99 protein-coding genes and 1 pseudogene (2 of these 100 only partly in view) are annotated in these 115343 nt (G+C 35.6%); 69 read left to right on the top strand and 31 right to left on the bottom strand.

What is annotated here, in order from left to right; translation table 11 throughout:
• From SIB89_RS15985 to SIB89_RS15975, 3 genes and pseudogenes are all read left to right on the top strand, one after another.
• Window positions 1–2671, top strand: a pseudogene (locus SIB89_RS15985) (PDZ domain-containing protein) (it extends 603 nt beyond the left edge of the window).
• Between the two features lie 443 nt (window positions 2672–3114).
• On the top strand, window positions 3115–4068 hold the full coding sequence (locus SIB89_RS15980; RefSeq protein WP_412560562.1) for an ATP-grasp domain-containing protein: 954 nt from the start codon (window positions 3115–3117) through the stop codon (window positions 4066–4068).
• A 531-nt stretch (window positions 4069–4599) separates the two neighbouring features.
• Window positions 4600–5346 (top strand): hypothetical protein, encoded by a 747-nt coding sequence (locus SIB89_RS15975; RefSeq protein WP_412560561.1) that lies wholly within the window; start codon window positions 4600–4602, stop codon window positions 5344–5346.
• A gap of 157 nt (window positions 5347–5503) precedes the next feature.
• Here SIB89_RS15975 and SIB89_RS15970 read toward each other — a convergent pair whose 3' ends face one another.
• Entirely contained in the window at window positions 5504–6028 is a 525-nt protein-coding gene (locus SIB89_RS15970) for a hypothetical protein (RefSeq protein ID WP_273291500.1), read from the bottom strand.
• A gap of 191 nt (window positions 6029–6219) precedes the next feature.
• Between SIB89_RS15970 and SIB89_RS15965 the strand changes: the two genes are divergently transcribed.
• Window positions 6220–7629, top strand: coding sequence for an alpha/beta fold hydrolase (locus SIB89_RS15965; RefSeq protein ID WP_412560560.1), 1410 nt, complete (start codon window positions 6220–6222; stop codon window positions 7627–7629).
• 151 nt (window positions 7630–7780) lie between these two features.
• On the opposite strand, the gene SIB89_RS15960 is transcribed toward SIB89_RS15965, so the two are convergent.
• The 9 genes from SIB89_RS15960 to SIB89_RS15920 form a co-directional block, all read right to left on the bottom strand.
• Complete coding sequence (locus SIB89_RS15960; RefSeq protein ID WP_412560559.1) at window positions 7781–7954, bottom strand: hypothetical protein; 174 nt, start codon at window positions 7952–7954, stop codon at window positions 7781–7783.
• 52 nt (window positions 7955–8006) lie between these two features.
• On the bottom strand, window positions 8007–8198 hold the full coding sequence (locus SIB89_RS15955) for a hypothetical protein (RefSeq protein WP_412560558.1): 192 nt from the start codon (window positions 8196–8198) through the stop codon (window positions 8007–8009).
• 285 nt (window positions 8199–8483) lie between these two features.
• The gene (locus SIB89_RS15950; protein ID WP_412560557.1) at window positions 8484–9245 is read right to left on the bottom strand and encodes an NYN domain-containing protein; all 762 of its coding nucleotides are present in this window, start codon (window positions 9243–9245) and stop codon (window positions 8484–8486) included.
• Between the two features lie 307 nt (window positions 9246–9552).
• Window positions 9553–11202 carry a tetratricopeptide repeat protein gene (locus SIB89_RS15945; protein ID WP_412560556.1) on the bottom strand — a complete coding sequence of 550 codons (1650 nt, stop codon included), beginning with the start codon at window positions 11200–11202 and terminating at the stop codon, window positions 9553–9555.
• Between the two features lie 392 nt (window positions 11203–11594).
• The gene (locus SIB89_RS15940) at window positions 11595–11885 is read right to left on the bottom strand and encodes a DUF2188 domain-containing protein (protein WP_412560555.1); all 291 of its coding nucleotides are present in this window, start codon (window positions 11883–11885) and stop codon (window positions 11595–11597) included.
• A gap of 553 nt (window positions 11886–12438) precedes the next feature.
• Complete coding sequence (locus tag SIB89_RS15935) at window positions 12439–13260, bottom strand: hypothetical protein (protein WP_273291448.1); 822 nt, start codon at window positions 13258–13260, stop codon at window positions 12439–12441.
• A gap of 170 nt (window positions 13261–13430) precedes the next feature.
• Entirely contained in the window at window positions 13431–14018 is a 588-nt protein-coding gene (locus tag SIB89_RS15930) for a hypothetical protein (RefSeq protein WP_412560554.1), read from the bottom strand.
• 5 nt (window positions 14019–14023) lie between these two features.
• Window positions 14024–16696, bottom strand: coding sequence for a hypothetical protein (locus SIB89_RS15925; protein WP_412560553.1), 2673 nt, complete (start codon window positions 16694–16696; stop codon window positions 14024–14026).
• Between the two features lie 907 nt (window positions 16697–17603).
• Window positions 17604–17909: a DUF2188 domain-containing protein gene (locus SIB89_RS15920; RefSeq protein WP_412560552.1), complete on the bottom strand. Its 306-nt coding sequence runs from the start codon at window positions 17907–17909 to the stop codon at window positions 17604–17606.
• A 1237-nt stretch (window positions 17910–19146) separates the two neighbouring features.
• Between SIB89_RS15920 and SIB89_RS15915 the strand changes: the two genes are divergently transcribed.
• From SIB89_RS15915 to SIB89_RS15870, 10 genes are all read left to right on the top strand, one after another.
• Window positions 19147–19497, top strand: coding sequence for a hypothetical protein (locus SIB89_RS15915; protein WP_412560551.1), 351 nt, complete (start codon window positions 19147–19149; stop codon window positions 19495–19497).
• Between the two features lie 201 nt (window positions 19498–19698).
• A complete protein-coding gene (uvrA, locus tag SIB89_RS15910) occupies window positions 19699–22527 on the top strand; it encodes an excinuclease ABC subunit UvrA (protein WP_412560550.1) in 2829 nt (942 codons plus the stop codon).
• A gap of 122 nt (window positions 22528–22649) precedes the next feature.
• Entirely contained in the window at window positions 22650–22817 is a 168-nt protein-coding gene (locus tag SIB89_RS15905) for a lmo0937 family membrane protein (protein WP_155087825.1), read from the top strand.
• Window positions 22818–22983: 166 nt separating this feature from the next.
• On the top strand, window positions 22984–23673 hold the full coding sequence (locus SIB89_RS15900; RefSeq protein WP_155087826.1) for a TIGR00730 family Rossman fold protein: 690 nt from the start codon (window positions 22984–22986) through the stop codon (window positions 23671–23673).
• A gap of 24 nt (window positions 23674–23697) precedes the next feature.
• The gene (locus SIB89_RS15895) at window positions 23698–24972 is read left to right on the top strand and encodes a T9SS type A sorting domain-containing protein (protein ID WP_412560549.1); all 1275 of its coding nucleotides are present in this window, start codon (window positions 23698–23700) and stop codon (window positions 24970–24972) included.
• Window positions 24969–27815 (top strand): metalloprotease, encoded by a 2847-nt coding sequence (locus SIB89_RS15890; RefSeq protein ID WP_412560548.1) that lies wholly within the window; start codon window positions 24969–24971, stop codon window positions 27813–27815. Before SIB89_RS15895 ends, SIB89_RS15890 begins: the two co-directional genes overlap by 4 nt.
• 154 nt (window positions 27816–27969) lie before the next feature.
• Window positions 27970–30381: a thiamine pyrophosphate-dependent enzyme gene (locus SIB89_RS15885; protein WP_412560547.1), complete on the top strand. Its 2412-nt coding sequence runs from the start codon at window positions 27970–27972 to the stop codon at window positions 30379–30381.
• A 79-nt stretch (window positions 30382–30460) separates the two neighbouring features.
• Entirely contained in the window at window positions 30461–32071 is a 1611-nt protein-coding gene (locus SIB89_RS15880; RefSeq protein WP_412560546.1) for a class I SAM-dependent methyltransferase, read from the top strand.
• 2 nt (window positions 32072–32073) lie between these two features.
• Window positions 32074–32550: a hypothetical protein gene (locus tag SIB89_RS15875; RefSeq protein ID WP_412560545.1), complete on the top strand. Its 477-nt coding sequence runs from the start codon at window positions 32074–32076 to the stop codon at window positions 32548–32550.
• A gap of 43 nt (window positions 32551–32593) precedes the next feature.
• Window positions 32594–33394: a class I SAM-dependent methyltransferase gene (locus tag SIB89_RS15870; RefSeq protein ID WP_412560544.1), complete on the top strand. Its 801-nt coding sequence runs from the start codon at window positions 32594–32596 to the stop codon at window positions 33392–33394.
• Window positions 33395–33402: 8 nt separating this feature from the next.
• On the opposite strand, the gene SIB89_RS15865 is transcribed toward SIB89_RS15870, so the two are convergent.
• Complete coding sequence (locus SIB89_RS15865) at window positions 33403–34569, bottom strand: THUMP domain-containing class I SAM-dependent RNA methyltransferase (RefSeq protein WP_155087833.1); 1167 nt, start codon at window positions 34567–34569, stop codon at window positions 33403–33405.
• A 145-nt stretch (window positions 34570–34714) separates the two neighbouring features.
• On the opposite strand from SIB89_RS15865, the gene SIB89_RS15860 reads away from it, so the two are divergent.
• The 26 genes from SIB89_RS15860 (at window position 34715) to SIB89_RS15735 (ending at window position 56973) form a co-directional block, all read left to right on the top strand.
• On the top strand, window positions 34715–35446 hold the full coding sequence (locus SIB89_RS15860; RefSeq protein ID WP_412560543.1) for a class I SAM-dependent methyltransferase: 732 nt from the start codon (window positions 34715–34717) through the stop codon (window positions 35444–35446).
• Window positions 35447–35456: 10 nt separating this feature from the next.
• Window positions 35457–36131 (top strand): ZIP family metal transporter, encoded by a 675-nt coding sequence (locus tag SIB89_RS15855; protein ID WP_155087835.1) that lies wholly within the window; start codon window positions 35457–35459, stop codon window positions 36129–36131.
• A 1-nt stretch (window position 36132) separates the two neighbouring features.
• Complete coding sequence (locus SIB89_RS15850; RefSeq protein ID WP_412560542.1) at window positions 36133–36582, top strand: DUF4268 domain-containing protein; 450 nt, start codon at window positions 36133–36135, stop codon at window positions 36580–36582.
• A gap of 206 nt (window positions 36583–36788) precedes the next feature.
• Window positions 36789–37406, top strand: a complete 618-nt coding sequence (locus SIB89_RS15845; protein WP_412560541.1) for a hypothetical protein — start codon at window positions 36789–36791, stop codon at window positions 37404–37406.
• Window positions 37407–37567: 161 nt separating this feature from the next.
• Window positions 37568–38932 (top strand): DNA recombination protein RmuC, encoded by a 1365-nt coding sequence (locus SIB89_RS15840; protein WP_246906455.1) that lies wholly within the window; start codon window positions 37568–37570, stop codon window positions 38930–38932.
• Entirely contained in the window at window positions 38925–41975 is a 3051-nt protein-coding gene (locus tag SIB89_RS15835; RefSeq protein WP_412560540.1) for an ATP-dependent helicase, read from the top strand. Before SIB89_RS15840 ends, SIB89_RS15835 begins: the two co-directional genes overlap by 8 nt.
• Before the next feature lie 487 nt (window positions 41976–42462).
• Entirely contained in the window at window positions 42463–43098 is a 636-nt protein-coding gene (locus SIB89_RS15830) for a hypothetical protein (protein ID WP_412560539.1), read from the top strand.
• Window positions 43099–43270: 172 nt separating this feature from the next.
• Window positions 43271–44104, top strand: coding sequence for a helix-turn-helix transcriptional regulator (locus tag SIB89_RS15825; protein WP_412560538.1), 834 nt, complete (start codon window positions 43271–43273; stop codon window positions 44102–44104).
• Between the two features lie 99 nt (window positions 44105–44203).
• Window positions 44204–44728, top strand: a complete 525-nt coding sequence (locus tag SIB89_RS15820; RefSeq protein ID WP_412560537.1) for a YceI family protein — start codon at window positions 44204–44206, stop codon at window positions 44726–44728.
• A 4-nt stretch (window positions 44729–44732) separates the two neighbouring features.
• On the top strand, window positions 44733–45164 hold the full coding sequence (locus SIB89_RS15815; RefSeq protein WP_412560536.1) for a DoxX family protein: 432 nt from the start codon (window positions 44733–44735) through the stop codon (window positions 45162–45164).
• A 20-nt stretch (window positions 45165–45184) separates the two neighbouring features.
• Window positions 45185–46072 (top strand): 4,5-DOPA dioxygenase extradiol, encoded by an 888-nt coding sequence (gene ygiD / locus SIB89_RS15810; protein WP_412560535.1) that lies wholly within the window; start codon window positions 45185–45187, stop codon window positions 46070–46072.
• Window positions 46073–46230: 158 nt separating this feature from the next.
• Entirely contained in the window at window positions 46231–47205 is a 975-nt protein-coding gene (locus SIB89_RS15805) for a hypothetical protein (RefSeq protein ID WP_412560534.1), read from the top strand.
• A 155-nt stretch (window positions 47206–47360) separates the two neighbouring features.
• On the top strand, window positions 47361–47654 hold the full coding sequence (locus SIB89_RS15800; RefSeq protein WP_412560533.1) for a hypothetical protein: 294 nt from the start codon (window positions 47361–47363) through the stop codon (window positions 47652–47654).
• Complete coding sequence (locus SIB89_RS15795; protein ID WP_412560532.1) at window positions 47651–48031, top strand: hypothetical protein; 381 nt, start codon at window positions 47651–47653, stop codon at window positions 48029–48031. Before SIB89_RS15800 ends, SIB89_RS15795 begins: the two co-directional genes overlap by 4 nt.
• A gap of 264 nt (window positions 48032–48295) precedes the next feature.
• Window positions 48296–50284: a WD40/YVTN/BNR-like repeat-containing protein gene (locus SIB89_RS15790; protein ID WP_412560531.1), complete on the top strand. Its 1989-nt coding sequence runs from the start codon at window positions 48296–48298 to the stop codon at window positions 50282–50284.
• A gap of 148 nt (window positions 50285–50432) precedes the next feature.
• Window positions 50433–51041, top strand: a complete 609-nt coding sequence (locus SIB89_RS15785; RefSeq protein WP_412560530.1) for a toxin-antitoxin system YwqK family antitoxin — start codon at window positions 50433–50435, stop codon at window positions 51039–51041.
• Window positions 51042–51197: 156 nt separating this feature from the next.
• On the top strand, window positions 51198–51563 hold the full coding sequence (locus SIB89_RS15780) for a hypothetical protein (RefSeq protein WP_412560529.1): 366 nt from the start codon (window positions 51198–51200) through the stop codon (window positions 51561–51563).
• Between the two features lie 198 nt (window positions 51564–51761).
• On the top strand, window positions 51762–52295 hold the full coding sequence (locus SIB89_RS15775) for an acyl-CoA thioesterase (RefSeq protein WP_412560528.1): 534 nt from the start codon (window positions 51762–51764) through the stop codon (window positions 52293–52295).
• A gap of 166 nt (window positions 52296–52461) precedes the next feature.
• On the top strand, window positions 52462–53250 hold the full coding sequence (locus SIB89_RS15770; protein ID WP_412560527.1) for a hypothetical protein: 789 nt from the start codon (window positions 52462–52464) through the stop codon (window positions 53248–53250).
• 122 nt (window positions 53251–53372) lie between these two features.
• Entirely contained in the window at window positions 53373–53804 is a 432-nt protein-coding gene (locus tag SIB89_RS15765; RefSeq protein WP_412560526.1) for a hypothetical protein, read from the top strand.
• Window positions 53805–54014: 210 nt separating this feature from the next.
• The gene (locus tag SIB89_RS15760; protein ID WP_412560525.1) at window positions 54015–54773 is read left to right on the top strand and encodes a hypothetical protein; all 759 of its coding nucleotides are present in this window, start codon (window positions 54015–54017) and stop codon (window positions 54771–54773) included.
• 171 nt (window positions 54774–54944) lie between these two features.
• On the top strand, window positions 54945–55316 hold the full coding sequence (locus tag SIB89_RS15755; RefSeq protein ID WP_412560524.1) for a nuclear transport factor 2 family protein: 372 nt from the start codon (window positions 54945–54947) through the stop codon (window positions 55314–55316).
• A gap of 157 nt (window positions 55317–55473) precedes the next feature.
• On the top strand, window positions 55474–55890 hold the full coding sequence (locus tag SIB89_RS15750) for a RidA family protein (RefSeq protein ID WP_412560523.1): 417 nt from the start codon (window positions 55474–55476) through the stop codon (window positions 55888–55890).
• A 170-nt stretch (window positions 55891–56060) separates the two neighbouring features.
• A complete protein-coding gene (locus SIB89_RS15745) occupies window positions 56061–56219 on the top strand; it encodes a hypothetical protein (RefSeq protein WP_412560522.1) in 159 nt (52 codons plus the stop codon).
• An 11-nt stretch (window positions 56220–56230) separates the two neighbouring features.
• Window positions 56231–56476: a hypothetical protein gene (locus SIB89_RS15740; RefSeq protein ID WP_412560521.1), complete on the top strand. Its 246-nt coding sequence runs from the start codon at window positions 56231–56233 to the stop codon at window positions 56474–56476.
• A 26-nt stretch (window positions 56477–56502) separates the two neighbouring features.
• Window positions 56503–56973: a DUF1572 domain-containing protein gene (locus SIB89_RS15735; protein WP_412560520.1), complete on the top strand. Its 471-nt coding sequence runs from the start codon at window positions 56503–56505 to the stop codon at window positions 56971–56973.
• 10 nt (window positions 56974–56983) lie between these two features.
• On the opposite strand, the gene trhA is transcribed toward SIB89_RS15735, so the two are convergent.
• Window positions 56984–57613, bottom strand: coding sequence for a PAQR family membrane homeostasis protein TrhA (trhA, locus tag SIB89_RS15730; protein ID WP_412560519.1), 630 nt, complete (start codon window positions 57611–57613; stop codon window positions 56984–56986).
• Window positions 57614–58306, bottom strand: coding sequence for a DUF4294 domain-containing protein (locus tag SIB89_RS15725; protein WP_155087854.1), 693 nt, complete (start codon window positions 58304–58306; stop codon window positions 57614–57616).
• Window positions 58307–58431: 125 nt separating this feature from the next.
• Here SIB89_RS15725 and SIB89_RS15720 point away from each other — a divergent pair, with 125 nt between their 5' ends.
• The 7 genes from SIB89_RS15720 to SIB89_RS15690 all read left to right on the top strand — a co-directional run bounded on the left by SIB89_RS15720 (window position 58432) and on the right by SIB89_RS15690 (window position 65702).
• The gene (locus SIB89_RS15720; RefSeq protein WP_412560518.1) at window positions 58432–59520 is read left to right on the top strand and encodes a M42 family metallopeptidase; all 1089 of its coding nucleotides are present in this window, start codon (window positions 58432–58434) and stop codon (window positions 59518–59520) included.
• A gap of 62 nt (window positions 59521–59582) precedes the next feature.
• Window positions 59583–60728: an aminotransferase class V-fold PLP-dependent enzyme gene (locus SIB89_RS15715; protein ID WP_412560517.1), complete on the top strand. Its 1146-nt coding sequence runs from the start codon at window positions 59583–59585 to the stop codon at window positions 60726–60728.
• Window positions 60729–60738: 10 nt separating this feature from the next.
• The gene (locus SIB89_RS15710; protein WP_412560516.1) at window positions 60739–61290 is read left to right on the top strand and encodes an NUDIX hydrolase; all 552 of its coding nucleotides are present in this window, start codon (window positions 60739–60741) and stop codon (window positions 61288–61290) included.
• Window positions 61287–61985 carry a PrsW family intramembrane metalloprotease gene (locus SIB89_RS15705; RefSeq protein WP_412560515.1) on the top strand — a complete coding sequence of 233 codons (699 nt, stop codon included), beginning with the start codon at window positions 61287–61289 and terminating at the stop codon, window positions 61983–61985. Before SIB89_RS15710 ends, SIB89_RS15705 begins: the two co-directional genes overlap by 4 nt.
• 54 nt (window positions 61986–62039) lie before the next feature.
• Window positions 62040–62516 (top strand): acetyl-CoA carboxylase biotin carboxyl carrier protein subunit, encoded by a 477-nt coding sequence (locus SIB89_RS15700; RefSeq protein ID WP_412560514.1) that lies wholly within the window; start codon window positions 62040–62042, stop codon window positions 62514–62516.
• Window position 62517: 1 nt separating this feature from the next.
• Entirely contained in the window at window positions 62518–63975 is a 1458-nt protein-coding gene (gene accC, locus SIB89_RS15695) for an acetyl-CoA carboxylase biotin carboxylase subunit (protein ID WP_412560513.1), read from the top strand.
• A 185-nt stretch (window positions 63976–64160) separates the two neighbouring features.
• A complete protein-coding gene (locus tag SIB89_RS15690; protein ID WP_412560512.1) occupies window positions 64161–65702 on the top strand; it encodes an acyl-CoA carboxylase subunit beta in 1542 nt (513 codons plus the stop codon).
• On the opposite strand, the gene SIB89_RS15685 is transcribed toward SIB89_RS15690, so the two are convergent.
• On the bottom strand, window positions 65699–66145 hold the full coding sequence (locus tag SIB89_RS15685; RefSeq protein ID WP_412560511.1) for a DUF1572 family protein: 447 nt from the start codon (window positions 66143–66145) through the stop codon (window positions 65699–65701). The genes SIB89_RS15690 and SIB89_RS15685 overlap by 4 nt on opposite strands.
• An 83-nt stretch (window positions 66146–66228) precedes the next feature.
• Here SIB89_RS15685 and SIB89_RS15680 point away from each other — a divergent pair, with 83 nt between their 5' ends.
• Window positions 66229–67440, top strand: a complete 1212-nt coding sequence (locus tag SIB89_RS15680; protein ID WP_412560510.1) for a multidrug effflux MFS transporter — start codon at window positions 66229–66231, stop codon at window positions 67438–67440.
• Here SIB89_RS15680 and SIB89_RS15675 read toward each other — a convergent pair.
• Window positions 67437–68057 (bottom strand): L-threonylcarbamoyladenylate synthase, encoded by a 621-nt coding sequence (locus SIB89_RS15675; RefSeq protein ID WP_155087866.1) that lies wholly within the window; start codon window positions 68055–68057, stop codon window positions 67437–67439. The two genes, SIB89_RS15680 and SIB89_RS15675, sit on opposite strands and share 4 nt — an antisense overlap.
• 47 nt (window positions 68058–68104) lie before the next feature.
• On the opposite strand from SIB89_RS15675, the gene SIB89_RS15670 reads away from it, so the two are divergent.
• Genes SIB89_RS15670 through SIB89_RS15660 form a run of 3 tightly spaced genes read left to right on the top strand, consistent with a single transcriptional unit; the run spans window position 68105 to window position 70943 of the window.
• The gene (locus tag SIB89_RS15670; RefSeq protein ID WP_412560509.1) at window positions 68105–68971 is read left to right on the top strand and encodes an alpha/beta hydrolase fold domain-containing protein; all 867 of its coding nucleotides are present in this window, start codon (window positions 68105–68107) and stop codon (window positions 68969–68971) included.
• Window positions 68972–69027: 56 nt separating this feature from the next.
• The gene (locus SIB89_RS15665; protein WP_412560508.1) at window positions 69028–70005 is read left to right on the top strand and encodes a hypothetical protein; all 978 of its coding nucleotides are present in this window, start codon (window positions 69028–69030) and stop codon (window positions 70003–70005) included.
• Entirely contained in the window at window positions 70002–70943 is a 942-nt protein-coding gene (locus SIB89_RS15660; RefSeq protein ID WP_412560507.1) for a hypothetical protein, read from the top strand. The genes SIB89_RS15665 and SIB89_RS15660 overlap by 4 nt, the downstream gene beginning before the upstream one ends.
• Here the strand turns inward: SIB89_RS15660 and SIB89_RS15655 are convergent, their stop codons facing one another.
• Both SIB89_RS15655 and SIB89_RS15650 read right to left on the bottom strand, forming a co-directional pair.
• Complete coding sequence (locus SIB89_RS15655) at window positions 70944–71537, bottom strand: hypothetical protein (protein ID WP_412560506.1); 594 nt, start codon at window positions 71535–71537, stop codon at window positions 70944–70946.
• A 47-nt stretch (window positions 71538–71584) separates the two neighbouring features.
• Window positions 71585–73915, bottom strand: coding sequence for an ATP-dependent helicase (locus SIB89_RS15650; RefSeq protein WP_412560505.1), 2331 nt, complete (start codon window positions 73913–73915; stop codon window positions 71585–71587).
• Window positions 73916–74046: 131 nt separating this feature from the next.
• On the opposite strand from SIB89_RS15650, the gene SIB89_RS15645 reads away from it, so the two are divergent.
• Complete coding sequence (locus SIB89_RS15645) at window positions 74047–75324, top strand: M20 family metallopeptidase (RefSeq protein ID WP_412560504.1); 1278 nt, start codon at window positions 74047–74049, stop codon at window positions 75322–75324.
• Here the strand turns inward: SIB89_RS15645 and SIB89_RS15640 are convergent.
• The gene (locus SIB89_RS15640) at window positions 75318–76913 is read right to left on the bottom strand and encodes a hypothetical protein (protein ID WP_412560503.1); all 1596 of its coding nucleotides are present in this window, start codon (window positions 76911–76913) and stop codon (window positions 75318–75320) included. The two genes, SIB89_RS15645 and SIB89_RS15640, sit on opposite strands and share 7 nt — an antisense overlap.
• A 50-nt stretch (window positions 76914–76963) precedes the next feature.
• Between SIB89_RS15640 and SIB89_RS15635 the strand changes: the two genes are divergently transcribed.
• Both SIB89_RS15635 and SIB89_RS15630 read left to right on the top strand, forming a co-directional pair.
• Window positions 76964–78541: an FMN-binding glutamate synthase family protein gene (locus tag SIB89_RS15635; RefSeq protein ID WP_412560502.1), complete on the top strand. Its 1578-nt coding sequence runs from the start codon at window positions 76964–76966 to the stop codon at window positions 78539–78541.
• Between the two features lie 80 nt (window positions 78542–78621).
• Window positions 78622–79140, top strand: a complete 519-nt coding sequence (locus SIB89_RS15630; RefSeq protein WP_412560501.1) for a hypothetical protein — start codon at window positions 78622–78624, stop codon at window positions 79138–79140.
• 80 nt (window positions 79141–79220) lie between these two features.
• Here the strand turns inward: SIB89_RS15630 and SIB89_RS15625 are convergent, their stop codons facing one another.
• Both SIB89_RS15625 and SIB89_RS15620 read right to left on the bottom strand, forming a co-directional pair.
• Window positions 79221–80105 carry a patatin family protein gene (locus SIB89_RS15625; protein WP_273293119.1) on the bottom strand — a complete coding sequence of 295 codons (885 nt, stop codon included), beginning with the start codon at window positions 80103–80105 and terminating at the stop codon, window positions 79221–79223.
• The gene (locus SIB89_RS15620) at window positions 80105–82084 is read right to left on the bottom strand and encodes a M1 family metallopeptidase (RefSeq protein ID WP_412560500.1); all 1980 of its coding nucleotides are present in this window, start codon (window positions 82082–82084) and stop codon (window positions 80105–80107) included. Before SIB89_RS15620 ends, SIB89_RS15625 begins: the two co-directional genes overlap by 1 nt.
• A 148-nt stretch (window positions 82085–82232) precedes the next feature.
• Between SIB89_RS15620 and recG the strand changes: the two genes are divergently transcribed.
• A complete protein-coding gene (gene recG / locus SIB89_RS15615; protein WP_412560499.1) occupies window positions 82233–84335 on the top strand; it encodes an ATP-dependent DNA helicase RecG in 2103 nt (700 codons plus the stop codon).
• A 296-nt stretch (window positions 84336–84631) separates the two neighbouring features.
• Here the strand turns inward: recG and SIB89_RS15610 are convergent, their stop codons facing one another.
• The 3 genes from SIB89_RS15610 to SIB89_RS15600 all read right to left on the bottom strand — a co-directional run bounded on the left by SIB89_RS15610 (window position 84632) and on the right by SIB89_RS15600 (window position 86085).
• On the bottom strand, window positions 84632–85192 hold the full coding sequence (locus SIB89_RS15610; RefSeq protein WP_412560498.1) for a type 1 glutamine amidotransferase domain-containing protein: 561 nt from the start codon (window positions 85190–85192) through the stop codon (window positions 84632–84634).
• Window positions 85193–85288: 96 nt separating this feature from the next.
• The gene (locus SIB89_RS15605; protein WP_412560497.1) at window positions 85289–85930 is read right to left on the bottom strand and encodes an SDR family oxidoreductase; all 642 of its coding nucleotides are present in this window, start codon (window positions 85928–85930) and stop codon (window positions 85289–85291) included.
• A gap of 2 nt (window positions 85931–85932) precedes the next feature.
• Entirely contained in the window at window positions 85933–86085 is a 153-nt protein-coding gene (locus SIB89_RS15600) for a YqaE/Pmp3 family membrane protein (protein ID WP_155087881.1), read from the bottom strand.
• Between the two features lie 148 nt (window positions 86086–86233).
• On the opposite strand from SIB89_RS15600, the gene SIB89_RS15595 reads away from it, so the two are divergent.
• The 3 genes from SIB89_RS15595 to SIB89_RS15585 all read left to right on the top strand — a co-directional run bounded on the left by SIB89_RS15595 (window position 86234) and on the right by SIB89_RS15585 (window position 89378).
• Window positions 86234–87628: a short-chain fatty acid transporter gene (locus tag SIB89_RS15595; protein WP_412560496.1), complete on the top strand. Its 1395-nt coding sequence runs from the start codon at window positions 86234–86236 to the stop codon at window positions 87626–87628.
• A gap of 154 nt (window positions 87629–87782) precedes the next feature.
• On the top strand, window positions 87783–88079 hold the full coding sequence (locus SIB89_RS15590; RefSeq protein ID WP_412560495.1) for a hypothetical protein: 297 nt from the start codon (window positions 87783–87785) through the stop codon (window positions 88077–88079).
• Window positions 88080–88478: 399 nt separating this feature from the next.
• A complete protein-coding gene (locus tag SIB89_RS15585) occupies window positions 88479–89378 on the top strand; it encodes a hypothetical protein (protein ID WP_412560494.1) in 900 nt (299 codons plus the stop codon).
• Window positions 89379–89635: 257 nt separating this feature from the next.
• Here SIB89_RS15585 and SIB89_RS15580 read toward each other — a convergent pair whose 3' ends face one another.
• Window positions 89636–90871 (bottom strand): peroxiredoxin family protein, encoded by a 1236-nt coding sequence (locus tag SIB89_RS15580; protein ID WP_412560493.1) that lies wholly within the window; start codon window positions 90869–90871, stop codon window positions 89636–89638.
• Window positions 90872–90988: 117 nt separating this feature from the next.
• Here SIB89_RS15580 and pheT point away from each other — a divergent pair, with 117 nt between their 5' ends.
• Entirely contained in the window at window positions 90989–93415 is a 2427-nt protein-coding gene (gene pheT, locus SIB89_RS15575; RefSeq protein WP_412560492.1) for a phenylalanine--tRNA ligase subunit beta, read from the top strand.
• Between the two features lie 45 nt (window positions 93416–93460).
• Here pheT and SIB89_RS15570 read toward each other — a convergent pair whose 3' ends face one another.
• Window positions 93461–94192: a hypothetical protein gene (locus SIB89_RS15570; protein WP_412560491.1), complete on the bottom strand. Its 732-nt coding sequence runs from the start codon at window positions 94190–94192 to the stop codon at window positions 93461–93463.
• A gap of 269 nt (window positions 94193–94461) precedes the next feature.
• Here SIB89_RS15570 and tpx point away from each other — a divergent pair, with 269 nt between their 5' ends.
• The 7 genes from tpx to ribB all read left to right on the top strand — a co-directional run bounded on the left by tpx (window position 94462) and on the right by ribB (window position 102555).
• On the top strand, window positions 94462–94962 hold the full coding sequence (gene tpx, locus SIB89_RS15565) for a thiol peroxidase (RefSeq protein WP_412560490.1): 501 nt from the start codon (window positions 94462–94464) through the stop codon (window positions 94960–94962).
• A gap of 5 nt (window positions 94963–94967) precedes the next feature.
• Window positions 94968–95333 carry a diacylglycerol kinase family protein gene (locus SIB89_RS15560; RefSeq protein ID WP_412560489.1) on the top strand — a complete coding sequence of 122 codons (366 nt, stop codon included), beginning with the start codon at window positions 94968–94970 and terminating at the stop codon, window positions 95331–95333.
• A 43-nt stretch (window positions 95334–95376) separates the two neighbouring features.
• Window positions 95377–96183, top strand: coding sequence for a M15 family metallopeptidase (locus SIB89_RS15555; RefSeq protein WP_412560488.1), 807 nt, complete (start codon window positions 95377–95379; stop codon window positions 96181–96183).
• Window positions 96184–96213: 30 nt separating this feature from the next.
• Window positions 96214–98634: a DNA translocase FtsK 4TM domain-containing protein gene (locus SIB89_RS15550; RefSeq protein WP_412560487.1), complete on the top strand. Its 2421-nt coding sequence runs from the start codon at window positions 96214–96216 to the stop codon at window positions 98632–98634.
• Between the two features lie 79 nt (window positions 98635–98713).
• Entirely contained in the window at window positions 98714–99355 is a 642-nt protein-coding gene (locus SIB89_RS15545; protein ID WP_412560486.1) for a LolA family protein, read from the top strand.
• Window positions 99356–99393: 38 nt separating this feature from the next.
• Entirely contained in the window at window positions 99394–101376 is a 1983-nt protein-coding gene (locus tag SIB89_RS15540; protein WP_412560485.1) for an LptF/LptG family permease, read from the top strand.
• A 30-nt stretch (window positions 101377–101406) separates the two neighbouring features.
• Entirely contained in the window at window positions 101407–102555 is a 1149-nt protein-coding gene (ribB, locus tag SIB89_RS15535; protein ID WP_273292246.1) for a 3,4-dihydroxy-2-butanone-4-phosphate synthase, read from the top strand.
• Here ribB and SIB89_RS15530 read toward each other — a convergent pair.
• The 4 genes from SIB89_RS15530 to SIB89_RS15515 form a co-directional block, all read right to left on the bottom strand.
• The gene (locus SIB89_RS15530) at window positions 102545–104101 is read right to left on the bottom strand and encodes a family 16 glycosylhydrolase (protein ID WP_412560484.1); all 1557 of its coding nucleotides are present in this window, start codon (window positions 104099–104101) and stop codon (window positions 102545–102547) included. The genes ribB and SIB89_RS15530 overlap by 11 nt on opposite strands.
• Before the next feature lie 135 nt (window positions 104102–104236).
• Complete coding sequence (locus SIB89_RS15525; RefSeq protein ID WP_412560483.1) at window positions 104237–107995, bottom strand: transglutaminase domain-containing protein; 3759 nt, start codon at window positions 107993–107995, stop codon at window positions 104237–104239.
• Window positions 107996–108012: 17 nt separating this feature from the next.
• On the bottom strand, window positions 108013–109206 hold the full coding sequence (locus tag SIB89_RS15520; protein WP_412560482.1) for a DegT/DnrJ/EryC1/StrS family aminotransferase: 1194 nt from the start codon (window positions 109204–109206) through the stop codon (window positions 108013–108015).
• A 73-nt stretch (window positions 109207–109279) separates the two neighbouring features.
• Window positions 109280–109906, bottom strand: a complete 627-nt coding sequence (locus SIB89_RS15515; protein ID WP_412560481.1) for an NAD(P)H-dependent oxidoreductase — start codon at window positions 109904–109906, stop codon at window positions 109280–109282.
• A gap of 66 nt (window positions 109907–109972) precedes the next feature.
• Between SIB89_RS15515 and SIB89_RS15510 the strand changes: the two genes are divergently transcribed.
• The 3 genes from SIB89_RS15510 to SIB89_RS15500 all read left to right on the top strand — a co-directional run bounded on the left by SIB89_RS15510 (window position 109973) and on the right by SIB89_RS15500 (window position 113409).
• Window positions 109973–110587, top strand: a complete 615-nt coding sequence (locus SIB89_RS15510; protein ID WP_412560480.1) for an NTP transferase domain-containing protein — start codon at window positions 109973–109975, stop codon at window positions 110585–110587.
• 92 nt (window positions 110588–110679) lie between these two features.
• On the top strand, window positions 110680–111141 hold the full coding sequence (locus tag SIB89_RS15505; protein ID WP_412560479.1) for a (2Fe-2S)-binding protein: 462 nt from the start codon (window positions 110680–110682) through the stop codon (window positions 111139–111141).
• Between the two features lie 108 nt (window positions 111142–111249).
• Window positions 111250–113409: a molybdopterin cofactor-binding domain-containing protein gene (locus tag SIB89_RS15500; RefSeq protein WP_412560478.1), complete on the top strand. Its 2160-nt coding sequence runs from the start codon at window positions 111250–111252 to the stop codon at window positions 113407–113409.
• Between the two features lie 13 nt (window positions 113410–113422).
• Here SIB89_RS15500 and SIB89_RS15495 read toward each other — a convergent pair whose 3' ends face one another.
• The gene (locus tag SIB89_RS15495) at window positions 113423–114475 is read right to left on the bottom strand and encodes a GNAT family N-acetyltransferase (protein ID WP_412560477.1); all 1053 of its coding nucleotides are present in this window, start codon (window positions 114473–114475) and stop codon (window positions 113423–113425) included.
• 48 nt (window positions 114476–114523) lie between these two features.
• Window positions 114524–115343: the 3' portion of a hypothetical protein gene (locus SIB89_RS15490; RefSeq protein ID WP_412560476.1), read on the bottom strand. Its footprint extends 359 nt past the window's final position; 820 of the gene's 1179 nt are visible here — the last part of the coding sequence; its start codon lies off the right edge, out of view; its stop codon occupies window positions 114524–114526.

Here is a 115343-nt window from a genome sequence, read left to right as displayed (position 1 = left end):
CCTACAGGCGAACGCCATTTAGACCCGGTTTGGTTAGATGGCAAGGTGTATTTTATGTCAGAGCGCGACTATACTATGAATATCTGGTCGTTTGACCCTTCAACTAAGGAAGAAAAGCAAATCACCTTTCATAAAAAATTCGATGTAAAAAGCCTAGATGCGAGTGCCAATAAGATTGTTTATGAGCAAGGAGGATATCTTCATGTTTATAATCCTAGTACAGGTAACACCAATCAGCTGAATATTGATGTTAATGCCGATTTAAACTTCTACCGCACCAAATGGGATAATGTTTCAGCTTCCCAGTTATCGAATCCTAACCTTTCACCAAAAGGGAAGCGTGCCATTTTTGAACATAGAGGTGAAATCTTCACCGTTCCAAAAGAACATGGGACCTGGAAAAACATCACCAATTCACCAGGTGTGGCGGACAGAAATCCTATATGGTCACCAAAGGGTGATAAAATAGCTTGGTTTTCTGATAAAGGTGGTGAGTACCAATTAATGTTAGCCGACCAAAATGGTCAGAATACGGAAGCTATAAAGTTACCAAACCCGACCTTCTACTTTCAACCCGATTGGTCACCAGACGGAAAGCACATTGCCTATACAGACACGCATTACAACATTTGGATCGTCAACCTAGACTCAAAAAAAGACCACCAAAGTAGATACAGATCGTTATGCACATCCTAACCGTTCCATGAATCCAGTGTGGTCACCAGACAGCAAGTGGATTGCTTATGCCAAACAACAAGAAAGTCACTTTAAGGCCATTTTCGCTTATAATATTGACTCAAAGAAAATCATTCAAATCACAGATCCTATAGCAGATGCCATCTCTCCTGTTTGGGATGCCAACGGTAAGTACCTTTACACCTTGGCAAGTACCAATTATGGTTTACAAAGTGGTTGGTTGGACATGAGTAATTATGATCCTGCAGCTAATCTTACCAGAAGTTTATACGCTGTTGTTTTAAGTGCTAAGGATAAAGCACCTAACCTACCTAAAAGTGATATGGAAGATAGTGCGTCTAAAGATGAAGGTGATGACAAAAAAGATAAAGACAAGGATAAAGACGATGACAAAGACAAGTCCAATGGTGTTACGGTCACCATTGATGAAGCAGGAATTTTTGACAGAGCCGTTGCCTTGGAAATGCCACCAAGAAATTATGTGGCCTTATTAAAGGCACCAAAAAAGACCGTGTTTGTGGCTGAAGCGATTCCGAATGAAAACGGATTCAAAGTACATACCTATGACCTCAACGAAGGTAAAGCCAAGGATTTTGCAGACGGTGTCACCCAAATGGTAGCGTCAGAAGATAGAAATTCAATCCTATTATTTCAAAATAGAAATTGGGTATTGACCAATGCGGCTGCACCTCCAAAACCTGGAAAGGACAACCTCAAAACCAACATAAAAATTAAGCTAGATCCTAAGGCAGAAGCACATCAAATCTTTAAGGAAGGCTGGCGTTATATGCGTGATTTCCTTTATGTGGACAATGTACACGGTGCACCTTGGGACGATGTTTACGAGTGGTACTCACCATGGATTGACCATGTGCGCCATAGAACTGACCTTAACTATGTGATTGACATTATGAGTGGTGAGGTTGCTGTTGGGCATTCGTATGTGTCTGGTGGCGATTTTCCAGATGTGGATTTTGTTCCTGTAGGGTTATTGGGTGCTGATTTTGAAGTGTCCAACAATCATTATAAAATCAAGACTATTTATACGGGAGAACGTTGGAATCCAAATATAAAAGCGCCATTAGCACAACCTGGAATTGATGTCAACGAAGGCGATTACCTATTGGCCATTAATGGCAAAACGCTAACGGCCGATACTAATCCGTATGAGCTTTTAGAGCAAACTGCCGGAAGGGAAATCAATATTACGGTAAACAGTCAACCGTCAATGACCAATGCTAGAACCGTTTTAGTAAAACCTGTAAGTAATGAGCGTGGTCTAAGATCCGTAGAATGGGTTGAGGACAATCGCAGAAAGGTGGATGAAATGTCCAATGGTAAACTCGCTTACGTCTATGTGCCTAACACAGGTGGTGGTGGCTTTACCTCGTTCAACAGATATTACTTCTCACAACAAGATAAAAAAGGTGTCGTGATTGACGAGCGCAACAATGGTGGTGGTTCTGCGGCAGATTACATGATAGATATTATGTCGCGCGAACTCTTTGGCTATTTTAACAGTAAAGCTGGTGACAAGCGCCCTTGGACGACTCCTATTGCCGGAATTTGGGGACCGAAAGTAATGATCATAAACGAGCGTGCAGGTTCTGGTGGTGATTTATTGCCGTATATGTTTAAGATGAAAGACCTCGGCCCATTAATCGGTACAAAAACTTGGGGAGGCCTTGTCGGGACTTGGGATACACCGCGTTTTATTGACGGAGGACGTATGGTCGCACCTCGAGGTGGCTTTTATGATGTCGATGGCGAATGGGCTGTAGAAGGTGAAGGTGTAGCGCCAGATATTGAAGTAATTCAGCATCCTAAAGAAACCACAAAAGGTAATGACCCACAATTAGAGCGTGCCGTACAAGAAGCCTTAAGATTATTAAAAGGCAACGAGTTTGAGTTACAGCCAGAGCCAAAAGCTCCTGTACGCTGGAAACGCCCTGAGGGTTATAAGTCTGATAATTAAATTCTAACTGTCATTGATAATAATTAAACTTTCATTGCGAGCATTCCGAATATATTCGGAGTCGCGGCAATCTGCTTAAATTAAAGTGATGGCCACGTTCATACTTCGCTCGCAATGATATAAAAATTCTTAAACCAATAATGTACTTGAAATTCCGACACTTGTGCTGAGCCTGTCGAAGTAACGTCGGAAGCAACGATTTTCAGAAATAATGAGCAATAAATTTTATTATAAATTGAATCTAGTATTGAAAGTATAATTTAATTTTGGATACATAAATTTCAATGCATTGGCGAATGGTGCTTTAGCAAATGTGTAGCATTCATGAGTACCTATTTAACAAATAGAAATCAACGAGTAATTTCCCAACAAATCGTTTTGACTTTTTGGTTCGTTTTGTGTCAAGAACTGCGCAGCACATCATGAGTTCTTAAACAATGAATATGGACGAATACAAAATGAACAAATTAAAATTTTCGCTTTATAAATTAACTATGACCAAATACGACATCGTCATCCTAACCGACCAAAAACACGCCAACCCAACCACCATAGACGATTACACTAAAAACGTCCTTACAGAAGATGCACTCGTTGCCAACGCCTTAGGGCAATTAGGCCTAAACGTCATCCGCTTAGCCTGGAGCGATCCTAGTTTCGATTGGTCGTCAACCAAAGCTGTGCTATTTAGAACGACTTGGGATTATTTTGATGATTTCCCAAAGTTTTCAACATGGTTGAATGACGTTTCCAAAGTCACCACATTAATCAATTCCGAAGCCTTGATTCGCTGGAATATTGACAAACACTATCTCCGAGACCTCAAACACAATGGAGTTCATATCGCTGAAACCCTATTTATAGAAAAAGGATCCAATAAAACCTTAAAGGAACTACATGCGGACGTGAATTGGAAAGACACCGTTTTAAAACCATGCATTTCTGGTGCAGCAAGACATACCTATAAATTGAATCCTGAAAACATTGCTGATCATGAATCGATTTTTGCTGAATTAATAAAAGATGAAGCCATGATGCTACAGCCGTTTCAGCATAACATCGTGTCTGAAGGAGAAGTGTCCATGATGGTGTTCAACGGACAGTTTACCCATGCCGTATTGAAGAAAGCCAAAGCAGGTGATTTTAGGGTTCAAGATGATTTTGGTGGGACAGTACAAGACTATACTCCTACTAAAGAAGAAATTCAATTTGCGATAGACACGGTAAAGGCCTGTAAAGAATTACCTTTATATGCCAGAGTGGATATCTTTAATGATAACCATGGCCACATCGCCTTAGCGGAGCTAGAAATTATTGAGCCTGAGCTTTGGTTTAGGAATCATCCTGAGGCTGCGCATGTTTTGGCGGAGGGAATAAAAGAAAAGTTGACAAACTAAATAAAACCGTCATTGCGAACAACTCGTCCACCGAAGCTTCAGCGAAGGTGGAAGTGAAGCAATCTCATAAAGAACAAACAGATTGCCGCGTCAATCGTTCCTCTTTCCTCGCAATGCCCCTAAAATTTTAATGAATGATAAAAACAAAATGAATAATTAGAACCAAAGGATATCAAAAACTATAAGATGCTGAAATAAATTCAGCATGACACTTATTTAATAATTAAAGGAACATAGATATAGAGTATCTTGAAAGTAGTTATTTACCTTGTAAAACAAACTCAAACCAATAATGCACTTGAAATTCCGACACTTGTGCTGAGCCTGTCGAAGTGACGTCGGAACCCGCTGTCGGCAGTATATATAATCAAAATCCGTTAAAAATAGCGGAAGCCTTGGACGCTATTTAGGATTTTGATTATGGTTTTAAGAGCACCCAAAGTGCTATTAAAAATACCTTCGACAGCAAAAGACTTTTTTGGTATCTTTTTTAGTCATAAAAAAGTACAAATAAAAATCAACGAAGACAAAATGAATAGAAACAATATGGCCAAACCAAAAAAATCAAAACGCATACTAAAAATCATAGGAGGTATCATCATCTTCTTCACCCTCCCTTCACTCCTATTCTTCGGGTTTATATACTTAAAATACAACGAAGACCTACCAACAGGTGCGCAAGGCACGCAAGCCGATGCGCTTGCCACACAAATGCTAGAAGCCTTAAACGAAGAAGCTTACCTCAATACCGATTACATCGAATGGACCTTTAGAAGAGCTCACCATTACAAGTGGTACAAGACCGACAACACCGTGGAAGTATCTTGGGATGCGATAACCGTGATCTTAGATTTAGCCCATCACGATAACTCTAAGGTATTTGCCGGTGAGCTAGAATATAATGGTTCCGAAAAACAGGATTACATCCAACAAGCCCAGCATTATTTTAATAACGATTCCTTTTGGCTAGTCGCACCCTATAAAGTCTTTGATAAAGGCACCGAACGCCGATTGGTGAAAACGGAAGATGGCGAGAAAGCGCTTTTAGTAACCTATACCTCAGGAGGTAGCACACCAGGTGATTCCTATTTATGGCATTTAGATGAAACCGGTAAACCTAAAAGCTATCAAATGTGGGTAGATATTTTACCTATTGGAGGTTTGGAAGCCACTTGGGAGAATTGGATAAAAACAGAAAGCGGTGCGGTATTGCCAACCTTTCACAAGCTGTTATTTTTTGGTTTAGAAATGGGAGACGTAAGAGGTTTGGATTTGTAACATAACTCATTAATGTACCGTCATTGCGAGCAAAGCGCGGCAATCTCTCTGTCGGCATGCAGATCACTTTTTACCAATATTCTATAGCTTTAAAAAAATTGCCTCGCCCTAGTTTGCTTCGTTCCTCACAAAAGGTGATCGCAATAACGTTCAATTATTATTTAGACCGTTGCCCAACAAACTGCTGAGACTTCAACTTAAACAACACATTAAAACTCGTTAAGCTACCATAGCTTCTGGTAATATATTGCTGTAGATCAATCTTTTCCTGTTCATCTAAATTACTGGAATTGATTTTTTGTTCCATTACACGGAGACGATCTCGCACCATAGTAATTTTATGAAAGAATTTGTCAATAGGCAGCTCACTAGCCTTTAAATTCTCATCACCGGGTTGCATAATCAGCTTACCGCCTTTCCATTTGTCTGCTATGGATATAACTTCAGAGACATCGGACCATTTCTTTAAAATATCCCTAAGGCTCTTTTCTACTTCATAAAAGCTTACGGTATCCACATCATCCTCTGCGGCTTCTATCACTTCAAATTCATCGTCCAATTCTAGAGTTTCTAAACCTTTGTCTATAAAGGTTACCCAATAGTGTTTTGAGGTGACATTGGTCACCACTCCTTTTCCGTGTTCTGCGTGATTGATTCTCGATCCTATACCTAGTAGTTTCATCTTTTCTGTTCTTCCCGCCTTTCATCTATCTTAAAGATAAGTTTCGGCAGATATCTATTTAAATTTAACAATACTTCTGAGGACTAAAATATACAATATCGCTTAAACCGTCCAATTATAATTTTGTTAATTCTTAAGCGTCACAATCTTTTTTTAACTAATTTGAAAACGCTAATTAATCAATCATAATCATGCGTACGCTTATACTTTCATTATTGGTCTCCTTGGTATTTATAAGTTGCCAATCGCAATCCAATCACAACTGTCCTTTTCCTTACACTAATCACCAACCCGAAGATCAGTGCGGTTTTGTAGAGGTGCCACGGAATTGGGATGCAAGTAACTCAGAAACGACAAGGCTGGGTTATTTAGTGATTACTTCAAAAAGTGAGCAAAGAAAAGATGACCCTGTAATATTTTTACAAGGAGGTCCAGGCGGTAGCGTCCTCAGTTTAGCTAATATCTATAGCCAGTTGCAATTTGATACTGACCGCGATTTCATTCTTTTCGATCAGCGTGGAGTAGGTTTTTCAGAAGAACTGTGCCCAGGCCTCAACCTTAAACTATTAGAGATTATGGCTGCAGACCTAACTATTGACGACGAAATATCTCAATTAAAAGCCAGTGTCCTACCCTGTATTAAACGCATTAAAACCGATGGAAGACAATTCAGTACAACAACCAATGCCAAGGATCTAGAAGCATTAAGACAATATTTGGGCTATAAAACACTGAATCTTTTTGGTGGCTCTTACGGTACACGCTTAGGGCTTAAATACATGGAACTCTACCCTGCCAAAGTAAGATCAGCTGTGCTCTCAGGTTTATTTCCACTAGAACTGCGCATGTATGATGCCTTGTTTTCTAATTTCAACAACTCACTTAATCTGCTGTTCGAACGTTGTACAGCTTCTCCAGATTGCCATTCAAAATATCCTGAATTAAAAGCTACTTTTCTAGCTATGTATTCAGACCTAAAAAACAATCCTATTTCCATTGATGTACAGGGCACTCCTTTCATTATTAATCAGCAAGATGTGTTGCTGTTTATGCACCAAATGCTGTATAGAGATGATACTATTGAACGCATTCCTGAGTTCATAAAGGCGCTAGAGCAACGTGATCTCGACTATATAAGTAGCGTCACCACACTTTTTGTTCCAAGGATTACTCTTATTAATCTTGCCGTGTATTATGCTATAATGACGGCTGATGAAGGCAGGTTTGACAATCAAGGTAAACTTGATGCCGATAGTAAACATGAGATTTTTAGCGATACGGGACTCAGTTTGTTTTCAGCAGATCCTGAAGTTATATCGTCTTGGTACAGTGTACCTGTAGCATCAAATACCATGGCTACGATTACATCATCAATACCTACGTTATTGGTGAGTGGAGAGTTTGACCCTGTGACACCACCTTCAAATGGCAATACGGTTGCCAAAGGGTTAAAAAACAGTCAGCATGTTATTTTTAAGAATAACGGTCATGTGCCTATTAATAATTGCTTTTTTAATTTGGCCAAAGCATTTTTAGACGTACCCACTAAACCATTGGATACTGCATGTTCAGAACAAAAAGCAGTCCTCAATTGGGATTAAGATTATCTGAGATTTATAAAAAATGCCCTGATACTTCAGAGCATTTGATTTTAACAATATAAATTAATGGTAAGTAAAAGGTAGCGCTGTTACTAACTTTATCATATAGAAAATTCTGCTTTAGGATATTCTGTAGCTATTAGCGTAAAACCTATGATGCATTAATGGCACAGTAAATCATATAGCCAATGACAGCTATAAAACCAATAAGCATAATAATTCCGCAGATATAATATAGTGTAGGTTTCCAAGCATTTAACTTCTCTACAGATTGTCCTATCCGGTAGTCTTTTTTAGAATATTCTATGGAGTTTGTAGTTTTCATAGTTGTTAATGTTAGGATTAATTAGTAATTGAGGTTAATCTTTTTTTGCAACCTATTGCTCTTCGGCGAGAAACACATCCGAGGATAACTTTAGAACGTACTTTTGATTTGGTTTTTCAATGAGATACGCATAGTTATATTTATCCGCCCAATCCTTAGACTTAAATTTATAATAGTCCTTAACCAAACCTTTAGCAGGTTTACGATTGGATTGCCACTGTACTAAAGTTCCTTTTCCTATCATGGTGTTCGAATTTAGATTGCATATACATTAATGCCTCTCAAATTTACAGACTTACTAGTATGAAAATTAACTCAAATACATCTAGTATTGATGTAATACATAAAAATAGATCGTTTTCTTACATTTTATTGTTTGATTTACTTCTTGTCTTTCTGCTTTCATGATTTGTGATTCCGTACGTGATACGGAACTCAGTGGTTGAAGGTATGGTCTTATCTTTCAGCCTAGTTTCACCCTCTGATGTCCTTTAAAACAAAAGCATGGTGCTTACTACCCAACTTTACATTAACGCCTCCTACTCTTAGATGTTACGTCTTTAATCTTTACAAAAATGAGCTTTTTATGACCTTTTGAATCTTCACGTCTTTCAATTTCAAAATCGGAAATAGAATTGATCAAAGGGGTTAATTTCATAAAACCATAGTTTCTAGAATCAAAATTAGGCTGTTTCTTCTGCAACAAACTGCCCACATCTCCTAAAAACGCCCAACCATCATCATCGGCAACATCTTCTATAGTCGATGCAATGAGCCTGATATCTTTTTGGGTGACACTGTCGTATTTACTTTTGGAAGCTTTAGATTTTTTTGTCGTTTCCAGGGCGCTTTCTTCGGCTTGGTTCTTAAGAATTTCAATATAGATAAACTTATCGCAAGCCACTATAAATGGGCTCGGTGTCTTCTTTTCACCAATGCCGTAAACTTGCATCCCTGCTTCTCGCAAACGGGTTGCCAAACGTGTAAAATCGCTGTCACTAGAGACCAAACAAAAGCCATTGACCTTTTCTGAATACAGAATATCCATAGCATCGATGATCATGGCCGAATCGGTGGCGTTTTTACCAGTGGTATACCCATATTGTTGTATTGGAGTAATAGCATTTTCGAGCAACATGTTTTTCCATTTAGATAAATGGGGCTTGGTCCAATCTCCATAAATACGTTTTATGGTTGGGTTGCCGTATTTAGCAATTTCCTCCATCATTTCTTTAACGTATGCTGATGGGATATTATCACCATCTATTAGTACTGCTAGTTTTATTTCCATAGATTGGTTGTCTTTTTATTTTGGTTTAAAGGTAGTGGGTTTATATCGTAAAAGGGATTAAATGTGATATGGTTTTACCGTAAGGGATTTTTTTGGTCCTTATTACCCTATGAACCGTCATAGCCCTTTGAACCGTCATCGCGAGGTGTCATACTGAGCGCAGTCGAAGTGCACGAAGCGATCTCTCTCTTCTTCCCTTTAACCAAAAAAACAATCCCATTCTTATGTCCGCTATAACTCAAAAGATTCCTTCGTCATTCTTCCTCGGAATGACAGTCATGATAATGTTACAACGCTTCAGACCATATCAATGCCCTTCCGCTATAACTCGAAGCATTTCTGTAGCATTGCGTCCCGTTGGTCCATCGGGATCCATCTGTAGGGCTTTGCTGTAATAAGCTTTGGCCTTGTCCTTATCCCCTGCTTTAAGGTAGCCTTCGGCCAAACTGTCCCAAGCGTTGGCAGAATCGGGGAAAATTTGGGTCACAAAATCAAAGACCGCAATCGCTTCTTTTGCATTACCACGTCGTAAGATGTTATAGCCTGTTTTATTTAACTCCGTTTCAAAATCGAAAAACTTGTAGCGTGGATCGGCAACCATGCGTTTGGTTTCTATCATCAGTTTTTCAGCTTCTCCCTTCTGATATAATTCCGTCATAAATTGCATAGGGTCCACAACAAAATTGTCGGCATTGAACTCTAATGCTGTCTTTAAAACAGGATCGGTATTGGTGCTGTAGTCTTCATAACTCATATCCACAGCTACGTGAGGTGCCAACCAAGGGCCGTCTAACCACTGAGGTTTGTCTTGCCACCACGCCCAAGACAGATAGATGGGTATGCCAGAATTTGGCAAAGCTAACGTATGGTTATCTCCATAAAAGTTGATGTTCTCAGCTGTTGGCTCTCCTATAAAAATGGCATTGGTATAATTATCCATTTCGTTGACTAAATTCTGACAGGCCGAAAACGTGCGTCGACCCAGAATCACAAAGAACTTCCCGATTTGGTTAATTTTTTCAGATTGAATGATGCCAGTAATCACATCCTTATTGTTAAAATTATTGCCACCTCCGTTTAAGCGCACATCGATGACCAAGCGTTCTACATCATTGTTGTCAATAAAATCGAACACCCTGTTGTAAAAGCTGGTAATATCTTCCGACGGATCGTGAAACACAGAACTCTGGCGTACATACACGGTTTTAGAATCTTCTAGAAACTCAAAATAATAGCGCTTGTCCAGATGTTTTAAATAGTGTGGAGTTTGGGATTGGTCTCTGGCCTCTAGCCAATCTCCTTCCGTTTGCATAAGACTATAACTTACTGGCGGTCTTTCGCCTTTTGGCATTGCTGTAAACTGGTGTGTAAAGGTTGTTCCTTCTTTCAAAAGTGTGAGCGTAATCGTTTCTTTTAATTCTGAAGTCATCCCAGTAGCATGCAAGACTTCCGGAAATTTCAGATAATTAATCCCGAAAGCTTTAAAGTATTGTGAATTCTCAGCATTCACCACAGGATAAATCGTTTTCAAAGCCTTATCAATTGGCATCCCTTCTACAGCTATGACTTTGGCGCCAAGGGCTTCCTTATGGTCTTTGTGTGTGCCCTGTATATAAACACCATCGTTAAACTGGTACAGATTAAATGGCAGATATCTAAACGCGAAGGGTTCGTGACTAAAACTAATATCGGTATGGCCATACTTAAAAAGGGCTATGATTTTTGACAACCCAACAACGATCTCGTGATCTTGTAGATTTGGAATGTCTTTATTGAGCTGTGCCACGGCAGCGTCAAATTCTTCAGTAGTGGTTTTTTTAAACAGAAACGGATAATCTTTATGAACGGTTTCTTGTAGAAACTTAAGGTCGTCTTGCCATTGACTGGCAGTTAATGTAGACTGTGCAGTAGCGTGTAGCATAAAGCTACATACGAAGAGTAATAGTAATTTTTTCATTTGAGTTGGATTGATTGATTATATATAATGAGCTGTAAAATTTCAAAATGTTACAGTTTAATAAGGTTTTATCCTATTTTATTTTTAAAAGAAATTGAGATGGATAAGAGTTTACATGGCTTTTCTCATCACGCGTTTCTTTAATTAATATGTCTGTGGTCACTGCAAGAAACACAAATCGAAACGTCATTGCGAGAAGTGAGGTACGAGCGACGAAGCAATCTGCTCAATGTTTTCGTTTCCTTTGATAAGATTCCTTCGTCCTAGTTTGCTTCGTGCCTCGCAACAGGCCTCGCAATGACAGTAATCATGATGAGACTACTTTACTTCGGCTACGCTCAGCACAGGCTCAAGCCTCGCAGTGACGATAGAATTAAAATACAACGGTTTCATCAATCCTCCCGATAACTAATCCGATCCCGAATCCCACCACTCTCACGATGGATAACCACATCCGCATTTTTACGCTTGGCAATGGTTTTCGCCTTGCGTATGGCGGTGCTCTGTTTTCGATGTTTAGAGGTGATACGTTGATTGCCTTCGCGTCGTACGGCCCAACCGTCTTCGTAGGGTACGACGTGTTGGTGCCAGGTACGGGTTTTTGTGGTGTTATGACCTAAAGCTTTTAGTATGGCTTGAATGAGTTTTTGTATAGCGTCGGTAAGGGAGTTGTTTTTGGGCATTGTTCTAATCAACATTTTATATATAAATGTAATAATTATTTATATGTTCATTTTTAATGGCCAAAAACGAACCAAAAAGCCCTAACGATTTATAGGAAGTTGCTAAAGCACCTCTCGCTAATACATTGATGTTCCTTTTACTCAATAGGCACTGTCTTTCACTACTTTATTGAGGTAATAACTATACTATTAGCTCGTTACTTCTGAAAATCGTTGTTTCCGACTGTGTCGGAATTTCAAGTGCATTATGGTTTCTTAACTGCTATATTAAACGTCACTGCAAGGCTTATTGCCAGGTGTCACACTGAGCGTGGTCACTGAGCGTAGTCGAAGTGCAGTCCAAGCGTGGTCACTGAACGTAGTCGAAGTGCAGTCGAAGTGCAGTCGAAGGGTCATTGCAAGACACACAAATTGAAACGTCATTGCGAGAAGCGAAGCATGCGATGTGCTGAGCTTGCCGAAGTAAGCGACAAAGCAATCTTATAAATGGTAACGGACACAAGAATGAGACCTGCCTGCCGGCAGGCAGGTCTCTTCATTTAACCTAAAATAATTATTGAGGATCCGCATTCTCTTTACCAGAACTTACACTAAAAATATTAAACCCTACTCCAATACCAAACCAACGTCTACCTTGGTAAATCCAGTTTTTGCCCAATTCGCGCGACAGAAAATCAAAACCAGCAAAAACCCCTACCTGCACTTTACCCACTTCTTTAATAAGACCAAGAGTTGGCGTTAACGCTGCCGCATTGGTAGCGGAAGTAATATTGCCATTGGTAGTCTCGCTATCCACAGGAACGGAAGTAATACTTATTCCTGAATATAGACTGGCGAACTTATTAATTTTGAAATTCAATCCAACTCCAGCATTAAAATTGCCATAAAAATCCAAAGGAACATTATCACCATTACCTGGTCTAATTTTTATAGGGATGGTAACAGTACCAAATTCAATAGTTATAAAAGCTGGTACGACTTCTGCATAACTTTTTAAGTCGTCTTTCGAAAGGAAAAAATATCTTCTATCATTATTATCATCAAGGACAAAATTATTATTGCGTTGCGTTAACAAGAGACTCTCTTCATTATCATTTTTCCAGTTAATAAAGGTAATAACGATTTTATCACCCAGTACTTTATCAATTTCAAATTTCCAGTCCTTTTCTGCAATCTTTGTCTTAGGAACGCTAGGTGCCGCTCCGGCAGGTGCTCCTGTTGCCACTATCAAAATAGGTTTACCATCAGCCTTGCACTCGGTAATTTCCGTTCCAAATTTAAATCGATAGACTTTGTCTTGCAATATTTGATCAGTCTGTGCTTGAAGTAATCCTACAATGAATAATAAGATAAGAGATGATAATTTAATTTTCATAATCCGTATAGTTTAGTTGGTTAATAGTTTAAATATAACAATAAGCACCAAAGCTGTCTATACCCAACACTGGGTAAATTTACAGTTCCGTGCAGTCAACAACGAATTATGTGGCCCTATACCGTTAAGGAGGCGGTACATTAAAACCTCCTTAAAGGTAGGAAAAAAAATTAGTTGTCAATTTTTATATAGGTGTACATCGTAATATTTACAGGACGCGTTTCCTTAGTGGTTAAGGTCTTGGTGTTGGTTTTACTACCTCTTCCCTGGCTAAAACCAGCATTAACCCTGTTCGGATAATGTCCCCAGACTCCGTCTGGCATTACATTGGTACCCCAAGGAGACTGCTCTAAAGGGTAATCTATCTTATGTTGGTGTGGCCCGACCTCACTAGACTGTACAGAACCCACCAACCTGTTTTTATCAGGATCCAACCCGACTCCATTAACGTTACTGCTTCTTATAAAAGCACCGGACGCATTGGGTAAATAATAAGTATCCCCTTTTTTCGTAAGGATGTTGAGGTCAAAGTTCTCGCCTAACAATTGATAGAGTGCCGATCCTCGGTCTATGGCTTGGCCGTTTAACAAGATCCAAGTACCCTCTTGGGTTTTATTGAACTGAACGGGCTTAAGAAGCGACTGCTTTATAATGCCAACATCCTCAAAATTCGCTTGTGCTGTATTGGTTTCGCTTACCGTAAAGGATACCAAAGCCAGGCAGGCTAAGGTCAATACAATGGTGTTTAGTGTTTTCATAATGCTTAATTTAAATGGATATAATTCTTATATTTTTCTATCCGCCCTACCTTATTAATAATGTCGTATTTGGCAATTTTATTAATGAGGACGTTTTCATTTTCTAGGAGACCTTGTAGGTATTCCGGATACAGTACCTTTTGCTCCAGGATATACTCAAAGGAAGGCAACGGTAGGTGTAGCTCTTGTTTTGAAGCATCTATACCACCAATATTCCTTGGCTTTAGGGTGAGTACAGGTCTATAGTTCTGCGCTTTTCCTACCAGACTGAGCTTAAAGTAGGTATTCTCAAAATTGAAATCTTTATTAATGGTGTTTACCGCTAGCAATGCCTTGTCATAATCCGCTTGGTTGAGGACATCATACAATTGCGCTATCTGCGTTTCTAAAGTGAGTTCGGTATTGATGATGTAATTGGCGAGATTTAATTTTAGGTACACATTATCTGATTGCAACAGCTTGTAAATGGTAGATTTATGCGAGGCGTTAAAACCCTTCTCCACGATATGCTTTTTAAAGTATGGCAGTAATACAGCACCTGAAATAATATTGGTCTGCGCTATCGCCTTTCGGTTTTCCAAAAGGATATGCTCAAACTTAATCTTGGTATTCTCGTTTTTTAGTACAGGATTAATACTGATTGTTTCCGGAATGTTGAAATTATCACCATGATCCGAATCATAAAAATAAAGATAAGGCTCTACCAAACTCGCAAACTCGGTTAAGGTTAACAGCGACTGCGGATAGATTAAAACATCCAATGCCTCAGGTAAGTTCTGCTTAAAGACGTTTTCCTCCTCATAAAGTGTATTCAATCTCGGAATGGCCATATTAGCCTCTAAGTTGACTATGGAATGCTCTAAATCATTCATATTGATATTCGGAAACACTTCTCTTATCATTCGCAACATAGGTAGGTATATATCATTTTCCCAAGTGTTCTCAGCATCAAAACTATTGAAGTGTAAATATGGCTTACTCATACTGCTTTGAAACACGGTGTTGTCGTACACAATCTTTACAATGGTTTTAAACTCGTTACTTTGTTGGTATATGGTGCGCAGCTGGTCTAAAGTACTGGCATGCCTAACCCTATCGTAAGTGGTTTTGTAGGTGGAAACATTTTCAATCCTCAGGCCTTCAACCTTTGAAGAATAAAACAGTTGTGTAATACGGTCTAGTTTGTTTTCTATGGTGATGAGTTTTTCATCAATCTTGGTGAATCGCTTTTGGTTTTCCATAAATAAATCCACATTCAGTTGTCGCAGTTCCAATATATTCTCGTTGATGACATCTAGCTTTTCGTTCATCTCATCGAGCTTCGCGTTGATTTTGGCAAACTCAGCCATAATAGCATCAAACTGAGGATCGCCTCCTCCTCCACCACCAAATAGCGCAAAAGCGCCATTAATAGCTTGGATGCCAGCCATAGGATTACCATAAAATGCCATAGTCCCATTAATGAGCACATTTCCTAAGGCAATAGCTTTATTGGCATTTTGGGCATCCTTATCCGATAGTCCCAAATTTTGTCCCAGCTCAACAAAATCACCAGCATTGTTCAGGTAGTTCTGAAAGGTCTGTATGGTCTGTATATTCTCTAAGGTGTTTTTGGCAGATTTATAAGCTTCATTACTGGTATCCCCTTTATACTTTAGGTCTAAAATCTTTAGCTTACCATTAATGTCTGCATTATCGTAAAGCACATCGGTAATCACTCCAATTTTAAAAGCATTGTCACTAATTAAATCAGCGTTCTTGGCTTGTAATTTCGAAATCAAGGCAATGTTGCCTTTATTGGCTTCTATCTGTTTTTTGTTGGAAGCAATCTGTACTTCATTCTCCATAATATCAGACCGCATATCCTTAACATCCTGGTCGAGTTGTTTAAACTTGCGTTCTACCTCAGCATTGAATTTTGCCAAACTCTCAGCATTCTCTTTAATGCCTTCGAGCAATTTTTTATCAAAGGCTTTAACACTGTACTCAAAGCTTTGCATTTTGGCATCAAAGGCCATGGATAGTTCCTCTTGACTTTTGGACACTAACGCGTCAACATCATCCTTTTGTGCCTTGAATTTAGTTTCGAAGAAATCGCGATTCTCCTTAATGTACTTCAAACTTTGTTGATCTACAATAGGCGCCAAAATCTCATAGTCCTCTGGGTTTAAAGCTTCGGAAAACTGTTCTAGTTGTTCTGAAAAATTAGTAACCGCCTCATCAAAAGACACATTAGGATTTGCCTTTAATTCCCGAGCAATACTGGCATCAAATGCCGATTTAATATTATCCCTGAATTTGGATTTCTCGACTGCTACCTTCGCCTCAACAGCTTCTTCGGCTTTCTGATATAAATATTCCTTGCCCATGGCTATTATGGGTGATGCAAACTTGTAATTACTCAAAACATCCGCAAAACCTTCCGTAAGGATTTTGAGGCGTTTATTATAAATCCGCATGGATGTTGCACCCTTCACAGGCTTATAGTAGGTCTTAATGATTTCGGCGTTATTGATAATAGCATCTGTTTTAGAATAGCTAGTCGCTGGTGCAGAAAACTGCTGCGTCCAATCAGGATCCTTTTTCAAAAAAACTTTTGTGGAAAATGGCATAAAATCATTTTGGGAGGAGGCAAATAAGAATGAACCTATGAGTAAAATGCTTAAAAGAGTTTTCATAATCCGTGAGTGTGGGTTAACTGATGTTCAAAATTAGGAATGGACATCACGGCAAACCATACCCAATAGAAGGTATATTTGGCATTACCCTATGAACCGTCACCTCGAGGTGTCATACTGAGCGTGGTCACTGAGCGTGGTCACTGAGCGTAGTCGAAGTGTAGCCGAAGTGTAGTCGAAGTGCACGAAGCAATCTGCCTCTTCTTTCCGTTAATCAAAAAAGCAGTCTCACTCTTGTTATTAAAGAACCGTCATTACCCTAGGAACCGTCATCGCGAGGTGTCACACTGAGCGTGGTCACTGAGCGTGGTCACTGAGCGTAGTCGAAGTGTAGTCGAAGTGTAGTCGAAGTGAACGAAGCGATCTGCATCTTCTTTCCTTTAATCAAAAAAGTAACCTACCCATAATGTCGTACTTTTCATGAGACTGCTTCATCACTCGTGCCTCATTCTTCGCAGTGACGATTCTATTATTGCGAGAAAAACCAATTGAACAGTAATTACCCTATGAACCGTCATCGCGAGGCACACACAAATACAACCGTCATTGCACAAAACACCAATAGAAATGTCATTGCGAGCGAGGCACGAGCGCGGCAACCTGCCTGCCGGCAGGCAGGTCTCATTATTCTGTCCGTTACTCATCATAAGACTGCTTCGTGCCTCGCAGTGACACATCCTATTAATATTAAAAACACAAAAGTAATAGCCTGCCCTGAGCATTACTGAAATGAAAATATATTTTCATTGAAAGTACCTTGTGAAACAAGTCGAAGCGCACGAAGCGATCTGTCTATTACATAAGTTACCCCTCATGAGATTCCTTCGTCATTCTTCCTCGGAATGACAGTAATATTTATAAGACTCCTGCCTCGCAGTAACAGTAACATTAAAATATAACGGTTCTATCATTCCTCCCGATAACTAATCCGATCCCGAATCCCACCACTCTCACGATGGATAACCACATCCGCATTTTTGCGCTTGGCAATGGTTTTCGCCTTGCGTATGGCCGTACTCTGCTTTCGATGTTTAGAGGTAATACGTTGATTGCCTTCGCGTCGTACGGCCCAACCGTCTTCGTAGGGTACGACGTGTTGGTGCCAGATACGGGTTTTTGTGGTATTATGACCTAAAGCTTTTAGTATGGCTTGGATGAGTTTTTGTATGGCGTCAGTAAGGGAGTTGTTTTTTGGTATTGTTCTAATCAACATTTTATATATAAATGTAATAATTATTTATATGTTCATTTTTAATGGCCAAAAACGAACCAAAAAGCCCTAACGATTTATAGGAAGTTGCTAAAGCACCACTCGCTAATACATTGATGTTCCTCTTTACTCAATATACATTGTCTTAGAACACTTTATTGAGGTAATAATCATACTGATAGCTCATTACTTCTGAAAATCGTTGTTTCCGACTGCGTCGGAATTTCAAGTGCATTATTGTTTCTTAACTTCTATTTGGAATGTCACTGCGAGAAGCGAAGCATGAGCGACGAAGCAATCTGTTTATTGTTTTCGTTTTCTTTGATGAGATTGCTTCGTCCTTTGTCCTCGCAATGACAGTAATGTTGACGAGACTGCTTCATTTCCAATGACAATTGAACCATTATTAACCTATATACCGTCATCGCGAGGTGTCATACTGAGCGCAGTTGAAGTGCACGAAGCAATCTGCCTCTTCTTTCCTTTAATCAAAAAAGCAGTCTCACTCTTGTTACAACGGTAAAAAGTCCTCAAAAAAAAGCCTCAACCTAAATAAACATAAAAGCAATTTCGTCTTTAGAAAACCCTTTTGTAATCAATTTTTTAGGTTTTGCACCTTCAGTGCCTTGACTGTTTGAAGATGATCCTCGCCGGAATCTTGATATGCTATTTTTTAACTTATGTAGTAATTTCATAGTAAATACAATTTGGTGTTACTAAAGGTACGGTATCAATTGCTATTTGGACGACCCAAACACCTTTAAAACCAAAGATTTAGCAATGATTTAACACTTCACTAACCTTAGCGTTGCATTTAGCAGGTCAGCACAATTTTAATTACCATTTAAACAATATGTAGGTATCCAAATATCAACAATCTCAACCTTATCAAATCAGCTTTGTCATATTAAATAGTAAAATTAATTACTTATAAATTATTAAGCATTTACAAATCCAAAAATTTCAGACCTCAATTTTAAGCATATCTATCCCATATCTAACCCGTGTCATAAGCGTGTCATATCCGTGTCAACCAACGTTTTTTCCTACAAAAAAGTCAACCTTTGATGGTATGGATTAAAGTGAGGTATTACCTTTCCATGGGTTTAACCGAAAAACCCCATGGTATTACGAAGCTAAAATGCCCATAAACATAGATGTTAAGAAAGCATTAAAGACATTGCAAAATTCAGTTTTTCTTAATATTTTTATACCATTCTTAATATAAACCGATTTAATTATGAAAAAACTATTTTTTACGCTATTATTTTTCGGATTTTGTTTTATGCTAAGTGCACAGACCGAACCAAAAGTTGGTGATGAACTTGTTATTAACGCCCAAGATGGAGCATCTTACAACTATATAAAGTTCCCTAAACTGAATATATTATCTAAACGTGGTAAAGTAGCCAATTATAAAAGTGTACACGGTAATACTGTAGTTGTCGATGAAGTTATTACTGACAAAAACAACAACACGTACGTGATACTTAAGAAAAAGGATGGTTCTAAGTTCTTTGGATTTGTAAGCGAAGTCAAAGCCAATTATGATAAATCCATTGCTGCAGGCGAGATGACCACAAAAGCATAAATTGTGCTGTGAAACAGAAAAAACCCAAGCCTTGATTATTCAAGGCTTTTTTTGTGTTATAGCTCCAAGTCTTAATAGGTTATGGAGTAAACCTTCACACTAAATTAACAACTAAATATTGTACCTTTGCACCTTCGTTCACCGAAGCCAATTTGGCACAGGAGAACCTTTGCTAAAATAAAAGAAGGAGCAACACCATTTATGAGCCATTTCGACGAGTCCATTGAAGTAAAAGGAGCACGCGTACACAACCTTAAGAATATAGATGTCAGCATACCAAGAGAACAACTGGTAGTTATTACTGGGCTGTCTGGTAGTGGAAAATCGTCATTGGCTTTCGATACCATTTATGCCGAAGGGCAACGTCGCTATATTGAAACCTTTTCGGCATACGCACGTCAGTTTTTGGGTAGCCTAGAGCGCCCAGATGTTGATAAGATTGATGGACTGTCGCCTGTTATTGCCATAGAACAAAAAACAACCAGCAAATCACCACGCTCTACAGTAGGCACCATTACAGAAATCTATGACTTCTTGAGGCTATTATTCGCTAGAGCTGCGGATGCCTATAGTTATGAGACTGGTGAAAAGATGGTAAGCTACAGCGATGAGCAGATCAAGGACCTCATCCTCGAAGCCTTTAACGGAAAGCGCATCAATATCCTCTCGCCTGTTATCCGATCGCGTAAAGGCCATTACCGCGAACTGTTTGAACAGATTTCCAAACAAGGTTTTGTAAAAGTCCGTACCGATGGTGAGATTGTAGACCTTGAAAAAGGCATGAAGCTCGATCGCTACAAAACCCACGATATAGAGATAGTAATAGATCGTCTAAAGATTGATAACACACAAGACAACGAAAAGCGCTTGATGGAATCCATCAATACAGCCATGTATCATGGAGATGATGTGCTGATGGTGATTGACCAAGAGACTAACGAGCCACGCTATTTTAGCCGAAATTTAATGTGTCCATCGTCTGGTATTTCGTATCCTAATCCAGAACCTAACAACTTCTCGTTCAACTCACCCAAAGGAGCATGCCCTAACTGTAATGGTATTGGTGAATTGTATGTTGTGAATGAAAAGAAATTAGTTCCTGATGAAACACTGTCTATTAGAAGCGGAGCTTTGGCGCCACATGGCCCAGAAAAGAAAAGCTGGATCTTTAAACAGTTTGATACCATAGCACAACGTTTTGACTTCACCTTAAATGACGCCTGGAAAGACATTCCCGAAGAAGCCAGACAAGTTATTCTATATGGTGGTAAGGACAGCTTTTCGGTAGAAAGTAAGACCTTGGGCGTAAAGCGCGAGTATAATATCGATTTTGAAGGTGTAGCTAATTTTATAGAAAGTCAGTATAAGTCTAATTCAACATCATTAGTGCGTTGGGCAAAAGATTATATGGACAAGGTAGAATGTTCAGTATGTAACGGTTCTAGACTGCGTAAGGAGTCCCTTTACTTTAAAGTAGATGGCAAGAGTATTGCTGACCTCGTAAAAATGGATGTGGTAGAATTGGGTGAATGGTTAGAAGGATTGAACGATAGACTTTCAGAAAAACAACAGAAGATCTCAGCAGAGATTATTAAAGAAATAAAGAATCGTGTACAGTTTTTATTGGATGTAGGGCTCACCTACCTATCCTTAAACCGAAGTTCTAAATCCTTGTCTGGTGGTGAAGCGCAACGTATACGACTGGCAACGCAGATTGGCTCGCAATTGGTAGGTGTGCTTTATATTTTAGATGAACCAAGCATTGGATTACATCAGCGCGATAATGAAAAACTGATCAATTCCTTGGTTTCTCTGAGGGATGTGGGCAATTCGGTTATTGTTGTAGAGCACGATAAGGATATGATAGAACGTGCAGACCATGTTATAGATATTGGCCCTTTTGCCGGTAAACATGGTGGTGAAATCATCAGTGAAGGCACACCAAAAGAACTATTGAAGCATCATACCCTTACTGCCGATTACCTCAATGGCACCAAAGCAATTGAAGTCCCTAAACAACGTCGTAAAGGCAATGGTAAAAAGATAGTGCTTAAAGGTTGTACAGGCAACAACCTAAAAGATGTTGATGTTGAGATTCCTTTAGGGAAAATGATTGGTGTTACTGGTGTTTCAGGAAGCGGTAAATCTACCTTAATCAACGAAACGCTCTACCCTATCATGAATGCACACTACTTCAATGGTGTTAAACGACCAATGCCTTATAAGAGCATCAAAGGTCTAGAGCATATTGACAAGGTGATTGACATTAATCAATCTCCTATTGGTAGAACTCCACGAAGCAATCCTGCCACCTATACCAAGACTTTTGATGAAATCCGTAAGTTATTTGCACAAATTCCTGAAGCGATGATACGCGGTTACAAACCTGGTCGTTTTAGTTTTAATGTGGCTGGTGGCCGCTGTGAAACCTGTCAAGGAGGTGGCTTACGTGTTATTGAAATGAATTTTTTACCCGATGTTTATGTTGAGTGTGAAACCTGCCAAGGTAAGCGCTTTAATAGGGAAACCTTAGAAATTAGATATAAAGGTAAATCCATTAGCGATGTGTTGAATATGACCATTAATGAAGCTGTAAGTTTCTTTGAGCATATTCCAAAAATATACCGAAAACTTAAAACCATAAAAGACGTTGGACTGGGATATATTACTTTAGGGCAACAGAGCACCACACTTTCTGGTGGCGAGGCTCAGCGTATTAAGCTAGCGACGGAATTAAGTAAACGTGATACAGGCAATACCTTCTATATTTTAGACGAGCCTACCACTGGCCTCCATTTTGAAGATATTAGAGTGTTAATGAAGGTTCTCAACAAACTCGTTGACAAAGGTAATACCGTTCTCATTATTGAACACAACCTAGATGTTATCAAAACTGTAGATTATATCATAGATATTGGCTACGAAGGCGGAAAAGGTGGTGGACAGGTCGTTGCTAAAGGTACGCCTGAGCAAATCATAAAAGACAAAAAGAGCTATACAGCTCAATTTTTAAGAAAAGAACTGCAATAATCTCAGTGTTTAGGCAAAAAATAACCTAAATACTAATTTTCTTAAACCATTTAATGCAAACATCGCAATTATATGCTATTAATTGTGTACATTAGATTAAACTAACAAATACATTAAACATTATGAAAAATATTCTTTGGCTAGTAGCGGTAATTGCAATTATTGTATGGTTATTAGGTTTATTGGGCATAGTTCCGGGAATTGGAACTGGAGGCTTAATACACATTCTATTGGTAATTGCCATAATCATAATATTGTATAATATTATATCTGGTAGAAAACCTTTATAAAGTAGACAATCATAAAATACTAAAGCGCATGGATTAAGTTCCATGCGCTTTTTTTTGTTAATTCACTTCTATTTCTCTCTTTTTAGCTTAAATTTGGAGGTGTTAATGAAGACAAAGCCATATTATCGTATGGCTTTTATATTGAGAGGACATTTAATTATTAAATATGAGAAAAGAAAGCAAACATAAAGGCTGGAACGAAATAAAAACAAACGACTCTTGGGCTATTTTTAAGATTATGGGTGAGTTTGTAAATGGTTATGAGAAACTAAGCAAAATAGGCCCTTGCGTTTCTATATTCGGTTCTGCACGTACAAAACCAGACCATAAATACTACAAATTGGCTGAGGAAATGGCTCAAAAAATTGTTGAGCATGGCTATGGAGTTATCACTGGTGGTGGTCCAGGTATTATGGAAGCTGGTAACAAAGGAGCACATATAGCTGGAGGTACTTCAGTGGGACTAAATATTGAACTACCTTTTGAGCAGCACGATAATCCTTACATTGACAGAGACAAGAGCCTAGATTTTGACTATTTCTTTGTGCGCAAGGTTATGTTTGTAAAGTATTCCCAAGGTTTTGTGGTGATGCCAGGAGGTTTCGGGACTTTGGACGAGCTCTTTGAAGCCATGACGCTTATACAAACCCATAAAATTGAAACTTTCCCAATTATATTGGTCGGAACGGAATTTTGGGGCGGATTAATGGATTGGGTAAAAACCACATTATTAAATGCCAATAACAACATTAGCCCTAAGGATTTAGACTTAATTCATCTTGTAGATACAGCTGATGAAGTTATAGAAATCCTCAACGATTTCTACAAGGAATATGGCTTAAGCCCTAATTTCTAGAAAACTACTACTGCATCCCAAATTATGAAAAAGAAGATACTAAGTTTTTTAACGGTTTGCCTTGTGAGCAGTATAAATGTTTCTGCACAAGAGACATTTAAGGTCATGTTCTATAATCTACTCAACTACCCTCTTGAGGATGCCGTACCTAATCGCGAGGATGACCTAGAGTTTATATTGGCAGACTACCAACCTGATTTGTTTTTAGTTTGCGAGCTTAACAATATTACTGGTGCCAATACTGTTCTTAATATAACTAGAACAGCTATAAACCCTAATTTTGAAATGGCCACTTATGTTTCAAATACCTCTGATGATACTACTGGCGACCAGAATGATTTACAGAACCTATTATATTACGACAGTACCAAGTTTATACTCGAAGAAGAAATCATTGTTCCAACGGATTTGAGAGATTTTAATGTGTACAGACTTCAGTTAAATACCATCGATCAAGATATAAATCCTGTTGAATTTTATGTCATAGTCTGTCATTTAAAGGCCTCTAGTGGCACCGTAAATGCACAGCGTCGGTTTGAAATGGTCTTGGAGCTAGATGCATATCTAAATACGCTTCCCAGCGACACGAATGTTATTTTGGGCGGTGACCTAAACCTGTATACAGGCAGTGAGCCCGCTTTTCAACAATTATTGCAAGACACTAACAACATAACGTTTGCAGATCCTGCTGACCGTGTAGGCAGCTGGAATAATAACCCAAACTTTGTGGATGTCTTTACACAATCCACCAGAACACAATCTGGCATGGGAGGTACAACAGGTGGTTTTGATGATCGTTTCGATTTTATCTTAACCTCAGAAAACATATTGAGCACAGCCAACATTACCTATGTGGCAGACTCATACCAAGTGTATGGCAACAATGGCTTATCAGCATGTTATAACAGCGCAATCAATTCGTCTAATTGTGCCGTACCTGGCTCTGAATTTTCGTTTGAGGTAAGAGATGCGCTTCACAATTTCAGTGACCATTTGCCTGTAACGCTCAGTCTAGAAGCTGACGTTACACTATCTGATTTAGGTGATTCTGAAATTACTGTAAATTATAATTTAGAAAAGACGTTAATAGATTCAGAATTAATTATATACATAAATTCATTTAAACTTTTTAATCAAGAGTTGAATATATATGATTCCCTTGGGCAAGTGGTAGAAACTTTTCAAACCAACTCAAGTGAGCGACAAGTTTTTAACACAACTAACTTAAGCAATGGTATTTACTTTCTTGGCTTCTCTAAATCTCAAACTAAACCTATAAAATTTGTTATTTCACGTTGATTAAAAAGTTTCTCATACCAATTGCTTTTCTACTATTTTGTGCAGTCACACTAGCACAGAATAAAATTGATATTAATGCTATTGCAGATGTAGAAACCAAAACCATATCCATAACCCAAACGATAACTTACAAAAATGAATCGGATACGGTTTTAAAAGAGATTTATCTCCACGATTGGAACAATAGCTTCTCAAACAAATCCACACCGTTAGCTAAACGTTTTGAAGAAGAGTTCAGCACTAAATTTCATCTGGCAAAAAGTGAAGAACGTGGTTTTACACTTATTACTACCATTAAAGACCAAGTTAATGACACTAATCTTAATTTTGAGTATTTAAAATCGCATCCTGACGTCATCAAGGTTCATCTAGCTGAGCCATTACAACCAAATGCATCCTACAGCATATACCTGAGTTATATTCTTGTTATACCTGATGCAAGTTTTACGGATTATGGCTTCACTAAGACTAAAGATTTTGAATTAAAGTATTGGTATATTACTCCAGCAGTTTTTGATGGAGAGTGGCATTATTATAGCAATAAGAATCTCGACGATTTGTATGTACCAAAAGCCGATGTTACTATTACGCTCACCCACCCACTTAATTACAGAGCAACATCAGAATTGGATGTGATTGCCATGAACCCAAACACCGAAAGTAGGCAGCAAACCACAATTCTTCATGGCAAAGACAGAGTGGACACCTATTTATCCTTAAACAAGTTTCCACGTTACGGTTTTGTACAAACCGACGATCTCATCCTTATTTCCAACATTAACGAAAAAGGGCTTCCAGGCAGTGATAAGGCGATATTAACGGATAGAATCACACAATTTTTAGCTGAAAATTTGGGAGAATATCCTCATAAGCAATTATTGGTATCTTCAATTGACTATAACAAAGATCCATTGTATGGACTAAATCAGCTTCCTGATTTTCTGAGACCATTTCCGGATCAGTTTCAATATGAATTGAAACTACTAAAGACCTCGCTAAAAAAATATATCGACAACGTCCTTTTATTAAATCCAAGAAAAGAACATTGGCTCAGTGAAGGTTTGCAAGTATATTTTATGATAAAATATGTTGAAACGTATTATCCCGATATGAAGTTATTTGGAACTTTATCAGATGTCTGGGGTCTGAGGGCGTTTCATGGTGCAGATTTAGATTTTAATTTTCAGTATTTCCTCTACTCTATGGAAATCGCCAGAAAAAACAGAGACCAGCCTTTAACCACTTCTAAAGACTCATTAATTAAATTTAATGCCAATATTGCCGGGAAATATAAAGCTGGTATAGGACTTAACTATCTGGATGAGTTTTCTGAAGATATCGACTTATCTCAAACCATCACCGAATTTTTAGAGCAAAATAAATTAAAGCGCGCAAGCATATCTGATTTTGAATCTTTTCTAAAATCTAAAACCAGTAAGAATATTGATTGGTTTTTTACAGATTATGTAAACACTCGAAAGAAGATCGATTTTAAAATAAACAGTATAGAGACATTGGGTGATTCCATAAAATTAACCATTAAGAATAAGCGTGATAATACAATGCCTATTTCTTTATTTAAACTGAGTAATGACTCTGTTATTGGTAAGCAATGGGTAGAAAACATAAAAGGGTCTAAAACCATCACTGTGAGCAAGGACAGCGTAGACAAATTTGTTTTAGACTACGATAATGTGGTCCCAGAATTTAACCAACGTGATAATTACAAATCTGCCAATGGCTCGTTTATAAACAACAAACCTTTGCAGTTTAGGTTGTTTAAAGACATAGAGGACCCTTATTATAATCAGGTTTTCTTTATGCCACTTGTGGAGTTTAATAATATCTATGATGGACTTACACTGGGAACCAAAGTTTATAATAAAACCATTTTAAGAAAACGCTTGAACTATAAGTTTTCACCGCAGTACGCAACACGATCTAAAACACTCACGGGTGGTTTTAGTGTGTTCTATTCGCATAACTTAGAAAATCAAAACTTATTTGATATTACCTATGGTCTATCGGCAGGCTATCAGTCTTTTGCTCAAGATGCATTTTTTACAAGGATTAGACCTTCGTTGACCTTCTCTTTCAGGGATGATAGTGATTTTAGAAAAGACCAAGTAGACAGAATCACAGCTCGTTATGTAAGTATTAGTAGAGAGTTAGGAAATAACGCTATAATTGAAGAATTAGATGAGCCAGATTATGGTGTATTTAACTTAAGGTATACGCATTCCAACCCAGGTATTATCAACTTTTCTAGATTTAACACGGATCTTCAGATAGCGGATAAGTTCAGTAAGCTGTCTGTTAATTATGAGTTTAGAAAACTGACCCAAAGCAATCGGAATATTAATCTTAGGCTATACGCTGGCGTATTTTTGGATAACAACACAGATCCAAATTCCAATTTTTTCAGTTTTGCATTAGACAGACCAACAGATTATCTTTTTGACCTCAACTACTTAGGTCGATCAGAAGATGCTGGTATTTTTAGTCAACAAATCATTATTGCAGAAGGAGGTTTTAAGTCCAAATTGGAAACCCAATTTGCCAATCAATGGATGACCACAGCCAATTTTAGCACTTCCATCTGGAGGTACATCCATGCTTATGGTGATTTAGGTTTGGTGAAGAACAAATTCAGTCCAGCAAAATTCGTTTACGATTCTGGTATTAGACTCAACCTTGTTGAGGATTATTTAGAACTCTACTTTCCTATTTATTCTAGTCTTGGATGGGAAATTGCTCAACCCAATTATGACCAACGCATTCGTTTTATAATTTCTGTAGATCCTCAAGTTTTATTGGGTCTTTTTAGAAGAAAATGGTATTAAAAGATTCTTATTAAAAAGTTGATTTTTTGTGTTATTTTAAATATATTATGAAATAACGGTTGGTTTTTTGAGAATATTATAGAATTATAACATTTCTTGCTATTGCAAAAACCATCGTAATTCAGTATTTTTGCCACACCAATTTTAACGCCATATGAAGACCAATTCTGACATTAAAACAGAAATTACATTCGAAGATTTTAAAGCTCAAGTCTTAAATGACTATAAGCTTGCTGTTACAAGTCGTGAATGTAGTCTTTTGGGTAGAAGAGAAGTTTTAACTGGTAAAGCAAAATTTGGCATCTTTGGAGATGGCAAGGAAATTCCACAATTAGCTTGGGCAAAAGCTTTTAAAAATGGGGATTTTAGATCTGGCTACTATAGAGACCAGACGTTTATGATGGCCATTGGAGAACTCACTATAGAGCAATTTTTTGCGGGTCTTTATGCCAATACCGATTTAAGGCAAGAGCCTATGTCTGCTGGTCGCCAAATGGGAGGCCATTTTGCAACACATAGTTTAGACGAAAACGGTAACTGGAAAAATTTAACCGAACAGAAGAACTCAAGCGCAGACATCTCGCCTACTGCCGGGCAAATGCCAAGGCTTTTAGGATTGGCACAAGCCTCTAAAATATACAGAAATGTAAAAGGAATTGACACCACCAATTTTTCAAATCAAGGTAATGAGATCGCTTGGGGAACTATTGGTAATGCCAGTACCAGTGAAGGTTTATTTTTTGAAACCATAAACGCGGCAGGTGTACTACAGGTGCCGATGATCATAAGTGTTTGGGATGATGAATATGGTATCTCAGTACATGCTAAGCATCAAACCACCAAAGAAAATATTTCTGAAATCTTAAAAGGGTTTCAACGCGATAAAGACAATAACGGCTACGAGATTTTACGCGTAAAAGGCTGGGACTATGTTAACCTCATCGAAACTTATGAAATGGCAGGTAAAATTGCCAGAGAAGAGCACGTTCCTGTACTCATTCATGTTCAAGAACTAACACAACCACAAGGCCACTCTACTTCTGGTTCGCATGAGCGTTATAAATCCCAAGAACGTTTAACTTGGGAAAGAGAATACGATTGTAATCTTCAAATGCGCAATTGGATGATAGCTCATAATATTGCTACTGAAGAGGATCTTTCTGAACTTGAAAAAACCATTAAGAAAGAAGTTAGAGATGGAAAAAAAGCGGCTTGGACTAATTATCTAAAACCAATTATAAGCGAGAAAAACGAAGCTGTTTCCTTGTTGACCAATCTAGCCAATACAAGTTCCAATAAAGTATTTATAGAGAAGTTGGTAAAGGATTTAGATGCTATTGGAGAACCTAATCGCAAAGATGTTATCTCCACAGCCAGAAAAGCATTGCGTTATGTAATTAATGAAGATTCGGAAGCCAAAGAAAATTTACTTAATTGGATTGAAAATTACTTTGCCGAAGTACAACCAAAATACAGCTCTGATCTTTTAAACGAAACGGAATCTGCCGCCATTCACATCAAAGAAGTTAAACCTACATATAGCAACCAACCAGAGCAAGTTGATGGTCGTGTGGTGATACGTGATAATTTTGACGCCATCTTTGGTAATTACCCTGAAGCCTTAATCTTTGGAGAAGATACTGGTAATATTGGTGATGTTAACCAAGGGCTTGAAGGTTTACAGGAAAAGTACGGTGAGCTACGAATAGCTGATACCGGAATTAGAGAAGCAACCATAGTTGGGCAAGGCATTGGTATGGCAATGCGAGGTCTGCGTCCAATAGCAGAAATTCAGTATCTGGATTATTTATTGTACGCTTTACAGATTATAAGCGACGATTTAGCGACTGTTCGATACAGAACAAAAGGAACACAAAAAGCACCATTGATTGTTCGTACCAGAGGTCACCGTCTGGAAGGAATATGGCATTCAGGCTCACAAATGGGAGGCATTTTAAATCTGATAAGAGGTGTGCATATTTTGGTACCACGTAATATGACAAAAGCAGCCGGTTTTTATAATACACTTTTAGAAAGTGATGAGCCTGCGCTCGTTGTGGAATGCTTAAATGGTTACCGTTTAAAAGAACCATTGCCAAATAACGTTGGTGAGTTTAAAACACCTATCGGTGTTGTTGAAACCATAAAAGAAGGTACAGACATTACCTTAGTTTCGTATGGTTCTACAGTTAGGGTTGTTGAGCAAGCGGCAAAAGAATTATTGGAAGTCGGTATTGACGCCGAAGTTATAGACGTGCAATCTTTATTGCCACTAGATTTAAATCATGACATCGTAAAAAGTGTTGCAAAAACCAACCGTTTAATGGTTATCGATGAAGATATGCCAGGTGGAGCTTCAGCGTATATCCTAGATCATATATTGAACACACAAGACGCTTTTCAGTATTTAGATAGCCAACCAAAAACATTAGCGGCAAAACCGCATAGACCAGCTTATGGATCTGATGGAGATTATTTCTCTAAGCCTTCTACTGAAGATGTTTTTGAAGCTGTATATGATGTGATGCACGAAATGAGCCCTAATGATTTTCCGAAATTGAGGTAACAAATCAAACTATATTATTTTTATATAAACCATTACATACGTGATGGTTTTTTTATATTTATAGCTAAACCAATCATACATGCTTACTAAATCAGATAAAACCAAACTTAGGAGTACTATTTTTAGACACTTAGACGGTATTGCTACTTCTACTTCAGCACATTCACTTTACAAAAAGGGCATTCTAAATCACCTATTGGAAAACAAAAGTGTTGCCTTACACAGTTTGTCCCAAACGTTTAATGCTAATGAGGGTTATCTTAATGTCGCCCTCCGTGTTTTATGTTCTCAAGGGTGGTTAGATCAGCAATTGGATAATAAGAATAACACTGTTATTTATACCACAAACTCAAATTCTGAAAAAGCTTTTGGCTTGGTTGGTTTATATGAAGATGCCGTTAATTTACTTAAGTACTCCGATCGTTTTGCCGATGAAAAAATGATCAGTACAGATGCTTTTATAGTTTTAGAGCGCATCTTTAAAAAATTTGAAACCAATTACGGTCTCAATATTTCTGATGAAGATTCCATAGAATACCAGATTTATAAACATATTGAAGGAGTTATTGCAGGCCCTATTATTGTGCTATTAGGTGTTAACGGGCTTTTTCATAAATATTTTATGGAAGCTTCCTTTACCGCTGAAGAATATCATAAAAACCCTGAGAGCTTTAAGAAAATACTTGATTTCTTAGCCCATTTAGGCTGGTTTAACAAAAAAAAGAACACTTATCAATTCACCGATAAAGGCTTGTTCTTTGCGAAACGTGCCAGTGCCTATGGAGTAACCGTGTCTTACATTCCAACGTTTTTACATCTAGATGAACTTATTTTTGGGAATCCTCTGGTTCTAAAAACGGACTCACCAAGCGATACCGAAATACATGTACATCGCGAAATGAATGTTTGGGGAAGTGGTGGTGCCCATGCCACTTATTTTAAGGTCATAGATGAAGTCATTATCGATTTGTTCAACAGACCCATTGACGAGCAACCCAAAGGCATTTTGGATATGGGCTGTGGCAATGGAGCATTTATAGAGCATATTTTCAATGTTATAGAGCAACAAACTTTAAGAGGGAAACTATTGGATGATCATCCATTATTTTTGGTGGGTGCAGATTTTAACAAAGCCGCTTTAAAAGTGACAAGAGCCAACCTAATAAAAGCAGATATTTGGGCAAAAGTCATTTGGGGAGATATTGGGAGGCCAGATCTTTTGGCTTCAGATTTAAAGGAAGATTATAATATTGATTTGCTCGATTTATTAAACGTTAGAACCTTTTTAGACCACAATCGTGTGTGGGAAGCACCAAAAAACAACCATAACATTATAAGTGATTCCACTGGTGCTTATGCATCAAAAGGCAATAGATTGAGCAATAATGATGTAGAAGCCTCCCTATTAGAACATTTGAGCAAATGGAAACCCTACGTAGAAAAATTTGGGCTTTTAATTATAGAACTACATACTATTAGTCCTGAGTTGGTCTCAAAAAATATAGGAAAAACTGCAGCTACTGCTTACGATGCTACACATGGTTATAGCGATCAGTACATTGTTGAGGTTGATGTGTTTAGAAAAATAGCAGAGCTTGCAGGTTTAGAACCAGACAATGCTCACTTTGCCAGATTCCCAGATAGTGAATTAGCTACGGTTAGTATTAACCTTTTAAAAGGCACCTCATAGATATGAAGATTGAATCTATCGTCAATATAAAAAAAGAGCTTCAGCATTTACCAAAGGAAGACCTGTTGGCACTGTGTTTACGTCTAGGAAAATTTAAGAAAGAAAATAAAGCCTTACTCACCTATTTATTGTTTGAATCCCATGATGAAGACGGCTATATCGCTAGTGTAAAATCCACATTAGATGAGTTATTTGAAGGCATGAATACGGACAGTTATTTCTACATGAAAAAAACAATCCGGAAAATATTAAGGCAAATAAGAGTTTACAGCCGGTATTCCAACAAAAAAACAACTGAGGTAGAACTCCTACTCTATTTCTGCGAACGCTTAAACGAGCTTAAACCTTCTATTCATAGAAATAGAACGCTAAGCAATCTTTATGAACGCCAAATCATTTCGATAAAGAAAAAAATAAGTGTTCTGCATGAGGATTTACAATACGATTATAATCTACAATTACAAGACTTACGACAATAAACCTTTGTTTACATTTGCACTGATTTAAACTCAAAACATAAGAATGAACAAAGCGAAAATCTCTACGCTATTAAGACAATTTAAGTTAATCTACTTAACGGATTTAATACGTTTTCGTATTCAAAAATATAAGAACAGTAAAGCCAATGCTGCCTTTAAGAAAAAGCATCCTAATGTAAAGTTACCACCAGATTATCTGATGTATGAGTCGTTTCAGATGAATTACGATAAATACTATAACGGTGGATTACAGATGGCAAAATCCTTAACGGATCACTTCAAAAATCATATTGAATTAGAGAACAAACGCATTTTAGATTGGGGCTGTGGACCTGGACGCATCATAAGGCACATGCCTAAAGTTGTAAATAACGGTTGTGAGTTTTTTGGCACGGACTACAATGAAAAATCCATTGCTTGGTGCTCTAAAAACCTACCTGGAATCCATTTCAACAAAAATGAATTAACGGCAAGTTTGCCATACGAAGATGATTCCATGGATGTAATTTATGGCATTTCAATATTTACCCATCTATCTGAGCAAATGCATTACGATTGGTTTAATGAGTTATATCGTGTTTTAAAACCCAATGGCATCATGCTTTTAACCATGCAAGGAGATAACTTTAAGATAAAACTTAATGACTCGGAGCTTAAGCTCTACGATCAAGGCAATATTGTAGTAAGAGGAAATGTAAAGGAAGGCCATCGCACTTACTCTGCTTTTCATCCAAAGGCATTTGTGCAATCTTTATTCAGTAAAACTGAAGTTTTAGAACATATTGTTCAATCTTCAGAACATAAAAGCTGGGTACCACAAGACATTTGGATCGTTAGAAAATAAACCAAAACCTAATCTTGGTTTTGCTTCTTGGCCTTTTTACTTCCTTCATACATTTCATATTTCACCAATCGCGACTCTAACTTAGCATTAAACACCTTTATTTTTCGAGAAGGTCGTAATCCGATATGTTTTAAAGCTTCAAGATTAGATGTGATGAGCCATGCATTGGTATTTGGATAGCCATGCTTTAAGGTGGTGCCAATATTACCGTAAAACTCTTCAACATTCAGGTTTTCTAAACGTTCACCATACGGAGGATTAAACACCATGTGCAATTTCTCATCACCTGCCTTTTGGGTCTTAAAGAAATCTTCATGCTGAATATGGATAAATTCATCTAAATGCGCATTTTTAATGTTCTCCTTCGCTTTTCTTATAGCCGAAGGTGACTTATCGTATCCTAAAATTTTATGGTGAAAATCGCGTGTTTTCTTCAATAAGGATTCTTCAATGGTTTCAAACAATTCCACATCCCAATCTTGCCAACGTTCAAAAGCAAATTCTTTTCGCATTAAATTCGGTGGAATATTACAAGCAATCATAGCCGCTTCTGCCAATATGGTACCACTACCACACATTGGATCCATAAAATCCGTTTGGCCGTCCCAACCGCTCATCATAATTAATCCTGCTGCCAGTACTTCGTTGATAGGAGCAATATTGGTTGCCGTTTTGTACCCTCTTCTATGCAGTGATTCACCAGAAGTATCCAAAGAAATGGTGCAGCGCTGACGGTCTATATGCACATTGATTTTTAAATCCGGAAAGCGCAAATCTACATTAGGTCGTGTACCATCCATCTCCCTAAAACGATCCACAATGGCATCTTTGGTCTTTAAAGCCGTGTACTGCGAATGGGTAAACACACTATGGTTAACCGTGGCATCAACAGCCAAAGAACCTGAAGGTTTCAGGTAGTTTTCCCATTTAATGTTCTTTACATTTTTGTAAAGGTCTTCTTCCCTTGCTACTCTAAAGGACTTAATAGGTTTTAAGATTTTAATGGCCGTTCTAATACCCAAATTGGTCTTATACATAAACCCTTTGTCACCAACAAAGCTTACGTTTCTCACGCCCTTTTCTACTTCCATAGCACCGAGCTGAGTTAATTCCTTTGCTAATATATCTTCAAAGCCAAATAAGGTCTTGGCCACCATTTTAAAATTATTGTCCATGTACTAAAATGTAATCCTTTCAAAGTCCACAACCTATTTATTTCAAATGTCTTGGTGCTTTTTTGATAAGGTATTCAATTCAAAACTCAAATAGCGAGCAAATAGATTGCAAATTTAAGCTATTTTTGCAGGACATATCATATATATGACAAAACCAACAAAACAATGGTACGCCTCGTGGTTTAACACGCCTTACTACCACATTTTATACAAGGACAGGGATTATTCTGAAGCACAGCTTTTTATGGATAACCTCACCAACTATCTTAACATACCAGAAGGTGGTAAGATATTGGACTTGGCATGTGGCAAAGGCAGACACTCCATATACCTCAACGAATTAGGTTTTGATGTTACAGGAGTTGATCTCTCTGAGCAAAGTATAAAACATGCGCAGCAGTTTGAAAATGACACCTTAAGATTTGATGTACATGATATGAGCAAACCGTATCCTGATACTTTTGATGCCGTTTTTAATCTCTTTACAAGCTTTGGGTATTTTGAAGATGAAACCTGTAACCTCAAAACGATAAAATCCATAAAGGCAGAACTCAACGATTTTGGATTTGGAGTCATTGACTTTATGAACGTCAACTACGTGATGGATCAATTGGTTTCAGAAGATATAAAAACTGTTGAGGGTATTGATTTTCATCAAAAACGAAGTATTAAGGATGGCTATATTGTAAAAGACATTAGTTTTAAAGCCGATGGTGAACACTTTGAGTTTCAAGAACGTGTTAAGGCGTTCACCTTAGAGGGTTTTGAAGCTTTATTTGAAGAAGCCGGAGTGTATTTGTTGGATGTTTTTGGTGATTACAAACTAAAAACCTACCATGCTCAAACCTCTGAACGGTTGATTATGATTTTTAAGTAAATTGAATTCAATGAATAAGTACCTCTTCCCTATTTATGCTATAATTATTGGTGTGGTCATTGCTTTTATAACTAAAAAGCAAAAGTCCATTGGCACCAAACTATTATTATCTTTTAGTGGAGCATTTTTATTGGCATTAACCCTTTTTGATTTATTGCCAGAGGTGTACCATCATCTCAACGCTAAACAAACAGGTCTATTTATAATGTGCGGTATTTTGCTTCAGATTATTTTAGAGTTCTTCTCAAAAGGTGCTGAGCATGGCCATGTACATATTCATAAGGATAACACGCAGTTTCCGTGGTTACTGTTTTTAAGTCTTTGTCTTCATAGTTTGTTGGAAGGTTTCCCGATCCATCAGCATAATGATATGGTCTATGGTATTTTAATTCACAAAATTCCAATTGCTGCGCTGATTAGTGCCTTTTTATTGCAGTCTAATTATAGTAAGTTACAGATTATAGGCTTCTTAGTGGTTTTTGCAATAATGACTCCTTTAGGCACCTATGTTTCTAACAATACCGATTTAGCCACAGGCTATTTAGATATTGTTAATGCCATAGTAATCGGTATCTTTTTGCATATTTCTACAACCATTTTGTTTGAAACCGGTGAAGGCCACAAGTTTAACCTCTCTAAACTGGTTGCGATTTGTTTGGGAGTATTGATTGCCTATTTTATTTAAAATGTTTAGTAAAGAAGAAAGCCGACAACTCCGCCAGGAATTCTGGACCAGTTTTGGAAAATCATTTCCAAGAAACCTGCCTAACGGCAGACAAGGATGGCTGTTGTACAATACCAAAATTAAAGGTCTATCCTTTAAGTTTCATTTTGATACCAGGTCTGCATTAATTGCATTGGACCTTGAAGATGATTTAGAAAACCGTATTAACTGCTGGGAAAAATTGATAGCCTTAAAAGGTATCTTACAGTCTGAATACTTACCCAACGCCATTTATGAGGAAGAATACTATTTAGACAACGGGAAGGAAATCTCACGCATCTATGTTCCATTAGACCAAAACGTATCCATTCACAACAAAAATACCTGGCAAGTAGTTATGGAATTCTTTAATGTAAACATGACCTTATTTGAAGCTTTTTTTGAGGAGTATAAGGAATTTATAAAGCCATAAGCACCTTGTTTTTCTATACAGGTATTTTGTATAAATCGTGATATTTAAACAATCCGAACGTTATACAAAATACATGATAATACAATTTATTTCAGGTCATTGTTAATGAGGGTTTTGAAATAATTCTTATATTCGGTAACAGAAACGTATATACAGAGTTATATACGAGTTGCCAGCAATACGAAAACCCAACTAACACTCAAAATATGCCACTAATACACAAATTTAGAAATGAGTTAATTGATATTGAAGAAAATCAAAATTTCTGTGGAGAAAAAATTAAACAAAAGAGCAATATTTTAATAATTGGGACATTTAATCCAGATAATCAAAGTTGCGTAGGACAAAATAATGCAAGTTGGTTTTATGGTAGAAATCAGAGTAAATTTTGGCGTTATTTTCCGAATGCTTTAACCGGAAATTCTTTGCATCCTAATGACGGAATTGAAAACGTTCCTGAAGTTTGGAAAAGTTATTGTTTAAAAAACGGAATTGTAATCATTGACCTTATAAAAACTATAAATAAAGCGGAGATTTTAGAAAATTTTAGTGACCGAGAAGTTGAACACAGAATTAGTGAAGATTTATCAAACACAGATTATTTTGATGTAAAGAAAGCATTTAAAAACATAAATTTTGAGAGAGTTGTTTACTCATTACGATGGACTGATAACCAAATTCAAAAAATGAGAAGAATTAAAAATTTAGTAAATCAAGAATTAATTGAAATTGGAAGTATCCAAAACTTGAATCAAATAAAATATTGTAATACACCTTCCCGAAATGACGCTCAAAACTCTTGGAATGAAGGAGTAAACGGATAGAAAGTACTGCTGGCAACAACGTATATAATCCATTGCTAGTACTAGCCTACTTACGAAAATCCTCGCGGATTTTCAATTCGGTTTTTATTTGCTAAATTAGTTGCTTACACACGCAACGTATCATATACAAGACCGTTGGGCTTAATATTGAAAAACCAAATATGACGACAGAAATAATACTACTCATAATACTGATAATCTTACTTGCAGTAAATCTGATTGTAACTTTAGTCAAAAAGATAAAACTTGATTTTGACATTGAAGGGAATTTTAATGAAACCAAAAATTCATTAGTCAAATTTGATTCAACTTTGGAAAGAACCGACAAGTCAATGAAAGATGAATTTCAGAGAAATAGAGAAGAAACAAGCTCATTATCAAAAAACCAAAGAGAAGAATTATCAAAATCTTTAGACAGTTTTAAAGAAGGTTTTGACACAAATACAAAAAGATTAAATGATTTACTAAAAGATAGATTTGACAGTTTTAGCAAACAACAAACTGAAATAAATAAAGAATCAGAAAAAAGAATAAAAGAAGTAAAAGAAACTGTTGAAAATCAGCTTAAGGAAATCAGAGAGGATAATACAAAACAACTGAATGAGGTTAGAAAAACAGTTGATGAAAAATTACAAAAAACACTAAATGAACGTTTAACTCAATCCTTTGAAACAGTTGGAAAACAATTGAAATCAGTTCAAGAAGGTTTGGGAGAAATGAAGAATTTAGCTACTGATGTTGGTGGCTTAAAAAAAGTTCTCAGTAACGTCAAAATGCGTGGTGGAATTGGAGAAGTTCAACTTGCAATGCTATTGGAACAAATACTTGCACCTGAGCAGTACGAAGCTAATGTTAAAACAAAAAAAGGTAGTTCAGCTACAGTTGAATTTGCTATTAAACTACCAGGAAAAAATGATGATAACTCTGTAGTTTGGCTTCCAGTTGATGCTAAGTTCCCAAAAGATGTTTACGAAAAACTTCAAGTAGCTTATGATGATGGCGATTTAGATAAAATTCAATTCGCTCAAAAAGAACTAGACAACACCATTAAAAAAATGGCTAAAGATATAAGCGAGAAATATATTGACCCACCAAATACGACTGATTTTGGAATAATGTTTTTACCGTTCGAAGGCATTTATGCTGAAGTTGTAAGAAAAGCATCTTTACTTGAAACTTTACAAAAAGATTATAAGATAATTGTAACAGGTCCAACAACATTAGCTGCCATTTTGAATAGTTTACAAATGGGCTTCAAAACCTTAGCTATTCAAAAGAGAAGTGGCGAAGTTTGGCAAGTTTTAGGAGCCGTTAAAAAGGAATTTGAAAACTTTGGAGGAATGATGCAAAAAGCTCAAAAAAATATCCAAACAGGATTGAATCAACTAGATGATGTAATGGGTAAAAGAACAAGAGCTATTCAAAGAAAATTAAAAAACGTTGAAACACTAGACGAGGGACAAGCGAAAGCAATATTACCTGAAATAACAGATAATTTATTAGACTTAGAAGAAGATAATGGATAGTATTCAGAAGCTAAAAGAAAATTTGAACGAACAACAGTTGAAAGCTGTAACAGAAACCGAAGGTTTTGTCAGAGTAATCGCAGGTGCAGGTTCGGGAAAAACAAAAGCTCTGACTCAAAGATATGCCTACATTGTTGAAGCGTTAGGAATTAATTCTTCTAATATCCTCTGTGTGACCTTTACCAACAAGGCTGCACAAGAAATGCGAAAAAGAGTAAAACGTTTAGTTGGAGAAAATTCAGATTTAAGTTACATAACCACTTATCACGGATTTTGTGTTCGAGTATTAAGAGAGGACATAAACAAAATCAAATACCCAAAAAACTTTATAATTATGGACGTTGAAGACCAAAAAACTGTTCTTCGACAAGTTTATAATGAATTGGGTCTAACATCAAAAGTATTCACTTTTAAACAAGTTTTAAGATATATAAGTAAACAAAAAACTTCACAGGAATATCTACAATACATCCTTGAATCAAAGAAAAAAGAAACTGATAATGAAATAGAAAAAGTCTTTATTAGGTATTTAGAAAAGCAACAAAGAAATTTCGCTTTAGACTTTGATGATTTACTCAATTTTGCTCTTTACATATTTGTTAATAATCCTGATGTTCTTGAAAAGTGGCAAAAGAGACTACACTACATACAAGTTGACGAAACTCAAGATAGTTCGCAAAAACAATTTATGCTAATTGAGATGCTTTCTCAGTTCCATAAAAATCTTTTCGTTGTTGGCGACCCAGACCAAACCATTTATGAATGGAGAGGAGCAAAACCTGAAATTTTGGTTGATTTTGACAAACAATTTATTGATTCAAAAACGATAATTATGAATCAAAATTATCGTTCAACACCGAATATTTTAAGTCTCGGCAATCACATAATTAAAAACAACAAAATTCGAGTAGACAAGGATATGTTTACTCAAAATCCCGAAGGTGTTGAGGTTGTTCATTTTCACGGAGAGAATGATTACGAAGAAGGGTTATGGGTTGCAAATGAAATCAAAAGACTTGTAAATGATGAAAATTGTAAATATTCAGATTTTGCAATTCTATATAGAGCAAATCATATTTCACGTAGTATTGAACAATCGTTAATCAGAGAAAATATTCCTTATTCAGTTTTTGGAGGTATTCGATTCTTTGAGCGTAAAGAAATTAAAGATGTCTTAGCATATTTACGATTGATTGAATTTGAAGATGATTTTTCCTTCTTGAGAGTTGTAAATACACCAAGCAGAGGTTTAGGAAAAAAATTCATTGAAAATGTCGCAAAAATTGCTGAAAAAGAAAGCATTTCCCTTTATTCAGCTTTACAACAAAACATAACGCAAAAAGATTTAAGTCGTAAAGGAGCGGTTGAATTTATTGAACTTATAGAAAAGTATAAAAAATCAAAAGCAGATTTAATTATTTCGGATTTAGTAAAAGAAATAATGGACGAAAGCGGTTTATCTGCTTATTACAGGACTGATGGAGACACAGATAGATTAGATAATATCAAAGAACTTCAGAACTCTATAATTTTATTAGAAACCCAAGATGAAGAACCAATAAACCTTACTGAATATTTGCAAGAAATTGCTCTATACACAGATATGGATATTGAAGATGATAGAAATGACCGAATTAAATTAATGACTATTCACACTTCCAAAGGTTTAGAGTTTCCTTACGTTTTTCTTTGTGGCTTCACAGAAGGTGTATTACCAAGTGCAATGTCAATTAAAGAAAGAAGAGCAAAAGCAATTGAAGAAGAAAGACGTTTAACTTATGTTGCAATTACAAGAGCAGAAAAAGCATTTTATATGACTGAATCAGAAGGATTCAATTTCAGTACAGGTTTAAATAAGTATCCTTCTCGTTTTTTATTTGAAATAAGCGACAATTATTTTGTGCGAAAAGGAGAATTAAGTCAAGAAATCATAAATGAAGCTAAAGAACAACTTAAACTTGATGCAAGTCGACAATTAATTCAAAAGAAATTTGACGTTGGAGATTTGGTAAATCACTTGATTTGGAAACAAGGTAAAGTAATTGAGGTAAATGAAGAAAAAGGAGAATATCAAATCGAGTTTATCGAAACAGGAAAAACTAAACCAATAAATTTTGAATTTAGAGGTTTAACAAAAATCGAAAAACCAACTGAACTCAAAGAAGAAGAAAAGATTGAAAAATCTAAATCAGATGATTCGAATTCATTTGCAGAAAACGAAATTCAAATTAAAGAAAGCAATAAAACAGAAATAGTTATAAATAAAAGCGAAAAGAAACCAGAAAAAAATAAGGAGATTAAATTAGATAAGAAAATCCAAGCAAAAATCAAACGATTTGCGAAAAAGGAATACCCTGATGATAAGGAAATGAGAGATTATGTATACAAAAATCAAGTTGAAGCATTTTTGTATATGACAGCCGTAACAGATAATGAATTAGAGGAATTTGCAATAAAACAATACAAAAATGATTATTGTATGCAACAACATATCTATGATAAAAATGTAGTTGCTAAAAAATATATGGCTTCTGTTAAAGATTCAGAAATTGAGATTTTAGCAAAAAAGGATTATCCTCTCGATTACGAAATGCAACAATATGTTTATGACAAACAACTTGATGCAAAACAAAAAATGTCAAAATTTGAAGATAGTCATATTAGAAAAAAAGCTATTGCAGAATATCCTAATGACTATGAAATGCAAGTTTATTCTTATGAAAAATTCATATCTGAAAGAAAAGAAAAAAAAGATACTAGTAAAGAGCTAATTGATTTTGAACAAAAGAAAAAAGAAGCCCGAAAAAGAATAGCTGATTTAAAAGAAGAAAAGGCAGAACTTGAGAAAATAAAAGTCGAAAATTCTAAATCGGAACTTTTATCTGAACCAAAAAAATCGGACAAAGAAATAGCTAAAGAACAAGAAACTGAGGAAAAAATACTAAGCCCAACAATGTATAAAAGCAATAGCGGGGAAAGTGAATCAATAAAAGAACGTACTAATAATAAAAAGCAGTCTTGGTGGAAAAAGTTGTGGTCTTAAATCCGCTACTGCTCTTATACTAGACCGTTGCAAGTAATAGCGGAACTCACTCAGACGCAAAGAATTCGGAATTGAAAAACAACTGATTTTTGACAAACTTTACGCTGAATTTCTCACTCGAAATCTGAATTGAGCTTGTTGCGGAATTGCCACTCAAACGGAATTTATAAGCATTGCGGAAAACAGAACTCAATGCGGAAATTTACTCTTGCGGAATTAAGCAAGTTTGCGGAATCGAAAATCTGAACGGAAAAAATAAAGCGGAATTTTTTGCTGATTTGTTTTTCGAATTTTTTTTTGAGTTTTAAGTAAGTAGAAAAGAAAAAAAACTACTACTTGCAACACCGTGTAAAAAACATTGCTTATTTTAGTTAAACTGTTTGGTCGTTGCTCTTTTGTTACATCTGATTTTCCTGCGGAAAATCCTCGCACACAAAACCGCAACGTTCCTTACACAAACACGTTGTGCGTCATTTAAGAAAAACCCGTGAAATACATTAAACTGATTTTAATTTTACTTTTTTTTAATTCGTGTTCAACGAATAAATCAGTAGTTGGATTATATGGAAAATGCGGAAAAAGTTACTTTGCTTGCACTCAAATTGAACTGAAATCGGACAAAACATTTGAGTATTTTATTTTTATGGATGTCGGTGGCAGAACTGTAGTCAAAGGAAATTGGGAACAAATATCTACTGACAGTATAAAACTGAACACATTTGAACAACCAAAAAATCCAAGTACGACTTATAGCGGAAAAATAAATCCTGACCGAATTGATAATATCAAAATTACAATCCGAGATTTGGAATTACCTCTTGCAGCTGCGTTCATTGTAGTAAATGACCAAAACGCTGGAAAAGCAGCAGACGTAAATGGAATTGCGGAATTGGAAACTCAAGAAATAAAAACAATTACATATCATTATTTAGGACAGAAAGAAACAATAGAAATCGACAATCCGAATTACAATGAAATAGAAATTATTGTTAGAGATTTGAACTTAAACGCTGTTCCGAGATTTTTGACTGATAAAATAATGGTTTTAAATAACGGAAAATTATTTTTTAACGATGGATATTCATTAAAGAAAACCCACTTGAAAAACAAACAATGGAAATAAAAAACGAACGCACAACACCGTGTAAAAAAAATTGCTGGTAAAAGCCTACTTACGAAAATCCTCGGGGATTTTCTTGGTTCGTGTTTTATTTACTAACTTTAGTGCTTAAACCACGCAACTTTTCTTACACAACAACGTTAGCTGCAACCTAAAAAAACGAACAACTTATCAGATGAACAAACTATTCCACATATTCAGAGTTGACGAAGAAGAAGCAAAAAAGATTTCTGGACAACCTGACGAACCACATAATCACGATTTCGAGGAATTGTTGATAGGAATACACGGAGAACTGGAACATTTCATAGATTTTGATGCCACCAAAACCCAAGCCCCATTTGTCAGTTTTGTTACCAAAGGAAAAGTACACCGTTTGATACCACGAATATATAAGGGTAAATGCGATATTTGGGTAATCCGTTTCAGAAGTGAATTCATTCCAGAAACCACGTTTCAACTGTATTCATTTTATCACGGCCAAGCCAACATAAAATTAGAAAAAGGACCTTGTTTTCAAAGATTGGTTGACTTATGTAAGATGATGTCTGCTGAAACAAAACAGGAAACCCCCAATTATGCTATCATAAGACAACTATTGAGTGTCCTATTTACAATGATAGAAGCCGAAAGAAAAAAAACAGAACCACAAAATGAAACTACACAAAAGACACAGCACATTTCTTTTGGAAATTTTCTAGCCATTCTTGAAGAAAATTATAGAAGACCTTTGGGTGTAGAATTTTATGCAGAAAAACTATTTATGTCCTCAAGAAACCTAAATTTCATCTGTCAAAATATTTTGGAGCAAAGCGTTTCGGAAATCATCGAAACACGTAAACTTATTGAAGCCAAAAACTTATTAATTTCTACCGAAAAAACCATTTCTGAAATCGCCTACGAATTGGGCTATAATGAAAATTCTTATTTCTCTAATGTCTTTAAAAAGAAGTCAGGGCAATCGCCAAGTGAGTTCAGAGACGATATGAAAATTTTGCTCACTTCCTAAATTTACATCCCAACTACCGAAAAGTGTAACATCCAAACATTGATTTGTTCTCATCTTTGCATTGTTATTTTTTTTATAAACAATTAAAACATAATAAATATGAAAACAACAAAATGGTCAATAGACCCAGCACACAGTGAAATCACTTTTAAGGTAAAACACTTAATGATTTCTAACGTAAAAGGAGAATTTAAAACTTTTCAGGCAAACATTGATGGCGAGGATTTTACAAAATCAACAATTTCGGCAAACATTGATGCAAGTTCTATATCAACCAACAATAACGATAGAGACACGCACTTAAAAAGCCCTGATTTTTTTGAAGTAGAAAAATATCCAGAAATCACATTTGTTAGTACTTCTCTTAAAAAGGTAGATGAAAACGAGTATGAATTGGTTGGTAACTTGACAATGAAAGGTATTACCAAAGAAATTAAATTGAATACCGAGTTTGGAGGTTTTATGAAAGACCCATACGGAAATGAAAAGGCAGGATTTTCTATAAACGGGAAACTAAACAGAAAAGACTTTGGTCTAAATTGGAATGCTGCTTTGGAAGCAGGCGGAGTAATGGTCGGAAATGAAATAAAAATTAATGCAGAAGTTCAATTTGTAAAACAATAAAAAAATGAAACAGTTAATTAAAAAAAGTTTTAGTTCTAACACAACACAGAATAACATATCCTTTGCATTATTGATACTTCGAGTTGTAATTGGAGGAATGATGTTGACACACGGATTAGCTAAACTAACAATGCTTTTTGGCAATGGCCCAATTCAATTTTTAGACCCTTTAGGAATTGGATTAACAGCATCTTTGGTTCTTGCAGTTTTTGCCGAAGTAATCTGTTCAATCTTTTTGATTTTTGGAGTAGCAACACGGTTTTCAGCCATATCTTTAAGTATAACAATGTTTATTGCTGCATTTATTGTTCACGCAAATGATGATTTTGCAGTTAAAGAAATGGCATTACTTTATCTTTTAATTTATATAGTGCTTGCAATTGTTGGAGCAGGAAAATATTCAATCGATAATTTGTTGAGTAAAAAAATAGCTTAAACAACTTTGTGTTACATAAAATGAATAGAAAACAATTTTTAAAATCAATAGCTTTATTGCCTTTAATACCTTACAGTATGAATTTAAAAGATTTAAACAAAATGACTTCAACAATGAGTAACACAGGCAAAATGCCTGTGTTATTTCTTGGTCACGGAAGTCCTATGAACGCAATAGAAGAAAACGAATTTGTTTCGGCATTCAGAAAATTAGGTCAAGAAATTATAAGACCAAATGCGATTCTTTGTATTTCGGCACATTGGGAAACTAAAGGCACATTTGTAACAGCAATGCAAAATCCACCGACAATTCACGATTTTGGTGGTTTTCCTCAAGCATTGTTTGATGTTCAGTATCCTGCACAAGGAAGCCCAGAATTGGCGAAAGAAACCAAAAAAATCATTACCAAAACAGAAGTTGGATTGGACGATAAATGGGGGCTTGACCACGGAGCCTGGAGTGTTATCAAACACTTATACCCAAATGCGGATATTCCAGTAATACAAATGAGCATAGACTATTCACAACCAGCAAAATATCATTATGAACTGGCAAAGGAAATAAGTAGCCTTCGCCAAAAAGGCGTACTAATTATTGGAAGTGGAAATATGGTTCATAATTTACGTTTAGTTGAGTGGAAAAAGTTAAACCAAAATTATGCTTTCGATTGGGCAACAGAAGCAAGCGAAATAATGAAAAGTCACATTTTAAGTGGAGACCATCAAAAACTTATCGACTTTAAATCGCAAGGAAAAGCATTTGATTTAGCCATCCCAACACCTGAGCATTATTTGCCTTTACTTTATACCTTGGCATTGAAAGAAGAAAATGAAAAGGTAACATTGTTTAACGACAAATCTGTTGGAGGTTCATTGTCAATGACTTCTTTAAAAATAGAACCTAATTGATGTGCATAGAAAAGGCAGCAGCTAACAACGTATATAAAAAATAGCGGTTCAATAATCGCTTAATCAAAAGAAAATGAATAAATTAAAGGTCACCTATAATCCGAAAAGTTAGTGCATAAAATCCGCTACTTTTCATATACAAAAACGTTGCCCACAATATGAAAAAAACTTTGAGAACTACATTTACACTTGGATTTTTATTAATTGGAATTACTGTTTTTGGACAAGAATTCGGATTTGATATTCATAATATTTCGCTGAATGAATATGTCCAAATGGAAGAAAATTTAAAAAGCGAAAGAATTCCAACGACTTCAAATCACGTTTCATTTAGTGGAGATGCTCAACCGATTAAATTCAAAAGAACTGAAAAGAAAATAGCGGACTTGATAACTTACTATTACTTTAAAGAAAGAGACTCAACAATGAGTTCTGTGCTTTACGAATGGGATGTTTCTAATTTTGAAAAGAAAGATAATAATCAAAAACCTAAAAAATATCAAAAAGCATTTATTTCAAAATATAAAGAACTTAAAGAAAAAATTTCGTCTGAATTTGGAGAACCAAAAACAAAGAGAAATTATTCTAATATTAGTCGATTAGATTCCATAAATACATTTGTAGAAAGTTCAACTTGGAAACCGAATGATAGTACAGAAATTGAAATGTATGCAACCGTTTCAAACTACTATGAGAAAAAAGGTGCAATGACTATAAATCCAGTTCATAGAATAAGACTTTATATCAAAAACCAATCAAAAGAAAAGGAAAAAGAAATTCCAAAATTAGACGAGAAAAAACTTTCTGAATTAGAGAATATTAAGAATGATTTTTTCAAAGTTTTAAAATCAAAAGATTTAATAAAATCGAAAGAATATTTATCCGACATAATCAAAGAAAAGGTTACTGACGAACAATTAAATCTATTAATCGACAACATAGATTTTGACAGAAAAACTGAATTAATTTACAGCGGAATCCAAATGGGATTTAATGGAAGTATGTTTACATTACTTCAGTACAAATATTCAGATGACAGTTCAAGTCCGCCAAATGAAATGATTAAATTAATTTTTGACGACAAAGATAAAGTTGTAGGAATTCAGCCGATTAAATTACAAGGAAAAGAATAAAATACTGTGGGCAACACCGTATATAATTTATTGCTAGTTCTAGCCTACTTACGAAAATCCTCGCGGATTTTCTATTCGGTTTTTATTTGCTAAATTACGTGCTTAACCACGCAACAAACCATATACAATCACGTTGTACACCATTTGAGGAAACGATGAAATTTAAAGATTTATTTAAAAATCCAGTTAAAAAGGAGATTAGTGAATTAACTAATAGTATTCTAAATGAACAATGGCAGAAAGAAATTTCCAAAACTAAAATTGAAAGTGCTGGAATTCAAGATGGTCGAGAAATCATTTTTGAATTTTTAGATTTTAATGAAAATGGATGTGCATATGAACACTTAACTTACGTAGTTTCTGAATTGGATATAAAACTCACTTCTGACCAAATAGCTCAAATGAATAAACTAGCGAATAAATTAAATGTAAAAAACGAAAAACAATGAGTTGGGACATTGTACTCTTTAATTCAAAACAGAAAATAAATACAATTGCGGAATTGGATGAAAATCTACTTGAACCGACTGATTTTAGCGGAATTTTGGAAAACTCATTTGACCGAATAAAAAAAGACGAAAATCATAGAGAAATAATCGGAACGAATTTTACAATTGACTTTTATATACATAATGAACTTGTGAGCAACACAATGTTGAGTTTATATGGAGAAAATGGTCTTTATGAACTAATTGAATTGTCGAAAAAGTATAATTGGCAGATTTACGACTCTGGAATTGGAGAAATGATAGACTTGGAAAATCCTGAAAAGAATGGATTTGAAAATCACAGAAAATATGTTGAACAGATATTAAAAAATAAATAAAAACGGTGTACAACACCGTGTATAATTCATTGCTAGTTATAGCTTACTTACGAAAGTCCTCACGGACTTTCTATCTGTGATTTATTTGCTAACTTTAGTGCTTAAACACGCAACGAAATCATACACAAACACGTTGCCCACAATTATGACAAAAATCCGTAGTACCAATAAACTGAATCGTTTACTAACCGAAAAGTATAGTTCACTCAATCTGAATTTTTAAATTGAATAAACAGAATTAGCTTCGTGCAAACGAATGAACCGATGAAAAATTTATTTTTATTAATAGTACTTTTTTTACCCTTTTCGACATTTAGTCAAGATACATATTTAGCTAACTTACCTATTAGTGGAGGAGTTTCAGAAATAGGCATATCACCTTCAGAAAAGATTTGGATTGCTACCAAAGCTGGTAACACATATTACACGGATAAAATAGGTGATTTATGGCATTTTGGGCCTTTAGGAACAAAAGACCCATTATCAATTTCAAGTAGAGGAATTTTTGAAAGAGTGAGTTTCTTTTCAGAAAATATTTTGATGATTTCTGGCTTTATTCACGGAGAAAACTCAAATCAAGATTTTGTTCTTCGTTCAACGGATAAAGGAATAACTTGGAATAAAGTAAAATTTGGTAAAAGTAGTTGGATTGATGCTTTTTACATAAATGAGAATGGAAAAGCTTGGATGAGTGGAAATTCTCAACTTATTTACTATACCGATAATAAAGGTGAAACTTGGAAAAGCTTTGATAAAGCAGGAAATGAAAACGCATTAAGATTTGCGACAATTCATTTTGATAAAGATGAAAAAACTGGCTTATTTGGTTCTTTTTGGAATGTCCTTTACAAGACAACTGATAATTGTGAAACTTGGGAGAGATTACCGACACCATTAGACCAAAAAAAATATAAAAGGCTTTCCAAAGAACATAGACCTGACATAAGAAAAATAAGACTTTTTGGCGATTATTATATTATCAATCAACAAGGGAACATCTTCTATACAAAAAGCGATAATATTAACTGGATAGAATTACCAAATATATCTGACTTTGAAACAACATCAGATGAATCTATTTATTTAATTGACAAGGATTTAAAAATTGACTTAAGGGATTCAGAATTCGTTTCTATATGGAAATCCGATAAAAAATTGAGTAGCACACCTTCAGCTATCAACACAAAAAACAAAAGTCTTTTCGTTTTTACTTACGGAGAAATTTATAAAATCAACAAGAACGATTTTATAGTTTCAAAGCTTATGACAAACGAAGTACCAATTAGAGAACCTTACTTAAAAGTAAATTATGGAGGAGAAGAAATTGGATTTGATGGAACTTCTGTTTTAAGATTTGATAAAAATAGAACGGAATGGTATCGATATATGGAATTACCTGTTAACGTTTCAAACGCTGTTATTTTCGATAACCAAATTGTAATTGCGGACAATTATTTAGACAAAAGGTTTGTTATAAATATTGATGAACAAAAAATTTCTGAATACGAACTTCCAAAATTACTTTTTAATCTATCGGTAAATAATATAGACAAGTTTTCTATAGAAATAGGAAGTCAAGGTTGTTTTCATAGCGACAGGCAATTTAGAGAATATAGATTAAAACACAATTCATTTAAACTCTACAAAAAAGGCAAAGGATTTTTATCCAAAATGGATAAAGAAATAAATCCTCAATTATTAAATGAAATAGTTAACGAAATTGATAATTCTCGTTTTAAAAAACTAACTGTAAACGATTTAGAAATTTCAGAAAAAGATTTAGACAACTTCAAAGATTTTATTGATAAAGAAGAACAGAAAATAAAGAAAAAAGGTTACGACCGTTTAGACTACAACAATTACTACACGTTCCCAGGTGAAAACACAGATTTCAGTTTTTACAAAAATGTTGCTGACCGATTTAAGTCAATTCCAAATTCTGTAGTTAACGAAGTATTCAATAAAGGATATGGAAATTGGAGTACTACGACTGTTTGGAGAAAAATTACAATTGCTTTTAAAAACGGTGAAGTCCTGACAATTGAAAATTCAGACGATAAACCAAATTATTTATATACGCCATGGATTATAAATTTTAATGGATTAATTATTAAAAGCAACTCTTTAAAATTAGGTGAGTTGATTAACGAACTAACTAACGGAGATTTATATTCTGATGTTTCTAAAGAAAAGAATTATGCTATCTATAAGGTTGCTGATTTTCTTTATAAACAGTCTCTGAATAAAAAATAACTGTGGGCAACAATGTGTATAATTCATTGCTAGTTATAGCCTACTTACGAAAGTCCTCGCGGACTTTCTATCTGTGATTTATTTGCTAACTTTAGTGCTCAAACACGCAACGAAATCATACACGAGACCGTTAGCTACAATGCCGAAAATGAGAATCGCAATTATCATATCACTATTAATTTTCCAATGTCAGATAGCAATTGGACAAGAAGACGCTATCTATATTTCGGACAATAAACTTTATGGAGAATTAAAAGATGGACTTCCTGAAAACGACACAATTATTGAATTAAAAAAAGACGGAATAATTACTGGAAAAGGAGCTCTTGCAGTTAGCAAATATGGAGTTAGTGACTTAAAAGTTGGATATTGGAAAGAATACTCTGAAAACGGAACTTTGAAAATGGAAGGGAATTATAAGTTAGGTTCTTATATCAGTTGTTGTACTGGAGGTGCTTGTCGACAATTCCATTATTATCGGACTGGACTCTGGAAAATCTATGATGATAATGGAAAACTGAAATACGAACTGACTTTTGAACCGACCGAATTAGATATTGACACTACTTGTGAAGGCGGAGATAAATTACTGTTTGGAATAATTAAGGAAATACCTCTAAAATATTGGGGAGACTTGACAAGCGACAAAGTGTTTGAATTACAAAGAATCCGAACCGAAGATGATTATGCGATTGGAATTTGGACACCGCTAAACGGACGAATATTTATTGAATCAAAAAGAAAAAAAGCACAGTAGCTAACAATGTATAACCGCAATTACGGCGGATTCGACTACGTCCGAATCCACTCGGAATTGCTAAAGTCAGTACCAAACCGAAAATTAACGCATATTAACCCGTAACTGACGGTTATACGAGACCGTTGTGTGCAAGTTAAAAATACTCTGAACTAAATGATAATAACAGAAACCTCAAAAAAACGGAATATAATACTGACCATTTTCCTTTCAATTATTTTCTTAACTGATTTAATTGCAACCAAAAGTTTCTTACTTGATAATAATCTGAAAGAATTAAATAAAACGGAATTAATATTCGGAATATTCGGAATTGTAGACCTGATTTTAATCGTGTTTTTGTTTTACTGGAAAAAATGGGCTTTTTGGGCATTAATTGGAACAAGTATAATCACATTAATAATTAATTTGAGTATAGGAATTGGAGCTATTTCTTTTGTTGGCTTACTTGGAATAATAATAATTTACCTGCTGTTGCAACTGAAAAAAGACGGAATTAAAGGTTGGGACAACTTGGAATAAAACCTGCACACAACAACGTGTATAATTAATTGCTTTGGTCGTTGCATATTTGGAAAATTCCTTCGGAATTTTCTCGCGTTCGTTTTTGTTTACTAAATTAGTTGCTCAAACACGCAACTAACCATACACAAAACCGTTGTGTGCAATTATGACCAGCGCATCGTCCTGAAAAAAAACCAAAGATTAAACTATTGAATTATGATATACTATTGGTTACATCTAATATACATTTACATAGGTTCAAAATTTTTTTGGAAAAAAATCGATTTGGATTCTGACCTCACTCGTATTAGAAGAGTTAGTATTTTGGATTGTGATTCCTTAAGATATATGGCAAATTCTAAATATTTTTATTATATGGATTTTATTAGGTTTGAGATTTTATTCAGGTCTAAACTTTACGAAAACACATTTAAAAAAGGAATATTTCCAGTTCTTGGTTCACAAAAGATTATTTATAAAAAACCTCTTAAGAGATGGACAAAATTTAGCATAACTCTTATTTTAGATGGATGGGACGAAAAGTGGGGCTATCATCGCCAAGTTTTTAAGCAGAATAATGAAATTTGTGCAATAGGATATACGAAATTTGCCTTATGGAAAAATAGAAAAGCACTTTACTTGCCAAAAATATTAGCTGATAGTGGAATCAAAAAAACAGAAATGAATCCATCTTCAGAAATGCTAAATATGTTCAAAAATGATTATGAAATGATTAAAAATCAAAATTAAAATAGTTGAATAAAACTGCACACAACACCGGCTATAGTTCATTGCTTCAGACTTTCCTCTCGGAAAGTCCTCGCAAATTTGCTATCTTCGGTTTACGGCGGAAAATCCTCGCGGATTTTCACGCAACGAAACCATAGCCAAACACGTTGTAGTGCATTTGAGAAAAATGAAACTTTTTAACTACATATTGATAATTTTTATTTTCATTTCTTGCTCAAAAAACAGAAATCAAATCAATCTACCTCAATCTGAATTTACTAATTATTCCATAGAGGAAAACACAGCTGAATATCTGATTTATGTAGACCAAGTCTCGGAAACTGAATTTAGAATAATTGATGACGATACTTTAATCACAAAATTGGATTCAACTTTGCATAGCAGAATTGATTCACTTCGTTTTCAAAGACGTTATCACGATTATCCAAAGGTTATTTTATCACTTGACCAAAATCTATCATATCAAATTTTTCAAGATTTGACAAAAGAGTTTAGAAAAGCATTTAAACAATCATTCATCCTTAACCTTAAAGGAAAAAATGATTTAAGAATTACATTGCCACCTTATATTCAAAACGATTCGGAATATATTGTAGAACGTTTACGAGGAAAAGGAGCACCAAATTATTATCCAGAATTGGAACCTTACTTTTTGGAAAAGAAGGTGCTAAATCTAAAGGTAAATGCAAACGATTTTTTTATTACCGATTCGGATTCGAAAAAAATATCCGATTTAAAAAAATACGCGGAATTAAATAAAAAATTTGTAATTCTTTTCGAATTTTCAACTGACTCAAACTATCAAGATTACGTGAATATGATTTCTTATCTCAAATCAACTTTTGCGGAAATAATTGAAACGGAAAAGGCGGAAAACAAATTGACTGATGAAGAAATTCAAGAAAAGTATAGATTTATAATAGAAGAAAAAAACGCACTACAACACCGTGTATAGCTCATTGCGGCTGAATTCCTAATCGGAATTCATTGCAATTTGCTATCTTTCGGTCACGGCGGAAAATCATAGCTGATTTTCCGCAACGAGCCATACACAATCACGTTAGCCACAATACGAAAATGAGTAGAGTACATAAATTTATAAGTCAATTAAACGATTATGAATTAGCATATTTTACAAAATTCAAACTTCTGACTTTTATGAAAGAAACTCAATCAGAAATAAAAGAATATTTGGCTGAACGGAATATGTCTGAATCAAAAATTGAAAAACTGACTTCCGAAGACCGTAGAAATAAATTTAAAGACGATAGAATAAGATGTTCAAGATGTCAATCTACTAAAATTCGAGTGGAAAAGGTTGAATGGACAAACACAACAGATGAATATGATATTTCTGTACTTGAGGCTCTTTCTGGAAAAGCAACTTATAAAGATAAAATTATATGCAATGTTTGTGGTCTCTGGTTAACAGACCCAAATAATGAGAAAGGAAAATCTATATGGAATTCTGCGTGGAATTACATATCTGATGTTATAAGCCGAATTTAGAAAAGTACAGTGGCTAACAAAGTACTGTGGTAAAAAACAAGCAATTTTAACCTAATTTAATCAATTGTAAACTTAAGCCGTGTAAAATTAATTGCTTTGGTCGTTGCTTATTTGGAAAATTCCTTCGGAATTTTCTCGCGTTCGTTATTGTTTATTAAATTAGTTGCTTAAACATCTAACAAGCCATATACAAACGCGCTAGCCTTAATTATGAAATTCTTAAGAAAACTGAGATATAAGTCCTTAAAAAATTCCAAATTATCAAACTATCTCGGATATGCTATTGGTGAAATTTTATTGGTTGTTATTGGGATTTTTATTGCAATTCAAGTCAACGAAATTTATGAACAGAAAAAACAAGATACTGAGGGAGATAAGATATTAAGATCTCTATTAACAGAATTCAAATTAAACCAAAGCCAACTTGAAGGCTTAATATCAGATTACATATGGGTTTATGATTCTGCAGACTACTTGATTGGAAATTATGGAGAACAACTTAACGAAATACCACGAAGAACACTTGATTCATTGATGGGCGGCATTCTATATGTGCCTGAATACTATCCATCTGAGAGTGTTTATAATTTAGCAATCAGTACAGGTAAATATGATTTAATTAAAAACGATTCCTTAAAAATTGCTATTTCAAACACCATTGGGTTACTACCGCTTTATAAAATGACTTCTAGAAGGGTTGAAGATGTTACATTTAACAGACTTCATAAAATAATTGATGATGAAGGTTATTTGATGAAAGATATCTTGGGCGGTAGATTGACCAGTTTTGGAAAATATCGTGAGCAAACTCCCAAACATGACTACAGCTCTATTTTCGAAAACATTGAATTTGAAAACACTTTGGAATTAAGAAGAATTTGTACTGCTGATATTTTAGCAGTTTCAAGAATGATTAAGGAAAGTCAGGATAATGCTATTTTTAAAATAGAAAAAGAATTGAACAAATAACTAAGGCTAATAATGGCTATTAGTATTGGTGCTGTTCTCTCCTATTTCTAAAAATTATAGCGGAATTTTTAACTTGGTGTGTTTTCGCGATTTTTTTCAGACTTTTAATTCAGATAATTTCGAAAAATTCAACTTGTAGAAACACTGTAAACCAAATACCCAGAATTGTTAATGAGCAAGAAAGAAATAGCACTTAAATATTTAGACTATTTACAGCAAGGTGACATCCATAATGTGGTTGAATTATTTAGTGCAGATGGCATTGTGGATTCTCCTATTTACGGCATTAATAGGGCAGATGAATTCTACCAACAGTTAAATAACGACACAAAGCGTTCCGAACTTAACCTTAAGGGTATATTTGAGCAACAAGATTCACATAACCTAGCGCTTTACTTCACCTACAAATGGACTTTAAAAAATAATGACAAAGTAGAATTTGATGTTGTTGATATCATTGAGTTTGATTCTGAAAATAAAATCAAAACATTAAAGATCATATACGACACCGTTGCTTCGAGAGAAAAAGTTGAGACTTTATAAGGGTAATGTCAGCTAATTTACAAAGTAAATTTCATTACAATTCACTATCTTTAATATTACCACGATTAAATTTTAATTGGATTTTTTTACAATTCTGATATATACATAAAGCCCTTGCGCCTACTTCTTTTGTATAATAATGTAAAAAACGACTACAATGAAAAGACAATCAATTAATCCGGCAAATGACTGGGGAGCAGGTTTTGAAATGAACCAAGCTGAGCTAATTTCTGATTTTAATGAGATTCTTAAATTTTCTGGTCAGACCGCTCTCGTTACTGATAGTAACTCCGAAATGGGCTTAGGTGTAAAACATCCTGGAGACCAGAGAAAGCAAATGGAGTTTATTCTTAATACCATTGACAGTTTACTGAAGCAAGCAGGTATGACTAGAAAGAACATTATCCATATAACATTTTTTACTACGGAAATGGAAGGCTTTTTAGGGAGTTACGATATCTATTCAGAATGGATAAAAGAGGTGCAAATTCGTCCTACACAATCGGCAATTGGTGTTAATGAATTAGTAATGCCAGATATGAAATTAGAAATTGAAATCACTGCTGCACGTTAGAGAAAAAAAACATGAAGCGCATTTTAGATGGATATGGATGTATGGATTATACATGTAGTCTATCTAAATGAAAGCCAAATTGTGATGGCTCTCATAAACAGTTAGCAACAAAAAAAACCACAGCTAAAGAAAATGATTTACCTTTATAACAATTTAAAAACCATGCTACAATGAAAAAGATATTGCTATTGTTTATTATCGCTCCATTATTATCATTCAACACCATTGATTTAGAAGAAAATATTATCGGAAAGTGGAAAGGTGAAGATGAAAAAAACCAAATTGGTTTAATAAATTTTGATAAAAAGGCTATGCTTCTTTTGAAATAGACGGTAAAGTAATGGGAGGAAAAGAATTTGATGCCAATGGAGAAAAGGGAAGCATGACATATTCGGTAGATTACGATGCTAACCCAATTACAATTGATGTAACCATGACTTTAATAGATTCTAAAGCTAAAAGTCATATGTTTTTTATTGCAAAATTTAAAGATGATGACACCTTGATTTTGGCCAGTAACTTCAATCCTGAGCGCCCAACCGAGTTTAATGCTGATAATTCAATCACTCTCCATCGTGTGAAATAAATACGCTCCAGAATACTTCTCACCAAATGAAAACAACAGCGTTACTAGCCAACAATCTACACCAAGTATATTTTGGTGGTAATTGGACGGCCTCAAACCTTAAAGACCAGTTAGAAGATATTACTTTAGAGATGGCAACCAAACCAATTAAAGGTTTGAATACCATTCTTGCTTTAAGTTTTCATATTCACTATTACCTAAAAGGTACAATGGCTGTTTTAAAGGGCGGAGATTTAACGATTAGAGATAAATATAGCTTTGATCATCCCAATCTTAAAACTGAAGATGAGTGGCAAACTTTTAAAAATACGATGTGGGAAGAGGCCAAGGAATTCATTTCACTTATAGAAAAACTAGATGATCATACACTCGAAACCTTTTTAGCTGAAGAAAAATATGGCACTTACTTTAGAAATTTAGTAGGCATTATTGAACATACCCATTATCACTTAGGACAAATTGCTATTGTTAAGAAATTGGTTTCTAAAATCAACTGATTATTTTATTTTAAATCACATACCAAAAAATCATAAAGAAGTGGCAAATAGCTCCAGCCAAGACAAATAGATGCCAAATGACATGGTTGTAAGGTATTTTTTCAAAAATATAGAATACAATACCAACGGTGTAAAACAGACCGCCCGCCATTAACCAAAATACACCTTCAGGCCCAAGCGCTTCGGCTGTGTTTGTATAATCAAAAACGATGAGCCAGCCCATCACCAAGTATAAAAGTGTGGAGAAAATTTCAAAACGACCTGTAAAAAAGAGCTTTAAGACCACACCAAAAGCCGCAATGCCCCAAACGGTCCAAAACAATGGCCAGCCCAAACTACCCCTCAGCAAAATCAACAAAACAGGAGTATATGTGCCTGCGATTAATAAATAAATGCTAATATGGTCAACAATCCTAAAATAATGCTTGCGCCTCTCCCCTTCTACAGCATGATAAAAAGTAGATGCCAAAAACAAAACAATAATGGAAATACCATAAAAGATAACACTAAAAAGACTCCATGGCTTTGTAGTATCATCTGCGTAAACGATAAGTAGTATCAATGCTACTATTCCTAACACTGCACCTATACCGTGCGACCAAGAATTTAATTGTTCTTCGAGTTTAGATTGGGTACGCACTTACTGTTGAGCTTTATTGAGTTTCTTTTCTGATTGAGACCACTTATTTACACAGGCATAAAAGTCGATATCAAATGCTGGTTTTTGCCGTTCTAATTGCATATTCTGAAATGCACGCTGTAAAATATCCTCTATTAAATAATCTTCTTCTTCGTTAATAGGACTAAATTCTTTTTTAAGCGAAATATTAAATAGGCTTGCTGTGTTGTTAAACCAAAAGGCACGCCAACCACTTCGTAATTCCTTAATAAGTTCAAAGGTAGTTTTACCGGTTTGCCGATGTATCAACTTTACCAAAATTTGCCCTTCTGTTTTAGTCAATTTCTTAAGTTCTGCAGAGAATTCGTCTTCAATATATTTCTGAATCACCTTTGCATATTTCTTTTTATCGCGTTTACGCTCTAACTGATCGAGGCGTTTTTGTAAAGTTTCCAAGCGGTCTGCAGCCAATTTGGCGTAAGGATATACCTTTAGGGTTTTTCGTCTTAGTATGATATATCGTATACGTGCATCCCTATCTTTAAAGCTTAAGTTCGGGAGCATTAAAACTTCATCCAATTCTACCTCAGTCACAGGTATGGAATCTCCTTCAATAATCATGTAATGGACTATTGTAGAATCTTGCTTTACAGGATCTTCCTGAGCGAAAACCAAAGCAGAGAACAACAACATTATGTAGGTAATATGTTTCATGTTTAATATCACTTCCAAAACCGTTCCAAAGAACAATTCGTCTTATTTTCAAAATTAAGAATTAATACTACCACTAACCTTAAATTCGTATTAATATTATTATTTTAGGGAAAAATTTTACAAGAATGGCTAAACAACAATTACTGAACAAAAAGTCTATGGACTTTTTAGAAAAATATTTAAATAACGCATCACCGACTGGCTACGAGTGGGAGGGACAAAAAATATGGATGGAATACCTTAAACCTTACGTCGATGAGTTCATTACCGACACTTATGGTAGTGCTGTTGCTGTGATAAATCCAAAAGCTAAATATAAAGTCGTTATTGAAGGCCATGCAGATGAAATTTCTTGGTACGTAAATTATATTTCAGACAAAGGCTTACTCTACGTTGTACGTAATGGAGGAAGCGACCACCAGATTGCTCCGAGTAAAATTGTAAATATCCATACCAAAAACGGCATTGTAAAAGGTGTATTTGGTTGGCCTGCCATCCATACCAGAAATAAATCAAAGGAAGAGCCACCAAAGCCTGACAATATTTGTATCGATATAGGTGCCAAAGACAAAAATGAAGTTGAAAAAATGGGAGTGCATGTAGGTTGTGTTATTACCTATCCTGATGGATTTCATATTCTGAATAAAGACAAATTTGTCTGTCGTGCATTAGATAATAGAATGGGTGGTTTTATGATTGCAGAAGTAGCGCGTTTACTTCATGAAAACAAAAAGAAACTCCCTTTTGGACTTTATATTACGAATTCAGTTCAAGAAGAAATTGGGTTGAGAGGTGCACAGATGATTACTGAAACCATAAAACCAGACGTAGCCATTGTAACTGATGTGACTCACGATACTACAACTCCAATGATAGAACCAAAGAAGCAAGGCTTGGCAGAAATTGGTAAAGGACCTGTAATCGCTTATGCTCCTGCTGTGCAGCAAAAACTGAGAGATTTAATTACCGATACCGCTGAAGCCAAGAAGATTCCTTTTCAACGTGCTGCACTATCTAGAGCCACAGGAACAGATACAGATGCTTTTGCTTACAGTAATGGAGGTGTTGCTTCTGCCTTAATTTCGCTTCCTTTACGTTATATGCATACAACTGTAGAAATGGTTCATAAAGATGATGTGGAAAACGTTATTAAGTTGATATACGAAACACTATTAAAGATAAAAGACGGAGAGACGTTTAGTTATTTTAAATAAAACATAAGCCTCATTTTTTGAGGCTTTTTAAATATCTTATAAATTATATATATAACTCGGTAATGGCTTTAAAAAATCAAAAACATCTATTTGATATCCCAGAAGATATCACTTATTTAAATATTGCGAGTCAATCACCTGCTTTTAAAACTATTTACGACGCTGGACTAGAAGGACTGAAACAAAAAAGTCAACCACATACAATTAGAATCTCAGACTATTTTGAACCTGTTATAGCGTTAAAAAAATTGTTTGCTGAGCTTATAAATGCAGATGATTACAATCGTATTGCGACTATACCGTCTGTATCTTATGGCATGGCTACAGTGGCCAACAATATTGTCTTAAATGAAGATGATGAAATTCTGGTGATAGACGAACAGTTTCCAAGTAATATTTATTCCTGGAGGAAACTTGCAAAAAAATACAATGCTAAATTGGTGGTTATAAAAGCTCCTGAAACTGTAAAGCAATGGAATGAAGATATTCTTTCCGCCATTAATGAAAAAACTGCTTTAGTGGCCATGGGAAATATTCATTGGTCTAACGGTAGCCTATTTAACTTAAAAGCCGTTAGTGTAAAGGCAAAGACTAATAATTCATTGTTAATAATCGATGGTAGCCAAAGTGTTGGAGCTCTACCTTTTTCTGTAAAAGACATACAACCAGATGCTTTAATTTGTGCTGGCTACAAATGGTTATTTGGCCCTTATGGTTGCGCTTATGGTTATTTTGGACCTTACTTTGATAACGGAAACCCAATTGAAGAAAACTGGTCCAACCGATTACATAGCGAAGATTTTACCGGATTGACTAATTATCAGGATGAATATAAACCAAAAGCCAATAGATATTGTGTTGGTGAAAGTGGTAACTTTATTTACGTAAAAATGCAAATTGAGGCACTTAAACAAGTTATTGAGTGGACTCCAAAGGCAATTCAAGAGTATTGCAAGGAAATTTCCAAAGATGCTTTAAAAGAACTAAAAGCCTTAGGCTGTAAAATTGAAGACGACAACTACAGATCTCATCACCTCTTTGGTATTGAATTACCTGAAAATATTGATTTGCATGCCTTAAAAAAGGACCTCTTTAGCAAAAATATATTTGTATCGTTTAGAGGGAATTATATTAGAATTTCTTGTCATTTATATAACACTGCTGAAGATTTTAAACCCTTAATTAAGTGTTTAGCATCTCACCTATAAGTTTAACAATTTGGATGAATACATTGACATAGTCACTAAAGAAGGGCAACCTACAGGTAAAACCGCTTTAAAATCTGAAGCGCATAAAAATGGATGGTACCACAATACAATTCATCTGTGGTTGTACACCAAAAAAGGTGAAATTCTTTTACAACAACGTTCGCATAAGAAAAACATTCATCCTTTACTTTGGGATGTTTCTGCAGCAGGTCATATTGATGCTGGCGAATCTTTTATAGATGCTGCTCTGAGAGAAACTAAAGAAGAAATTGGATTGGCATTAAAGCCAGATAATCTTCATAAAATAGGCACTTTTCTGCATGAAACTAGTTATGGTGAGATTCAAGACAATGAGTTTCATCAAGTTTTTATTGCTGAATTAAAAGTTGGTCTAAATAAACTACAACCACAAGAAGACGAAGTTGAGGCTCTAAAATTAGTTTCATTTGATGAATTTGAAAAGCTTTTAAAACATAGCGAGACTAATCATCACTTTATTCCATCTAACAAATCTTACTATACTTTTGTGCTGAACTCTATAAAAGAAAAACTAGGCTTATGAATTTATTGCTCATGGCAGTTGCACCAGTAATGGTGATTATTATATACATATACTTTCAAGATAAATACGAAAAAGAACCCATTGGCCTGCTTTTGTCCAGTTTTCTGTTTGGTGGTATTGTAAGTATTATAATTGTGACTTTACTCTACCTATTCACTGGACGTTTTATACCAATTACAGATGAATATAGTGTATGGCAACAGTTTATCCAGGCCTTTATTGTTGTTGCTCTTTCGGAAGAATTTAGTAAGTACGTGATCGTAAAATATTTTGCCCAACCAAGAAAAGCTTTTAACGAACCTTTTGATGGTATCATGTATGCTGTTATGGTCTCAATGGGCTTTGCCTGTACAGAAAATATTATGTATGTATTACAAGGTGGTTTTGAAACTGCCGTTTTAAGAGCATTTACTGCAGTGCCAGCTCATGCCACGTTCGGGATTTTAATGGGATATTATATGGGCAAGGCTAAATTCTCTGGCAATAGATTTCAACTCAATATGACTGGTCTGTTATTGGCAGTAATTTTTCATGGAGCCTATGATTTCTTTCTATTTATTGGATTTATTCCAGGGATTTCAATTGGAGCATTCATTTCTTTAATCGTGGCTATCATACTTTCAAGAAAAGCCATTAAGCGTCATCAGGAAGCTTCAAATTTTAAACCACCTCAAGACTTTCTAAACCATGATTAATTTCATATTTTAGGCATCGCTTTACAGCTATATTTGCAATATAATTCCACAGTTATGTACAAAATAAAAGTTAACAGTTCTCATAGTTTCGATATCTCTAAAGACACTATGGAAACCCTAGACGCTATAGAAACAACGTCTAATCATTATCATGTTATACAAGATAATACCACCATTAAAGCTTCAATAGTAGAATCAGATTTCAATAAGAAGTCTTACTCCGTAAAGGTTAACAACAATATCTATGAAGTTTCTATCAATGATGCTTTAGACCAGCAAATTGAGGCTCTAGGTTTTGAAATAGGTGCATCAAAACAAGTCAATGACATTAAAGCTCCGATGCCAGGATTAATTTTAGAGATTAATGTTAAGGAGGCACAAGAGGTTAAAGAAAACGATGCCTTGTTAATTCTTGAAGCCATGAAAATGGAAAATGTAATTAACTCGCCAAGAGATGGAGTGATTAAATCCATAAGCGTGAAGCAAGGAGAAACGGTAGATAAAAATGCACTTTTAATTGAGTTTGAATAGTATGAAAAAAATATTAGTCGCAAACAGAGGAGAAATCGCCATTCGCGTCATGCGAACGGCGAAAAAAATGGGCATCAAAACCGTTGCTGTTTTTTCTGAAGTGGATAGAAGTTCACCACACGTAAAGTATGCTGACGAAGCTGTTTGTATTGGTCCTGCTCCGTCAAATGAATCCTATTTAAAAGGAAATAAAATTATAGACGTTGCTAAATCATTGAATGTTGATGGCATACATCCTGGTTATGGTTTCTTAAGTGAAAATGCAGACTTTGCTGAGTTATGCGAGAAAAATAACATCATATTCATCGGTCCTAAATCCCATGCTATTAAAGTTATGGGAAGCAAGTTAGCGGCTAAAGATACCGTAAAAGCCTATGATATCCCAATGGTTCCTGGTACAGACGAAGCGATTACAGATATTCCTGAAGCTAAAAAAATCGCGAATGAGATAGGCTTTCCTATTCTCATTAAAGCCTCTGCTGGTGGTGGCGGAAAAGGGATGCGTATTGTTGAGAATGCTGCTGAATTCGAATCGCAAATGGATAGAGCAATCAGTGAAGCAAAAAATGCTTTTGGCGATGGTTCTGTTTTTATAGAAAAGTATGTGGCTTCTCCAAGACATATCGAAATTCAAGTGATGGCAGATATGCATGGTAATTATCTGCATTTCTTTGAGCGTGAGTGTTCCGTACAGCGACGTCATCAAAAAGTCGTTGAAGAAGCACCTTCAGCCGTGTTAACACCAGAATTGAGGGAAAAAATGGGGCAAGCTGCTATCAATGTAGCACGCTCTTGTGATTACATCGGTGCTGGTACCGTTGAGTTTCTTCTCGATGAAAATCTGAATTTTTATTTCTTGGAAATGAATACTAGGCTACAAGTAGAGCACCCAGTTTCTGAATGGATCGCTGGTGTGGATTTGGTAGAACTTCAGATTAAAGTTGCCAGAGGCGAAAAATTAGATATTAAACAGGAGGATTTGAAAATTAATGGTCATGCTTTAGAGCTTCGTGTTTATGCAGAAGATCCTATGAATGACTTTTTACCAAGTGTTGGTAATTTAGAAGTGTATCAACTTCCTGAAGGAAAAAATATTAGAGTAGATAATGGTTTTGAGGAAGGTATGGATATCCCAATTTACTATGACCCAATGTTATCTAAATTGATTACTTATGGTGAAACACGTGAAGAAGCTATAGAATTAATGATAAAAGCTATAGACAATTATCATATAAAAGGCGTAGAAACCACATTAGCTTTCGGACGTTTCGTTTGTGAGCACGAGGCTTTTAGAAGTGGGAATTTTGACACCCATTTTGTTAAAAAGTACTACTCACCTAGTCTTTTAGAAGAGCAACATAAAAAAGAAGCTGAGATAGCAGCAAAGATTGCATTGAAGCGTTATTTAGAAGATCAGAAATTATTACGAGTACCGAATTCAGTAAGCAGTAAGCAGTAAGCAGTAAGCAGTAAGCAGTAAGCAGTAAGCAGTAAGCAGTAAGCAGTAAGCAGTAAGCAGTAAGCAGTAAGCAGTAAGCAGTAAGCAGTAAGCAGTAAGCAAAAATAAAATTAAAAACATATCCAGCTTTGCGCCCCTGCCTGTCGGCAGACAGGTTTAGCGCCTTTGCGAGAAACAAGAATAGCATGGAAGACAAAATAAAAACACTAAACGATAAACTTGAACAAGCCAAATTAGGAGGCGGACAAAAACGAATTGACAAACAACATCAAAAGAAAAAACTAACCGCTAGAGAGCGTGTGATATATTTGTTAGATGAAGGTTCATTTGAAGAAATTGGCGCCTTAGTCACACACCGAACCAAGGATTTCGGAATGGAAAACCAAAAATTCTATGGAGATGGAGTCGTTACTGGTTATGGGACCGTAAATGGTAGATTAGTTTATGTGTTTGCGCAAGACTTCACCGTATTTGGAGGCTCTCTTTCGGAAACACATGCTGAAAAAATCTGTAAAATTATGGATATGGCTGTTAATGTTGGTGCTCCTGTTATTGGTTTAAATGATTCTGGTGGAGCACGTATTCAAGAAGGCGTACGTTCTTTAGGTGGTTATGCTGATATTTTTTACCGAAATGTTCAGGCTTCTGGAGTAATTCCTCAGATTTCAGCAATAATGGGACCTTGTGCTGGTGGAGCAGTTTATTCACCTGCTATGACAGACTTCACGCTTATGGTACAAGACACCAGTTATATGTTTGTTACTGGACCAAATGTGGTAAAAACAGTAACTAACGAGGAAGTAACAAGTGAGGAACTAGGCGGAGCAAGTGTACATGCTTCAAAATCTGGTGTAGCTCACAAAACCTCATCTAATGATGTGGAATGTTTAGAAGATGTCAAACAATTATTGAGTTATTTACCTCAAAGTAATAAAGAAAAACCTTTAGATATTCCATTTGAAATTAAAGAAGAAGTAAGAGATATTTTAGATACCATTGTACCAGAAAATGCTAATAAACCTTACGATATGCATCAGGTGATTGAAGGCATTATCGATGAAGACTCATTTTACGAAATACATAAAGACTTTGCTGAAAACATCATCGTAGGTTTTGCGCGTTTGGGTGGTAAATCTATTGGTATTGTTGCCAATCAGCCTATGTTTTTAGCTGGTGTATTAGACGTTGATAGTTCAACAAAAGCAGCTCGTTTTGTACGTTTTTGCGATTGCTTTAATATTCCTTTATTGGTTTTAGAAGATGTTCCAGGATTTTTACCTGGAACAGATCAAGAGTGGAATGCGATTATCACAAATGGTGCAAAACTACTCTATGCTTTTAGCGAAGCAACCGTACCAAGAGTGACCGTTATTACCAGAAAAGCTTATGGTGGAGCCTATGACGTCATGAACTCTAAACACATAGGGGCAGACATGAATTTTGCATGGCCAAATGCCGAAATTGCCGTAATGGGAGCAAAAGGTGCTGCCGAAATTATTTTTAAGCGTGACATCTCTGCTGCAGATGACAAAGAAGCCAAATGGAAAGAAAAAGAAGCTGAGTATGCTGAACTGTTCGCCAATCCATATAGTGCAGCCGAACGCGGTTTTATAGATGAAGTGGTCCTACCTCATAATACGAGACGTAAACTCATTAAAGCGTTTGCAATGCTTGAGAATAAGGAAGTGGTTAAACCTCAGCGTAAGCATGGGAATATTCCGCTTTAATTTTCCAACAACCGCCTATGATAATTAATCTGTCCCAAATGATAAGCCAAATGCATTGCTAAATGCACTAGAAAATATTCTGTAGATGTCGGTTTTTCAAACACACGATGCTTGTATTGTTGTTCTAAATCCTGTGGTGTAAGTTTTGACAACGTATTTTCAACAACGACCATAGTATCGTCAATTTGTTTAATTAATTCTATCCTTGGCACATCTTTAAGTGAAAATTCCAAATCGCGCTGTCTTATATAGCCTGTGTTTCCTAATGCCGCACCTATAAAATGATTCAAATTTCCAACCAAATGAAGTCCTAGGTTTCCTGCTGAATTTGTTATTTCACCTGGTGTTAACCAAAGATTAGATTCAACTTTATAAAGGTTTATTTCTTCTTTTAATTTGCTCAAATCTCTCTTAAATAGCTTAATTAAAGTGTCTGTGGACATACTATTGTTTTTGTGAATGTTAATGTTCCGTTATTGTATTCTTACTTATCAAAAATAGGCAATAATTGATTTACTTTTGCACCATGCAAAACCAACAGCGATCCCAATTAGAATTTGTAGTCTTAATGGCTGCGTTAATGTCTATTGTAGCCTTATCCATTGATGCGGTATTGCCAGCTTTACCCATGATTGGTGATTATTTGAGTGTTGGTGACCCAAGTAACAACCCAAAACTGATTACCTCTATTTTTTTGGGACTGGGTTTTGGTCAGTTGATTTTAGGACCATTGTCCGATAGTCTTGGTCGTAAACCTATTGTTTACATAGGTTTTGCCATATTTATTATTGCCTCCATCGTCTGTGTGACTACCAGAAGTTTTGAAATTATGCTTTTGGGAAGGGTTTTGCAAGGTGTAGGTTTAGCTGCACCAAGAACAATGTCTATAGCTATGGTTAGGGATTCCTACGATGGTGATTATATGGCAAAAATTCTGTCGATTGTGGTTATGGTTTTCATTTTGGTACCCGTGGTTGCACCTACTTTGGGACAATTCCTAATGAATTATTACGGTTGGAAATTCATTTTCACATTTACACTAGCCTTTGGTGTTTTGGTTATGATTTGGTTTTGGTTAAGACAGCCCGAAACCTTAAAAGACAAGTACAAAATCCCATTTAAACTTTCTATTTTTAAAACAGGAACCATTCAATTTTTCAAAATAAGACCTGCAGTAATTTACACTTTACTTTCAGGATTTATTACAGGTTCCTTTATGGTATATCTTAGTACATCACAACTCATCTTTGAAAAGCAATATGATTTGGCTGAGGAATTCCCGCTTATATTTGCAAGTCTAGCCATATCAGTGGGCTTGGCAACCTTTATGAACAGTCAATTGGTCGTAAGATTTGGTATGAAGCGCATTGTACATATATCCATGTGGAGCTTTATCATCACCTCATTGATATTCATACTCATATTTCATTCTGGCAACAATCCAAGCATTGAAATACTGATTACATTCTTTGCCATTCAATTTTTTACTATCGGATTTTTATTCGGAAATCTAAGAGCCTTGGCAATGGAACCTTTAGGACATATCGCTGGTATTGGTTCCGCCTTAAACGGTTTCATTTCTACCGTAATGGCTGTACCTATTGCTAATTATATCGGAAGTTTTGTCGAGGACACTGTAACTCCTTTATTTATTGGATTTCTCGTGTGTGGAGTGATTTCAATAACTCTGTTTTATGTGAATGCTAGAAAAACATCAAGCGTTTTAAAAGCAGCTTAGAAAATTTCGAGGCTTCCCTTGCCTTCCCTAATAACTTCAGGAGGCTCAACTGACAAATCAATAACCGTAGATGCTTCATTATCTCCATAGCCTCCGTCAATGACCAAATCGACCAATTTGTCCCATTTTTCAAGTATTAATTCTGGGTCTGTAGTGTATTCAATTACGTCATCTTCATCTCTAATGGATGTAGAAACTATAGGATTTCCTAGCGCATTGACCAAAGCCAAAGCAATAGAATTATCTGGCACTCTTATACCTACGGTCTTCCGTTTTTTAAACGGATTAGGCAAATTTTTAGAACCAGGCAAAATAAAAGTATAGGGTCCTGGCAAGGCGCGTTTTAAAATCTTGAATGTCGTTGTATCAATTTGTTTTACATAGTCACTAAGGTTGCTTAAATCCTCACATACAAATGAAAAATTCGACTTCTCGAGCTTCACTCCTTTAATTAGGGCGATACGCTCTAAAGCTTTCATCTTGGTAATATCACAACCCAATCCATAAACGGTGTCGGTTGGGTAAATTACCAAACCACCATTCTTTAAGATTTTCACCGCTTTTTGAATTTCTTTCGGGTTAGGATTTTCAGGATATATTCTAATAAATTCTGCCATAATATGTATCTTACAAAAGACGTTTACAATGTAAATAATTTTTCAATATGAAAAGACCTAAATATTTGTTCGTTTATTTATTTACTATCATAGGGTTTTTATCCTGTAGTTCTGACGATTCAAACAATAATAATGATCCAGAGGCCTTAAATCCCCTTGTTGCCTATGAAGAATTCAATATTTCCTACGGAAATGATAGTGATCAGGTTTTTGATTTGTATTTACCTCCAAATCGCAATTCTGAGACAAAGACAATTATCCTTGTCCATGGTGGTGGTTGGACAGCTGGTGACAAAGCAGACATGAACGCCTTTAAAGACTATATAAAAACACAGATGACGGATTATGCCATTGTGAATATGAATTACAGGCTTGCAGATGAAAACAATCCTCCTTACCCAATGCAAATCAATGATATTACTACGGTTGTAGATTATTTAGAGGCCAATGAAAATTACTACAGCATTTCTGACGATATAGGATTTATTGGTGCAAGTGCTGGAGCACATTTATCATTGCTTTGGAGTTATGCTTTTGATGGTGATAGCCAAGTAGAAATGGTATGTAGCGTTGTTGGACCGACAAATTTTACAGATCCTGCTTACACAGAATCCAATAATCCTGTTTTTGAAGAGTTGTTTAACACTTTTGGTATTGATGCCACAACTGAATTTTTGGAAGAAGTAAGCCCATATCACAGAGTAACATCTTCTGCTCCACCAACCATATTGTTTTATGGAGGCCAAGATCCATTAATACCCACAACACAAGGCACTGACATGCGTGATAAACTTGAAGCGCTTAATGTAACCCACGAGTTTACCTTATATCCTCATGAAGGCCATGGCTGGATTGGTCTGAATTTATTGGACACCACACTTAAACTTCACAACTTTATTGAAACGCATATGTAAAATGTTAAAACCTTAAATTTCTGTAACATATAGGCTAGATTATTAGTCTATATAGTATGTATCATCAATCAATCAAAATCATAATTTCACTGCTCATCACAGTGAATCTTTTTACTACTGAAAATGTTCCTCCAGAAGCAAAACCTCCCATTATTTTTTCAAAAGCTGAAATCATCAATGCTTCAACAACACGTATTCCGTTTAAGGTTATAGATCAGCTTATTATTGTGGAAGTAGAATTGCTCGATCAAGAAGGTAATTTTATCATAGATACAGGTTCGGAAACTTTAATACTCAACAGCGTTCATTTCAAGCCTACCAGAAAATACAGAGATGATGGAAAGTCTAAAAGTGGAGTACATAACACTATCGAAAATGTAAAAGAAAAACACCTGGATGAACTGAGCATTAAAGATTTGAGCTTAGAACAACTCAATGCCGATGTTATTGATCTTTCACACATTGAAAAAACCAAAAAAATTGAACTGTTAGGCATCATTGGCTATAGTGTATTAAAAGATTTTGAAGTCTTTATTGATTTACACTTAAATCAGATTACACTAACTAAAACTGATAAACAAGGAAATCGGCTTTCCGATAAAGTTTATGCAGAAACCATTAATGATAGTATTGATTTTAAACTAAAGCAGCATACTATTGTCATTGACGCCTATGTTGCAGATAAAAAAGTAAAGTTTGGCCTAGATACGGCTGCCGAATACAACCAGCTTAACAAAAATTTGGATTCAGAAATTTTAGACTATTTTTATCCTGGCAAAGAATTGAAACTTACAGGTGCCAGTGGAAAAAAAGCTAAGGTTTTGGCAGGGAAATTGTACAGAGTAAAATTGAACGATTCCATTTACTTTGGCCCAATGAAAACCGTACTTACAGACCTAAAACATATGAAAAGCGCATTTGGCATACAACTGGATGGTGTGTTAGGGTTTGAATTTTTTGCCCGGAAAAGAACAATTATCAACTATAAAAAAAGGAAGCTTTATTTTATAAAATATCCCGTTATAAAACCTTGAAATTAATAAAACAACATATCGTTTATTTTGTTTTCCTAATGTCCGCTTTGGGTATCGTTGCGCAGAACAATACCAAGAAAGGTTATGACATACAAGGGAAGGTGGTTACTTTTATTTTTAATGTAAAGGATTATCCCAATATTGAAAATAATGGTGATACCGTAGATGATGTTTTTGTTTCGGGCGAATTCAACAATTGGGCAAAAGACCAATGGAAAATGAACAAGGTAAACGATTCCATTTATACACTAAAAAAAGACCTATCTGACTTTACCTCAGACTTTGATTGGGAATTTAAGTTTATCGTCAACAGCAAACACTGGGCTGAACCCTCTAGAGCATTTAATAATATTACAGATGCAAAATCCGACGATGGTTGGTATTATGGTGCATACAACCTGAAGCTATATAGCACTTTTGCCACAGACTATGGTAATGTCTCGTTTAAATTAAAGGGCTACAAAGATGCCGAAAAGGTCATTCTCAGTGGGACATTTAATAGATGGGACGAAACAGGTTTTAAGATGAAACCTACGGATGATGGCTGGCAAGTTACCTTGCAATTGCGCCCAGATATATATCAGTATAAGTTTATTGTAGATGGACATTGGATTACTGATCCGCATAACCCTTCAAAAGTTGAAAATGAATACGATGGTTATAACTCTGTTATTGACGTTCAAAAGAACGTGACTTTTAGACTTTGTGACTATCAGGATGCTGAGACTGTAATTTTAAGCGCAGACTTTAACAATTGGTCTGAGAACAAGTTTAAAATGAAAAAAGTAGATGGCTGTTGGGTATATGACCAAAAGCTTTCTGGTGGAAAATACCATTACAAATTCATTGTGGATGGCAAATGGATTACAGACCCTACAAACAGTGTAAAAGAGTACGATTACGACGGTAACATCAATTCGGTGTGTATGGTAAAGTAACTAACCGCGTCTTCTCCCAGAGCGTCCGTTTAAATCATCTGGTCGGTTTCTGGCATCATTACCTCTTCGTTTAGGCATTAATTTTTTTAATTCAGACTCCTTGTAATCTAACCATTTTGAGTACTGCTCTTCTGATAAAACGGTTTCTAATGATGCATCTAAGCTATCTTGATGCGTTTTTATATCGTCTCTAATAGGCTTGAGTTTTTCCTCAATCATCTTTCTTGTTTCCTGCATTAACTCCCTATTTCTATTCTTAGTTGCCGCTTCCATATTTTGGTTAACAACAATATCCAAACCTTCAAAGAGATCTTTGTTTTCAGTTTTTATCTTATCGATTTTTGAATTATATGTTTCAATATGGGCCTTTACATCATCGGCTATAGAATCGCTTTTTTTAATCTTAAGTTTTTTGGCCACTTTTTTAGCATCGTACTCAAGAATACCAGTCGCTTTTTCAGATTCAAATTTTGGCATTTCTCTACCAGTATTGGCTTGACCAGCATTGGGATTACCTCTACGTCCACCATTAGGGCGTTGAGCAAAACAAACACCTATTTGTAAGAACACTAGTAAAAGGATTAATTTTTTCATGATATAAAATTGTTTGTATCTAACTGTCTTTTATAAGATTATGAAAATTACCCAATAATCTCCAACTTAGCAAATCGTAAAAGTAGTTTCTTGGTGGCACCATTTTCAAACTTAATCTCAGCTTTTAGGTCACCTCCAGCACCTTCAATTTTAAGAACTTCTCCCCTACCAAAACGTTGATGGTTTACTTTGTTACCTACGGTAAGCTTAGTATCAAACAAATTTGAAGCTCCGTTGGATTGACTCACAGGTTTCAATTTCTTTGGAGTACTGATTTTAAAGTTTTCAGGTTTCTTTTTAGTATCCTTTTTCTTAAACTTTGGCGACTTTGGTTTTGCAAACCTGATTTTATTAGGTTCAATATCACCAAAGATTGAAGCATCGAGCATTGGGTTAAACCGTTGCTCTTTCATTGGTGTTGTATTGTTAACAAACTTGTCATCAATTTCTTCAATAAATCGGCTAGGCTCTGCATCGATCAATTTTCCCCAACGATAACGTGAAACCGTATAAGTAAGATAAGCTTGTTTTTCAGCTCTGGTTAAAGCCACGTAGAATAAACGTCGTTCTTCTTCCAATTCACTACGTGTATTCATGCTCATGGCACTTGGAAACAAATCCTCTTCCATACCAACAATAAACACATGAGGGAACTCCAATCCTTTCGCTAAGTGAATGGTCATTAATGCCACATGGTTTGGGTCGCCTTTATCACCATCCAAATCCGTTGCCAAAGCCACATCTTCTAAAAATTCAGCTAATGACCCTGTGCTATCGGCAACTTCAACCTGACCTTCAACAAAATCCTTAATACCGTTCAATAATTCCTGTACGTTGTCTATTTTGGTGACGCCTTCTGGTGTACCGTCTTTGTTCAATTCCCTGATTAAACCACTAGATTTCGTCACATGTTCTGCCAATTCAAATGCGTTGGCGTTTTGGTTCATCACCTTGTAGCTTTCAATAAGTGTCACAAAATCCTTCAACTTATTCTTTGTTCCGTTATTGATATTAATGGAAACAGTGTCAATATTCTGCATGACCTCGTAAATAGTCTTTCCTGTAGCATTTGCAGCAACAACAAGTCGATCTACCGTCGTCTGTCCTATTCCTCTTGCCGGATAGTTAATGACACGTTTTAAGGCTTCTTCATCAGCCGAATTTAAAATAAGACGCAAGTAAGCCGTTATATCTTTAATTTCCTTGCGTTGATAGAATGATAAACCTCCATAAATTCTATACGGAATATCACGTTTCCTTAAGGCATCTTCAATAGCACGCGATTGTGCGTTGGTACGATACAGTACGGCAAAATCGCTATTGGGCAATTGCTCGTTCATTTTGGTTTCCCAAATGGTACTAGCCACATAACGACCTTCGTCACCATCAGTCATAGTACGGTGAACAATAACCTTTTCACCTTCAACATTAGCGGTCCAAACTATTTTATCGAGCTTGGTTTTATTGTGTTCAATAACTGAGTTTGCCGCACCAACAATATTTTTTGTAGAACGATAATTCTGTTCTAACCGATAGACTTTAACATCGTCATAATCTTTTTGAAAGTTTAGAATATTATTAATGTTCGCACCACGGAAAGCGTAAATACTCTGTGCATCATCACCTACTACGCATATATTTTGAAAACGGTCAGATAACGCTCTTACTATCAAGTATTGTGAATGGTTTGTATCTTGATACTCATCTACCAAAATGTATCGGAACTTGTTCTGATATTGCGCCAACACGTTTGGGAAACGTGTCAACAACTCATTGGTTCTCAATAGCAAATCATCAAAATCCATAGCTCCTGCCTTAAAACAGCGATCTACATATTCCTTGTAAATATCTCCCGTTCTTGGTCGACGAGCCATAGCATCAGCTTCCATTAATTCTGGATTGTTGAAATAAGCCTTAACCGTAATCAAACTGTTTTTATAGGAAGAAATTCTGCTGTAAACCTGTTTGGTTTTATAAATATCCTTATCCAATTCCATTTCCTTGATAATGGAACCTAAAAGTTTTTGGGAATCTTGTGTATCGTAAATAGTGAAGTTGCTCGGAAAGCCAAGGTGATGGCCTTCAAAACGTAAAATCTTGGCAAATACGGAATGGAAAGTTCCCATCCAAAGATTTTTAGCTTCGCTGTCTCCGACGATATCAGCAATTCTGCCTTTCATCTCGCGAGCCGCCTTATTGGTAAAAGTTAACGCTAAAATATTGAAGGCATCTACGCCTTGACTCATCAAATAGGCAATACGATAGGTAAGTACACGTGTTTTACCAGAACCTGCGCCAGCAATGATTATCATTGGCCCGTCTTTCTGTAATGTTGGTGCTAATTGAGCGTCGTTAAGTTGACTGAGGTACTTTTCCAAAACTAAATTTTTCAAACCGTGAAAATACGCATAGTCATAGGTTTTTCTATGGTTTAGAATCAATAATTATAAACAATATATCAAGAATTTTGTTTAACTAAATTTCAATATCTTAGTGCAAAATTCAATTTATGAAAACCTTTTTAGCATTAGTGCTATTTGCATGCTCTTTCTCTTTCGCCCAAAATACTATAGACCAAGATATTACCAACATTGAAGACAAACTTATTGAATGGCGTCGTCATTTCCATCAAAATCCAGAATTATCAAATCAAGAATTTAAGACGGCAGAAAAAATTGCCGAACATCTTAAATCCTTGGGTTTAGAAGTTGAAACAGGAGTAGCAATCACTGGTGTTGTGGGTTTATTAAAAGGAGACCTTCCTGGCAAAGTGGTAGCACTTAGAGCAGATATTGATGCGCTTCCTGTGACTGAACGCAACGATTTACCATTTAAATCTGAAGTGAAAACTACTTTTTTAGGCACTGAAACTGGTGTGATGCACGCTTGTGGTCACGATACACATATTGCTATTTTAATGGCTACTGCGGAAGTCTTGTCTAAACATAAAGACAAAATAAAAGGCACTGTAAAATTTATTTTTCAACCAGCTGAAGAAGGACCACCTCCTGGTGAAGAAGGCGGAGCTAAACTGATGATAAAAGAAGGTGTTCTTGAAAACCCTAAAGTAGATGTCATCTTTGGTTTGCATATAAATGCAGGCACTCCAGTCGGAACCATAAAATACAAAAAAGGCGGTATCATGGCTTCCGTAGAACGCTTCGTGATTAACGTAAAAGGAAAACAAACCCATGGTTCTCAACCTTGGTCTGGTGTGGATCCGATTATGATTTCGGCAAAGATTATTGATGGTCTTCAAACCATTATCAGTAGGGAAGCTAAACTTACTGAAGAGGCCGCTGTGATTACTGTTGGCAAGATTACTGCAGGTACACGTTTTAACATTATACCTGAAACCGCAGAATTAATCGGTACTGTAAGAACCTTAGATCCAGAAATGCGCTCAATGATTGAAAGACGTATGAAAGAAATGACAGAAACCATCGCTAAAGCTTATGGTGGCGAGGCAACCATTTCATTTAGAAACCAGACATCAATTACATTCAACGACCCTGAATTGACAGATAAAATGTTACCGTCATTGCAAGAAGTTGCTGGAAGTGACAATGTAAAAGTCATGAAAGCCACAACTGGTGGTGAAGATTTTTCTTATTTCCAAGAAGTGGTTCCTGGCATATATTTCTTTTTAGGAGGTATGACACCAAGCGAAGAATCAAAAGGTGCTTTTCCGCACCATACACCTGATTTTAAGATTGATGAAAGCGGTATGTTGCTTGGCGTAAAAGCATTTACACAATTGACTTTGGATTATTTAAACAATCAATAGTCCTTTTCTCGTTTGCCGTCGCCTACCATCGCAGATTTTAAACCATCCTGAATATTCAGCCAAACGAAATTGAAAATAGATTTGGTGACATCGCGCTCTACTTGTTCTGTATCACTATTCCTAAAATCATTTGATTTGTTTTCACTGTCATTGGACACAAGTAGGTTGATGATGCCAGATAAAAGTGTTTTTTTGTCTTTACCATTTTCTTTTAAAGCTATGACCTTAAAATCATCATATCTCACCTTAAGGTCAACAATTGAAGTGTATGGGTTTCCGCTTATAGTAAAATAAGTTTGCTCTAAAACACCCTCAAATTGTGTATTTAGATTAGGCCCAGTAAACTGGTTCATTTCTTCGGCTTGGATTCTGTCTAAATCCGTTTTAAAAACAAATCGATCTGTAGTATCCTGAACTTTAAAGCTCCAATCCACCTCCATAGGTGATGTTTCCATGAATAATGAATTCACATTAATCCTTGTGTCTTTTTCACCATAGGTATTCCCTAAATTTGTTATGGATGCCTGTAGATCTTTAAATTCCAAAGTTCCTGCTTTGCTATCTGCATTCATTTTTTCTGAATACTTCAAATATCCATTTTCTAGCACCACTTCATCCAACCCTAAATTGAAATTTAAATTTCTGAGCATTTTACTGTATAAAGGCTTTTCAGTAAGGTCATCAGCAACAAGCTTGTCTCTATAGATTTCTGCGTTAGGCTGAATGACCTTTACCTTTTCTGAAATACAATAAAATTCGTCTTCATCATTATATCCAAAATCAAGTTGTTGTAAATTCAGTTCTTTTATATTGACATCAAAATGATCTCTTTCATCCTTTAATATATCTGACAACTGCTGCTTAGAATATTTAGTTTTTAATCCAAAGTCTTTAAAAACAGCACTAGAGTCTGCGACATTCAATGATTCTATGGTTAAGTTTTCATAGTCATTAACAGCCCATTTTAGATTTTTCCCTTCAAGATCAAAACTTTTATACGTAAAAGGAACTCGCTTTTTTTCGCTCTCAGGATTGACACCAAAACCTTTAAATTCGAAATTAAATTGTGGTAAACTTAAAATGGTTGAATCAGTTTTAAAATTTGTGACCAATACATCAGAGTTTACAACAGAAATTCTTTCAACCTGAATGCTATTTTTAATTTTATCGAAGATATTAGAGCTATAGCTCTGATTTTCAATCAAAGGATTATAGCTGTACTTAATAATTGCATTTTCAATATTGATAGCACCAATTGAGAGCTCATCGTCAAAAATATAATCCCAATAGCTAAGATCGTTTATTTCAAATTTTTCCAGTTCTACAGAGAAGATTATGCTATCCGTCGTTTCCCCCTTGACCATTATCTGAGGTGACTCTAATTCTAAATTACCCGACAGCATGCTTGCGTCAATATCAGAGTATTCTACATTGATATGTTTTGGTAAGTTATTTATTAGTGTTGTGATTTTGTTTTCTATTATGAGATTACCAATAAATGGCAATGCTATAGCCAAAACCACTATGACACTTATGATAATTATTTTCTTTTTGTGATTACGCTTCATCTTATAAAGATAAAGTTTCATTGTTTTGGTAACAATTAATTTTAAATATCTTTACTTTTTTAAATATTTCAATGGATTCCATTTTAGATTTTTTAGGCACAATTCCTTGGTGGGCTTGGATACTTATCATCATAGCAATCATTGCAATTCAAGATATTTTACAACGAAAGCACACCATCCGACATAACTTTCCAGTCATTGGTCGTATTCGCTATTTATTTGAAGGCATTGGTCCAGAAATCCGTCAATATTTTGTGGCAAACAATAGAGAGGAACTTCCTTTTAACCGTATAGAACGTAGTTGGGTGTATGCGTCTTCCAAAAACGAAAATAATTACGAAGGCTTCGGAACGGATAGAGACATCTATGCACACCAGCATATTTTTGTCAACAATGCTATGTTTCCTTTTAAAATTGAAGCCGACCACCCTAACTCTATAGACAAAACCTTTTTGCCATGTGCCAAGGTCATGGGAGAATTCAACAAAAGACGTAAGCCTTATCGCCCAGCATCTATTATAAATGTATCTGCTATGAGCTTTGGATCATTATCTGCAAGAGCTGTAGAATCTATGAACAAAGGCGTAAAGCTCGCAGGAGCCTACCATAACACGGGAGAAGGCGGACTCTCACCTTACCATTGCCATGGAGGTGACGTTGTCTTTCATTTTGGAACAGGTTACTTTGGAGTAAGGGCAAAAGACGGAAGTTTTTCCATGGAAAAAATGAAGAAACTGGTTGAAGATCACCCTTATGTTCGTGCTATAGAAATTAAATTATCTCAAGGTGCAAAACCTGGTAAAGGTGGTGTTTTACCAGGAGCAAAAATCAGTCAAGAAATTGCAGATATACGTGGTGTAGAAGTTGGTAAAACCGTATTGTCGCCACCAAACCATAGTGCGTTTTCAACTGTAAATGAAATGGTGGATTTTATCGAAGCCATAGCAGAAGAAACAGGCTTGCCTGTAGGCATAAAAGCCGCTATCGGTAAACTAGAACAATGGGAAGAACTTGCTGATACCATGATTAGAACAGGAAAAGGACCAGACTTTATTTCCGTAGATGGTGGTGAAGGCGGTACAGGTGCAGCACCTCCGAGTTTTGCCGACCATGTATCCTTGCCTTGGGTCTATGGGTTTGGCGATTTGTATAGTTTATTTCAGAAAAAAGGACTAACGGAGCGTATCGTTTTTATCGGGAGTGGAAAGCTCGGTTTCCCGGCAAAAGCAGCCATGGCTTTTGCCATGGGAGCAGATTGCGTGAATGTGGCACGAGAAGCTATGATGAGTATTGGTTGTATTCAGGCTCAGATTTGCCATACCAATCGTTGTCCAAGTGGTGTCGCTACACAAAGCAAATGGTTGCAACGTGGTATTGACATTCCTTTAAAATCTGAACGGCTAGCGCAATATTTTAAGACGTTTAGAAAGGAACTGATTGAGATAACACATGCTTCAGGCTATGAGCATCCTTGCCAATTCACCATGGATGATATTGATGTCAATGTCGATGACCATAATCTCTCAGAAGAATTAAGTCATACTTATAAATACAAAAAAACACCAGTGCCATTTAAATCCATGCAACATTTAAAGGATTGTGAGTATCTTGGCGGGAAGAGTAGTATTCAGTCTTCAGTAAGCAGTTAACAGTAGGCTGTAAAATAGGAATAAGGAAAAACCAAACGACTAAACGACTAAACGACTAAACGACTAAACGAAATTATACAATGGAACAACAACTTATAGACCTTTTAATGTACACCATTCCTGCTTTGGTAACGGGAGCAATTGCTTATTTATTTTTTAAAGAACATACAGAGAATGAAAACAATCGACGCAACTTTTTAATCACTAAAGATTTGCAGAAAGAAGCCTTTCCGATTCGACTTCAGGCCTATGAACGTATGTCGCTTTTCTTAGAACGCATTGCACCTTCAAAATTATTAACTAGAGTCAACCCAACCTCTTCAAATAAAGAAGATTATGAAAATTTACTTATAGCAACCATTGAACAGGAATTTGAACACAATTTATCCCAACAAATCTATGTAAGTGACCAATGCTGGAACATTATCATAGCTGCAAAAAATGCCACTATTCAGTTGATTAGAAAGTCAACAATGAACGACAAAACAGATACAGCAAACAAGTTGCGTGAAGTTATTTTAACCGAGCTTATGGACAAATCTTCACCTAGTAAAGCAGCACTTTCATTTATTAAAGAGGAAGTTGGAGAGTTGTGGTAGTTAGATGTTAGGAAGGTTATCAAACAAATACACAAATAAACCAATTGACGAAGCAATTAACAGCTAACACAATATTCAGATCACTTACCATGTCGTTTCTCGGCATAATCATAACCTTGTTGCCACCATTTTTCCATCAGTCGCTTACTAAAGATCAATGAGTTTTCCGTTAAGCTTGTGGGCGTGTAGTATAAATTAAGTTTTACATTTTTATTCTTTGCCGCCAACTTTCCAATAAGTATATCGTTTCGCTCTACTTGATCGAGTAAGTGCCCGAATAAATTCATCATTAATGAAAACGGATTTTTACCCAATACGCGTTGCTTCCCCATGCTTTCAGCTTCCAATACCACGGCATCAACCTCTGTAGCTCCTCTCTGGATAGCTTCTCTTATCGGTATTACACAACCTAATCCTCCGTCTGCATATTCATAACCATCCACTTTGGCCAAAGACATAAAAGGGATATAGTTGCACGAAATCCAAATCCAGTTACAAAATTCCTCGTAAGTACAGTCTTGGATGGACTTATACTCCACTCTATTCATGGAAAGATTAGAGACCGTAACGACCACATCGTGCTTTGTTGCTTTTATCTTTTCATACTCTTCCCTGGTAAAGTTTGCCCTAATATTTCGTCGCAATGCTTTACTCTCACCAAAAGTCCGTTTCATTCTAATGAATTGCCACATGGAATTCACAAAATCTATGGATACAAATTCTCTATCTCCTTTTTTTCGCTGCACAAAAGGACTCACACTAAAGATATCTTGTTGCCGAACATTTGTGAAAATATCATAGAGTTTTGATATATCATTGACCGCCAAATGCGGAACGAGCAAGCTTCCTGTAGATGTTCCTAAAAACATATCGTATTCACGCTTTTCGCGCTCCATAAGAAACTGCGCTACTCCACCAGCGAAAGAGCCCTTACTTCCGCCTCCAGATATAACTAGTGCTCGCATTAATTTTTATTTTGTTGAAGTTGTTCAGACATTTGTTTTGCAAACTTAACCAATCTCCAATTATGATGTGATTTTGCTTGCTCTAAATTTGAAAGGCATTTGTCATTGCACGATTTTATCAAATCCAAATACTGAAAGGCATTGATCCGTAAATCGGCATTGTATTTTTCATCCGTATAGCTGACCAATTCTTCATAAAGCCCTTGTTTATTATCAGCTTGGTAAAACGGTGTGTTTAGATTTAGAACCAACCATAATAGTCTAACATTCTTATCGCTAAAGCCGTGAATATTTCTTGTCTTAGACAGGTATTTGGCACGCTCCTCAGGGAAATTAGTCCAAAGATTGTACAATGCATTTTCGATGGTAATATAGGATTTATCATCGAGCAATGTTTCATAATCTTCCTTTAATTCCTTTGGAATCTGAGTCACGTATTTTGAAATCGCCTGACGAACTTTTAAACCATGCTCAAACGTACCTGAGGTCACCAGTTCTGGTGCCTGGGAAATAATTTTCACCTTAGCTTCATCTGAAATATAATATTTAAGATACTCAGCACACTTCGAAGATTTCGTCTGACAATCTACCATTAAATATTCATTGATATAAGTAGATTGATTTTTTAACAGGTCGAAAGCCGCATCCACAGGAAAGTCTTTTTGTTTTATCCACTGATTCACAAAACCTGATAGCGATTTACCATACAAACGCTCAACTTCAGAAATAAAATCTGAGGTTTCCACGTTGTCGAACTGATGCATTTCTAAATAGTTTTTTACTGCTTGTTTAAACACCTCACCACCCACTTTGCTTCGTAAGGCATGTAAGACCCAAGCTCCACGCTGATAAAATGTTAGACTGCTCGATTTAGGATTTAAAAGCGAAGTCCCACTACCAGCAATATCTTGTTTACCCAAATCTATAGCAGAATTCAATAGTTTGAAGTAAAAATGGTTATCATCAAATATATCGCGCTCAGCTAATAAGGCATAATAGGTGGCGAAACCTTCTTGCAGCCAATGGTGCTCACCAGACGTTGCCGTTATCAAATTGCCAAACCATTGGTGTGCTAGCTCATGAGCATTAACGTTAATATAATTTCTATCGTTGAACCCAATGGAATCGACCACAAAGGCATCGGAGAAAATAGTGCAACTCGTATTTTCCATACCAGCGTAGAGAAAATCGTGTACTGGCACTTGCTTATAGTTCTGCCAAGGATAGGCAAAACCTATTTCTTCTTCCAGAAAATCGAACATTTGTTTAGAGTAACGATAGGTTGGCTCGACTTTTAAGGAATCTTCTGGATAGTAGTAATATTCTAAGGGAATACCGCTTTTTGAGGTTTCTGTTTTTTTGTTGTATTTGCCGATTGCGACAGCCAATAAATAGCTAGACATAGGGTGTTGCATGTTATACTGGTACTTAACACAATTATCTGGTAAAGGAATACTCAAAGATTGCACTCCGTTAGACAAAAAATTATTTGCCTCACAATCTACAAGACTTAGATTAAAAACAATTTTATCATTGACATCATCAATGCTCGGAAACCAGTTACTTGTGTATTTACCTTGGCCTTGTGTCCAGATTTGCCAATCATTATTGCGCTTTAAAAAGTATAGTGCTTTTTTCGGATAAGCATCGTAATCAAAATAGACCGTGTAAGTTTCGCTTTCTTCAAAGGAGTACTTAAAATAAATTTTATCGTTATTTATATTAAAATCAATCGGCTTTGGATTCTCATTTCTCACTCTTATTTCAACATTCTCGACATCCATATTCACCGCATCTAAATATACAGAGTCTGTGGGTTGCAATATCTCAAACTTATACCAAACCTTACCAAAAACCATAGATGAATCTGGGATAAAACCTAATAAAGCATTAGCACTTTTAAAATCCACATAATCCGTTTGTTGGGCAAAGGCAATACTCATTAAGAAAAACGATAAAACAGCAACAATTCTTTTCATATTTAGATTTAAGCAAGAATAAGACCAAAATACAATTTTCTGCCATTACTGCGAAGGCAGGAACCTAAAACGTGAGATTCTTCGCTGCGCTCTGAATGACATCCCAAAGTGATTCTTTTCTTCGCAGGAATTAATTAAATTCGCAACTATGAGTGTGAACCTCCAAACACCTATCGATTACCTCAAAGGCGTTGGCCCAAACCGTGCGGATTTATTGCGCTCAGAGTTGGGTATTCACACCTATCAAGACCTTATTAATCTATTTCCTAATCGGTATATTGATCGCACTAAATATTATAAAATTAACCAGTTGCAACGCAACAATGCCGAAGTTCAGGTCATTGGTACTATTACTGGTTTTAGAGAAGTCGCGCAGAAACGCGGTAAGCGCCTTGTAGCAGATTTTAGGGACGACACCGGAACCATGGAACTCGTATGGTTTCGAGGTCAAAAATGGATTAGGGAAAGCTTAAAAGTCGGTCAACCCTATGTGATTTTCGGAAAAACCAACTGGTTTAGTGGCAAATACAGCATGCCACATCCTGAGATTGAATTGCAATCCGAGCATGAAAGTAATCTGCGCTCAGCCATGCAGGCCATTTACCCTTCGACTGAAAAATTATCCAATAAAGGCATCAGCAACAGAGTCGTTTCTAAAATTATGCAACAATTGTTTTTGGAAACGAAGGGCAAGTTTGTGGAAACCTTATCCAATTCCATTAGAGGCGAATTGAAATTATTATCAAAATCCGACGCCCTATTTAATGTGCATTTTCCGAAGTCTCCAGAGCTACTTTCAAGGGCTCAGTTTCGGTTGAAATTTGAAGAATTATTTTATATCCAATTACAATTAATTCTGAAAAATCTCATCCATAAATCCAAAATAAAAGGCTTAGTTTTTGATAAAGTAGGAGACTACTTCAACACCTTTTACAACGACCATTTACCCTTTGAATTAACCAATGCACAGAAACGTGTTTTGAAAGAAATCAGATCGGATTTAGGCAGCAATGCGCAGATGAATCGACTTTTACAAGGAGATGTAGGCTCAGGAAAAACCATAGTTGCATTTATGTCAATGCTCATGGGACTTGACAACGGTTTTCAATGCTGTTTAATGGCGCCGACTGAAATTTTGTCAGTACAACACTATAATGGTTTACAAGAATGGTGTAATAAATTGAATATCAGTATTTCATTATTAACTGGTTCAAGTAAAACTTCAGAACGACGAAAAATCCACGAAAATCTCGAAAATGGCAATTTACAGATTCTAGTTGGCACTCATGCCCTACTCGAAGATAAGGTAAAATTCAAGAATTTAGGTCTCGCCATAATTGATGAACAACATCGATTTGGAGTTAAGCAAAGATCAAAATTGTGGCACAAAAATGAATTGCCTCCGAATGTTCTTGTGATGACCGCAACTCCAATTCCAAGAACCTTGGCCATGTCAGTTTATGGCGACTTGGATATCTCAGTTATTGACGAATTACCTGCAGATAGAAAACCAATAAAAACGGTACATCGATATGACAACAATCGACTGAAGGTTTTTAAATTCATGAAGGATGAAATTGCCAAAGGCAGACAGATTTATGTGGTCTATCCATTAATTCAAGAAAGTGAGGCCTTGGATTATAAAGATCTGATGGATGGCTATGAAAGTATTTCACGCGAATTTCCAATGCCAGATTACCAAATTTCCATAGTTCACGGTAAAATGAAAGCGGCTGATAAGGATTATGAAATGCAACGCTTTGCAGAAGGCAAAACCCATATTATGGTTGCCACAACGGTTATTGAGGTTGGTGTAAACGTACCCAATGCTTCGGTAATGGTGATTGAAAGTGCCGAACGTTTCGGTTTGTCGCAGCTGCACCAATTGCGTGGTCGCGTAGGTCGTGGTGCAGAACAGAGTTACTGTATTTTAATGACCAGCCATAAACTGAGTCAGGATAGTAAAACACGATTGGAAACCATGGTGCGCAGTAGTGACGGTTTTGAAATTGCTGAAGTGGATTTAAAATTGCGTGGTCCTGGCGATATAATGGGCACACAACAAAGTGGTGTTTTAAATCTCCGGATTGCAGATGTAGTAAAAGACAAGGACATTTTAGAGCAGTCTCGATATTATGCTAAAACGGTTTTAAAGTTAGATCCAAGTTTGGCGTTGCCAGAGCATAAGGTGATTTTGAACACCTACAGGCAAATGAGCAAGTATCGTAATATTTGGAATTATATTAGTTAGTTCTTCAATCTTAAGCTATATCCTGAAACGAGTTCAGGATGACACAAAATAATCTTAAACGAGTTTAGGACAAGAAAAAAAGGCCTGGCACCAACAACGACCAGACCTTTAAAACATAACTGTACATGTTTTTCTTGATGAAATACAAATTTTGTACACCACAAATTACTCCCATAATAAAAGCAAGCTTGTTAGAGAGTTGTTAAAGCGTACTGATATTCTGTTAATTAACGTATCGTTAAGACATAAAAAAAGGTGCTAAAAAGCACCTTTTTAAAGCTATTAATCATGCGTAATTACGCGGTTTGTTCTTCGTGTTTACCTTCGTAAACCTCTTCTACCAATTTGGCATTGAAGGCTGGTAAATCATTAGGATTTCTACTGGTTACCAATCCTTCATCGACAACAACTTCTTCATCTACCCAATTGGCTCCTGCGTTAATTAAGTCTGTTTTTATAGAATCATAAGAGGTTACTTTTCGTCCTTCTATGACTCCAGCTTCCGCCAATAACCAAGGTGCGTGACAAATCGCTGCAACAGGTTTATGCGCTTCAAAGAATGATCTTACAAAGGCTACTGCGTTTTTATCTTTACGCAATACATCTGGATTAATCTGTCCGCCTGGCAACACCAAAGCATTGTAATCTTTTTGGTTCACTTCACTTAAAGTTTTATCTACTTTATATGAGTTACTCCAGTTACCGTCGTTCCAACCTTTGATTTCCCCAGACTCCAATGATACAATATGCACATCGGCTCCAGCTTCTTCCAAGGCTTTTTTTGGTTCTCTTAATTCACTTTCTTCAAATCCGTTTGTTGCTAATATGGCAACTATTTTTTTATTTAAATTTTCCATTTTGTTTTCTGTTTTTAAATTCGTTATTCGTTTTAATTCATTATTCGTCATTCGTCATTCGTCATTCGTCATTCACCATTCACATATAGGGTAAACCTAATTGACATTTGCATTTAGATTATTCATGGCATCACCAATACCTGTATCACCTTCAAGAATTTCGAAAGTCACATTATAGGGAGCATCATCATGTAAGGCTCTAACTAAAGTCTGAGCCACATCTGCTCTACTGATTTCACCATCTTTGTTTAATTTTTCTTTCAGTTCAATTTTTCCCTTTCCGTTGGAATTATTCAAAGTTCCTGGTCGTACGATGGTATATTTTAGACCACTATCCCTCAAATGCTCATCGGCATTCTGTTTGGCTTTTAGGTAATCCTTTAAATCTTCAGCCGCTTCAGGATTATCGGCTCCCATAGAACTCAACATCACAAATCGGTTGACATTCGCCATTTTTGAAACTGCCATTAAGCGCTTAGCACCTTCTTGGTCTACTTCAACGACATTTTTTCCTCCAGAGCCTGCTGCAAATACAACTTTATCGACGTTGTTGACAGCATGCGTTAAATTCTCGGTTAAATCCGCCAGAACAATATCCACTCCGTCGTTCTTAAATTGCTCTTGCTGGTCTTCCTTTCTCACCATAGCGATGGGATTGAAATATTGAGAGGACTTTAAAAGTTTAATGATCTGTTTTCCTGTGGTACCATTGGCACCTGCTACTAATACGTTCTCCATTATTATCCGTTAACGATAAATGCATGAATCACACCTGGCAACCAAGCCAATAAGGTGAGTAGCACGCTGATTAAAAATGTGGTTCCTAAACCATGCTTAAGAAATACGGCTAATGGTGGTAATAATATATTTAGGATAATTGTTAATAATGACATTGTTAATTTGTTTTGGTTCATTCCAAATATAACTGACAACCAAAGCAATGCTTAATCATAAAGAATTAAATCTTAACGCATATTAATTAATCAATGGGTTTGATACGTCATAACAAAATTTTATTTTAGTCCAATAACCAACATTACAATGCTCACCAAACTCGGCCAAAAATTTACCGACGGCTTTACCAAGTATATGCCCAGCGCTTATGTTTTTGCGCTGATCTTGACTTTATTGACTGGCATTTTTGCTTTACTATTTACAGAGAGTAAGCCCATACAAGTTCTAGAAGGTTGGTACAACGGCTTCTGGAACCTACTGTCCTTTGGGATGCAAATTGTTTTAATTATTATAACAGCCTATTGTATTGCACAATCACCTTTAGTAAAAAAAGGCATTGACCGATTGTCTAAATGGATTAATACACCAACACAAGTCTATCTTATCATTATTGCACTTGGCTCGCTACTGTCGTTAATTAGTTTTGGTATGGTGGTCGTCACTGCTATTTTAGGGCGTGAATTAGCTTTGCGCATTAAGGGCATCCACTACCCTTTTTTAGTGGCTTGTGTGTATTTTTCTTTTAATGGCTGGGTTTGTGGATTGTCGAGTTCCATTGCGCTGTTACTGAATACGGAAAACAATTTTTTAATTGAAAGCGGAGTCCTTAACGATACCATTTCAACGGGTTATAGTTTAGGCTCAAGTCTCAACCTTACCATGATTGTGTTGTTTGTGGTCGTCGCTCCTATCCTGATTTGGCTATTGATTCCAAAATCCTTTGAAGGCAAAGAACTCAAGGACCTACAAACCTCTTTGGATGATGAAGAAAGCTCGGTAAAAGCGGAAGCCTTATCTTATAAGTTACCATTTAAAGCCGTTTCTGACGCACTTAACAATGCTGGTTGGTTACAAATTGGTGTGGCGCTTTTGGGAGTGATTTATATTGTCTATCATTTTGCGACCAAGGGATTTGACCTCAACTTCAACATCATGATTTTTATATTCTTGATTGTTGGTATGCTGTTGCATATCACTCCGATGCGCTACAGCATTGCCATGAAACGGGCCAGCTCCAATATCTCTGGCATCTTGTTTCAATATCCATTTTATGCAGGTATTATGGGTATTATGATGGCCTCTGGTTTGGGCGAAAAAATCTCTAATGTTTTGGTTTCTATAGCTACGCCTGAATCCTATGCGTTTATATCCTATCTCACAGGAGGTGTGATTAATTTTGCGATTCCCTCAGCAGGTGGTGAGTTTGCCGTGATTGGCCCAAGTATTATTAATATGGTACAAGAACTTGGCGCTAACCTCTCACCTACCGAAGTAACAGCCATGATTGCCAGAGCCTCCATGTCTGTGGCTTATGGTGAAAGTCTGAGCAATTTGTTACAACCCTTCTTTTTGCTGATTGTTTTCCCAGTGATGGGCAAAGGCATTAAAATACAAGCAAGGGATGTTGTTGGGTATTTGTTTATTCCTTTTGTGGTGTTGTTTGTGATACAGAGTTTGATGGTGAGTTATGTGCCGCTGTAAGCCATAACAAATCAGTAAAAATGTTTACCAAATATTATAGGCAATTTTGAATTAGGGCTTAATCTCCAAGGGTTTTGAAATAATTCTTATATTCGGTAATGGAAACGTATATAGCGAGTTATATACGAGTTAGCTGCAAGTTTGACCTACTCATATGAAAGAAATTCCAGATGAATTAAAAGAATTCTATAACTCAATTGAAAATCTCAATTCATTGAGCACTTGGAATATTCATAGAGAAATCAAACAAACCATAAGAATCGATGGAGATTGGGAGGATAAACTAATCATCGAAAGAAAATCATTAAACTACAATTTAAATAAAGGGGAATTAAAAACTAATGTTCAAGTCACTGACACGAAAGGTCAAATCGCAGGAATTGGACTTGAAAAGAAAGACCTAGAATATTTAAAGAGCAGATTAGACGAAACTGAAAACACTTGGCTATAATCTAGATATTCGCACTTATTATGGCAAGAAACAAAACACAACAAATATGCAGAAATAGCAATTGATAATTACATTCAAACTATAAACAGAATAAAATCAGATGAAGCCAATGAATTAACAATTATTCTTTCCGCAATTCTTTATATATCAAAAAAGTCAAAGAAGAAAATAGAACAAGCTAAAGAAGCTGCAATTATATTAATTAACGACTTACCAAATTGGCTTAAACCAAACATTCTAAATACAATTTTAGATAATAATATACTTTCAAGGGAAGAACTAAATGACATAGCAAATAAATTACCGAGTTGGATAGAAGAAGACAAATCTGTTTCATATTTTTCTAATAAAAGCACACTTGATTCTGGAATAAGACTTTATAATTCTCTCGAACTTCCATTGAATAAATTATATGAGTTACTAGCTAAAAATGAAGATATTATTATCGAACAACATCCTGAAGATACTGACTTTGTTAAATACACAACAATTGGAACTAAAGCTAAATATTTAAGATTAGCAGGGAAATTAGATGAAGCTGAAGAAGTTTTAAAAGAATATAATAGATTAAAACAAACTGTAAAACTTGGAAAAGTAAGTTGGCAACTTGGTGAAAAGGAAACAGAAATGTTTAACGAATATCTTAATATGAAATCTAAAATCATATTAGATATGCCAACAGAAGGAATTCTTGCTTTCTTTTCAATTAATGAGGACATACTTGTTGACCCAATTGAGAATGAAGAAAACGCAAAAAAATCAATAAAGAAATCAATTAGTCACCTTTTTAGCACAAGTGTTTTTGACATAAACAGCAACTTTAAGAATCTCAAAGATTCAGAGAAAATTGACAAAGAAATAATTCAAAGCTATACCATTTCTCACGGAGTTAAATGTTCCAGCCTTTTTCTAAAAGTATTCGTAGATGGAATCTTAACAGGTAAACTAAATTATTACAAAATATTTGAGTTCTTGGAAACTCACACTTGGTATGGTATTAAATTCAAGCGAGGAATGACTGATAATGAAATTGACCAAAACTCATCTTGGTTGACAATGCTTGCACCTGGAATTCATAATTTATTCGCTCAATTTGAACTATCAGTATTAATGAATACTAATAAAATCAACAATTTCATTTTAGCAATGGACTCTTTAACTTTAAAGTTTGAAGGAGCTTTAAGAGATTTTATTCGTTTGTCAGGTGGAAATACGTCTACATCAAAAAGAGGAGAAATAAAGGAACAACTTCTGGAGGAATTACTTGACAATCCGACTACAAAAAACATTTCACAATGAGGGATATTGAGTTATTCAAATACACATTCACATTAAAGGGAAAAAATTTACGGAATAATATAGCACATTCATTTTTACAATACTCTGATTATAACTTACAAGCTGTTATATTAGTTTTCTTCTGTATTTTAAGACTTGGAAAATATACATTTGAAGAAAAAACCAGCAGCTAACAAAGTACTGTGGTAAAAAACAAGTAATTTTAGGCTAATTTAATTAATTATAAACTTAAGACGTGTATAATCGTTTGTTCCCACCTATTCCACCAACAACCCACCAACAAAACTTTTAAATTCCGTTTTAAATTCCTCATACTTTTCACCAGTTGCAGGACCGTTAAAGCCTGTATGTATCTTACGCACCTTACCCGTTTTATCAATAAAAATTGAAGTTGGGTATGACAGTACATGGTTGAGCATTGGTAATTTTTCTTGTGCTTTGGCCTTATCAGACGTGCCATATTGTGCTAAAAGAATTGGATAGGCAATATCTAACTTGTCTCTTAAACGTTTAATACTTGCAAAGGCTTTGTCTTCAGTTTTGGCATATTCAAAAGCTAAAGCTACAATTTCTAATCCTCGTTCGGCATTGGCCTGATAGTATTTGGTGTAGTATTTACTTTCATCCAAACAGTTAGGGCACCAGGTGCCCATAATCTGTACAATGACTACTTTATTATTAAAACGCTCATCGCTCAACGACACCATGTTGCCATCTTCATCTGGGAATGAAAAATCCAAACTATCATAGCCTTCCTTTAAGAAGGTTAAGTCATTCGCACTTGGCAATTCAAAATCGGCATTGCGCTTTGCTACAAACGGTTCTTTCCAATGGTTACCGGAATAGAAGGTGCCTTCCATGGTAGAGTCCGAGACTTTAGCCGTAAATAAAAAGGCATGTGCACCATCAAAGGTTGAGAGTTTCATGGTGTTGCCGTCCATAACACCTTCGAGAAAACGGTAATCGCCTGTTGTGGTTCTAAATGTTCCTGTGACTTTGCCGCCTTGTGCTGAGCCTGTCGAAGTATCTTGTTTAAAGATGCCTTTGGCAATATATTCATCGCCTTCTATGTCTTTACTGAATACGGTTTCCCAAGTTCCTGTAACGTCTTGCGTTGGTTCTTGTGTGGTTTCAAATCGTTTGGTGTTTTCATATTCCGCAGAAAATGGCACGACTCGATCCAGACTTTCCTTTATAAAACTGCCTTTTAGGTTTTTATCTTCAAACGTCGCAGCGATATAGCCTTCAAATACAGGTGCTTTAATAAAAATAGAATCGTTTCTGTATTCTATTTCATCCACTTCAATAGTTTCTTCGGCATTAAAGATTTTCAATTTGTCCTTAGATTCCACTTCAAAAATAAAGGGCAATTCCTCACCATCCTGAACATCCAACACCGCTCTATAGGTTCCTGTTTCTAAATATTTTGGTGTTTTCTGTTCTTCGCAATTCCAAAGCGAAACGACCAAAAGCAATACCATTAATTTTTTCATAACAATGCGTTTTCTATAAAGTCCGAAATTATAACAATGTCCTTAGATAAAAAAACAAAGTACAATTTCATTAACATTCAAGTATTACTATCTTTGTGGCTTCATTGAATTAAGACTATGAAGATATCGTACAACTGGTTAAAACAGTTTATAAAGATAAATTGGGACGCGGAGAAAACGGGAGAACTACTCACCGATCTCGGCTTGGAAATTGAAGGTATTGAACGCTACGAATCCGTAAAAGGCGGATTGGAAGGTATCGTTGTTGGCGAAGTCTTAACTTGCGAACAGCACCCAAATGCAGACCGACTTAAAATCACTACTGTAACTATTGGAGATGACGCACCATTACAAATTGTTTGTGGCGCACCCAATGTAGCAGCTGGGCAAAAAGTCCCTGTGGCGACTATTGGAACAACGTTATACACTGCTGAAGGTGAAGCCTGGAAGATTAAAAAAGGTAAGATTCGTGGTGAGGAAAGTCATGGTATGATTTGCGCTGAAGACGAATTAGGTCTTGGCGAATCGCACGATGGTATTATGGTATTGGATCCTAAAATTAAAGTTGGCACTGCTGCAGCAGACATCTTTAATATTGAAAATGACGATGTTTTTGAAATAGGCCTAACGCCAAACCGTGCTGATGCCATGAGTCATTATGGTGTAGCGCGCGATGTAAAAGCAGGACTATTACAACAAGAAATTGCCGTGGAGTTAATTACACCTTCGGTAAGTTCTTTTCATGTTGATGCCAGATCGCTCAAAATCGATGTAGAGGTAAAAGACAAAGAAAAATGTCCGCGTTATTGTGGTGTTACCATTTCTGGCGTTAAAGTTGAACCCTCTCCCGATTGGATACAGCATCGCTTAAAGTCCATTGGCTTATCACCTATCAACAATATTGTAGATATTACTAACTATGTGTTGCATGAACTTGGGCAACCGTTACATGCCTTTGATGCACATAAGATTTCAAAAAATAAAATTGAAGTAAAAACCTGTAAAGCAGGTACCAAATTCACGACTCTAGATGAAGTGGTCAGGGAATTGCACGAAGACGATCTTATGATTTGCGATGCCGAAAAACCAATGTGTATTGCTGGTGTTTTTGGAGGTATTGATTCTGGCGTAACGGAAAGTACTACCAACATTTTCTTGGAGAGTGCTTATTTTGATCCTGTAAGTGTTAGAAAAACAGCAAAACGCCATGGCTTGAATACCGATGCATCCTTTAGATTTGAAAGAGGTATCGACCCGAACATTACAGAGTATGCCTTAAAGCGTGCTGCTTTAATGATTACAGATATTGCTGGTGGCGAAATAAGTAGTGATATTTCGGATGCTTACCCAAATAAGATTGAGGATTTTCAAGTACGCTTGAGTTTTGATAATGCCAAGAAGTTGATCGGTGAGGAAATTCCTAGAGAAACTATAAAAAGCATTTTAACCTCTTTGGACATCAAAGTCAATAATGTAACTGAGGCTGGTTTGGGATTAACCGTTCCCGCCTACAGAAATGATGTACAGCGCGAAGCTGATATTATCGAGGAAATCCTTAGGGTTTACGGTTACAACAATGTAGGCACTACGGAAAAACTGAATGCCTCTATTTCTAACTCGTCGCGTTTTGAAGATTATAAAGTTCAGAATGTGATTGGGAATCAATTGGCTTCCCAAGGCTTTTTTGAGATTATGACGAACTCACTCACCTCGCCTAAGTATGTGGAATTGAGTGACGATTTAAATGGCGACCATAGTGTACATATGCTGAATCCGTTGAGTAACGATTTGGAAGTGATGCGTCAATCCTTATTGTTTTCTGGTTTAGAGGCTGTGTCTCATAACATCAATAGAAAACGTAACGATTTAAAGTTGTTTGAATTCGGTAAAACCTATCATCAGTATTCAGAAGAACGAGAAGAAAACAAGCATCTATCCTTATTTGTCACAGGAAATAAAACCGAGGAACGCTGGAATTCCGTTGCGAGCCCAAGTGATTTCTTTTATTTAAAAGGAACGGTTGAAGCGATTTTACAACGACTAGGATTAAATCGTATAAAATCGGCACCGACCAAATCTGATATTTTAAGCGAAGGCATGAGCTTATCGCTCGGTAAAAAGAAGCTTGTTGATTTTGGTCTGGTCAAAAAATCAGTATTGAAGCATTTCGGAATTTCACAAAACGTATTGTTTGCCGATTTTAATTGGGATAATGTTCTGGACATGGCTCAGCATAACAAAATAAAGTTCACTGCTATTCCTAAATATCCTGAGGTGCGACGTGATTTCGCTTTACTTCTAGATAACAGTATAAGTTTTGAAGATATTCACACCATCGCCAAGCAAACCGAAAAGCAATTGCTTAAAAACGTGAATTTGTTTGATGTGTATGAAGGCAAAAATTTACCTGCTGGCAAGAAAAGTTATGCGGTGAGTTTTACACTTCAGGATGAAAACAAAACGCTTACCGATAAGCAGATTGATAAGATTATGAACAAGTTGCAATCTAACTTTGAGAGTAAGCTTGGTGCAGAATTAAGATAATAACAACAAAAAAGCCTTAACTCTTCAGTTAAGGCTTTCTTTATATTAGGCTTCTACAGCTTTCTTCTTTTTATTCTTTTTTGGCTTAAATCTCACTTTTAAATTCTTAAATGCTGTTGTGATATACACTAACAACGCATAGAGGAATACAACGGCACCAGACATTTCCAATAACTCTTCAAAAGAATACATCATAGCGTAAGTGAATGTATATTCCGTATGGATTTCCGCGTGCCAACCTCCCAACATCTCCATACCAACGGCACCACCTACGTATAAAACACCTGCGATAATGAATAGTTTTAAGACGCGTTTTGGCAAACGCATCATAAATTTAAAGTATGCGATGAATATTAATATGGTAACTGCTAAGTAAGGAATAAACCATGCAAAATATAAAAGTCCAGAGGTATTAAATAAGGCTTCCATCGGAGCACGAAGTTGCTCATGGATCTGTATCATTTCATCAAATGCCAAAAAGATAAATATGGCAGATAAGCCCAACCAATGCCAGAATTTTTGACCTAACTTCTTATGCGTAAATCCAATAAGCGCCAATAGAAACCCATTAAACATTAATGTTAAAGAAGAAAAATACGTTGGTAAATTGGCTTCAAGGTTAAAGTCGAATAGCTTTATCATTAGCCTTGTAACTTTACTGTCCATCCCTTCGGTATTGAATCTTAAATACACAGCAAAAAGATTACCCAATAAAAGAAACAGCACTACAATTAATAAAGCACGTAAAACCTTTGATTTTCGTAATTCAAATTTCATAAAAAATAAAGATTGTAATAGACAATTAGGGATACTTGTCTATAGATATTGATTTAATTAATAGCTCTTATCGTCGAAGGTAGAATTAAAAATAACAGTGCTTAAAAAACTTATGTAAAAAACCTATTATTTCGATTAAATGTTAATTTAACATCACCAAATTGTTAATCAAATCTCCATGAAGCGAAAATCTACAGGAAACATTTGTATTTATTTAGCATTTGAAAACATTTATAATCTTTAAATTTACAGTCTAAAACACAATAATTATGGCAAATGTAACCTTAGGAGGCACTCCAGTAGAAACAATAGGCAACCTACCAACAGTTGGTAGCAAAGCTCCAGATTTTAAATTAACTGACACAGACTTATCAGATCAATCATATTCAGATTTTGAAGGCTCTAGACTAGTATTGAATGTATTTCCTAGTGTAGATACTGGTACATGCGCACAATCCATTAGAACTTTTAATGAAAAGGCAAGTCAATTGGATAACACCAAAGTACTTTGCATTTCTAAAGATTTGCCATTTGCCATGGCACGCTTCTGTGGTGCTGAAGGCATTGAAAATGTGGTTAGCCTTTCGGATTACAAAACAGGAAAATTTGGAAAAGATTACGGTCTTACATTTACAACAGGAGCGTTTGAAACTTTACTATCGCGTTGTATTGTGGTTATAGATACAGATGGAACAGTATTACACACTGAGCAAGTTTCTGAAATTGCTGACGAACCAAACTACGAAGCTGCGATTAAGAGTTTAGCATAGGTTTGATGCAAAAAAAGGAATCCTTTCTTATTAATCGCCTAAAAAGTGTTGGCTTTGCCTTTAAGGGCATGCTTATTCTTATTAAAACCGAGTCGAGTATAAAAATTCAGGTTTTTATTGCTGCTGTTGTGACCATTGCCGGATTTTATTATAATATTTCAACCACGGAATGGATGGTGCAAATCGCTATGATTGGCTTAGTGATGAGCATTGAAGGCGTTAACACGGCTATTGAATATATCGCGGATTTTGTACATCCAGACCATCATCCTAAAATTGGACTGATAAAAGATATATCCGCAGGTGCGGTGTTTATCGCTTCCATTGTAGCGGTTATAATTGCGGGCATTATTTATTTTCCTAAGTTTTAATACATACCAAAACAACCATTACAAGCGTTACATATTTGTATTTTTGTACCAGCCAAAACCAGAAACACTTCTAAGCCTTAAAATGAAATCCATCGTTGTAACATTTTCCATTATCATTCTGCTTTTAAGTTGTAATTCGAGAGATAAAACAAGTGCTCAAACTGAAGTTATAGAAATTCCAGAGGTAGAAACTATTATAAAGTCAGATCTTAACATTAACAAAGATTTTGTTCTTGGTAAATTTGATTATAAAAGTGATTCTACCTTTATAAAAGTTGATGCACAACACGCTTCTAAAGACATCTACCTAAAAAAAGAAGCTTATGATGCTTTTTTACAAATGGTAGAAGCAGCAAATGGAGATGGTGTCAACTTAAAAATAGTTTCTGGAACACGTAATTTTGAAGAACAAAAAGTGATTTGGGAACGCAAATGGCGAAAGTATAAACAATTAGAGCCTAAAGAGCGCGCTTTAAAAATTTTAGAGTACAGTTCCATGCCAAGTTCTTCGAGGCATCATTGGGGAACAGATATAGATTTAAATAGTTTAAATAATTCGTATTTTAACAGCGGAAAAGGATTAAAGGCATATGAATGGTTAACCGCAAATGCCAACAGCTTTGGGTTTTACCAAGTATATACCGACAAAAGCAATGGCAGAACGGGTTATAATCTCGAAAAATGGCATTGGTCCTATTTACCATTAGCAAGTAACTATTTAGAATTTTACAATGCTAATATAAATACCGAAGACATCTCAGGATTTGAAGGTGCTGAGCTTGCGGAAGTGCTTTTAATCATTGAGGAGTATGTTAATGGTATTTCAGAAAAAGCAAAACAATATAAATAAAATAGATTCCCATTTTCATGGGAAGTAAGCATGACGAAAAGAACAACCAAAAAGAAACGAACCACCAAAGCAAAGGCTAAGCCAAAGGCAAAACTTAAAAAACCTTCGTTTAAATTATCCAATCAGCAAAAACTCATTTTTGGTAGTTTACTGATCATCATTGGTGTCTTACTTTTTATTTCTTTCCTGTCCTTTATATTCACAGGAAAAGAAGACCAGAGTGCATTAAGTAACTTTCCAGACCGTTCAGAAGACTATAAAAATTGGGCAAGTCAATTAGGAGCTTGGGTAAGTGAACTTTTTATCACCAAAGGCTTTGGTATCCCTTCATTTATTTTTTCAGGATTAATTTTTCTTTCTGGAGTCTATGTTACCCTTAACTTGAAAAAAGCCAAACTTAGAAAGCATTGGATTTGGGGAACTTTAATTGTTATTTGGCTGTCTATTTTCTTAGGATTTTTTACGCATAAATACGATTTACTTGGTGGTACTATAGGTTTTGAAATGAATCATTTCTTTCAGGATTATATTGGTAAAATAGGAACCATACTTTTACTCCTCTTTGGGCTTATCGCTTATTTGGCAATTCGATTTAAAGTAACAGGTGATACATTTGTTGGACTTTTCAATCGTGCTAAAAAGGATCTTAAAGATGGAACAACTTCAGGCATGGACCAGGAAGAGTCGAGTGTGATTGTTGACAATAGTTTAACCGAAGAGGCAGAAGCCATAAAATCGGCTTTTGAAATTCCTCTTGAAGATAAAAACCCTACAATAGGCAACCCTTCCAAGCCAGATAGCAAATCAGAAGACTTAAAAATCGAAGTTGACGAAAAGCCAAAAGAAGAAACTATAGAAGAACCTGAATTAAAGATGGAGGTGGAAACATCTAAGGAAGAAGTTTCTGAAACCGACAATCTTGCTGACAAACTTGTGGAAGATTTTGGACAGTTTGATCCTACTTTGGAACTGAGCAACTATCAATTTCCTCCTTTGGACTTATTGAAAAAATATGACAACGAAGGGATTTCAATAGATCAGGAAGAACTTGAGGAAAACAAAAACAGAATTGTTGAAACCTTAAGTAATTACAAGATTGGCATTAGTAGCATTAAAGCCACTATTGGCCCAACGGTAACCTTATATGAAATTGTCCCTGATGCTGGTATTAGAATTTCAAAAATTAAAAATCTTGAAGATGATATTGCGCTTTCACTAGCAGCATTGGGCATTAGAATTATTGCGCCAATTCCTGGAAAAGGTACAATAGGTATTGAGGTGCCTAATAAAAATTCGACGATTGTTTCTATGCGATCGGTAATTGCATCACAGAAATTTCAGCAATCTAAAATGCAACTACCTATTGCTTTTGGTAAAACCATTAGTAACGAAACCTTTGTCGTTGATTTAGCTAAAATGCCTCACTTGTTAATGGCTGGTGCTACAGGACAAGGAAAGTCGGTTGGATTAAATGCTGTACTGACCTCATTATTATACAAAAAGCATCCTGCTGAAGTAAAGTTTGTTTTAGTCGATCCTAAAAAAGTGGAATTAACACTATTTAATAAAATTGAGCGTCATTATTTAGCGAAACTTCCAGATAGTGAAGATGCTATTATTACTGATAACACCAAGGTTATTAATACACTGAATTCGCTATGTATTGAGATGGATAACCGTTACGAAATGCTTAAGAATGCATTTTGTAGAAACATCGCAGAATACAATGCCAAGTTTAAAGCCCGAAAACTTAATCCTAATGATGGTCATGCATTTTTACCATACATCGTCTTGGTGGTTGACGAGTTTGCCGATTTAATTATGACTGCTGGTAAAGAAGTAGAAACACCAATTGCAAGATTAGCGCAACTGGCTCGTGCCATTGGTATTCATTTAATCATAGCTACGCAACGTCCTTCTGTGAATGTCATCACAGGTATTATTAAAGCGAACTTCCCAGCACGTATCGCCTTTAGAGTAACGAGTAAAATAGATTCGCGTACCATATTAGATGGTTCTGGTGCTGATCAGTTAATTGGTCGAGGTGATATGCTTTATACACAGGGTAACGATTTAATTCGTCTTCAGTGTGCTTTTGTTGACACTCCAGAAGTTGAAAGAATCACGGAATTTATTGGTGCTCAGAAAGCTTATCCAGATGCACATTTACTCCCAGAATATGTTGGCGAAGAAGGTGGCACAAATCTTGATATAGATATATCGGACAGAGATAAATTGTTCCGGGAAGCTGCTGAAATCATTGTTACAGCGCAACAAGGGTCAGCGTCTCTTTTACAACGAAAATTGAAATTAGGTTACAATAGAGCCGGTAGGATTATAGATCAATTAGAAGCTGCAGGCATTGTAGGTTCTTTTGAAGGCAGTAAGGCGAGACAAGTATTAGTACCAGATTTAGTAGCTTTGGATCAATTATTAGAAAACGAGAAATAATAAAAATTAGATAAAAAGATCGCTTCGCTGTTAGATAAAAAAACTGAAACTAACAGATAAGATTTAAATTATAAAAGACATGAAAAGATTATTTATTATAGCATTTTTAGCACTTGGACTTACTGGCTTTGCTCAAAGCGACTCCAAGGCTGAAGCATTATTAAACGAGGTTAGTAAGAAAATTAAGGCATACAACAATATTAGCCTAGACTTTAAATACGAGTTAAACAATGTAAGCGAAAATATTAAGCAAGAAACGCGCGGTGATGTTGTTATTGAAGGTGAAAAGTACAAGCTTAACATCTTAGGTGTTACAAGAGTCTTTGACGGCAAAACACTTTACACTATAAGTCCAGAAGACGAAGAAGTCACCATTTCTTCAGACAACACAGAAGATGAAGGCACTATTACACCAAGTAAAATGTTATCGTTTTATGAAGATGGTTATACTTATAAGATGGATATTGTTCAAAATGTAAAAGGTAGAAAGATTCAGTATGTAAAGTTGAATCCTATCGATACCAATTCTGAAATAAAGCATATTTTATTAGGTATAGATGCCACAACAAAGCATATCTACAACCTTATAGAAGTGGGTAAAAACGGAACAAAGACAACATTAACTGTTAATTCTTTTAAAACCGATCAGCCTATCTCAAAAACCTTATTTACATTTGACGAAAGTAAATACAGTGATTACTTTATCAATAGAATCGATTAAGGTTTAATAAAAAAGATTACCGCTTTTGCGGCAACTCAATGAAAATATTAGATAGGTACATACTTATCACATTCTTAAGGACGTTTTTTAGCGTCTTTATTATATTCATGTTCATCTTTGTTCTGCAAGGCGTTTGGCTCTATATCGCTGAGCTGGCAGGTAAGGATTTAGATATTTCTGTTACGGCAAAGTTCATTTTATACTATATGCCGAAGCTTATTCCTCTGGTAGTGCCATTGACCATTCTGCTATCATCTATTATGGTATTCGGGAATTTTGCAGAGAACTATGAGTTTGCTGCAATGAAATCCACTGGGATTTCTCTACAGCGTGCTATGCGAAGCTTAAGTGTTTTCATAGTTGCCCTAGGCATCGCCTGTTTCTTTTTTGCCAATAATGTTATTCCTTGGGGAGAGTATAATTTTTATAACCTAAGACGAAACATCGCTAAAGTAAAACCAGCCTTAGCCATTGCAGAAGGGCAGTTTAATGAAATTGGGGACATAAACATTAAAGTTGAAAAAAAGTCTGGAGATAGAGGTCAGTTTTTGGAAGGTGTTGTGATACATCAAAAAAGCTCTGCAAGAAAAGGAAATTATAAAGTCATAGTATCGGAAAAAGGGGAGCTGAAAAGCTCACCTGACTCTAATGTACTTCAACTAGAGTTGATCAATGGTAATTATTATGAGGAAATCGTCAATAGAGATGCACGAAAAAATGTGGATAAACCACATGCCAGAAGCTACTTTGACAATTATATTATAAATGTTGACCTCGAAATTCTTAATTCTGAAGATTTAGACGAAAAGAATTATAGAGGTCGTCATTCAATGCAAAATATTGATCAATTAAATTATACCATTGACAGTCTTCAAAATCAACGAGAAGAAGATTACAAATTGCTCTCAAAGACACTCTACGGCCGTACAACGTACTCTGCATTAAACCTTAATATCAATACAAAAGATAAAGATTCGCTGTTTACAGGAGATGTTTTAGATCTTTTCCGTGCTGGTCAAAAAGTACAGATAGTTAATCTTGCCATCAACTCAGCCAATAGTACAAGACAGATTATAGACTCTAACAAGAATAATTTTGAAATCAAAGCAATATTTCTAAACAAACACATTATTGCTTTGCACGATAAATTTGTTCTGGCCTTTGCTTGTATCATACTCTTTTTTGTTGGTGCTCCATTAGGTGCTTTAATTAGAAAAGGTGGATTAGGCTTACCGATGGTTATTGCCATAGTATTGTTTTTAACGTATCATTTTTTTGGGATTTTTGCTAAAAACAGTGCCGAAAAAGGAAGTTTTAGTCCAATTATAGGGTCTTGGCTATCTACAGCCGTAATGTTGCCATTGAGTATTTATTTAACGACAAGGGCAACCAATGATAAAGGAGTCTTTCAGTTTGATGCTGTAATGGTGCCTCTAAAACGTTTATTTACACCAAAGAATAAATTGCAGTTATCTGAAAGCGAAACTAAATCTTACAATTACTATAAAAAATATTCAGTTGAGGAATTGGTTGGTATAATTAAGAAACAAGATGAATTTGATTTAGATAAGAAACCAAAGGAGATTGCCCTTCATAATTTATTGAACAGAAATATTCCTTTAGAAAGCTTAAAAAAGGAAGGTCTAGAGGTAGATGATAAACTTATTAAAGCAAGAACCCTTTTGAAGGATTACAAGGACTACTCCACAACTAGTTTGGTCAGTTTTATCATTGGTGGCGTTTTATTGGGCTTACATTTTATATGTAAAAACAATAAGCTGCCAGAAGTCGCTGAAGCATCACTTAGCCTTAGTATTATTGCATTTGTATTCTTTATTATTTATGTTGTTGTAGATGCAGTTGTCTATTCTAAATTTTACAAAACGATTGGGCAAAAAAAGAACCGTTTTAATCCAATAATTTTCATTTTAACGCTTCCGCTCTACCCCTTTAAATATTTGATTCATCGAAACAAGATTACACTAGACTTCTACCGAAGTTGTATCCAAAATATAAAATAAACGTATCTTAGCAGCCTTAAATTTGTTGTGATGTCAGTTAACACTATGAATACAAAAACTAAGTTGAATACTATAGAAGAAGCCATTGAGGATATCCGTCAAGGGAAAGTTATTATTGTCGTCGATGATGAAAATCGCGAAAATGAAGGTGATTTTGTTGCTGCAGCAGAAATGGTCACACCTAAGATGATCAACTTTATGGCAATGCATGGTAGAGGTTTAATTTGTACTCCACTTACAGAACATCGTTGCGAGGAACTTGAGCTCAACATGATGGTGAGAAACAACACAGATCCTATGGAAACTGCGTTTACCGTTTCAGTAGATTTAAGAGGAAATGGTGTTAGTACTGGTATTTCTGCAAATGATAGAGCTAAAACCGTAAAGGCATTAGTTAACAGCGACACCAAAGCATTTGAGTTAGCAAGACCTGGACATATATTTCCTTTAGTTGCAAAAGAAGGTGGTGTTTTAAGACGTACAGGTCATACGGAAGCTGCCATAGATTTTGCACGTTTAGCAGGATTTGAACCTGCAGGTGTCATTGTTGAAATAATGAACGAAGATGGTACCATGGCGCGCTTGCCACAACTTATGGAAGTGGCTAACAAATTTGACTTAAAAATTGTTTCTATTGAAGATTTAGTGGCTTATCGCATGGAGTACGATTCCTTGATTGAGAAAAAGGAAGACTTTGATATAGAAACGCGTTTTGGAAAATTTAGATTAAGAGCCTATTTACAAACTACAAATAACCAAGTTCATATTGCCTTAACAAAAGGTAATTGGAAATCTGACGAACCCGTTTTAACGCGTGTAAATGCCACTTTAGTTAATAATGACATATTAGGAACATTAACTAACAATGCAGACCAGAAGTTAGATGATATGTTTAACTCCATTAACTCAGAAGGTAAAGGAGCAATTATCTTTATTAATCAACAGGCAGAATCTATGAATCTACTCTCTCGCCTGGAAATATTAAAGGAAAATCAAGTTGAAGGACAGGTTGTAAAAGCACCTAGAATACCTATGGATGCAAAGGATTTTGGTATTGGTGCACAGATTCTTCACGATCTTAAGATTAGCAAGCTCAAATTAATGTCTAATGCTTTACAGACTAAACGTGTTGGTATGATTGGCTATGGTCTAGAGATTGTTGAGTATGTTAATTATTAATTAGAACTTTTTTACTAACCGATTGACCTTCAGAATAAATTTTAAGTACATAAATCCCTGATTTTAGGTCTTTTGCATTTATTCTATTTGTACTTTGGTTCTGATTTATAACCAACTGACCTAATGTATTGTAGAGCTCTAATTTTTCAATGTTTGAATTAGATTTTATATTGATATAACTCGTAGCAGGATTTGGATAAACACTAAATTTATTTTCAAATTCATCAGCGACACTTAAGGTATTCTGATAGACCCTCACATAATCAATGACCATACTACTTTGCGTAAAATTTGGATCTATTGTACCAGATACGCCACCCATCGCTATATTCAACAATAAATATTGGTCTTCATCAAAAGGCCAAGTGTCTGCATTTTTAACAGAAGGATTGTAAGTGTAAAAACCAACACCATCAATCATAAACGTAATTTGATTTGGAGACCAATTCATGGAGTACACATGAAAATTATTAGCAACATCATCTAAAGCATAGGATTGGTAATTTTCAGTGGCGCCGAAACTAGAAGGAGTATGCAAAGCGCTGCTTACAGTATTTGTAGCACCCAAGCCATGTTCCATAACGTCTATCTCACCACAAGCTGGCCAATTAGTGGTTCCAAAGCCTTGGTTATCCCAATAGGCTCCGTCTTCGTTTATGTTTTTACCTAAAGTCCAGATTGCTGGCCAAGTACCATCCCCTTCTGGTAACTTAGCTCTTACATCTACTCTACCGTATGTAAAGGCAAACTTTGAGTTTAACCTTGCAGAGGTATATTGTTTGGTTTCGCCTTGATCTGTAAAACTCTCTTTTATGGCAACTATATTTAAAAATCCGTTATCTACATATGAGTTTTCAATACGATTGGTATAATGTTGCTCCTCTCCATTAAACCAATTTCCACCTGCAGGTAACTGGGTTTGATGAAACCAATTGTTAGAGTCTATACTTCCGTTGATATCAAACTCATCTGCCCAAATCAAATCATTATATATAACATCCAGTTCGTTAGGATCTACGGCTTCAGATCCATCATTTATGTCGTCAATAAGATAAGTACCCGTTGTTGTATTACCTCCATCTACAAAAATTGTAAGTCTAGAGTATGTGCCTGTTGCGTTTATTAGAGTTGAAGTTCCACTGATGGTAGCATTAGCAAAATTGAAAGATATATCATTTGTCCATCCCGAACCTGAGTTGCTCATAACAACCTCTACATCTGGATTGGCACCACTCTCTAACTTTACCATAATATTATGCGTATTAGGGTCGAACTGATAAAAAGATAAGGTGATGACCTGTTCGGCATCTAAATCTACAGGCGAAGCTAAATCCAAATAAAACCCTTGCCAAGGATCTGAACCATCATTAAAAAACTGACCTACAGGATCACTACCATCGTCTGGATCCGTATTGAACGAAAATCCACTATTTCCAAAAGTAGCAAATGCATGCGACCCATCTGAAAAATTGATAGGCATCTGTTGTGCGAACAAAAACCAAGTTGACAGAATAGTAATTGTAGTTATAATGTAGTTTAACTTCATAGCTTTTTTTTAGTAAAGTTATGAATCAATCACTTTATATTAAAACATGAAACCTATACAAAAACAGTACAATACCATTTTTGTATAGGTTACTTTAATAAATTAAACGTTGATTCTTACTGGATGGTCATTTTATTATTTAAACCCAACATATTCAGCTTCTGCATCTAAAATTCCTTTTACATAAGTCTTATACTCTGCATAATCCTCTGGATTAATATTATCGTAAGGCGTTGTGCAGTCTATCGTTACTTTTAACTTATTTGGTTTTGATACCTCATAAGTAATTGAGTATTCATGGTTTTTGAATTTAAAGCTCTTGCTTTCTGGTATTTCTACAAAAGATTCTCCTTCTTTAATTTCTATTATATATTCTGTTTTATAGGTGTCTACAGTTTCGTATTGGATATAATCGATAATATAATTACGCTCTTCTAATTGAATTATAGAGTTTTCGTAAGGATGAGATATTATTGGTAGTTGCATTATTTTAATTGAACCAATACTGCTCATTTTTTTATTTAATGTTAAATCTGTTTTAAAAGATACTGCTGTATTATCATCCTTCTTTTCAATATCTGAAATTTCATTTAATGTAAAGTCATCAATCAATTTTGCTTTATAATCGTCAGTCATGTTATTTTTAATGACTTCAGCATTAGGTTCGCTAAAGACCTCGTTGTAATACGAAACATTATGTCCTTTTACCTCTGTTGTGATATCTAGGTTCAAATTATCATCATTAACGTTTAATACAATGACGTTTTCAACGTGGGATTTAACTCTATTAACATCATCTAAATGAATTAAATCATAGGTCTTATTTAAGTTCTCCGACGCTAAAGGTATTTCTAAAGCCGTAGCTCCCCTTAAGCTTGTTGGCAACGCTTTATATGGTAAATATTTACTCGTAAGCTCTAAGAATTGTGGTTTGCCATCTATCATTACCTTAACGATACAATGGTTAAAGTCCGTGCTTGGCAGCACCAAGTTGTTTCTTCCGTAATCCGATGTCAGCACCAAAACCAAATTAGATTTTAATTCTGCCATTTTAGCTAAGGTTACAAATAGCGTAGAAAAATCTTTACAGTCACCTAAACTTGTGTTTATAGTCTTTGCTGGTTTTTGAGGAATAAATCCGCTTTGTTTAAAGCTTACATAACTATAGTTGAAGTTAGATGTAATATAGTTGTAAATAATCTTTGCGCGTTCATCTTCGCTAAGTTGCTTATAACCATCAGGGAATAACTTATTAAACTCCTCTTCTACTTTGGTGTTGATTTCAATTCTAGATCTCACCAAATCCGAATACCAAATAGATATATCATTCCAATCGCTAATGGTACTAAAATGCAAATACTCAACATGATCTACAGAGTTAGGCATATAATCCTCAGCAAACATTAATGTTTCAGGATTGTTTATTTCCCATTTGTATAAGTTGTGATCTTTCCTTTTTATTACTTCAGGTTCTAAATTCCCATTCATGTATTTGTGATGTAATTTTACCGAGTGAGGTACTAAAATCTCTACCGAAGTCATTACCGCTGGGTGAAAAGACGCCATTTGTATTTTATCTGAAATATCTTTATAAAATCTTCCGGTTGTAGACACAATACCTTCATAATCTATATATACAACATCACCAATATTGATGTCATTAAACACAAGATTAGAGCCTCTTCTATCTGCCGGAACTACATTACCATTAGGTTTTACCAATTCAGACTTTAAAAATTTATAAGACCCTCCAAGTCCTAAGTTGTATTCTTTAAACGTTTCAATACCATTGTTAGAGGTGACCTCGTAGATATAAACATAACGGTATTTAAAACCACCTTCTTCAAAAATCTCTATATTGCTATCGTCCATTAGAATATTAAACCCATAATTGTTGGTTGTGATTTTGTTTCTATTGGATTCTATATAATCATAAGCTTCTTCTACAACTAGGTCATTAATGAGATTTTCCTTTTTTGAAATATCATTTATTTTATTTCTTAATTGGGAATCGCCACTGTTATGAGTTAGCGCTTTTTCGTAATATTTTAGAGCTTCATTGGTTTTACCCAATTGTTTTAAAATATCCCCTTTTAGCTCCATGGTTGTAAAACTATAAGGATAGTTTGCAAGCATCTCCTCTGCATAAGGCAATGCTTTCTTATACATTTGATGACGCATATAATTATTGACAATCCGTTTTAGATACGTATTATCATTTGTTAAATGTTCGTAATCTTTAACAACGAGAGCCAATGACTTTTTCTTCTGGTTTTTATCCTCGTAATATTGTATAAGTTGATTTTCTGCGCCCATACTGAACCCGTTCTCCACGATATCCTCTAAAATAGAAATGGTTTTGTCTTGGTCTTGAAAAATCTGATCATAGAATGGTGCATATTTAAGTCTAAAACTATCGTTACCATATTTTTCGGCTAGAGTGTTTAGGTTTTCTAATGTATTCTTAATACCGTTAATATCTTCTTTTCTTGCATAAGAAATAAAATCGGCACCAGTCTTAATGAGTTCAGAATCAAAGGCATTTTTAAGTTTTACGATATACTCATCAAACTCATCCATAGTTAGCCTAGACAACTCACCATATTCAGACAGTTTATTTAAAATTGGAAGATAATAATCAGGATCATCGCGCTCAATATTCTCATTAAGTTCATTAGCAGAGGTATAATCGTTTTCTAAATTATAGGTTTGCATTAAAGCATTACGAAGAAAAGAACTTTTTGGGTAGTCTTTGTAATGTGGCATTAATACATTTCTTGCTTCTTCATATTTTGAATTTCTTATATAAGTTGCGTACAATGCATAATGGTACAGAAAGTTATTTGGATTAGCTTCTATCTTCTCTTTAAAAAAGGCCTCGAAATCATTCTCTTGCTCTTCCGGATTTAAAGCTTCCAGACTTGAAGTATTATAACTAACCGGATTAATAGAAATTGTTACGTTTTCTAAAGGCTTCTTGTTTTCATCAAAAAGTGACAACAAGAAATAAGACGTAGAATTACTTTCGGCAGTTTTTACCAACAATCTGTTATTACCCTTTGGTAAGTTAACGGTTACTCCGTAGGCATTTAAGTCTGTTGATACGTCTTTATCATTTTTAAAAATCTCAACATCATTTAAAAAAATCTTAAAAGCAGACCCGCTTCCCATACGGATAAAAATCCTCCGGTCTTCACTAGAATTCACAAATGTTTGTGCGTAATTAACGCCAGAACCATATTCGTTATGGTTAGTAAAAAACTGATAAGCCTCCTTACTATTGGTACCATTGTACCAACCTAAATAGCCATTACTTCTCGCATCAAACATGCTCTCATTACTTGGATTTTTTTCAGCTTCATAAAATTTGTCCAGTCCACTTTTATTAAGATTCTCAAAACTTCCGCAGTACTGCCATTCCTTTACACTATTAATTTTATCATTAAAGCTGTAATAAGCATCCCAATCATTTTTGTGTCGCCCTTTTATGGCTTCGAGATATAACACAGCATCTTGTAAATCTACATGCGATATGCCATGATCACTAATATCATCGATAGTTTGAAAAACCTGGTTATTAAAACCTTCATCTAAATAATCTTGAAACAAAAAGGATTTGTTCCAGAAGGCAAATAGATAATATTCAAACTCGTCTTTGGCCAAAAATTCATCCAAAAACTTTTTACTGGTAATGATCTTGCCGTTTTCATTTCTCAAAATTTCATTAGAAAGCAACCATTCTAGATCAGAACTTTTGTTTTTCTTGATTAATTTTTCCGCTTCAGCTCTATCATTGGACAACAGTTTGTTCCAAAATTCTTCATGATTACTTTGAGCCAGGCAATTAAATGCAACAAAAAGAATTGCCGCAATGGAGAGGTAAACTTTCTTCATAGGTTTATTTGAGATATTTAATTAATAGTTTCAATAATTTGAGCCATTTTATTAGCCCTGGTTTTTACTTCTTCTTTTGTCCAAGAGAGTTTTATTAGACAAGAAATATTTCTTCCGATGTAATGGTCGGATTGTTCAAAAGATTTGGTTTGAAGATATTGCAAACCTTCTTTTACTTCTTTAGAAATTGGATATAAAGATTTTAAATTCGTTAAATGGTCCCATTTTCTTATATAATGCCAATTGTTGTCATAGTAGTGAAAACAGGCATCAATACCATTATCTTTAAATGCTTTGGAAACTTTTCTTGCAGACTCTAAATCTGGCAGAAAGAAGTTTAAAAACGCATAACTTTCTTCTCCGCCATCTGGTACAGTTCTAAAAGTTACTTCAGGAATATGGGACAAAGCCTCTCTTAAAATGGTATAGTTTCTTTTCTGAATAGAAATAAACTCTGGTAGTCTCCTTACTTGAGCCAGTCCAACTGCAGCATTCAATTCTGATATTCTAAAATTATAACCCAAAAACGGATGGGTTTCAGCACCTCTATCATTACCAACATGGTCGTGCCCATGATCTGAATAATGATCTGCATTGGTATAATAATCCTTGTTATTTGTGACTACTGCTCCACCTTCTCCACAAGTAATTGTTTTTACAAAATCGAAAGAAAAGCAACCTAAATCAGCTATGCTTCCAAGGGGTTTTCCTTTATAGCTACCGCCAATGGCTTGGCATGCATCTTCAACAAAAATTAAATTATGTTTATCACAAACCGTGCGTAAAGCATCCATATTGGCCATGCTGCCACACATTTGTACTACCATTACGGCCTTTGTTTTTGCTGTGATTGCTTCTTCAACAGCCTTTGGGTCTAGCGTTAAGGTATCATCAATATCTACCAGTACAGGAATTGCTCCCAACATCATAATAGCTTCAAAACTGGCAACGAAAGTAAATGTTGGCATAATAACTTCATCGCCTGCACCCACACCTGCTGAAGCCAATGCTATTGAAACTGCGGCAGTACCACTCGATACTAATTGTACATAATCTGATTGAAAGGTTGAGCGAAGTTCAGCTTCTAATTCTTTAGCTTTCCAATGACCTTTGCGCATGCCATCAAAGCCATAGCGCATTAATACTCCATTATCTAAAACATCATTAACTTCTTTGCGCTCTAAATCGCTGAATAACTCAAATCCTGGCATAAATTATCTTAAAATTGAAGTCTTAATATTAAAACAATTTTAAGTTTCTGCCAAAGGTTTGATATTAAAATTACTACAATTCAATGATAGTATCCGATAAAGGTTTTCTTACTTTTTTTAAGCTTGCGAACATATCGTCTTCAGCTCTATAACCTACAGGAAGTAATAATACCGAGCTGAGCCCATGCTTATCTAACTCTAAAGCCTTGTCCAATTCTGAAGGTATAAATCCTTCCATTGGGCAACTATCTATATTTTCAACCGCACAAACGGTCATTAGATTTCCCAAAGCTATATAGGCTTGTCGTGTTGCCCAATTATATTTTTTGTCTGAAGGCATATTGTTAATCGTGGTTTTTAAACCTTTTCTAAATGGGTTTAAAATATCGTCTGGTGTATTTCTCAAAGCCTTAACGGCATCAAAATGTTGGTCAACATCTTTATCGTCTATTTCATTCTGTATGCACAATATCAACAAATGAGAAGCATCTGCTACTTGACGCTGTCCATAAGAAAGCGGAACTAATTTCTCTCTAACTTCTTGATCTTCAATCACCACCATCTTTAAAGTTTGCAAACCGTAAGACAAAGCTGTTAAATTAAAAGCTTCTTTTAAAACATTAAGTTTTTCTTGAGGTAGTTGTTTATTAACATCGAACTTTTTAGTGGCGTAACGCCATTTTAACTTCTCAATTATCATGTTCTTATTTTTTGTAAAAATACATAATTAACTCAAGGGTGAAATTATATTCAAAGATGGAATATTTTGAATAAATTTATATCCAATTCTCTGCAAATGAATATCGCTATCCTAATTTTGGCGGCTGGAGGCTCTTCAAGAATGAAAGCAACCAAGCAATTGCTACCCATTGATAACAATACCATGTTAGGCCTTACAGTTGAGCGTGCTTTAAATTCTAAAGCCAATAAAGTCTTTTGTGTTTTGGGTGCCAATTCAGAAGAAGTCAGTAAATCCATAGCAGACTACAATGTAAAAATTATTCTCAATTCTGAATTTGAAAAAGGTCTCAGCTCTAGTATTATTAAGGGAATTGAATCAATAAAACCTTATTCCTTCAATGCCGTTTTAATCACTTTAGCTGACCAACCAAATGTTGATACTGAGTATATAAACACATTGATTGACACTTCAAAAAAGCACTCACAACATATAATCGCATCAAATTATTCAGGCGCTTATGGTGTTCCTGCTATTTTTCCGAGTAAATTTTTCGATCAATTATTAAAACTAAAAGGTGATAAAGGAGCAAAAGTATTCCTGAACTCAAATTTAGAAACGGTCATAGCTGTAGAAGCAAAAGATCAACTTATAGACATAGATACAAGAGAAGATTATTTAAATTATTTAAAAAACACGTAGGTCATTTTTCTATATGTTGATTATTAAATACTTACATCGATAAAAATCACACAAATATTTTATAACTTTAGCTGAACTCATTTTTTAGGATTATGGCAACTTTTAATTTAAAAGTAAACGGAAAAAGCAAAACTGTTAACGTGGACAATGACACGCCTTTGCTTTGGGTGCTTCGTGATGAACTCAATTTATTAGGTACGAAGTACGGCTGTGGAATTGCACAATGTGGTGCTTGTACCGTACATGTTGATGGTGTTGCAATAAGAAGCTGCTTCGTACCAGCTTCTAATATAGCGGATTCTGAAATTACAACTATCGAAGGCCTTGCTAAAGAAAAACTACACCCTGTACAAGAAGCTTGGAAAGAGCTTGATGTTCCGCAATGTGGTTACTGCCAAGCAGGTCAGATAATGACAGCTACTTCATTTTTAAAGCAAAACCCAAGTCCAAATAATGAAGATATTAGAAATGCCATGAATGGTAATCTATGCCGTTGTGCAAGTTATAATAGAATTGAAAAAGCAGTGGCTTTAGCTGCCAAAAAAATGTCTTAAAGCATAACCTGCCTGCCGACAGACAGGTGGGCATTTGGCAGGAAAACAGATACTGCCAATCTAAATTATTACATTACTTAGCGATAAGTGATAGCAAAACTTCTAGAGATGAAAAATCAAAACAAAGTAGCATTTAGCAGACGTAATTTCATAAAAACTTCTGCATTAGCCAGCGGAGGACTTTTAATAGGTTTCAATTTTTTTACAGCTTGCAAGGAGGCAGCTCAACCACCAGTGGATATTTCAAAATTGAACTTCAATGATTTTAATGCTTTTATAAAAATTGCAGATAACGGTTATGTAACTATTTTTTCTCCCAACCCTGAAATTGGGCAAGGTGTAAAAACATCTATACCCATGATAATTGCTGAAGAGCTAGATGTGCCTTGGGAGCATGTTTCAGTACAACAAGGTCTACTGGATACTGAAAATTTTCAGAGACAAGTGGCAGGTGGTAGCCAATCCATTAGATTTGGTTGGGATGCGTTACGACAAACCGGAGCTACGGCAAAACAAATGTTGGTAAATGCTGCTGCTGCAAAATGGGGAGTCGATGCTTCAACATGCAAAGCTTCAAATGGTATTATCACAAATAACAATGGTGATACTTTAGGTTATGGAGACGTAGTAAGTGAAGCGGCATTATTGGAAGTACCCGAAAATGTCACCTTAAAATCACCGAAAGATTATAAAATTATTGGTAAGGACGCCATTAATGTAGATATGGAAGCTATTATAACCGGAAAACCATTATTCGGATTAGATTATACTTCTGAAGGTATGAAATATGTTTCTGTTGCTCGTCCTCCTGCCTTTGGGCAAAAAATTGATTCTTTTGATGCTACTGAAGCCAAAGCAGTTAACGGAGTTATTGATGTAGTACAATTTGGAGATAAGGTAGCTGTTTTAGCATCAAATACTTGGGCTGCAATGAAAGGCAAAAAAGCCTTGAAAGTCAATTGGACCAATGATAATGATTTAGAAAACACATCTGATCATGACCATGAATTAAATAAAATATTAAACAGCAACAAATTAGATGTAAGACGCGAAGATGGCAATGTGAAAAAAGCTTTTGCCGAAGCCGATAAAGTTTTAGAACACACTTACGAATCTCCTTTTCTACCTCATAACTGTATGGAACCTATGAATTTCTATGCTAACGTTACAGATGATAAGGTTCATTTAGTTGGCCCAATTCAAACACCAGCTGGTACAGCAAGACGTATTGCCAACCTTATTAATAGAAATGAAGATGATATTCATTTAGAAATGACAAGAATGGGTGGTGGTTTTGGGCGACGTCTATATGGTGATTTTGCATTAGAAGCAGCAGAAATTTCAAATATCACAAAACAACCTGTTAAAGTTATATTTTCCCGAGAGGATGATATGGCGGCAGGTATATATAGACCTGCAATAAAGTATAGAATAAAAGCCTCTATAAAAGATGGAAAAGTGACGGGATACCATTTAAAAGAGGCTGCGATAAATTCGAACATGTATGGCTTAATTCCTAATTTTTTCCCTGCTGGTGCTATAGAAAATTACAAAGTTGAAACCGGAAATTATAGAAGTAAAATAACAACTGGTGCATGGAGAGCTCCCTACACTAATTTTCTAGCTTTTGCCGAGCAGAGCTTTTTTGATGAACTTGCTAAAGAGTTAGAAATTAACCCTGTGCAGTTACGGTTAGATTTGTTGAGCAATGTTGAAGACGGTAAAGACCCTAGTATTGAATATTCAGCTAAACGTATGACCGATACAATTAATCTCGCTGTAGAAAAAAGTAATTGGGGAAAATCTAGAGATGGAATCTATCAAGGATTTGCAGCCTATTACAGTCATAACACGCATGTTGCAGAGGTAGTTGACATTAGTATGAAAAACGGAAATCCTATGGTAGAAAAAGTAACCGTTGCTGTAGATTGTGGAATTGTTGTAAATCCAACTGGTGCCAAAAATCAAATTGAAGGTGGAGTAATTGATGGTATAGGCCATGCCATGTACGGTGATTTTTCTTTTGAAAATGGACAACCACAAGATGTTAACTTTAACACCTATCGATTAATCAGAATGAAAGAAACTCCAATTGTTGAAACTCATTTTGTTGAAAATGAATTATCACCAACTGGTTTAGGGGAACCGGGTTTACCTCCTGCTGGTGGCGCGCTATCAAATGCTATAAAAGCTGCTACAGGACAAGTTCTAACCAAACAACCTTTTATAAATGAATTTAATAAGCGAAAGACAGATTTAAGTGCATAACGCTAACCTATAGCTAAACTTCTGTCACTTTCTTAACTGCACGATATGCTGGAAAATAATCTGCTTCGAGAATATCAGGTGCATGATCGTTACCAAGTTTTTGCGAAACTAATTCTTTATATACATTTTCATTAACAATGTACTTCCAGATTTTAAATTCCTTAAAATCCTTAGAGAAGCAACTTTTAAATCTAAAAAGAGAGTCTTCATTACTTCCTAAACCTCCACCAAGGTTAAAGTACTTATAACCTTCTTCGGTAGATTTGATACGCATTTCATCTATAACTAGCTTTATAGGATTGAGTTCAAAATGCTCTTCGCTAAGACCTGACAAATGATATTGTACAATATCTCCTTTTTTCATAAACATTGCAGCTCCTATTATTTCTTCAGATTCTGCATGGACGCATAAGGACAACTCAGACTCATAATCCTCGCTTGATAAGATTTGATGATAATATTTATTAGTAAAAAAATAGCTATCATCTGCATCAACACGCCTCATATTCTCATGGTATAGACGTATAAAGTCATCAAGATGCTCATCTATGTTACCTTTAATTACAGTACAAGACCTTCGCGATTTATTTAAATATGTTTTTAAACGTCTGCTGAATTTTGCTCTTTGATTTTCTATGGTGTCGGTTAAGTCTATATTCACAACATTTCCTAAAGCCGTAATTGTACCCAACCCTTTTAGAATACTTTCTTGATGTTCAATGTAAGGATGAAGCCTAGAAAACACAGATACTATATTATTCTTTTGCAAAAATTGATTAAACTCATCTTGAAAATCATCTACGTTAAAATTTTCATCAATATGTTGTACTAACGGACCAGCATAACCATATACTGAGGTAGCATCTTTATAGTCAGAGTTATCAATATCTCTAAGAAGCAAAGGAATTAATAAAGATGTCTGCCCATCTGCATATTTTATAAGGATAGGGTATTCATCATTACTTTTTGACAACTGATGATAATCGTATGTATGGTAAAAGTCTGAATTGGAAACCAAAGCGATTTGTTCCTTCCAAACTTTCTTATCTTTTATGACTTCAATCATTTAATAGCTAATTATATAATTGTTTTAAGATTATAATGTTATTTAAATTTATATTCTAAACATTGCGCCTTTAGGCTTTATACCAAGATACGCCATTCCCGCCTGATTCATCCAGTGAGGTTGTATAATTCCGTGCTGCAATACTGCATGTATATCTCTATGGGCACGTTCAATTCTGTTTTCTGTATATAAAGAAACTGTTCCCGCAGCTGCATAAATCTCAGTTACCATGCTTCTAGCTATAGTTGCAGCCTGAACAGAAGCCGACCATACATCTGCAAGTTGTTCATCTGTATAAGTATTTTCCTTTTTAGCTTCTTCCCAAATTACTGATACTGCATTATGCAATTGACCACGTAAAGCACTTAATGTAGTCTTGCTTTTTGCAACAACACTCTGTATTCTATCTCTGTCTCTTAAATCAGGATTTTTACCAGGCGTAACTCTTTCAAAGCATATTCTCACAAGATCATCCATTGCTGCTTTAAATATCCCAAGAGCAATAGCGGCATTACCAGCAGAATTTAAACAACCAATTGGCAAACGGCTATAAGGATTATCTATAGCTACAGGGCTATCAAAATCTACTGCATATGCTTCTTTGACAAAGTGATTATCCACTACAACATCATGACTACCCGTACCTTTTAGCCCACCAACATGCCACGTATCTACAACTTCAATCGCCTCTTTAGGAATAAAAAACAACTTTAAATTAGCACCTGGTCCCAAAGTAGATGGTAAACCTTCTCCTGTTACCAAACAGCGCAGAACAAACCAGTCTGATATTTCGCATCCAGAAACTAAAGTCCATCGTCCCGAAACGTTATAACCTCCGTCAACAATTTCCGCGACACCTTCTGGGCGC

Source organism: Winogradskyella sp. MIT101101 (genome assembly GCF_047126865.1).
GTDB classification, from domain to species: domain Bacteria; phylum Bacteroidota; class Bacteroidia; order Flavobacteriales; family Flavobacteriaceae; genus Winogradskyella; species Winogradskyella ouciana.
Note: the sequence above shows the minus strand (reverse complement) of the source record. Positions and strands in the feature narration are given on the sequence as shown.

Excerpts from the sequence above, each read along its gene's own strand:
- SIB89_RS15980 (WP_412560562.1), top strand. The coding sequence starts at position 3,115 with ATGGACGAATACAAAATGAACAAATTAAAATTTTCGCTTTATAAATTA.
- SIB89_RS15975 (WP_412560561.1), top strand. The coding sequence starts at position 4,600 with ATGAATAGAAACAATATGGCCAAACCAAAAAAATCAAAACGCATACTA.
- SIB89_RS15970 (WP_273291500.1), bottom strand. The coding sequence starts at position 6,028 with ATGAAACTACTAGGTATAGGATCGAGAATCAATCACGCAGAACACGGA.
- SIB89_RS15965 (WP_412560560.1), top strand. The coding sequence starts at position 6,220 with ATGCGTACGCTTATACTTTCATTATTGGTCTCCTTGGTATTTATAAGT.
- SIB89_RS15960 (WP_412560559.1), bottom strand. The coding sequence starts at position 7,954 with ATGAAAACTACAAACTCCATAGAATATTCTAAAAAAGACTACCGGATA.
- SIB89_RS15955 (WP_412560558.1), bottom strand. The coding sequence starts at position 8,198 with ATGATAGGAAAAGGAACTTTAGTACAGTGGCAATCCAATCGTAAACCT.
- SIB89_RS15950 (WP_412560557.1), bottom strand. The coding sequence starts at position 9,245 with ATGGAAATAAAACTAGCAGTACTAATAGATGGTGATAATATCCCATCA.
- SIB89_RS15945 (WP_412560556.1), bottom strand. The coding sequence starts at position 11,202 with ATGAAAAAATTACTATTACTCTTCGTATGTAGCTTTATGCTACACGCT.
- SIB89_RS15940 (WP_412560555.1), bottom strand. The coding sequence starts at position 11,885 with ATGCCCAAAAACAACTCCCTTACCGACGCTATACAAAAACTCATTCAA.
- SIB89_RS15935 (WP_273291448.1), bottom strand. The coding sequence starts at position 13,260 with ATGAAAATTAAATTATCATCTCTTATCTTATTATTCATTGTAGGATTA.
- SIB89_RS15930 (WP_412560554.1), bottom strand. The coding sequence starts at position 14,018 with ATGAAAACACTAAACACCATTGTATTGACCTTAGCCTGCCTGGCTTTG.
- SIB89_RS15925 (WP_412560553.1), bottom strand. The coding sequence starts at position 16,696 with ATGAAAACTCTTTTAAGCATTTTACTCATAGGTTCATTCTTATTTGCC.
- SIB89_RS15920 (WP_412560552.1), bottom strand. The coding sequence starts at position 17,909 with ATGTTGATTAGAACAATACCAAAAAACAACTCCCTTACTGACGCCATA.
- SIB89_RS15915 (WP_412560551.1), top strand. The coding sequence starts at position 19,147 with ATGAAAAAACTATTTTTTACGCTATTATTTTTCGGATTTTGTTTTATG.
- uvrA (WP_412560550.1), top strand. The coding sequence starts at position 19,699 with ATGAGCCATTTCGACGAGTCCATTGAAGTAAAAGGAGCACGCGTACAC.
- SIB89_RS15905 (WP_155087825.1), top strand. The coding sequence starts at position 22,650 with ATGAAAAATATTCTTTGGCTAGTAGCGGTAATTGCAATTATTGTATGG.
- SIB89_RS15900 (WP_155087826.1), top strand. The coding sequence starts at position 22,984 with ATGAGAAAAGAAAGCAAACATAAAGGCTGGAACGAAATAAAAACAAAC.
- SIB89_RS15895 (WP_412560549.1), top strand. The coding sequence starts at position 23,698 with ATGAAAAAGAAGATACTAAGTTTTTTAACGGTTTGCCTTGTGAGCAGT.
- SIB89_RS15885 (WP_412560547.1), top strand. The coding sequence starts at position 27,970 with ATGAAGACCAATTCTGACATTAAAACAGAAATTACATTCGAAGATTTT.
- SIB89_RS15880 (WP_412560546.1), top strand. The coding sequence starts at position 30,461 with ATGCTTACTAAATCAGATAAAACCAAACTTAGGAGTACTATTTTTAGA.
- SIB89_RS15875 (WP_412560545.1), top strand. The coding sequence starts at position 32,074 with ATGAAGATTGAATCTATCGTCAATATAAAAAAAGAGCTTCAGCATTTA.
- SIB89_RS15870 (WP_412560544.1), top strand. The coding sequence starts at position 32,594 with ATGAACAAAGCGAAAATCTCTACGCTATTAAGACAATTTAAGTTAATC.
- SIB89_RS15865 (WP_155087833.1), bottom strand. The coding sequence starts at position 34,569 with ATGGACAATAATTTTAAAATGGTGGCCAAGACCTTATTTGGCTTTGAA.
- SIB89_RS15860 (WP_412560543.1), top strand. The coding sequence starts at position 34,715 with ATGACAAAACCAACAAAACAATGGTACGCCTCGTGGTTTAACACGCCT.
- SIB89_RS15855 (WP_155087835.1), top strand. The coding sequence starts at position 35,457 with ATGAATAAGTACCTCTTCCCTATTTATGCTATAATTATTGGTGTGGTC.
- SIB89_RS15850 (WP_412560542.1), top strand. The coding sequence starts at position 36,133 with ATGTTTAGTAAAGAAGAAAGCCGACAACTCCGCCAGGAATTCTGGACC.
- SIB89_RS15845 (WP_412560541.1), top strand. The coding sequence starts at position 36,789 with ATGCCACTAATACACAAATTTAGAAATGAGTTAATTGATATTGAAGAA.
- SIB89_RS15840 (WP_246906455.1), top strand. The coding sequence starts at position 37,568 with ATGACGACAGAAATAATACTACTCATAATACTGATAATCTTACTTGCA.
- SIB89_RS15835 (WP_412560540.1), top strand. The coding sequence starts at position 38,925 with ATGGATAGTATTCAGAAGCTAAAAGAAAATTTGAACGAACAACAGTTG.
- SIB89_RS15825 (WP_412560538.1), top strand. The coding sequence starts at position 43,271 with ATGAACAAACTATTCCACATATTCAGAGTTGACGAAGAAGAAGCAAAA.
- SIB89_RS15820 (WP_412560537.1), top strand. The coding sequence starts at position 44,204 with ATGAAAACAACAAAATGGTCAATAGACCCAGCACACAGTGAAATCACT.
- SIB89_RS15815 (WP_412560536.1), top strand. The coding sequence starts at position 44,733 with ATGAAACAGTTAATTAAAAAAAGTTTTAGTTCTAACACAACACAGAAT.
- ygiD (WP_412560535.1), top strand. The coding sequence starts at position 45,185 with ATGAATAGAAAACAATTTTTAAAATCAATAGCTTTATTGCCTTTAATA.
- SIB89_RS15805 (WP_412560534.1), top strand. The coding sequence starts at position 46,231 with ATGAAAAAAACTTTGAGAACTACATTTACACTTGGATTTTTATTAATT.
- SIB89_RS15800 (WP_412560533.1), top strand. The coding sequence starts at position 47,361 with ATGAAATTTAAAGATTTATTTAAAAATCCAGTTAAAAAGGAGATTAGT.
- SIB89_RS15795 (WP_412560532.1), top strand. The coding sequence starts at position 47,651 with ATGAGTTGGGACATTGTACTCTTTAATTCAAAACAGAAAATAAATACA.
- SIB89_RS15790 (WP_412560531.1), top strand. The coding sequence starts at position 48,296 with ATGAAAAATTTATTTTTATTAATAGTACTTTTTTTACCCTTTTCGACA.
- SIB89_RS15785 (WP_412560530.1), top strand. The coding sequence starts at position 50,433 with ATGAGAATCGCAATTATCATATCACTATTAATTTTCCAATGTCAGATA.
- SIB89_RS15780 (WP_412560529.1), top strand. The coding sequence starts at position 51,198 with ATGATAATAACAGAAACCTCAAAAAAACGGAATATAATACTGACCATT.
- SIB89_RS15775 (WP_412560528.1), top strand. The coding sequence starts at position 51,762 with ATGATATACTATTGGTTACATCTAATATACATTTACATAGGTTCAAAA.
- SIB89_RS15770 (WP_412560527.1), top strand. The coding sequence starts at position 52,462 with ATGAAACTTTTTAACTACATATTGATAATTTTTATTTTCATTTCTTGC.
- SIB89_RS15765 (WP_412560526.1), top strand. The coding sequence starts at position 53,373 with ATGAGTAGAGTACATAAATTTATAAGTCAATTAAACGATTATGAATTA.
- SIB89_RS15760 (WP_412560525.1), top strand. The coding sequence starts at position 54,015 with ATGAAATTCTTAAGAAAACTGAGATATAAGTCCTTAAAAAATTCCAAA.
- SIB89_RS15755 (WP_412560524.1), top strand. The coding sequence starts at position 54,945 with ATGAGCAAGAAAGAAATAGCACTTAAATATTTAGACTATTTACAGCAA.
- SIB89_RS15750 (WP_412560523.1), top strand. The coding sequence starts at position 55,474 with ATGAAAAGACAATCAATTAATCCGGCAAATGACTGGGGAGCAGGTTTT.
- SIB89_RS15745 (WP_412560522.1), top strand. The coding sequence starts at position 56,061 with ATGAAAAAGATATTGCTATTGTTTATTATCGCTCCATTATTATCATTC.
- SIB89_RS15740 (WP_412560521.1), top strand. The coding sequence starts at position 56,231 with ATGGGAGGAAAAGAATTTGATGCCAATGGAGAAAAGGGAAGCATGACA.
- SIB89_RS15735 (WP_412560520.1), top strand. The coding sequence starts at position 56,503 with ATGAAAACAACAGCGTTACTAGCCAACAATCTACACCAAGTATATTTT.
- SIB89_RS15725 (WP_155087854.1), bottom strand. The coding sequence starts at position 58,306 with ATGAAACATATTACCTACATAATGTTGTTGTTCTCTGCTTTGGTTTTC.
- SIB89_RS15720 (WP_412560518.1), top strand. The coding sequence starts at position 58,432 with ATGGCTAAACAACAATTACTGAACAAAAAGTCTATGGACTTTTTAGAA.
- SIB89_RS15715 (WP_412560517.1), top strand. The coding sequence starts at position 59,583 with ATGGCTTTAAAAAATCAAAAACATCTATTTGATATCCCAGAAGATATC.
- SIB89_RS15705 (WP_412560515.1), top strand. The coding sequence starts at position 61,287 with ATGAATTTATTGCTCATGGCAGTTGCACCAGTAATGGTGATTATTATA.
- SIB89_RS15700 (WP_412560514.1), top strand. The coding sequence starts at position 62,040 with ATGTACAAAATAAAAGTTAACAGTTCTCATAGTTTCGATATCTCTAAA.
- accC (WP_412560513.1), top strand. The coding sequence starts at position 62,518 with ATGAAAAAAATATTAGTCGCAAACAGAGGAGAAATCGCCATTCGCGTC.
- SIB89_RS15690 (WP_412560512.1), top strand. The coding sequence starts at position 64,161 with ATGGAAGACAAAATAAAAACACTAAACGATAAACTTGAACAAGCCAAA.
- SIB89_RS15685 (WP_412560511.1), bottom strand. The coding sequence starts at position 66,145 with ATGTCCACAGACACTTTAATTAAGCTATTTAAGAGAGATTTGAGCAAA.
- SIB89_RS15680 (WP_412560510.1), top strand. The coding sequence starts at position 66,229 with ATGCAAAACCAACAGCGATCCCAATTAGAATTTGTAGTCTTAATGGCT.
- SIB89_RS15675 (WP_155087866.1), bottom strand. The coding sequence starts at position 68,057 with ATGGCAGAATTTATTAGAATATATCCTGAAAATCCTAACCCGAAAGAA.
- SIB89_RS15670 (WP_412560509.1), top strand. The coding sequence starts at position 68,105 with ATGAAAAGACCTAAATATTTGTTCGTTTATTTATTTACTATCATAGGG.
- SIB89_RS15665 (WP_412560508.1), top strand. The coding sequence starts at position 69,028 with ATGTATCATCAATCAATCAAAATCATAATTTCACTGCTCATCACAGTG.
- SIB89_RS15655 (WP_412560506.1), bottom strand. The coding sequence starts at position 71,537 with ATGAAAAAATTAATCCTTTTACTAGTGTTCTTACAAATAGGTGTTTGT.
- SIB89_RS15645 (WP_412560504.1), top strand. The coding sequence starts at position 74,047 with ATGAAAACCTTTTTAGCATTAGTGCTATTTGCATGCTCTTTCTCTTTC.
- SIB89_RS15640 (WP_412560503.1), bottom strand. The coding sequence starts at position 76,913 with ATGAAACTTTATCTTTATAAGATGAAGCGTAATCACAAAAAGAAAATA.
- SIB89_RS15635 (WP_412560502.1), top strand. The coding sequence starts at position 76,964 with ATGGATTCCATTTTAGATTTTTTAGGCACAATTCCTTGGTGGGCTTGG.
- SIB89_RS15630 (WP_412560501.1), top strand. The coding sequence starts at position 78,622 with ATGGAACAACAACTTATAGACCTTTTAATGTACACCATTCCTGCTTTG.
- SIB89_RS15625 (WP_273293119.1), bottom strand. The coding sequence starts at position 80,105 with ATGCGAGCACTAGTTATATCTGGAGGCGGAAGTAAGGGCTCTTTCGCT.
- SIB89_RS15620 (WP_412560500.1), bottom strand. The coding sequence starts at position 82,084 with ATGAAAAGAATTGTTGCTGTTTTATCGTTTTTCTTAATGAGTATTGCC.
- recG (WP_412560499.1), top strand. The coding sequence starts at position 82,233 with ATGAGTGTGAACCTCCAAACACCTATCGATTACCTCAAAGGCGTTGGC.
- SIB89_RS15610 (WP_412560498.1), bottom strand. The coding sequence starts at position 85,192 with ATGGAAAATTTAAATAAAAAAATAGTTGCCATATTAGCAACAAACGGA.
- SIB89_RS15605 (WP_412560497.1), bottom strand. The coding sequence starts at position 85,930 with ATGGAGAACGTATTAGTAGCAGGTGCCAATGGTACCACAGGAAAACAG.
- SIB89_RS15600 (WP_155087881.1), bottom strand. The coding sequence starts at position 86,085 with ATGTCATTATTAACAATTATCCTAAATATATTATTACCACCATTAGCC.
- SIB89_RS15595 (WP_412560496.1), top strand. The coding sequence starts at position 86,234 with ATGCTCACCAAACTCGGCCAAAAATTTACCGACGGCTTTACCAAGTAT.
- SIB89_RS15590 (WP_412560495.1), top strand. The coding sequence starts at position 87,783 with ATGAAAGAAATTCCAGATGAATTAAAAGAATTCTATAACTCAATTGAA.
- SIB89_RS15580 (WP_412560493.1), bottom strand. The coding sequence starts at position 90,871 with ATGAAAAAATTAATGGTATTGCTTTTGGTCGTTTCGCTTTGGAATTGC.
- pheT (WP_412560492.1), top strand. The coding sequence starts at position 90,989 with ATGAAGATATCGTACAACTGGTTAAAACAGTTTATAAAGATAAATTGG.
- SIB89_RS15570 (WP_412560491.1), bottom strand. The coding sequence starts at position 94,192 with ATGAAATTTGAATTACGAAAATCAAAGGTTTTACGTGCTTTATTAATT.
- tpx (WP_412560490.1), top strand. The coding sequence starts at position 94,462 with ATGGCAAATGTAACCTTAGGAGGCACTCCAGTAGAAACAATAGGCAAC.
- SIB89_RS15560 (WP_412560489.1), top strand. The coding sequence starts at position 94,968 with ATGCAAAAAAAGGAATCCTTTCTTATTAATCGCCTAAAAAGTGTTGGC.
- SIB89_RS15550 (WP_412560487.1), top strand. The coding sequence starts at position 96,214 with ATGACGAAAAGAACAACCAAAAAGAAACGAACCACCAAAGCAAAGGCT.
- SIB89_RS15545 (WP_412560486.1), top strand. The coding sequence starts at position 98,714 with ATGAAAAGATTATTTATTATAGCATTTTTAGCACTTGGACTTACTGGC.
- SIB89_RS15540 (WP_412560485.1), top strand. The coding sequence starts at position 99,394 with ATGAAAATATTAGATAGGTACATACTTATCACATTCTTAAGGACGTTT.
- ribB (WP_273292246.1), top strand. The coding sequence starts at position 101,407 with ATGTCAGTTAACACTATGAATACAAAAACTAAGTTGAATACTATAGAA.
- SIB89_RS15530 (WP_412560484.1), bottom strand. The coding sequence starts at position 104,101 with ATGAAGTTAAACTACATTATAACTACAATTACTATTCTGTCAACTTGG.
- SIB89_RS15525 (WP_412560483.1), bottom strand. The coding sequence starts at position 107,995 with ATGAAGAAAGTTTACCTCTCCATTGCGGCAATTCTTTTTGTTGCATTT.
- SIB89_RS15520 (WP_412560482.1), bottom strand. The coding sequence starts at position 109,206 with ATGCCAGGATTTGAGTTATTCAGCGATTTAGAGCGCAAAGAAGTTAAT.
- SIB89_RS15515 (WP_412560481.1), bottom strand. The coding sequence starts at position 109,906 with ATGATAATTGAGAAGTTAAAATGGCGTTACGCCACTAAAAAGTTCGAT.
- SIB89_RS15505 (WP_412560479.1), top strand. The coding sequence starts at position 110,680 with ATGGCAACTTTTAATTTAAAAGTAAACGGAAAAAGCAAAACTGTTAAC.
- SIB89_RS15500 (WP_412560478.1), top strand. The coding sequence starts at position 111,250 with ATGAAAAATCAAAACAAAGTAGCATTTAGCAGACGTAATTTCATAAAA.
- SIB89_RS15495 (WP_412560477.1), bottom strand. The coding sequence starts at position 114,475 with ATGATTGAAGTCATAAAAGATAAGAAAGTTTGGAAGGAACAAATCGCT.